The sequence below is a fragment of the Citrobacter sp. CK181 genome (assembly GCF_030333595.1).
GTDB lineage: Bacteria > Pseudomonadota > Gammaproteobacteria > Enterobacterales > Enterobacteriaceae > Citrobacter_B > Citrobacter_B koseri.
This window is the reverse complement of the sequence record NZ_JAOWFN010000011.1, coordinates 1-115,343: the sequence shown is the minus strand read 5'-3', so window position 1 is coordinate 115,343 and position 115,343 is coordinate 1. Positions and strand designations below refer to the sequence as shown.

At 52.6% G+C, this 115,343-nt stretch carries 97 protein-coding genes, 4 tRNA genes and 1 pseudogene (1 of these 102 running past the window's edge); 36 read left to right on the top strand and 66 right to left on the bottom strand.

Translation table 11 applies throughout. From position 1 onward, the window contains the following. The 3 genes from nuoB to lrhA form a co-directional block, all read right to left on the bottom strand. Positions 1-60, bottom strand: partial view of an NADH-quinone oxidoreductase subunit NuoB gene (gene nuoB / locus OGW17_RS04730; protein WP_012131491.1) — the 5' portion only. It extends 615 nt beyond the left edge of the window; only the first 60 of its 675 coding nucleotides appear in the window; it begins with the start codon at positions 58-60; its stop codon lies off the left edge, out of view. A 15-nt stretch (positions 61-75) separates the two neighbouring features. Beyond that, entirely contained in the window at positions 76-519 is a 444-nt protein-coding gene (gene nuoA, locus OGW17_RS04725) for an NADH-quinone oxidoreductase subunit NuoA (RefSeq protein ID WP_012131490.1), read from the bottom strand. A 628-nt stretch (positions 520-1,147) separates the two neighbouring features. Next, positions 1,148-2,086, bottom strand: coding sequence for a transcriptional regulator LrhA (gene lrhA, locus OGW17_RS04720; RefSeq protein WP_012131489.1), 939 nt, complete (start codon positions 2,084-2,086; stop codon positions 1,148-1,150). Between the two features lie 935 nt (positions 2,087-3,021). Between lrhA and alaA the strand changes: the two genes are divergently transcribed. Both alaA and yfbR read left to right on the top strand, forming a co-directional pair. Continuing rightward, positions 3,022-4,239: an alanine transaminase AlaA gene (gene alaA, locus OGW17_RS04715; RefSeq protein WP_012131487.1), complete on the top strand. Its 1,218-nt coding sequence runs from the start codon at positions 3,022-3,024 to the stop codon at positions 4,237-4,239. Between the two features lie 104 nt (positions 4,240-4,343). Beyond that, positions 4,344-4,943: a 5'-deoxynucleotidase gene (gene yfbR / locus OGW17_RS04710; RefSeq protein ID WP_012131486.1), complete on the top strand. Its 600-nt coding sequence runs from the start codon at positions 4,344-4,346 to the stop codon at positions 4,941-4,943. A gap of 91 nt (positions 4,944-5,034) precedes the next feature. Here the strand turns inward: yfbR and OGW17_RS04705 are convergent, their stop codons facing one another. The 4 genes from OGW17_RS04705 to yfbV all read right to left on the bottom strand — a co-directional run bounded on the left by OGW17_RS04705 (position 5,035) and on the right by yfbV (position 8,648). Then, positions 5,035-6,867, bottom strand: a complete 1,833-nt coding sequence (locus OGW17_RS04705; RefSeq protein WP_012131485.1) for an SLC13 family permease — start codon at positions 6,865-6,867, stop codon at positions 5,035-5,037. 77 nt (positions 6,868-6,944) lie between these two features. Further along, the gene (locus tag OGW17_RS04700; RefSeq protein WP_012131484.1) at positions 6,945-7,622 is read right to left on the bottom strand and encodes a sugar phosphatase; all 678 of its coding nucleotides are present in this window, start codon (positions 7,620-7,622) and stop codon (positions 6,945-6,947) included. Further along, positions 7,615-8,109, bottom strand: a complete 495-nt coding sequence (locus OGW17_RS04695) for a YfbU family protein (protein ID WP_012131483.1) — start codon at positions 8,107-8,109, stop codon at positions 7,615-7,617. The genes OGW17_RS04700 and OGW17_RS04695 overlap by 8 nt, the downstream gene beginning before the upstream one ends. 83 nt (positions 8,110-8,192) lie before the next feature. Next, positions 8,193-8,648: a terminus macrodomain insulation protein YfbV gene (yfbV, locus tag OGW17_RS04690; protein WP_003028087.1), complete on the bottom strand. Its 456-nt coding sequence runs from the start codon at positions 8,646-8,648 to the stop codon at positions 8,193-8,195. Positions 8,649-8,986: 338 nt separating this feature from the next. On the opposite strand from yfbV, the gene ackA reads away from it, so the two are divergent. The 3 genes from ackA (at position 8,987) to yfcC (ending at position 14,153) form a co-directional block, all read left to right on the top strand. Continuing rightward, on the top strand, positions 8,987-10,189 hold the full coding sequence (gene ackA / locus OGW17_RS04685; RefSeq protein ID WP_012131481.1) for an acetate kinase: 1,203 nt from the start codon (positions 8,987-8,989) through the stop codon (positions 10,187-10,189). Between the two features lie 76 nt (positions 10,190-10,265). After that, a complete protein-coding gene (gene pta / locus OGW17_RS04680; protein WP_071260224.1) occupies positions 10,266-12,410 on the top strand; it encodes a phosphate acetyltransferase in 2,145 nt (714 codons plus the stop codon). A 216-nt stretch (positions 12,411-12,626) separates the two neighbouring features. After that, positions 12,627-14,153: a putative basic amino acid antiporter YfcC gene (gene yfcC / locus OGW17_RS04675; protein ID WP_071260222.1), complete on the top strand. Its 1,527-nt coding sequence runs from the start codon at positions 12,627-12,629 to the stop codon at positions 14,151-14,153. Between the two features lie 104 nt (positions 14,154-14,257). Here yfcC and OGW17_RS04670 read toward each other — a convergent pair whose 3' ends face one another. The 5 genes from OGW17_RS04670 to OGW17_RS04650 all read right to left on the bottom strand — a co-directional run bounded on the left by OGW17_RS04670 (position 14,258) and on the right by OGW17_RS04650 (position 18,243). After that, entirely contained in the window at positions 14,258-15,211 is a 954-nt protein-coding gene (locus OGW17_RS04670; RefSeq protein ID WP_071260219.1) for a transketolase family protein, read from the bottom strand. Next, positions 15,204-16,034 carry a transketolase gene (locus OGW17_RS04665; RefSeq protein WP_049008599.1) on the bottom strand — a complete coding sequence of 277 codons (831 nt, stop codon included), beginning with the start codon at positions 16,032-16,034 and terminating at the stop codon, positions 15,204-15,206. Before OGW17_RS04665 ends, OGW17_RS04670 begins: the two co-directional genes overlap by 8 nt. After that, positions 16,031-17,422, bottom strand: a complete 1,392-nt coding sequence (locus tag OGW17_RS04660; RefSeq protein ID WP_071260216.1) for a PTS ascorbate transporter subunit IIC — start codon at positions 17,420-17,422, stop codon at positions 16,031-16,033. Before OGW17_RS04660 ends, OGW17_RS04665 begins: the two co-directional genes overlap by 4 nt. A 22-nt stretch (positions 17,423-17,444) precedes the next feature. Continuing rightward, complete coding sequence (locus OGW17_RS04655; RefSeq protein ID WP_024130155.1) at positions 17,445-17,717, bottom strand: PTS sugar transporter subunit IIB; 273 nt, start codon at positions 17,715-17,717, stop codon at positions 17,445-17,447. Positions 17,718-17,799: 82 nt separating this feature from the next. After that, positions 17,800-18,243 carry a PTS sugar transporter subunit IIA gene (locus OGW17_RS04650; protein ID WP_024130154.1) on the bottom strand — a complete coding sequence of 148 codons (444 nt, stop codon included), beginning with the start codon at positions 18,241-18,243 and terminating at the stop codon, positions 17,800-17,802. A 250-nt stretch (positions 18,244-18,493) separates the two neighbouring features. On the opposite strand from OGW17_RS04650, the gene OGW17_RS04645 reads away from it, so the two are divergent. Then, a complete protein-coding gene (locus OGW17_RS04645; protein WP_012131471.1) occupies positions 18,494-19,513 on the top strand; it encodes a LacI family DNA-binding transcriptional regulator in 1,020 nt (339 codons plus the stop codon). 5 nt (positions 19,514-19,518) lie between these two features. Here OGW17_RS04645 and yfcD read toward each other — a convergent pair whose 3' ends face one another. Genes yfcD through yfcF form a run of 3 tightly spaced genes read right to left on the bottom strand, consistent with a single transcriptional unit; the run spans position 19,519 to position 21,389 of the window. After that, on the bottom strand, positions 19,519-20,082 hold the full coding sequence (gene yfcD / locus OGW17_RS04640) for an NUDIX hydrolase YfcD (protein WP_071260214.1): 564 nt from the start codon (positions 20,080-20,082) through the stop codon (positions 19,519-19,521). Between the two features lie 55 nt (positions 20,083-20,137). Then, positions 20,138-20,689: a phosphodiesterase gene (gene yfcE, locus OGW17_RS04635; RefSeq protein WP_047462326.1), complete on the bottom strand. Its 552-nt coding sequence runs from the start codon at positions 20,687-20,689 to the stop codon at positions 20,138-20,140. A gap of 55 nt (positions 20,690-20,744) precedes the next feature. Then, positions 20,745-21,389, bottom strand: coding sequence for a glutathione transferase (yfcF, locus tag OGW17_RS04630; RefSeq protein ID WP_024130152.1), 645 nt, complete (start codon positions 21,387-21,389; stop codon positions 20,745-20,747). Positions 21,390-21,585: 196 nt separating this feature from the next. Here yfcF and folX point away from each other — a divergent pair, with 196 nt between their 5' ends. The 3 genes from folX to OGW17_RS04615 all read left to right on the top strand — a co-directional run bounded on the left by folX (position 21,586) and on the right by OGW17_RS04615 (position 23,444). Next, on the top strand, positions 21,586-21,948 hold the full coding sequence (gene folX, locus OGW17_RS04625; protein ID WP_012131467.1) for a dihydroneopterin triphosphate 2'-epimerase: 363 nt from the start codon (positions 21,586-21,588) through the stop codon (positions 21,946-21,948). Between the two features lie 19 nt (positions 21,949-21,967). Continuing rightward, complete coding sequence (locus OGW17_RS04620) at positions 21,968-22,861, top strand: TIGR01777 family oxidoreductase (protein ID WP_012131466.1); 894 nt, start codon at positions 21,968-21,970, stop codon at positions 22,859-22,861. A 70-nt stretch (positions 22,862-22,931) separates the two neighbouring features. Then, positions 22,932-23,444, top strand: coding sequence for a GNAT family N-acetyltransferase (locus OGW17_RS04615; RefSeq protein WP_071260300.1), 513 nt, complete (start codon positions 22,932-22,934; stop codon positions 23,442-23,444). Positions 23,445-23,541: 97 nt separating this feature from the next. Here the strand turns inward: OGW17_RS04615 and hisP are convergent, their stop codons facing one another. The 15 genes and pseudogenes from hisP to pdxB form a co-directional block, all read right to left on the bottom strand. After that, positions 23,542-24,315 carry a histidine ABC transporter ATP-binding protein HisP gene (gene hisP / locus OGW17_RS04610; RefSeq protein WP_049008687.1) on the bottom strand — a complete coding sequence of 258 codons (774 nt, stop codon included), beginning with the start codon at positions 24,313-24,315 and terminating at the stop codon, positions 23,542-23,544. 7 nt (positions 24,316-24,322) lie between these two features. Then, complete coding sequence (gene hisM / locus OGW17_RS04605) at positions 24,323-25,039, bottom strand: histidine ABC transporter permease HisM (RefSeq protein ID WP_012131463.1); 717 nt, start codon at positions 25,037-25,039, stop codon at positions 24,323-24,325. Beyond that, a complete protein-coding gene (locus OGW17_RS04600) occupies positions 25,036-25,722 on the bottom strand; it encodes a histidine ABC transporter permease HisQ (RefSeq protein WP_012131462.1) in 687 nt (228 codons plus the stop codon). The genes hisM and OGW17_RS04600 overlap by 4 nt, the downstream gene beginning before the upstream one ends. A 185-nt stretch (positions 25,723-25,907) precedes the next feature. Continuing rightward, positions 25,908-26,690, bottom strand: coding sequence for a histidine ABC transporter substrate-binding protein HisJ (hisJ, locus tag OGW17_RS04595; protein ID WP_012131461.1), 783 nt, complete (start codon positions 26,688-26,690; stop codon positions 25,908-25,910). Between the two features lie 247 nt (positions 26,691-26,937). Beyond that, positions 26,938-27,720 carry a lysine/arginine/ornithine ABC transporter substrate-binding protein ArgT gene (argT, locus tag OGW17_RS04590; RefSeq protein ID WP_012131460.1) on the bottom strand — a complete coding sequence of 261 codons (783 nt, stop codon included), beginning with the start codon at positions 27,718-27,720 and terminating at the stop codon, positions 26,938-26,940. 288 nt (positions 27,721-28,008) lie between these two features. Further along, a pseudogene (locus tag OGW17_RS04585) lies at positions 28,009-28,584 on the bottom strand (UbiX family flavin prenyltransferase); the annotation flags it as partial. A 91-nt stretch (positions 28,585-28,675) separates the two neighbouring features. Continuing rightward, positions 28,676-30,193 (bottom strand): amidophosphoribosyltransferase, encoded by a 1,518-nt coding sequence (gene purF / locus OGW17_RS04580; RefSeq protein WP_012131457.1) that lies wholly within the window; start codon positions 30,191-30,193, stop codon positions 28,676-28,678. A gap of 35 nt (positions 30,194-30,228) precedes the next feature. After that, positions 30,229-30,717, bottom strand: a complete 489-nt coding sequence (gene cvpA / locus OGW17_RS04575) for a colicin V production protein (protein WP_012131456.1) — start codon at positions 30,715-30,717, stop codon at positions 30,229-30,231. A gap of 314 nt (positions 30,718-31,031) precedes the next feature. Next, positions 31,032-31,715 (bottom strand): cell division protein DedD, encoded by a 684-nt coding sequence (gene dedD, locus OGW17_RS04570; RefSeq protein ID WP_071260212.1) that lies wholly within the window; start codon positions 31,713-31,715, stop codon positions 31,032-31,034. Next, complete coding sequence (gene folC / locus OGW17_RS04565) at positions 31,705-32,973, bottom strand: bifunctional tetrahydrofolate synthase/dihydrofolate synthase (RefSeq protein ID WP_071260210.1); 1,269 nt, start codon at positions 32,971-32,973, stop codon at positions 31,705-31,707. The genes dedD and folC overlap by 11 nt, the downstream gene beginning before the upstream one ends. Before the next feature lie 69 nt (positions 32,974-33,042). Continuing rightward, positions 33,043-33,957, bottom strand: coding sequence for an acetyl-CoA carboxylase, carboxyltransferase subunit beta (gene accD / locus OGW17_RS04560; protein WP_012131453.1), 915 nt, complete (start codon positions 33,955-33,957; stop codon positions 33,043-33,045). A 152-nt stretch (positions 33,958-34,109) separates the two neighbouring features. After that, the gene (locus tag OGW17_RS04555; RefSeq protein WP_012131452.1) at positions 34,110-34,769 is read right to left on the bottom strand and encodes a DedA family protein; all 660 of its coding nucleotides are present in this window, start codon (positions 34,767-34,769) and stop codon (positions 34,110-34,112) included. A 23-nt stretch (positions 34,770-34,792) separates the two neighbouring features. After that, the gene (gene truA, locus OGW17_RS04550) at positions 34,793-35,605 is read right to left on the bottom strand and encodes a tRNA pseudouridine(38-40) synthase TruA (RefSeq protein ID WP_012131451.1); all 813 of its coding nucleotides are present in this window, start codon (positions 35,603-35,605) and stop codon (positions 34,793-34,795) included. Next, a complete protein-coding gene (locus OGW17_RS04545; RefSeq protein WP_012131450.1) occupies positions 35,605-36,618 on the bottom strand; it encodes an aspartate-semialdehyde dehydrogenase in 1,014 nt (337 codons plus the stop codon). Before OGW17_RS04545 ends, truA begins: the two co-directional genes overlap by 1 nt. Before the next feature lie 61 nt (positions 36,619-36,679). After that, positions 36,680-37,816, bottom strand: a complete 1,137-nt coding sequence (gene pdxB, locus OGW17_RS04540) for a 4-phosphoerythronate dehydrogenase PdxB (protein ID WP_012131449.1) — start codon at positions 37,814-37,816, stop codon at positions 36,680-36,682. Between the two features lie 102 nt (positions 37,817-37,918). On the opposite strand from pdxB, the gene flk reads away from it, so the two are divergent. Further along, positions 37,919-38,920, top strand: coding sequence for a flagella biosynthesis regulator Flk (flk, locus tag OGW17_RS04535; RefSeq protein ID WP_071260297.1), 1,002 nt, complete (start codon positions 37,919-37,921; stop codon positions 38,918-38,920). Here the strand turns inward: flk and OGW17_RS04530 are convergent. Beyond that, complete coding sequence (locus OGW17_RS04530; RefSeq protein WP_071260208.1) at positions 38,917-40,095, bottom strand: MFS transporter; 1,179 nt, start codon at positions 40,093-40,095, stop codon at positions 38,917-38,919. The two genes, flk and OGW17_RS04530, sit on opposite strands and share 4 nt — an antisense overlap. A 241-nt stretch (positions 40,096-40,336) precedes the next feature. On the opposite strand from OGW17_RS04530, the gene OGW17_RS04525 reads away from it, so the two are divergent. Then, positions 40,337-40,861: a YqhG/Tai3 family protein gene (locus OGW17_RS04525; protein WP_071260206.1), complete on the top strand. Its 525-nt coding sequence runs from the start codon at positions 40,337-40,339 to the stop codon at positions 40,859-40,861. A gap of 110 nt (positions 40,862-40,971) precedes the next feature. On the opposite strand, the gene fabB is transcribed toward OGW17_RS04525, so the two are convergent. Further along, positions 40,972-42,192, bottom strand: coding sequence for a beta-ketoacyl-ACP synthase I (fabB, locus tag OGW17_RS04520; RefSeq protein ID WP_047462293.1), 1,221 nt, complete (start codon positions 42,190-42,192; stop codon positions 40,972-40,974). 158 nt (positions 42,193-42,350) lie between these two features. On the opposite strand from fabB, the gene mnmC reads away from it, so the two are divergent. Further along, positions 42,351-44,351 (top strand): bifunctional tRNA (5-methylaminomethyl-2-thiouridine)(34)-methyltransferase MnmC2/FAD-dependent 5-carboxymethylaminomethyl-2-thiouridine(34) oxidoreductase MnmC1, encoded by a 2,001-nt coding sequence (gene mnmC, locus OGW17_RS04515; protein WP_071260204.1) that lies wholly within the window; start codon positions 42,351-42,353, stop codon positions 44,349-44,351. Between the two features lie 68 nt (positions 44,352-44,419). On the opposite strand, the gene OGW17_RS04510 is transcribed toward mnmC, so the two are convergent. The 6 genes from OGW17_RS04510 to prmB are packed head-to-tail and all read right to left on the bottom strand — an operon-like array spanning position 44,420 to position 48,972. Then, the gene (locus OGW17_RS04510; protein WP_071260202.1) at positions 44,420-44,698 is read right to left on the bottom strand and encodes a YfcL family protein; all 279 of its coding nucleotides are present in this window, start codon (positions 44,696-44,698) and stop codon (positions 44,420-44,422) included. A 32-nt stretch (positions 44,699-44,730) separates the two neighbouring features. After that, positions 44,731-45,279, bottom strand: coding sequence for an elongation factor P hydroxylase (locus OGW17_RS04505; protein ID WP_012131442.1), 549 nt, complete (start codon positions 45,277-45,279; stop codon positions 44,731-44,733). Further along, positions 45,279-46,088 (bottom strand): sulfite exporter TauE/SafE family protein, encoded by an 810-nt coding sequence (locus tag OGW17_RS04500; RefSeq protein ID WP_012131441.1) that lies wholly within the window; start codon positions 46,086-46,088, stop codon positions 45,279-45,281. The genes OGW17_RS04505 and OGW17_RS04500 overlap by 1 nt, the downstream gene beginning before the upstream one ends. After that, positions 46,088-46,912 (bottom strand): penicillin-insensitive murein endopeptidase, encoded by an 825-nt coding sequence (gene mepA / locus OGW17_RS04495; RefSeq protein ID WP_012131440.1) that lies wholly within the window; start codon positions 46,910-46,912, stop codon positions 46,088-46,090. The genes OGW17_RS04500 and mepA overlap by 1 nt, the downstream gene beginning before the upstream one ends. Before the next feature lie 3 nt (positions 46,913-46,915). Then, positions 46,916-48,001: a chorismate synthase gene (gene aroC, locus OGW17_RS04490; protein WP_012131439.1), complete on the bottom strand. Its 1,086-nt coding sequence runs from the start codon at positions 47,999-48,001 to the stop codon at positions 46,916-46,918. Between the two features lie 38 nt (positions 48,002-48,039). Next, on the bottom strand, positions 48,040-48,972 hold the full coding sequence (gene prmB, locus OGW17_RS04485; RefSeq protein WP_012131438.1) for a 50S ribosomal protein L3 N(5)-glutamine methyltransferase: 933 nt from the start codon (positions 48,970-48,972) through the stop codon (positions 48,040-48,042). Between the two features lie 165 nt (positions 48,973-49,137). On the opposite strand from prmB, the gene smrB reads away from it, so the two are divergent. Continuing rightward, on the top strand, positions 49,138-49,689 hold the full coding sequence (gene smrB / locus OGW17_RS04480; RefSeq protein WP_012131437.1) for an endonuclease SmrB: 552 nt from the start codon (positions 49,138-49,140) through the stop codon (positions 49,687-49,689). Positions 49,690-49,807: 118 nt separating this feature from the next. On the opposite strand, the gene sixA is transcribed toward smrB, so the two are convergent. From sixA to OGW17_RS04460, 4 genes are all read right to left on the bottom strand, one after another. Beyond that, positions 49,808-50,293, bottom strand: a complete 486-nt coding sequence (sixA, locus tag OGW17_RS04475) for a phosphohistidine phosphatase SixA (RefSeq protein WP_047462281.1) — start codon at positions 50,291-50,293, stop codon at positions 49,808-49,810. Positions 50,294-50,499: 206 nt separating this feature from the next. Beyond that, positions 50,500-52,647: a fatty acid oxidation complex subunit alpha FadJ gene (gene fadJ / locus OGW17_RS04470; RefSeq protein ID WP_071260199.1), complete on the bottom strand. Its 2,148-nt coding sequence runs from the start codon at positions 52,645-52,647 to the stop codon at positions 50,500-50,502. Then, entirely contained in the window at positions 52,647-53,957 is a 1,311-nt protein-coding gene (fadI, locus tag OGW17_RS04465; protein ID WP_012131431.1) for an acetyl-CoA C-acyltransferase FadI, read from the bottom strand. Before fadI ends, fadJ begins: the two co-directional genes overlap by 1 nt. 177 nt (positions 53,958-54,134) lie before the next feature. Then, positions 54,135-54,419 (bottom strand): YfcZ/YiiS family protein, encoded by a 285-nt coding sequence (locus OGW17_RS04460; protein WP_024130148.1) that lies wholly within the window; start codon positions 54,417-54,419, stop codon positions 54,135-54,137. 371 nt (positions 54,420-54,790) lie between these two features. On the opposite strand from OGW17_RS04460, the gene fadL reads away from it, so the two are divergent. Next, positions 54,791-56,140: a long-chain fatty acid transporter FadL gene (gene fadL / locus OGW17_RS04455; protein ID WP_024130146.1), complete on the top strand. Its 1,350-nt coding sequence runs from the start codon at positions 54,791-54,793 to the stop codon at positions 56,138-56,140. 62 nt (positions 56,141-56,202) lie between these two features. Here the strand turns inward: fadL and mlaA are convergent, their stop codons facing one another. After that, on the bottom strand, positions 56,203-56,958 hold the full coding sequence (gene mlaA / locus OGW17_RS04450) for a phospholipid-binding lipoprotein MlaA (RefSeq protein ID WP_024130145.1): 756 nt from the start codon (positions 56,956-56,958) through the stop codon (positions 56,203-56,205). A 288-nt stretch (positions 56,959-57,246) separates the two neighbouring features. Here mlaA and OGW17_RS04445 point away from each other — a divergent pair, with 288 nt between their 5' ends. After that, the gene (locus tag OGW17_RS04445) at positions 57,247-58,179 is read left to right on the top strand and encodes a formate/nitrite transporter family protein (protein WP_012131426.1); all 933 of its coding nucleotides are present in this window, start codon (positions 57,247-57,249) and stop codon (positions 58,177-58,179) included. 75 nt (positions 58,180-58,254) lie between these two features. Further along, positions 58,255-58,329 (top strand) — tRNA-Arg (locus OGW17_RS04440). A gap of 172 nt (positions 58,330-58,501) precedes the next feature. Here OGW17_RS04440 and OGW17_RS04435 read toward each other — a convergent pair. Further along, entirely contained in the window at positions 58,502-60,106 is a 1,605-nt protein-coding gene (locus OGW17_RS04435) for an MFS transporter (protein WP_071260197.1), read from the bottom strand. 627 nt (positions 60,107-60,733) lie between these two features. Between OGW17_RS04435 and OGW17_RS04430 the strand changes: the two genes are divergently transcribed. Continuing rightward, on the top strand, positions 60,734-62,158 hold the full coding sequence (locus tag OGW17_RS04430; RefSeq protein WP_197982152.1) for a glucose/sorbosone family PQQ-dependent dehydrogenase: 1,425 nt from the start codon (positions 60,734-60,736) through the stop codon (positions 62,156-62,158). Between the two features lie 42 nt (positions 62,159-62,200). Here OGW17_RS04430 and OGW17_RS04425 read toward each other — a convergent pair whose 3' ends face one another. From OGW17_RS04425 to gap, 3 genes are all read right to left on the bottom strand, one after another. After that, complete coding sequence (locus OGW17_RS04425) at positions 62,201-63,763, bottom strand: sensor domain-containing diguanylate cyclase (RefSeq protein WP_049011460.1); 1,563 nt, start codon at positions 63,761-63,763, stop codon at positions 62,201-62,203. Further along, positions 63,760-66,303 carry an oxygen-sensing cyclic-di-GMP phosphodiesterase DosP gene (dosP, locus tag OGW17_RS04420; RefSeq protein ID WP_071260193.1) on the bottom strand — a complete coding sequence of 848 codons (2,544 nt, stop codon included), beginning with the start codon at positions 66,301-66,303 and terminating at the stop codon, positions 63,760-63,762. The genes OGW17_RS04425 and dosP overlap by 4 nt, the downstream gene beginning before the upstream one ends. A 384-nt stretch (positions 66,304-66,687) precedes the next feature. Then, positions 66,688-67,689: a type I glyceraldehyde-3-phosphate dehydrogenase gene (gap, locus tag OGW17_RS04415; RefSeq protein WP_012131419.1), complete on the bottom strand. Its 1,002-nt coding sequence runs from the start codon at positions 67,687-67,689 to the stop codon at positions 66,688-66,690. 182 nt (positions 67,690-67,871) lie between these two features. On the opposite strand from gap, the gene OGW17_RS04410 reads away from it, so the two are divergent. Beyond that, positions 67,872-68,213, top strand: a complete 342-nt coding sequence (locus OGW17_RS04410) for a helix-turn-helix transcriptional regulator (RefSeq protein ID WP_071818848.1) — start codon at positions 67,872-67,874, stop codon at positions 68,211-68,213. Between the two features lie 211 nt (positions 68,214-68,424). Here OGW17_RS04410 and OGW17_RS04405 read toward each other — a convergent pair whose 3' ends face one another. Then, positions 68,425-69,327: a LysR family transcriptional regulator gene (locus OGW17_RS04405; protein ID WP_047462258.1), complete on the bottom strand. Its 903-nt coding sequence runs from the start codon at positions 69,325-69,327 to the stop codon at positions 68,425-68,427. Between the two features lie 525 nt (positions 69,328-69,852). Here OGW17_RS04405 and OGW17_RS04400 point away from each other — a divergent pair. The 4 genes from OGW17_RS04400 to OGW17_RS04385 all read left to right on the top strand — a co-directional run bounded on the left by OGW17_RS04400 (position 69,853) and on the right by OGW17_RS04385 (position 73,218). Then, on the top strand, positions 69,853-70,533 hold the full coding sequence (locus OGW17_RS04400) for a hydrolase (RefSeq protein ID WP_012131416.1): 681 nt from the start codon (positions 69,853-69,855) through the stop codon (positions 70,531-70,533). A 65-nt stretch (positions 70,534-70,598) separates the two neighbouring features. Continuing rightward, a complete protein-coding gene (locus tag OGW17_RS04395) occupies positions 70,599-70,877 on the top strand; it encodes a XapX domain-containing protein (protein ID WP_012131415.1) in 279 nt (92 codons plus the stop codon). Continuing rightward, positions 70,874-72,769 (top strand): amidohydrolase, encoded by a 1,896-nt coding sequence (locus tag OGW17_RS04390; RefSeq protein ID WP_071260188.1) that lies wholly within the window; start codon positions 70,874-70,876, stop codon positions 72,767-72,769. Before OGW17_RS04395 ends, OGW17_RS04390 begins: the two co-directional genes overlap by 4 nt. 14 nt (positions 72,770-72,783) lie before the next feature. Then, positions 72,784-73,218 carry a DoxX family protein gene (locus OGW17_RS04385; RefSeq protein ID WP_049008221.1) on the top strand — a complete coding sequence of 145 codons (435 nt, stop codon included), beginning with the start codon at positions 72,784-72,786 and terminating at the stop codon, positions 73,216-73,218. A gap of 190 nt (positions 73,219-73,408) precedes the next feature. Here OGW17_RS04385 and OGW17_RS04380 read toward each other — a convergent pair whose 3' ends face one another. The 3 genes from OGW17_RS04380 to OGW17_RS04370 form a co-directional block, all read right to left on the bottom strand. After that, complete coding sequence (locus OGW17_RS04380) at positions 73,409-74,920, bottom strand: EAL domain-containing protein (protein ID WP_081353232.1); 1,512 nt, start codon at positions 74,918-74,920, stop codon at positions 73,409-73,411. 62 nt (positions 74,921-74,982) lie between these two features. After that, on the bottom strand, positions 74,983-75,564 hold the full coding sequence (locus OGW17_RS04375; RefSeq protein ID WP_047462248.1) for a LuxR C-terminal-related transcriptional regulator: 582 nt from the start codon (positions 75,562-75,564) through the stop codon (positions 74,983-74,985). Between the two features lie 97 nt (positions 75,565-75,661). Further along, positions 75,662-82,621, bottom strand: a complete 6,960-nt coding sequence (locus OGW17_RS04370; protein ID WP_114647240.1) for an autotransporter outer membrane beta-barrel domain-containing protein — start codon at positions 82,619-82,621, stop codon at positions 75,662-75,664. Positions 82,622-83,539: 918 nt separating this feature from the next. Between OGW17_RS04370 and lpxP the strand changes: the two genes are divergently transcribed. Together lpxP and ypdK are read left to right on the top strand one after the other, a co-directional pair. Continuing rightward, positions 83,540-84,460, top strand: a complete 921-nt coding sequence (gene lpxP / locus OGW17_RS04365) for a kdo(2)-lipid IV(A) palmitoleoyltransferase (protein ID WP_049008213.1) — start codon at positions 83,540-83,542, stop codon at positions 84,458-84,460. A 378-nt stretch (positions 84,461-84,838) separates the two neighbouring features. Then, positions 84,839-84,910, top strand: a complete 72-nt coding sequence (gene ypdK / locus OGW17_RS04360) for a membrane protein YpdK (protein ID WP_010723117.1) — start codon at positions 84,839-84,841, stop codon at positions 84,908-84,910. Positions 84,911-84,961: 51 nt separating this feature from the next. On the opposite strand, the gene alaC is transcribed toward ypdK, so the two are convergent. Then, positions 84,962-86,200, bottom strand: a complete 1,239-nt coding sequence (alaC, locus tag OGW17_RS04355; protein WP_012131405.1) for an alanine transaminase — start codon at positions 86,198-86,200, stop codon at positions 84,962-84,964. A 389-nt stretch (positions 86,201-86,589) separates the two neighbouring features. On the opposite strand from alaC, the gene ypdA reads away from it, so the two are divergent. The 3 genes from ypdA to OGW17_RS04340 are packed head-to-tail and all read left to right on the top strand — an operon-like array spanning position 86,590 to position 89,908. Next, complete coding sequence (gene ypdA / locus OGW17_RS04350; RefSeq protein ID WP_096753865.1) at positions 86,590-88,287, top strand: two-component system sensor histidine kinase YpdA; 1,698 nt, start codon at positions 86,590-86,592, stop codon at positions 88,285-88,287. A gap of 14 nt (positions 88,288-88,301) precedes the next feature. Beyond that, a complete protein-coding gene (gene ypdB / locus OGW17_RS04345) occupies positions 88,302-89,036 on the top strand; it encodes a two-component system response regulator YpdB (protein ID WP_012131403.1) in 735 nt (244 codons plus the stop codon). 14 nt (positions 89,037-89,050) lie between these two features. Further along, a complete protein-coding gene (locus tag OGW17_RS04340; RefSeq protein ID WP_012131402.1) occupies positions 89,051-89,908 on the top strand; it encodes an AraC family transcriptional regulator in 858 nt (285 codons plus the stop codon). A gap of 220 nt (positions 89,909-90,128) precedes the next feature. Here OGW17_RS04340 and ptsP read toward each other — a convergent pair whose 3' ends face one another. From ptsP to glk, 6 genes are all read right to left on the bottom strand, one after another. Further along, a complete protein-coding gene (ptsP, locus tag OGW17_RS04335; protein ID WP_071260180.1) occupies positions 90,129-92,624 on the bottom strand; it encodes a phosphoenolpyruvate--protein phosphotransferase in 2,496 nt (831 codons plus the stop codon). Positions 92,625-92,650: 26 nt separating this feature from the next. After that, a complete protein-coding gene (ypdE, locus tag OGW17_RS04330; protein WP_071260178.1) occupies positions 92,651-93,688 on the bottom strand; it encodes an aminopeptidase in 1,038 nt (345 codons plus the stop codon). Then, positions 93,688-94,773, bottom strand: a complete 1,086-nt coding sequence (gene ypdF / locus OGW17_RS04325) for an aminopeptidase (RefSeq protein ID WP_071260175.1) — start codon at positions 94,771-94,773, stop codon at positions 93,688-93,690. The genes ypdE and ypdF overlap by 1 nt, the downstream gene beginning before the upstream one ends. A gap of 16 nt (positions 94,774-94,789) precedes the next feature. Next, entirely contained in the window at positions 94,790-96,037 is a 1,248-nt protein-coding gene (locus OGW17_RS04320) for a PTS fructose transporter subunit IIC (RefSeq protein WP_047462213.1), read from the bottom strand. A gap of 20 nt (positions 96,038-96,057) precedes the next feature. Then, positions 96,058-96,384, bottom strand: a complete 327-nt coding sequence (locus OGW17_RS04315; protein WP_047462211.1) for a PTS fructose transporter subunit IIB — start codon at positions 96,382-96,384, stop codon at positions 96,058-96,060. A gap of 241 nt (positions 96,385-96,625) precedes the next feature. Beyond that, a complete protein-coding gene (glk, locus tag OGW17_RS04310) occupies positions 96,626-97,591 on the bottom strand; it encodes a glucokinase (RefSeq protein WP_049011635.1) in 966 nt (321 codons plus the stop codon). Positions 97,592-97,795: 204 nt separating this feature from the next. Here glk and OGW17_RS04305 point away from each other — a divergent pair, with 204 nt between their 5' ends. Then, on the top strand, positions 97,796-99,031 hold the full coding sequence (locus OGW17_RS04305) for an ion channel protein (protein WP_071260172.1): 1,236 nt from the start codon (positions 97,796-97,798) through the stop codon (positions 99,029-99,031). A 13-nt stretch (positions 99,032-99,044) separates the two neighbouring features. On the opposite strand, the gene OGW17_RS04300 is transcribed toward OGW17_RS04305, so the two are convergent. Continuing rightward, positions 99,045-100,700, bottom strand: a complete 1,656-nt coding sequence (locus OGW17_RS04300) for an alpha-keto acid decarboxylase family protein (protein ID WP_071260169.1) — start codon at positions 100,698-100,700, stop codon at positions 99,045-99,047. A gap of 182 nt (positions 100,701-100,882) precedes the next feature. Between OGW17_RS04300 and mgrA the strand changes: the two genes are divergently transcribed. From mgrA to OGW17_RS04280, 4 genes are all read left to right on the top strand, one after another. Further along, complete coding sequence (mgrA, locus tag OGW17_RS04295) at positions 100,883-101,881, top strand: L-glyceraldehyde 3-phosphate reductase (protein WP_071260166.1); 999 nt, start codon at positions 100,883-100,885, stop codon at positions 101,879-101,881. A 124-nt stretch (positions 101,882-102,005) separates the two neighbouring features. Then, entirely contained in the window at positions 102,006-102,326 is a 321-nt protein-coding gene (gene ypeC, locus OGW17_RS04290; RefSeq protein WP_024130138.1) for a DUF2502 domain-containing protein YpeC, read from the top strand. 142 nt (positions 102,327-102,468) lie between these two features. Beyond that, positions 102,469-104,028, top strand: a complete 1,560-nt coding sequence (locus OGW17_RS04285; RefSeq protein ID WP_071260164.1) for a PTS transporter subunit EIIC — start codon at positions 102,469-102,471, stop codon at positions 104,026-104,028. Positions 104,029-104,044: 16 nt separating this feature from the next. Further along, positions 104,045-105,397 carry a class-II fumarase/aspartase family protein gene (locus OGW17_RS04280; protein ID WP_071260161.1) on the top strand — a complete coding sequence of 451 codons (1,353 nt, stop codon included), beginning with the start codon at positions 104,045-104,047 and terminating at the stop codon, positions 105,395-105,397. Between the two features lie 57 nt (positions 105,398-105,454). Here OGW17_RS04280 and OGW17_RS04275 read toward each other — a convergent pair whose 3' ends face one another. From OGW17_RS04275 to OGW17_RS21630, 3 genes are all read right to left on the bottom strand, one after another. Then, complete coding sequence (locus tag OGW17_RS04275) at positions 105,455-107,002, bottom strand: BglG family transcription antiterminator (protein ID WP_071260158.1); 1,548 nt, start codon at positions 107,000-107,002, stop codon at positions 105,455-105,457. An 87-nt stretch (positions 107,003-107,089) separates the two neighbouring features. Then, complete coding sequence (locus tag OGW17_RS04270) at positions 107,090-108,328, bottom strand: Nramp family divalent metal transporter (RefSeq protein WP_071260155.1); 1,239 nt, start codon at positions 108,326-108,328, stop codon at positions 107,090-107,092. Then, on the bottom strand, positions 108,309-108,398 hold the full coding sequence (locus tag OGW17_RS21630) for a hypothetical protein (RefSeq protein ID WP_418222348.1): 90 nt from the start codon (positions 108,396-108,398) through the stop codon (positions 108,309-108,311). The genes OGW17_RS04270 and OGW17_RS21630 overlap by 20 nt, the downstream gene beginning before the upstream one ends. A gap of 275 nt (positions 108,399-108,673) precedes the next feature. Here OGW17_RS21630 and nupC point away from each other — a divergent pair, with 275 nt between their 5' ends. Continuing rightward, positions 108,674-109,861, top strand: coding sequence for a nucleoside permease NupC (nupC, locus tag OGW17_RS04265; RefSeq protein ID WP_012131386.1), 1,188 nt, complete (start codon positions 108,674-108,676; stop codon positions 109,859-109,861). Positions 109,862-109,941: 80 nt separating this feature from the next. On the opposite strand, the gene OGW17_RS04260 is transcribed toward nupC, so the two are convergent. The 3 genes from OGW17_RS04260 to OGW17_RS04250 all read right to left on the bottom strand — a co-directional run bounded on the left by OGW17_RS04260 (position 109,942) and on the right by OGW17_RS04250 (position 112,541). Next, entirely contained in the window at positions 109,942-112,140 is a 2,199-nt protein-coding gene (locus tag OGW17_RS04260; RefSeq protein WP_071260152.1) for a bifunctional diguanylate cyclase/phosphodiesterase, read from the bottom strand. A 210-nt stretch (positions 112,141-112,350) separates the two neighbouring features. Then, positions 112,351-112,426: transfer RNA gene (locus OGW17_RS04255), tRNA-Ala, on the bottom strand. Positions 112,427-112,465: 39 nt separating this feature from the next. After that, positions 112,466-112,541, bottom strand: a tRNA-Ala gene (locus tag OGW17_RS04250). Between the two features lie 221 nt (positions 112,542-112,762). On the opposite strand from OGW17_RS04250, the gene OGW17_RS04245 reads away from it, so the two are divergent. Further along, positions 112,763-113,125: a YfeC-like transcriptional regulator gene (locus OGW17_RS04245; RefSeq protein ID WP_012131384.1), complete on the top strand. Its 363-nt coding sequence runs from the start codon at positions 112,763-112,765 to the stop codon at positions 113,123-113,125. A gap of 1 nt (position 113,126) precedes the next feature. After that, positions 113,127-113,516, top strand: a complete 390-nt coding sequence (locus OGW17_RS04240; RefSeq protein ID WP_012131383.1) for a MerR family transcriptional regulator — start codon at positions 113,127-113,129, stop codon at positions 113,514-113,516. Positions 113,517-113,592: 76 nt separating this feature from the next. Here the strand turns inward: OGW17_RS04240 and gltX are convergent, their stop codons facing one another. Next, positions 113,593-115,008 (bottom strand): glutamate--tRNA ligase, encoded by a 1,416-nt coding sequence (gltX, locus tag OGW17_RS04235; RefSeq protein WP_071260149.1) that lies wholly within the window; start codon positions 115,006-115,008, stop codon positions 113,593-113,595. A 259-nt stretch (positions 115,009-115,267) separates the two neighbouring features. Here gltX and OGW17_RS04230 point away from each other — a divergent pair. Further along, positions 115,268-115,343, top strand: a tRNA-Val gene (locus OGW17_RS04230).

Genomic DNA, 115,343 nt, shown 5'->3' with positions numbered 1-115,343 from the left:
TTGCAGGGGGTAACGGTCATTCTCACCGTTGGGATCTATGCGGGTGAGCGTATAATCCATCTTAATGCCTCGCGGTTAGCGTTGACGATTAGCGATACTGTTCGTTTCCGGGTTCATACGCTCGCGGCGTGAACGCGCGGGCGTCCAGTCCAGCGCGCCAATACGCACCAGATAAACCAGACCAGCCAGTAACACAAAAATAAAAATTGCAGCTTCCACAAAGCCTACCCAACCGCTTTCACGGATAGAGGTCGACCATGCGAACAGATACAGCGCTTCAACGTCGAAGATAACGAAGAACATGGCTACCAGGTAAAACTTGGCAGACAGGCGTAAGCGGGCGGAGCCGACCGAGTCGATACCTGATTCAAACGGGGTGTTTTTCGACCTCGCGCGTGCGCGACCGCCTAAAAACCAACCGCCGACGAGCATCAGGCAGCACAGGCCAATGGCAATAATAAGAAAGATAGCGAATGCCCAGTGATGAGCGATGATTTCAGTGGATGTTGACATACTCATTGCTTACTCATCAAAAGTAGCGCCAAATTCTCTGCTCTTTTCGGCAGATGAACGCCACATCGATTCATGGGGAGGAATAAAAAAAACCTTACAATCACTGTAGAAAATGATTAAACAGCTAATTGATGTGGTTTTTTACTCCTTTCTATAACCTTTTGTCAACTTTAACAAAAGTTCCCTCACATTAATTTACATCGACACAACACCATTAACATTTAATGCCATTTTGACTGATTTCGATCGCATCACCAGCCCGAATTTAATGTTGTTGAATCGTGTCCGTTGTGAAGTAAATGAGATAATACACTCCTATTTTGACAGGATTTTACGCAGATGCCTCCCCCTAAATGGGAGTATTTTCTTGATCTGTGACACGCTTTTGTTAATCCGCCATAAAAAACAGCAACAATTTCTCTAGTTTTTTAACATGGAAACAAAACCAGACCGTCAGTGCCTATTTTTCATCCAAATTAACAGGTTAATGACTACTTACTGATTTTTTAGGCTTTTTCCCGCATTTACGTCCGAAACGCCGGTAAATTGTATAAAAAAAGAACCGCTGGATGTTTTTTCAGCATCAGCGGCCCTTTTTTACACTTACATTTTATAACGTTTTTTTTGTGACTGGCTACTCAAAGTCACCTTCAACCATCAGCGAATCGTCTCCTCCTTCGGGAGTAAACTGACTGTATTGCCAGGGGTTTTGGTAACTGTCCATCGCCTGATAGATAACCTGCGCCAGTTCGTTCTGGCCTGATGGATCGCGACACAGTAAGTATTCCGTATCTGGCAACGGCGGTAATCCATCCGCAGCGCCGAGCACGCGTAAATCCGGGCTCATCATCTCGACCGGTCGCGCGGTGATCCCCAGTCCGGCTTTTACGGCCGCACGTACCGCCGCTAACGTTGAGGCCACATAGGCAAGGCGCCAGGGAATATTCGCCGCATTCAACGTCGCTAATACGATATCGCGGAACGGGCTGGGATCGTCTAACAACACCAGCGGGATCGGTTCTCCCTTCTGTAGCACATATTCCGCCGCGCAGTACCAGTGTGTCGGCGATGTGCGCAGGTTCAGGAACTCGAAAGATCCCGGACGGTGCGTAGTGACAATCAAATCCACTTCCTGCGATTTCAGCATATCCACCATAAAGGCGTTACGTTTCACCCTCACATCCAGAGCAAGCTTCGGGTAAACCGAACTGATCCGATTGAGCAGGAAAGGCAATATCGTATCGGCGGATTCATCAGAAGCGCCAATTGTTAATACGCCCTGAAGATTGCTAAACATCAATGATGAGCACGCCTCATCATTAAAGCGCAGGATTTTTCTGGCGTAACCCAGAAGCTGAATACCGTGTTCAGTCAACAGCTTGTTACGACCATGACGGGCGAACAACTCCTTGCCCACAAGCTGCTCAAGACGCTGCATTTGCTGGCTCACCGCAGACTGAGTACGACACACCGCCGCCGCCGCAGCGGCGAACGTGTTCAGATCGGCAACAGCAACAAACGTTCTCAGCAGATCGAGGTCGAGGTTAATTATCGGACGATTTGCATTTATCATAATTTTTCACTTACTGGCGGGTCATACCATGCTGACCTGGTTAATGCTGTGTGTTCATAAACAAACAATTCCATTTGTAATGTGCTTCCCTCGCCGTTTCACTTGCGTAACCAAGTGAAAGTAAAAATGTATTTGGTGCTGCTAACAACCTCTTCTCCTTTCTTTTCGAATAATCCCAGAGGTCATTACCAGGGATATATCGAGGAGAAGACGCATACCTTTTTAGGTAACAACGGAATTCTGCTAAGGATAAACGTGTAATTTTGTAAATGTAAAAGAAGTTAACGGACATTTACCGACACAAAAAAAGCCTACTGAGCAACAAGTTAGTTATAGATGCTCGTCATAAAAATTAGCAGACAACGCAGACTGCGCACCATTTCCTGGGGCTTATCTTAACCCAAAACCACTATATTTATAAGCCTTAATACGAATAATCTGAAGCGTGATTATGTTATCTTAACTAAGAAAATTATGTATTATTAATCTCACCAGCAGGTGCTTTTTAAATATTAAATAATAATTAATTAAGATCGCCACTACTCATTAATTCTACTTAACAATAGATTTACACCCTAACGTTTACAGATCATGGCGATAACAGTAGTTTCGTAAAAGCATTCAGTATTTTCCTGATAATTGAGTTATGCTGACGCCGCTAACACTTTCCTCCCTGAGTTTAGACTATTTTTTAACAAAACATACAACCACACAAAAGCCCGATACTAAAAACAAAAAACCAATAAAATAAATAAAAGCAGTAATAAAAACTGCAAGAATGGCATTAAAGCAGGACTTAACAGCACAATCCCACACTAAGCCTGAGCAAAATCTTCTACTGCTGACCCTTCAAAACTCACCGCTGTGGGAGTACATTGTTCCGTGCTGACTTCCACGGCAGGGAGTGGCGATAACAGCTAAAAAGGTCAAGATTCATGTCCCCCATTGAAAAATCCAGCAAACTAGAAAATGTCTGTTATGACATCCGCGGCCCTGTTCTGAAAGAAGCGAAACGCCTGGAAGAAGAAGGCAATAAAGTTCTGAAACTGAACATCGGCAACCCCGCCCCTTTTGGGTTTGAAGCGCCTGATGAGATCCTGGTCGATGTCATCCGCAATTTACCAACGGCGCAGGGGTATTGCGATTCAAAGGGTCTGTATTCCGCACGCAAAGCGATCATGCAGCATTACCAGGCGCGCGGCATGCGCGACGTCACCGTAGAAGATATCTATATTGGTAACGGCGTATCCGAATTGATCGTGCAGGCAATGCAGGCGTTGCTGAACAGCGGGGACGAAATGCTGGTTCCCGCGCCGGATTACCCGCTGTGGACAGCGGCAGTCTCGCTCTCCAGCGGCAAAGCGGTACACTATCTTTGCGATGAATCTTCTGACTGGTTCCCGGATCTCGACGACATCCGCGCCAAAATCACGCCGCGTACCCGTGGCATTGTGATAATCAACCCGAATAACCCAACCGGCGCGGTTTACTCCAAAGAGTTGCTGATGGAGATCGTTGAGATTGCCCGTCAACATAATCTGATCATTTTCGCCGATGAGATTTACGACAAGATCCTCTACGACGACGCTGAGCATCATTCTATCGCCGCGCTGGCGCCGGATCTGCTGACCATTACGTTCAACGGGCTGTCCAAAACCTATCGCGTCGCCGGATTCCGCCAGGGCTGGATGGTGCTGAATGGGCCGAAAAAACACGCCAAAGGCTACATTGAAGGGCTGGAGATGCTGGCGTCAATGCGTCTGTGCGCCAACGTTCCGGCGCAGCACGCGATCCAGACGGCGCTGGGCGGCTACCAGAGTATTAGCGAATTCATCATGCCGGGCGGGCGTTTGTATGAACAACGTAACCGCGCGTGGGAGCTGATTAACGATATTCCGGGCGTTTCCTGCGTGAAACCGCGCGGCGCATTGTATATGTTCCCGAAAATAGATGCGAAACGCTTTAACATCCACGATGACCAGAAGATGGTGCTCGACTTCCTGTTGCAGGAAAAAGTGCTGCTGGTGCAGGGAACCGCGTTCAACTGGCCCTGGCCGGATCACTTCCGCATTGTAACGCTGCCTCGTATTGACGACATTGAAATGTCGCTGAGTAAATTCGGGCGCTTCCTGTCAGGGTATCATCAGCTGTAACCGTAAACTGGCCGTCGGATGCAACGTGAGAAAGACGAGTATTTGCATCCGATGGCCTTCTCTGCGCACAATGACCCTCAGGTTGTCATCATGAAAAGGTCACTATGAAGCAGAGCCATTTTTTTGCCCACCTCTCCCGCCTGAAACTGATTAACCGCTGGCCATTGATGCGCAACGTGCGCACCGAAAACGTCTCCGAACACAGTTTGCAGGTGGCGATGGTCGCCCACGCGCTTGCCGCTATCAAAAATCGCAAATTCGGCGGCCAGGTCAATGCCGAACGTATTGCGCTACTGGCGATGTACCACGATGCCTCTGAAGTGTTGACCGGCGATCTCCCGACTCCGGTGAAATACTTCAATTCGCAAATCGCGCAGGAATACAAAGCGATTGAGAAAATTGCCCAACAAAAACTGGTGGATATGGTTCCTGACGAACTGCGCGATATTTTTGCACCGCTGATCGACGAACATGCTTACAGCGAAGAAGAGAAATCGGTTGTGAAGCAAGCCGACGCGCTTTGCGCCTATCTGAAGTGTCTGGAAGAGTTATCAGCGGGCAATAATGAATTCCTGCTGGCAAAAACGCGACTGGAAAAAACCCTGGCGTCGCGCCGCAGCGAAGAGATGGACTATTTTATGGCGGTGTTTGTGCCCAGTTTTCACCTCTCGCTGGATGAAATCAGTCAGGATTCGCCGCTATAAATCGTTTTGCCGGATGGCGACGTAAACGTCTTATCCGGCCTACTGCTACATTTGTAGGCCGGATAAGCGAATAGCGCCATCCGGCAAAAAATCAAAACGGAAACAGCACCGGGATCATCACCACGCATACCGCCATAACGATTATCGTAAACGGCACCCCGATCTTAACAAAGTCGCTAAAACTGTAGTTCCCCGGCCCCAGAACCAGCGTGTTTACCGGCGAGGAGACCGGCGTCATGAACGCCGCCGACGCCGCCATTGCCACCACCATCGCGAAAGGATACGGTGACACCCCCATCGACTTCGCTGCCGCAAGGGCTATCGGCGCCATCAGCACGGCGGTCGCGGTATTGGAAATAAACAGCCCGATGGTGGCGCACAGCACAAACAGACATGCCAGCATCATATAAGGGCCATAGCCGCCGCCGACATCCATCAATCCTTTAACGACCAGATCAACGCCGCCGGTCTTTTGCAACGCCAGCGCAAAAGGCATCATCCCGACAATCAGGATAATGCTCGGCCAGTGAATCGCTTTGTAGGAGCTTTCTGCATCAATACAGCGGAATTTCCCCATCAGCAGGCAAGCAATGATTGCTGCGATCGGGTTAGGGATCTCATCGGTCAACATCAGCGCAACCATCAGCACCAGACAGAAGATCGCATGCGGCGCCTGGCTGTGCGCCGGGGAGGCATCGCTCACTTCCACAGGCATATTCAGCACCACGAAGTCACGGCCCTGCTTCGCCAGTTGACCAATCAGCTTCCAGTTTCCCACCACCAGAATAATGTCGCCCATTAACAGCGCTTCATCAGCAAGCGACCCTTCGATTGCCACGCCGTCACGCTTCAGACCGACGACATTCAGGCCATAGCGCGTACGAAAACCGATCTCGCGCACCGATTTGCCAATCAGTTCCGATTCGGGAATCAGGGAGATTTCCGCCATCCCCACGTCCAGCGCCTGATCGGAAAAATACTCGCCGCGTAAAACCATCGGCTCCAGCAGTTGCTCGCTGCAAAATTCCCGGAGATCCACCTCTGCGGCAGACATATCGATCAGTAACACATCGCGGGCGCGAAATTCCGACACCCCATTGACGTTAACAATAACGCGCCGAAAGCGCCGCCAGCGTTCAACGCCGATAACGTTCGCGCCATAGCGTTCACGCAGCTTGAGGTCATCCAGACGCTGGCCGACCATCGGCGAACCTGGACGAATGGCAAGCCGACGAGCGCGACCGGTCAGACGGTACTCTTTGATTAAATCGCGAAAGGCGCGACGCTTCCAGCCATCACGCTGCTGCGACGCATCATCCCCTTTCAACATAAAGCGCATCACCAGCATGTAGATAATGCCGAGGAACAGCACCACCAGCCCAATCGGCGTGACGCTAAAGAAGCTAAAACCGTGCAGCCCTTCGCGCAGCAGTTCACTGTTCACCACCAGGTTGGGCGGCGTCGCCACCAGCGTCATCATGCCGCTGATAAGACCGGCAAAACTGAGCGGCATCATCAGGCGTGAAGGCGAGGTCTGCATACGCATAGAAACGCTTAACACCACCGGGATGAAAATCGCGACCACGCCGGTTGAACTCATAAACGCGCCAAGCCCGGCGACGGTGATCATCAACAACACCAGCATTTTGACTTCGCTGCTACCGGCCATTTTCACCAGCCAGGCGCCCATGACCGTCGCGACGCCGGTACGCACCAGACCGTCGCCGATAATGAACAAGGCGGCAATCAGAACAACGTTAGGATCGCTGAAGCCGGAAAAGGCCTCTGAGATGCTCAATGTTCCACTCAGAACAAAGGCGACAATGACCAGCAAAGCAATCGCGTCCATGCGCACTTTGCCCGTCGCAAACAAGATAACGGCAATCGCCAGTAAGGAGAGAACCCATATCAATTCACCGTTCACAACATATCCTTGTTAAATGAGAGGGATGGACTGATTCTGCCATAAAAAAGCCCCAACAATGCGGGGCTAAATCATGTTCAGGTATTTCTAAGAACGACCACGTTTCCGTTGGGCTGTTTGGTCACGGAAATGTGCTCAAGGCTGCTCAGGGCAAAATCGACGTCCGCAATGCGGGGCGTGTCCTCAGGCGCATTGACCGCAATGACATGACACCCGGCGGCCAGCCCGGAGAGAATCCCGGCAGGCGCGTCTTCCACCACCGCGCATTCCTGCGGCGAGAGGCCGAGCAGTTGGGCGCCCAGCAGATAGGCATCCGGTTCCGGTTTGCCGCGCTTCACGCGCTCAGCGGTAACAAACACCTCTGGCGCAGGAAGGCCGGCAGCCTGATGGCGCGCCCGCGCAACCGGCATCGAGCCTGAAGTAACGATAGCCCAGGGGATACCGGCTTTATTGAGATGGTTCAGCAATTCGACCGCGCCCGGCAACGCCACAATCCCTGCCGTATCCGTCGCTTCTATCTGTTCCAGACGGGTAAACTCTGCGGCGATCTCCTCTTCCGGCTTTCCCGCCATGAAGTGTCGCAGAGAAGTAATAGCCTGCTTGCCATGAATAAAGCTCAGCACTTCATCATGCGTGAGGCCAAAACGATCGGCCCAGTTGCACCATGTCCGCTCTACAACGGGTAAGGAGTCAACCAACGTTCCATCCAGATCAAACAGAAAGCCTTTGCACTGCACGCTCACCCCCTCAGGCATTGATAATCTGATTAATTTCGTTCGAGCTCAGGTGATACTGGCGCGGGCAGGAGTGCCAGACATTCAGCATACGCTGGTATTTTTCCCACATCGGCGTCTGGGCATTAAAGCCATGCGTACCGGCATCAAAGTGGGTATAGCGCCCTTCCACGTTCACCATAAAGCGAACGTAGCCCAGATAACGCGCTTCGGTTGCGGCATCAAACCCGAGGAACGTCACACGACGCTCGTCAATGGTTTGCGCGTCTTTCAGGTTAGTCCAGGACACATGTAAGGCGTGATACATCTCCATGATATCGATAATCGTGCGGCAGGTTTCTTCCTTCAGTTCGCCAAACTCACGATCCAGCTCACGCATCTGCAAGCCGTAGCCGCGTTCAATGATCGTTTGCAGACGGCGATAACGCTCGGCGTTGGTCGGGTCGAGCATGGTCATCATTTTGTACTGGTTAGACAAAATCAGACGTTGAGCGTTGGTCATTTCCATTTTGGGACTCCTGTATCACTCTACTGCGGTCAAAAAAAGAAGGCATTGGTATGCCTTCTTTTATATGCGTAATCAGGGGTCAATTACAAATCATCAAGGAAAGTTTTATCCAGTTGTTTGAAGGCGCGCTTAAGCGTGTCAGCTAATGCCTGGTAATCCGGCTTGCCTTCTACTGGCGACAACGCCTGCCCGGCTTCCTGCAATTTTCCCCGAACCTCATAGAACCAGTTCAGGATGGAAGGCGGGAGTGGCGTAACGGAGCGTTTTCCCAGCCACCACATGCCTTGCATCGGTAAACTGAGCGCAAACAGGGCTGTGGCAACCGCCGGGCCTAACTGACCGCCCAGCGCGATTTGCCAGCACAGCGTAAACACCGCGATCGGCGGCATAAAGCGAATGGCGTAACGCGTCATACGAATCACGCGGTTCTCAACAAAGACCGGCGCAAGGCGCTTTTCCATCGGCCACGTCTTTGCGTAGTGCTGCCCCCGGCGAAACAAACTAAAAAAATTCACGGAGCGATTATCCGGTGTCGACATGGCTTTACCTCAACTTCACATATAAAAATTCAAAAATTTGTGCAAAACAACAACTGCAAGGGACATCGTTCAAAACATTTTGTCATTGATACCCACTATCAGGTATCCTGTGTCGGCCTCTAAGGCCAGTAGTCCAAAATCATTGAGTCGTCAAATTTACATATAGTATGCCATTGGCTGAAAAATACGCAAAATGGCATAGACTCAAAGGTATTTCTTCCATCATGCCGAAAAAGATTATTGCGCATGATGTTAATCATAAACGTCAGCGTCATCATGCGTTACGCTCTATGGCTCACTGACGTTTTTTTAGCCACGTATCATAAATAGGTACTTCCATGTCGAGTAAGTTAGTACTGGTTCTGAACTGCGGTAGCTCCTCACTGAAATTTGCAATCATCGATGCAGCGAACGGTGAAGAATACCTTTCTGGTTTAGCCGAATGTTTCCATCTTCCTGAAGCACGTATCAAATGGAAAATGGACGGCAATAAACAAGAAGCGGCTTTAGGTGCAGGCGCCGCTCACAGTGAAGCGCTGAACTTTATTGTTAATACTATTCTGGCACAAAAACCAGAACTGTCTGCGCAGTTGACCGCAATTGGTCACCGTATCGTACACGGCGGCGAGAAGTATACCAGCTCCGTGGTCATTGATGACTCCGTTATCCAGGGCATCAAAGACGCTGCGCCGTTCGCTCCGCTGCACAACCCGGCTCACCTGATCGGGATTACTGAAGCGCTGAAATCCTTCCCGGAACTGAAAGAAAAGAACGTTGCAGTGTTCGACACCGCGTTCCATCAGACTATGCCGGAAGAGTCTTACCTGTATGCCCTGCCGTACAGCCTGTACAAAGAACACGGCGTACGTCGTTACGGTTTCCACGGCACCAGCCACTACTATGTGACTCAGGAAGCCGCAAAAATGCTGAACAAGCCGGTTGAAGAACTGAACATCATCACCTGCCATCTGGGCAACGGTGGTTCCGTTTCTGCAATCCGCAACGGCCAGTGCGTTGACACCTCTATGGGTCTGACCCCGCTGGAAGGTCTGGTGATGGGCACCCGTACCGGTGACATCGACCCGGCAATCATCTTCTTCCTGCATGACAACCTGGGCATGAACATCGATCAGATCAACAAAATGCTGACCAAAGAATCAGGTCTGTTGGGTCTGACCGAAGTCACCAGCGACTGCCGTTATGTTGAAGACAACTACACCGCTAAAGAAGATGCAAAACGTGCGATGGACGTATACTGCCACCGTCTGGCGAAATACATCGGCTCTTACACCGCGCTGATGGAAGGTCGTCTGGACGCAGTGGTCTTCACTGGCGGTATCGGTGAAAACGCGGCGATGGTGCGTGAGCTGTCTCTGGGCAAACTGGGCGTGCTGGGCTTTGAAGTCGATCACGAACGTAACCTGGCTGCCCGTTTCGGCAAATCTGGTTTCATCAACAAAGAAGGTACCCGTCCTGCGGTGGTTATCCCAACCAACGAAGAACTGGTTATCGCGCAAGACGCGAGCCGTCTGACTGCCTGATTTTACACCGCCAGCCTAGCTGGCGGTGCTGTTTTGTAACCCGCCTGAAACCGGCGGTAACGAAAGAGGATAAACCGTGTCCCGTATTATTATGCTGATCCCTACCGGAACCAGCGTCGGCCTGACCAGCGTCAGCCTTGGCGTCATCCGTGCTATGGAACGCAAAGGCGTTCGTCTGAGCGTCTTTAAGCCAATCGCCCAACCGCGCGCGGGTGGCAATGCGCCAGACCAGACTACCGCTATCGTTCGTGCAAACTCGTCTGTTCCGGCGGCTGAACCGCTGAAGATGAGCCACGTTGAATCTCTGCTGTCCAGCAATCAGAAAGATGTGCTGATGGAAGAGATCATCGCGAACTATCACGCGAACACCAAAGATGCGGAAGTGGTGCTGGTTGAAGGCCTGGTTCCGACGCGTAAACACCAGTTCGCTCAGTCTCTGAACTACGAAATCGCGAAAACGCTGAATGCGGAAATCGTCTTCGTGATGTCTCAGGGCACCGACACCCCGGAACAGCTGAATGAGCGTATCGAACTGACTCGCAGCAGCTTCGGCGGCGCGAAAAACACCAACATCACCGGCGTTATTGTTAACAAACTGAACGCACCGGTTGATGAGCAGGGCCGTACCCGCCCGGATCTGTCTGAGATTTTCGACGACTCTTCCAAAGCGAAAGTGGTGAAAGTCGATCCGGCTAAACTCCAGGAATCCAGCCCGCTGCCGGTTCTGGGCGCGGTGCCGTGGAGCTTCGATCTGATTGCAACCCGTGCAATCGACATGGCGCGTCACCTGAACGCTACCGTTGTGAACGAAGGTGATATCAACACCCGTCGCGTGAAGTCTGTCACGTTCTGCGCGCGCAGCATTCCGCACATGCTGGAGCACTTCCGTGCGGGTTCTCTGCTGGTGACTTCTGCTGACCGTCCTGACGTACTGGTTGCGGCTTGCCTGGCGGCAATGAACGGCGTGGAAATCGGCGCTCTGCTGCTGACCGGCGGCTACGAAATGGACGCGCGCATCTCTAAACTGTGCGAACGTGCTTTCGCAACCGGCCTGCCGGTATTCATGGTGAATACCAACACCTGGCAGACCTCTCTGAGCCTACAGAGCTTCAACCTGGAAGTTCCGGTTGATGACCATGAGCGTATCGAAAAAGTTCAGGAATACGTTGCTAACTACATCAACGCTGACTGGATTGAATCCCTGACCGCGACCTCTGAGCGCAGCCGTCGTCTGTCTCCGCCTGCATTCCGCTACCAGCTGACCGAGCTGGCGCGTAAAGCCGGTAAACGCGTCGTTCTGCCGGAAGGCGACGAACCGCGTACCGTTAAAGCGGCAGCCATCTGTGCTGAACGTGGCATCGCGACTTGCGTCCTGCTGGGTAACCCGGAAGAGATCACCCGCGTTGCCGCCTCTCAGGGCGTAGAACTGGGCGCAGGCATTGAAATCGTCGACCCGGAAGTGGTTCGCGAAAGCTATGTCGCTCGTCTGGTTGAGCTGCGTAAGAGCAAAGGCATGACCGAAACCGTCGCCCGCGAGCAGCTGGAAGACAACGTGGTTCTCGGTACGCTGATGCTGGAACAGGATGAAGTTGACGGTCTGGTTTCCGGTGCGGTTCACACCACGGCAAACACCATTCGTCCGCCGCTACAGCTGATCAAAACAGCACCAGGCAGCTCTCTGGTCTCTTCCGTGTTCTTCATGCTGCTGCCGGAACAGGTTTACGTTTACGGCGACTGTGCGATCAACCCGGACCCGACGGCAGAACAGCTGGCTGAAATCGCCATCCAGTCTGCGGAGTCCGCAATTGCCTTCGGCATCGAACCGCGCGTTGCGATGCTCTCCTACTCCACCGGCACCTCTGGCGCAGGCAGCGACGTAGAGAAAGTGCGTGAAGCGACCCGTCTGGCGCAGGAAAAACGTCCTGACCTGATGATCGACGGCCCGCTGCAATACGACGCCGCAGTCATGGCTGATGTTGCGAAATCCAAAGCGCCGAACTCTCCGGTTGCAGGTCGCGCGACCGTGTTCATCTTCCCGGATCTGAACACCGGTAACACCACCTACAAAGCGGTACAGCGTTCTGCCGACCTGATCTCCATCGGGCCGATGCTACAGGGTATGCGCAAGCCGGTGAACGACCTGTCCCGTGGCGCGCTGGTAGATGATATCGTCTACACCATCGCCCTGACCGCGATTCAGTCTTCACAGCAACAGCAGTAATCTGCTTTGTGTGCCGGATAGCGACGCTAAGGCGTCCTTATCCGGCCAGCACTTCATATCTAAGGTCTGGAAATAGCGATTATTTCCAGATTTTTTATGCCCGCCGAACCGGCATGAACGAAATCCGATTTTCCCGCTTAGCTGCGCTGTATCAATGAATAACTATTCCTCTGTTCGCATAATTATCTCTTTGCCTTGCAACAGGGATAGTGTGTTATGTCCGCAGTAACAGAATCGCAATCGCGGCCTGCCAAAAAATGGGCGATGCCCGATACGCTGGTGATTATTTTTTTCGTCGCCATTCTGACCAGTCTTGCCACCTGGGTTGTTCCCGTCGGAATGTTCGACAGCCAGGAGGTGCAGTATCAGGTTGACGGGCAGACGAAAACCCGCAAAGTGGTCGATCCCCACTCTTTTCGTATTCTCACCAACGAAGCCGGTGAAGCGCAGTATCACCGCGTCCAGCTCTTTACAACCGGCGATGAAAGACCCGGCTTAATGAATTTCCCGTTCGAAGGATTAACCTCCGGTTCTAAATTCGGCACGGCTGTCGGCATCATCATGTTTATGCTGGTGATCGGCGGCGCGTTCGGCATCGTCATGCGTACAGGCACCATTGATAACGGTATTCTGGCGCTGATACGCCATACGCGCGGCAATGAGGTGTTGTTTATCCCGGTGCTGTTCATCCTCTTCTCACTGGGCGGCGCGGTTTTTGGCATGGGGGAAGAGGCCGTCGCCTTTGCGATTATTATCGCGCCGCTGATGGTACGCCTGGGCTATGACAGCATTACCACCGTACTGGTCACCTATATCGCCACCCAGATTGGTTTTGCCAGTTCATGGATGAACCCGTTTTGCGTCGTGGTCGCGCAGGGGATTGCGGGCATACCGGTCCTTTCCGGCTCTGGCTTGCGCATTGTTGTGTGGTTCGTTTCCACGCTGATTGGTCTTCTTTTTACCCTGACCTATGCCGCGCGGGTGAAAAAGAACCCCCATCTGTCGCGCGTCCATGAATCCGATCGCTATTTTCGTGAGAAGCAGGACGAAATCGCCCAACGTCCTTTCACCGCTGGCGACTGGCTGGTGCTGATTGTGCTGACCGGAGTGATGATTTGGGTTATCTGGGGAGTGATTGTTCACGCGTGGTTTATTCCTGAGATTGCTAGCCAGTTCTTCACGATGGGCGTGGTCATCGGTATCATTGGAGTTATTTTCCGCCTCAACGGTATGACGGTGAACATCATGGCCTCCTCGTTCACCGAAGGCGCCAGAATGATGATTGCCCCGGCCCTGCTGGTCGGCTTCGCCAAAGGTATTTTATTGCTCGTGGGCAACGGCGAGGCGGGCGACGCCAGCGTGTTAAATACCCTGTTGAACAGTATTGCTCACGCCATTAGCGGTCTGAACAACGCTGTCGCCGCATGGTTTATGCTGCTGTTTCAGGCCGTATTCAATTTCTTTGTCACCTCCGGTTCCGGTCAGGCGGCGTTAACGATGCCGCTTCTGGCTCCGTTAGGCGATCTGGTAGGCGTAAACCGTCAGGTTACGGTACTGGCCTTCCAGTTTGGCGATGGCTTCAGTCACATCATCTATCCAACGTCCGCATCGTTAATGGCGACATTAGGCGTGTGCCGGGTCGATTTTCGCAACTGGCTGAAGGTTGGCGCGACGCTGCTGGGGTTGCTGTTTATCATGTCCAGCGTGGTGGTTATCGGCGCGCAGTTGATGGGATACCATTGATCAAAAATGCCGGATGGCGACGCTGGCGCGTCTTATCCGGCCTACGAGTCAGGTTATTGTAGGCCGGATAAGCGGTAGCGCCATCCGGCAACAATACATCGTTATTACAGCAGCGTTTTCGCCGCTTCCACAATGGCCTCTGCGGTCAAACCATACTCCTTCTGCAAGAAATCCTGCGTCCCGACCTGACCATAACGCTCTTTAACGCCAACGCGGCACATGGGCACCGGGCACGTTTCAACCAGCACTTCAGCCACGGCCGACCCAAGTCCATTATGAATGCTGTGGTTTTCACAGGTGACGATTCGCCCGGTTTTCTCCGCGTAATTTTTCACCAGCATGCGGTCGATGGGCTTGAGGGTAAACATATCGATAACCGCCGCGTTCACGCCATCCTGCTCCAGCTGGCGCGCCGCCTCCAGCGCCTCGGCAACCATAATGCCGTTGGCAATTAGCGTGATATCACTGCCTTCACGCAGAACATTCCCTTTACCGATGGTGAACGTCGATCCCGGCGCATAAATGCTCGGGGCCTGTTTGCGGATGGTTCGAACCCAGTAAAAACCCTCAAGATCGATAAGCTGGCGCAAAATATCCTTAAACATGACGGCATCGGTCACTTCCAGCACGACCGAGTGCGCCAGCCCGCGCACAATACCCATATCTTCAAAAGACATATGGGTGCCGCCGTTATGGCAGGCAGTCACGCCGGCATCCGACGCGATCACCTTGACGTTGTTGCGCTGGTAATCGAGCGACATAAACAGCTGATCAAAACAGCGACGGCTGGCAAAGGCGGTGAAGGTATGGACAAACGGTTTGCGTCCGGTGAGCGATAGCCCTGCCGCAGTGCCGATCACATTGGCTTCCATAATGCCGCAGTTGATCACATGCTGAGGATAATCCCTCGCAACGCCGTCCATCGCCATAGAACTCATGAGATCCGCTTCAAGTGCGATAATCTGGCTTCCGGCCTCTATCTGCTCCGCCACAAATCCGGCGTACACTTTACGCATTTCCATGCTCTCTTTTTGTCCCGCGGGTGCAACCTTAATCATGCGCGGCCTCCAGTTGGCGAATCGTCTCGTTAAGCGCCTTTTTCATCTCATCGGTCAGACGCAGGTGGTGGGAGTTGCTTAATTGCTCCAGGTAGGGCACGCCCTGTCCTTTAATACTGTCGAGGATCACCACGCGCGGACGGGCATCCGCCGCCGGAACCGGCTGAACGACCTCCAGCAGCCGGGCAATGTCATCGCCTTTCACGGTGACAACATCAAAACCGAAAGCGCGGAATTTCCCTTCCAGATCGAACGGGCAAATAATCTCATCCAGTTCGCCGTCCAGTTGCTGCTTGTTCCAGTCGATAAACACCGTCAGGTTGTTCAGCCGATGATGGGCGATAAACTGAAACGCTTCCCAGCACTGCCCTTCATTCAGTTCGCCGTCGCCGACGATACAAAATACCCGATTCGGGCGCCCGGCAAGTTTGTGCGACAGCGCCATCCCCCCGGCAATCGAGATCCCCTGCCCCAGTGAACCGGTCGTCGCATCCACGCCGCGCGTTTTTAACCTGTCTGGATGGCTCGGCAGACGGGTGCCGTTCTGGTTAAGCGTGTTCAGTTCTTCTGTCGGAAAGTAGCCTTTAATCGCCAGCGTGCTGTAGAGCGCCGGGCCAGCATGACCTTTAGACAGCACAAAGTAATCGCGCTCCGGCCAGTCGGGGTCGGCCGGGTCAATCTTCATCACCGCGCCGTACAGCACCGCCAGCGTCTCCACTACCGACATGCTGCCACCGTAGTGGCCAAAGCCAAGCTGCGTCAATGATTTAAGAGTGGCAACGCGAATATCGCGCGCCAGTTGAGTAACTTCATTCACATTCATAATTTGGCTCCGGTATTCTCCTGCGTGTTACCCCCCGCAGATTTGTTTTTCGCAAACACGTTGTACGCCACCAGCAGCACGAACAACGCCACAACAAGCCCTGTGATGGCAAGCGGCGACAGGTAGCGCGCCAGATTGCCCAGCACAATTCCCACTGCGCCGAAATCAGCGTCTGAGAAGGTCGTATTCGCAAAGCCGATCGCCCCCAGCACGGGCAGCAGCAGAACGGGCAGGAAAGTAATCAACAGACCGTTGGCAAATGCGCCGATCATCGCGCCGCGACGCCCGCCAGTGGCATTACCAAATACGCCAGCCGTCGCACCGGTAAAGAAGTGCGGCACCACGCCCGGCAGGATCAGCACCAGCTTCATCTGTCCGAGCAGGAACAGACCGATCAGGCCGCCGAGGAAGCTAAACAGGAAGCCAATCAGCACCGCGTTAGGCGCATACGGATAGACGACCGGGCAGTCCAGCGCCGGGCGGGCGTTCGGCACCAGTTTTTCTGAGAATCCGGTAAAGGCCGGTACGATTTCCGCCAGAATCAGACGTACGCCCTGTAGGATGATGAACACGCCCGCCGCAAAGGTGATCGCCATAATGATGGCGTAGACCAGGTAGTTCTGACCGCCGCTGAAGGTGCTCTCGACATATTCACGCCCCGCGCTCACCGCCATGATCAGATAGATAATCATCATGGTCAGAGAGATAGAGATCGAACTGTCGCGCAGGAAGCTTAAGTTTTTAGGCAGGTTCATCTCTTCGGTAGAGCGGGAACCTTTACCGCAAAGGCTGCCGATCCAGCCGGACAGCACATAACCCAGCGTGCCGAAGTGACCAAACGCGATATCATCAGTGCCGGTGATACGCTTCATATAGCGCTGCGCCAGCGCCGGGAAAAAGGCCATCACCAGCCCCAGAATCAGCGATCCGGTAAAGACGAGACCAACGCCGTCAAAACCGGCAACCGTCAGGATTACGCCGATCATACAGGCCATATAAAACGTATGGTGTCCTGTCAGAAAGATGTATTTCAGGCGGGTAAAACGGGCGACCACAATATTCGCCACCATGCCAAAGGCCATGATCAGCGCCGTAGACGCCCCGTATTTTTCCAGCGCAATGGAAACAATCGCTTCGTTATTTGGAATAATCCCCTGGATATTAAACGCATGTTCAAACATTCCGCCGAGTGGATTTAAAGACCCGACCAGTACCGTTGCGCCGCCGCCCAGTACAATAAAACCTAAAATAGTTTTAATCGTGCCTTTCACCACGTCGGAAAACGCTTTTTTCTGCGCGACAAGGCCAATTAAGGCAATTAACCCCACCAGCACCGAGGGCACTTTTAAGATATCAACAACAAAATTCAGCGTTTCAAGGATAAACATATCCGCCTCGCTTGCAATAAGGTTATTGTTTGGCGAACCAGGCGCGCAGCTGCGCTTCAAGTTCATTAATATCGATAATGTTATTAATCACCACCAGCTGGCTTTCCGGCACGCTGGCGCTGGCGGCAATATCTTTCGCCATGACAAACAGATCCGCAGCGCCAGGCGTCGCCGAGGAGAGGTCGGAATGCTCAACATCGGCATCAATTTCAAGCTTCCTGAGCACTTTTTTAATATTCATTTCGACCATAAAACTACTGCCCAGGCCAGAACCGCAAATAGCCATAATTTTCATTATCATCACCTTCTTTTAAGTAGAGTACGCCCGCATCACGCAGGCGCGTAATGTGTCAGGTAATTCGGAATGCGTAATTAAATTAGAAACGTGCGATTATTGTTTTTATTTCCTCCAACGACTTCGCCTGATGTAATTTATCCATATCGTCATCGCTGGAAAATAACTCTGCCAGCGCCGAAATCATTTCAATATGGCTGTGTTTGTCGGGTGCCGCGAGCATCACGATGATATCCACCGGATCGAACTCGCCCGCCCCAAATGAGACACCCTGCTCCAGCTTTAACAACGACAAGCCTAATCCCTTTGCTCCCTCTTCCGGTCGCGCATGCGGCATCGCCAGACCCGGCGCCAGAACGTAATACGCGCCCAGCTTATGATGCTGCTCAACAATCGCCGTCACATATTCAGGTGTGATAACGCCAGCATCCAGCAGCGGTCTGGCACATATTTCCAGCGCCTGCGGCCAGTTTTCCACCCTCGCCTGCCGCATGATGGTTGCATCAGTTAGCCAGTGATTGAGCACATATCCTCCTCGCGTGATTGCCAGATATGAGCAAACTTTATTCAAGCGCTGAAACCTTATCTGTGATCATATTCACAAAGATAGCGCTATCAAAAGTTATCAGTCAGATATGTGATAGCGCTATCAAAATACAATCAACGCGTGAAATCACAGCCTTAAACCGGATTTAAGGCGTATACTGCTATTCCCGTGAAGCGATGAATGACAATAAAAAAACATCTCAATACGTTGTAATTGCGCAGGAATCTGTATGTCTATAACTCGAAAACGGCGTAGTACTGGTAAGGTGACCATCGCCGATGTTGCTCAGCTTGCCGGTGTCGGCACCATGACCGTGTCCCGTGCGTTACGCACGCCTGAGCAAGTTTCCGATAAACTCCGGGAAAAAATCGAAGCCGCAGTGAATGAACTCGGTTACATGCCTAATCTTGCCGCAAGCGCGCTGGCTTCCGCCTCGTCACGGACCATCGCGATGGTCGTCCCGAACCTCACGGAAGCCGGTTGTTCAGAAATGTTTGCCGGACTTCAGCAAGTTTTACAGCCTGCGGGATACCAGATTATGCTGGCGGAGTCCCTTCACCATCTCGAACAGGAAGAGAAACTGCTGGAGACGCTGCTGGCCTCCAACATTGCCGCCGCCATTTTACTCAGCGTCGAGCACAGCGACACGGTGCGTCACTGGTTAAAAAACGCGTCGATTCCGGTGATGGAAATTGGCGCCATTCGTACCGATCCGATTGATATGAATATCGGTATTGATAACGTCGCGGCAATGTACGAACTGACCGAAATGCTCATTCAGCGCGGTTATCAGAATATTGGCCTGCTTTGCGCCAATCAGGAGCAGTGGATCTTTCAACAGCATTTGCAGGGCTGGTACAAGGCGATGTTGCGCCACCATATGTCGCCCAATCGCGTGATTAACGCCGCCCTGCCGCCAAACTTTTCCACCGGCGCCTCGCAGCTTCCCGAATTTATTCTGGCGTGGCCCGAGCTGGACGCGCTGGTGTGCGTATCCGATGAGCTGGCTTGCGGTGCGTTATATGAGTGTCAGCGCAGACGGATCAAAGTCCCTGACGATCTGGCGGTGGTAGGATTCGGCGACAGCGATGTGAGCCGGGTTTGTCAGCCGCCGTTAACGACAATGGCCGTACCGCATCGTAAGATAGGCCTTGAAGCCGGACGCGCGCTGCTGGAACGTCTGAAGGATGGCAACTGGAGCGATCGGAAACAGATCGCCTCCAGTTTATGCCTGCGGGATAGCTGTTAGAGACCTTATTCCGTCTCTTCTTGCTTCTCTTGCTTCTCTTGCTTTGCCGATTCATTGTTGGCATTGCGGGTCATCCACAACGCCAGCGCTTTCAATGAGTCCGGGGTGAACTCATCACAACGCGCCGTAATTTCTTCCGGCGTCAGCCAGCAGACTTCGCTGATCTCTTCTTCCTGAAGCGCGAATGGCCCATGAGAAACGCAGCTAAATAATCCGCCCCAGACACGGCAATTATCATCTTCAAAATAGAACTGACCGTGCTCAGCAAACGGCACGCCTGCGATACCCAGTTCTTCTTCCGCTTCACGTCGTGCAGACTCCAGCAGTTGCTCATCGGCCTGCACCACCCCACCTGCGGTGGCATCTAACATGCCGGGCAAAAAGTCTTTTGTCTCAGTACGGCGTTGAACCAGAATTTTGCCCATACCATCATGCACGACGATATACGTTGCACGATGACGTAAGCGCTGCGCTCGCATTTGCTCCCGGCTGGATTGCGCAATGACTTCGTTCTCTTCATTCACAATATCCACCCATTCAGTACTTGCCAAACGACGCTGTTCCACCATCAGGAAACCTTCTTTTTCTGGCGCTCTTACGGCGCATTTACAATTGTGGGGTAAATTACGGATTAATCGCGACCTGCGCAATGATACTTTGATCATTGAGTGCGATTACGCTCAAAACATTATCATCCAGAATGCCGTAGCTTGCTGCAAACCCACCTTTCGGGATGCTGACTGAGCCTGGATTAAAGTGATACAGCTCGCCGCGTTTTTCAGCGACCGGCAGATGAGTATGCCCATAAGCAAGAACGTCGCCCGCATTTAACGCGGGTACATTATCCGCCCCGAACAGGTGTCCGTGGGTCAGGAAGATGCGCCGGTTTTCCAGCAGCACTTGCTGCCACGGCGCGGTTATCGGGAAATGGAGCAGCATCTGATCCACTTCGCTGTCACAGTTTCCCCGTACCGCAATAATACGCGCCGCCTGCTCGTTCAGGCGTTCTGCCACCTGCGCCGGTGCGTAGCCTTCCGGCAGCGCGTTACGCGGCCCGTGATAAAGCACATCACCCAGTATCACCAGCCATTGCGCGCCACTTTGCGCAAACCGTTCAAGTACGCGCTCTGTCGCAGGTAACGAACCATGAATGTCCGATGCAAACATCAGTTTCATCACTCACTCCTCGTCATAAAAAACCGCTCTATGATACTGGATTATACGCGGATTATCAGCCTGAACGCTTTGCGGAAAGCGCAATAAAACGTTGAACGGAGGCGCGCTGCCACTGGAATGCTGCATATTCCGCCAGTGCCTCAGGAATCTCGTCGCCGTTCAGTACGAGGCGGTTAAGCATGAGCGCCAAATCGGTATCCGCAATACACCATTCGCCAAATAAATTCGGCTTACCGTGAGCGAGCAAACCACTGGCCGTCGCCACCAGTTTTGCCGCGCTCTCTTTCCCCGCTTCGCTTAACGGGCCTTTCCTGGCCGCCGCAAAGACCACATCCGTCGAGCGTTCCTCGCGAATGGGCATTAAATCACTGCGTAACCACGCCTGAATCTGGCGCGCGCGGGCGCGTTTTTGCAGATCGTGCGGGTAGATGCGCTCCCACTGCGGCGGCGCAAAGCGATCTTCCAGATACTCGGTAATCGCCGACGACTCGCTAAGCTCGAAGCCATCGATTTCCAGCACCGGGACGCGGCGCGTTAACGCGTAGCCCTGCCATGAGGGCTGCAAATGCTCGCCGCTGCTCAGGTCAACGGTTTTGAGGGTAAAAGGCAGTCCTTTCTCCTGCAAGGCAACATAAACGGATAAGACGTAAGGAGAGAAAAAGTTAGCGTCTGACCAAAGCGTAATCTCGGGTTTGCTCATAATGTCCTCTTCGTTCTTTGGGCTTTCTCTCAAAATATAGAGTCTTTCGCATACTGTCACCTGATGAAAACTCATACTGAGCCCGGCAACAGAACGCGCAAGACTGCGGCCTTAGCAGAAGCCTGAGAGTCAGAGCGAATAACGCGGTCGGGTTCTCGTGTATCATGCAAAGGTTCAACCATGGAGGACGCCTGCAATGTCACAACCTGACGCTATTATTCGTATAAAAAACCTTCGTCTGCGCACGTTTATCGGTATCAAAGAGGAAGAGATCCTCAACCGCCAGGATATCGTTATTAACGTTGCCATTCACTATCCGGCGGAAAAAGCCCGCGTAAGCGAGGACATCAACGACGCGCTGAATTACCGCACCATCACAAAAAACATTATTCAGCATGTGGAGAGCAACCGATTCTCGCTGTTAGAAAAATTAACTCAGGATGTGCTCGACATCGCACGCGAACATCACTGGGTCACTTATGCTGAAGTAGAGATCGACAAACTTCATGCGCTGCGTTATGCCGATTCCGTCTCCATGACGCTCAGCTGGCGACGTTAAGCGCTATCCGGGAGGAAACATGCAGATTCTGATTACCGGCGGTACTGGCCTGATAGGACGTCACCTGATTCCCCGTCTGCTGGCGCTGGGGCATCAGGTGACGGTCGTCACACGGAGTCCCGATAAGGCGCGTCAGCTTCTCGACTCCCGGGTTGCGCTGTGGAAAGGGCTGGAGGACAGGCAGAACCTCAACGACATAGACGCCGTGGTCAACCTTGCTGGCGAGCCTATCGCCGACAAACGCTGGACTGCGCAGCAAAAAGAGCGTTTGTGTCAAAGCCGCTGGTCCATCACGCAAAAGCTGGCGGATTTGATCAACGCCAGCGAGACGCCCCCGGCCGCGTTAATTTCCGGGTCTGCCGCAGGCTATTACGGCGATCTGGGCGAAGTTGTCGTAACGGAAGAAGAGCCGCCGCATAACGAATTTACCCATAAGTTATGCGCGCGTTGGGAGCAGATTGCCTGTAGCGCGCAAAGTGATAAAACGCGCGTTTGTCTGCTACGCACCGGCGTCGTCCTGGCGCCGGAAGGCGGCATTCTGGCCAAAATGATCCCGCCGTTTCGCCTGGGGCTGGGAGGGCCAATTGGCAATGGGCGTCAGTATCTGGCCTGGATCCATATCGATGATATGGTAAACGGTATTCTCTGGCTGCTGGATAACGACCTGCGCGGCCCGTTCAATATGGTTTCGCCTTATCCGGTTCGTAATGAACAGTTCGCCCATGCGCTGGGTCATGCGCTGAACCGCCCCGCAATCCTGCGCGTTCCCGCGACCGTCATCCGCCTGTTAATGGGGGAATCATCGGTACTGGTGCTGGGCGGACAGCGCGCATTGCCAAAAAGACTGGAGGCGGCGGGGTTTTCATTTCGCTGGTACGATTTAGAAGAAGCGCTGGCCGATGTGATCCGTTAAACCATTCACCTGGTCACTGTAGCCATTCCAGTGGTAAGGTAGTATGCCTGACTTCTGGAATGGCGATTTTATGGCGATAATAACCACCTCCCGATTGACCCTCTCCCTTTTTCAACCTACTGACTGGTCCTTTTTTCTCGCACTGCGTGAAAACCCTGAAATCATGCGTTATATGGCTGATATCACGCCGGAAAAAGATACTCGCCTGCTGTTCGCCCGTCGCCTCGTCTCAAAGCATACCTTCGTCATCCGCCTGCATAACAGCGATAAGCCTTTGGGCGACATTGGCTTACAAATTAGCCACCATTATCCGCAGGAAGCCGATATCGGCTATACGGTGCTCCCGGAAGCGCAAGGGAGAGGGATCGCCACAGAAGCCTTATATGCCGTCTGCGATTACGCCTTTACGCATACCAGCGTGAAAGCGATAAACGCCTATGCGCTGGCAGAGAATCACGCGTCTGTGCGCGTGCTGGAAAAGCGTGGTTTTACGCGGACTCAGGTGCTGGAAAACGCCTATGAGGTGAACGGCATCCGGTATGACGAATGGGTATACCGTCTGGAAAGCGAAATGGGGCGATAATCGCCGGATGGCGGCGATGCCTTATCCGGCCTACGTGTCGGCCCGGTAAGCACAGCGCCACCGGGCAAAATTGTTTCTCTGAGCGACGGATAAACCGCTACTTCAGCGAACCTTTCAGGAACTGTTGCAAACGCGGGCTTTGCGGGTTGCCGAATACCTGCTCTGGATCGCCTTCTTCTTCGATTTTCCCCTGATGCAGGAAAATCACATGGGTGGAAACATGGCGGGCAAACCCCATTTCATGCGTCACCACCACCATCGTTTTCCCCTCTTCCGCTAACTGCTGCATGATACGCAAGACTTCGCCTACCAGTTCGGGGTCAAGCGCCGATGTCGGCTCATCAAACAGCAGCACCTCAGGTTCCATCGCCAACGCGCGGGCAATTGAGACGCGCTGCTGCTGACCACCGGAGAGGTGTACCGGGTATTTTCCCTGCGCACGTTCATCAATACCGACTTTCGCCAGGTATTTCACCGCACGCTCGCGCGCTTCATGTTTGCTTAATCCCAGCACCTGAATCGGCGCTTCCATAACGTTCTCCAGCACCGTCATGTGGCTCCAGAGATTGAAGTGCTGAAATACCATCGTCAGGCGCGTACGCAGCAGCCGCAGTTGGTTTTTATCGGCGACCTTGAGCTGGCCGTCTTTATCACGCACCAGGGAAATATTCTGGCCGCTCACCACAATCGACCCTTCGCTCGGTTTTTCGAGGAAGTTAATACAGCGCAGAAAGGTACTCTTACCGGAGCCAGACGATCCGATAATACTGATCACATCTCCGGCGTTAGCCTGTAGCGATACCCCTTTCAGCACCTCATGTTCGCCGTAGCGCTTGTGCAAATCGATAACGTTTAATTTATTCTCAGACATCGTATTCTCAGTGCGTTGAAGAAGGTTTCACGTGCTGGAGCCAGCGCTTTTCCGCTTTACGGAACAGGCTAATCAGGACATACGAAATAATCAAATACAGCACAGCGGCAATGCCGAATGCGGTAAACGGTTGATAGGTTGCCGAGTTAATATCACGGGCGATTTTCAGCAAATCCGGCACCGTCGCGGTAAACGCCAGCGCGGTTGAGTGCAGCATCAGGATCACTTCGTTACTGTATGCTGGCAGCGCGATACGCAGCGCGGAAGGTAAAATAATACAGCGATACATTTTGAACGATGAGAAGCCATACGCCCGCGCCGCTTCAATTTCCCCGTGCGGTACTGAACGGATGGCGCCAGCGAAAATCTCCGTGGTATAGGCGCAGGTATTCAGCGTCAACGCCAGAACGGTACAGTTAAGACCGCTACGGAAAAACGCGTTGAGGAGATCGGTTCCTTTCACGATCTCCAGCGTGTACATCCCGGAATAGAACACCAGCAGTTGCACATACAGCGGCGTACCGCGAAAAACATAGGTAAACAACCAGATGGGGAACTGGATAAATTTGTTGCTGGAAACGCGGCCAATCGCCAAAAACAGCGCCAGAATGCCGCCCATCACTACCGAGGAGATCAGCAACCACAGCGTAATGGCCACGCCGGTAAAGCGATAGCCATCGCTCCAGAGCAGGGATTTCCAGTACTCCTGAATAATCTCGATCACAGGTCAGCCCTCTTCACACCCACGGAGTAGCGGCGCTCGAGGAACAGCAGCACACCATTGGAAACCGTTGTAAATACCAGATAAATCAGCCCGCACACTACGGCGAAATAGAATGGCTCCCAGGTACTCTTGCCGGCCAGCTGCGTGGCTTTGACCACATCTTCCAGCCCGAGCAGCGAAACCAGCGCCGTCGCTTTGAGGATAACCTGCCAGTTATTACCAATCCCCGGTAAGGCGTAGCGCATCATCGCCGGGAACATAATCCGCCGGAATATTTGCGAACCGGTGAAACCGAATGCCGTCGCCGCTTCAATATGCCCTTTTGGCACCGCCATAAACGCGCCACGGAAGGTTTCCGTAAAGTACGCGCCATAGATAAAGCCCAGGGTGATAATACCGGCGACCATCGGATCAATATCAATCTGCCCTATTCCCATCGCGTCGGTCACCGCATTGAGCGCGATTTGCAACCCGTAGAAAATCAGCAGCATTAAAACCAGATCCGGCACCCCGCGAATCAGGGTGGTATAGCCTTCGAAAATAAGTCCCGTCACCCGGTTTTGCGAAAGTTTCGCGCCCGCGCCGACAAGACCGATCAGCACGGCCAGCACAACTGAGCTGAGGGCCAGCTCAAGCGTGACAAGCGCGCCCTGAAAAATAACACCTGAAAACCCGTACAACATGCTGCCTGTCCTGTCGTGTGTGGTGAGTAAGACGCCTCTTTTGATCTCAGTCGAACCGTTAAATGCCGGATGGCGGCTTTGCCTTATCCGACCTACAAAATCTCTGTAGGCCTGATAAGCGCAGCGCCATCAGGCATAAAATCAGCGCGTCAAAAATCTGCGGGCGTTATCTGCACCAGCGGCGATTAACCGCCGTAAACATCAAAATCAAAGTACTTTTTCGCCAGCTTCTCGTAAGTACCATCAGCACGCATTTCCGCAAATGCTTTGTTCAGGGCTTCGCGCAGTTCGTTATCCTCTTTGCGCAGCCCCATACCCGTACCCACACCGAACAGTTTCTCGTCTTTCACCGACGGGCCGCCGAATTTGTAATCTTTGCCTACAGGCTGCTTCAGGAAGCCTTCGCTGGCTGCGACTTCATCCTGGAAAGCGGCATCGATACGCCCTGCCGTCAGGTCGGAATAGATATTGTCCTGACCCTGGTAAGAGACGATTTCAATGCCTTTCGGCGCCCAGTGCTCATTACCAAACGTTTCCTGCGTGGTGCCCTGCAATACGCCAACACGCTTGCCTTTCAGGGACTCAACGGTCGGCTGAATATCAGAATCTTTAGCGACGACCAGGCGAGAGTCTGCTGCATAGAATTTGTCGGTAAACGCGATTTCCTGCTGACGCTTTTCGGTGATGGAAAGCGAGGACATGATGGCATCGATTTTCTTCGCTTTTAACGACGGGATCAGCGCATCCAGCGGGTTTTCCACGAAGGTACATTGTGTATTAATGCGTTTGCACAGCTCTTTGGCCAGATCGATATCAAAACCGACCAATTCACCCTGTGCATTTTTCGATTCAAAAGGGGCATAAGTCGGATCGGTACCGATACGAACTTTTTGCGGAATGGCTGCAAATGCTGCGGTAGCACTGGAGAAAGCCAGGACCAGAGAAAGAGACAACACCAGTTTTTTCATAACTATCCTCAACAGACTGTCTTTTATAGGGGATCTTTACAGGACCAGGTGCAGTTATCGTGCCATTAATCGGGCCGACAAGGCAAAGCATTCTACCCTGTCAGCCGGTTTATTTTGCATGAAAAGCGCTTAAGTATGCATTCATGCTCATTTTGACAGCGACAAACGCACCATGATGGTGCAAATCTCTCATCACGCACCGTGATGGTTAACCAAAACGGTGCGCAACACTCCCCGCAGCAACCGGTCAGTCGCCGTAGACGTTAAAGTCAAAGTACTTTTTCGCCATCTTGTCGTAGGTGCCGTCAGCACGCAGATCGCTCAGCGCTTTATCAAACGCCGCTTTCAGCTCGGTATCGTCTTTACGCAAGCCAACCCCGGTGCCGTCGCCAAAGTACTTTTTATCTTTCACGGAAGGACCGGCAAACGCATAGTCCTTGCCCGCAGGCTGTTTGAGGAACCCTTCGCTGGCCGCAACTTCATCCTGCAATGCAGCATCAAGACGGCCCGCCGTCAGGTCGGAATAGATGAGATCCTGGTTCGCGTAGGCCACAACATCCACGCCTTTGCTGCGCCAGTTATCATTCGCATAGGCTTCCTGAGTGGAGCCTTGCAGTACGCCAACGTGCTTGCCCTTCAGCGAGTCAATCGTCGGCTGGACAGATGAGCCTTTCGCGGCAATCAGGCGCGAGTCGGCGGCATACAGTTTGTCGGAGAAGGCAATCTCCTGCTGGCGTTTCTCGGTAATGGAGAGCGATGAAATGATGGCATCGATTTTCTTCGCTTTCAGGGAAGGAATCAGCGCATCAAAATCGCTACCGACCCAGGTGCATTTGATCTGCATACGCTTGCACATCTCATTGCCCAGATCGATATCAAAACCGACAAAATCCCCTTTGGCATCTTTCGATGAGAAAGGCGCATATGTCGCGTCTGTACCAATACGAACCGTCTGCGGTAGCGCTGCGTAGCTGGCCGCCGTTGCGGAAAGTCCTACCAGCAAAGACAAAGCGAGAACTGTCTTCTTCATACATAACCCTCAAGTGGCGTAATTTTATTATGTTTTGCATTGTGTTGTGTGTTTGCAGACTTTTTCATGCAGGTCTTATGCCATTTTCACGTCGGCGTCCCTATTTGACGTTAAATATGTTAATAAAACGTTGCAATATTGTCCTGATGTTGAAGATAGCAGGTATGACGGTTGAACCGCAGCGTTTCGGTCGCTTTTAGCGAATTAAATGTTGAGGATATGATCGCGGTTACAAAATTGCCCTGAAACAGGGCAATTTGTGCAAAAACGCACTGTGAACGGGCAGCGTTATGCGCCCTGCCAACGGGTGAAAAGATCGTGCGGCAACGTGATATCAAACTGATCCAGAACACGATTAACCGTCTGATTAATCACATCATCCAGCGTTTGCGGGCAATGATAAAACGCGGGAACCGGTGGCATAATAACGGCGCCAATTTCAGCCGCCTGAGTCATGAGGCGCAGGTGTCCTAAATGCAGCGGCGTTTCCCGCACGCACAACACCAGCGGGCGGCGCTCTTTCAGGACAACATCCGCCGCACGGGTGAGAAGTCCGTCAGTATAGCTGTGTACAATACCGGAGAGCGTTTTGATCGAGCACGGTAAAATCACCATCCCCGCCGTCTGAAAGGAGCCAGAAGAGATACTGGCGGCAATATCGCGCGCATCATGGGTGACATCGGCCAGAGCCTGCACCTCCCGCAAGGAAAATTCGGTTTCCAGCGCAAGCGTCTGACGCGCTGCCGGACTCATCACCAGGTGGGTCTCCACATCCGCCACGTCACGCAGAACCTGCAACAAGCGCACGCCATAAATCGCGCCGCTGGCGCCGCTAATCCCTACAATGAGTCGTTTCATGATTTTTGCCCTTTCTTGCGTCTGGGCTGACTTTGCAGGATTTTACGGGACGTTGCAAGCAAGGGCGCGGATTGCGCGCCCTTGCCGGGAGGAGAGATTAACCTTCGTTATGCATTTCCAGGTTTTCCACTTCGTTCTGACGCTGCATCGCTTTGACGTCATCATTACGCAGGGAATCCAGATAGTCGAGATACTGCTGGTCAACGTCTTTCGTGACATACACGCCGTTAAAGACCGAACATTCAAACTGCTGAATATCCGGGTTCTCAGCGCGAACAGCTTCAATCAGATCGTCCAGATCCTGGAAGATAAGCCCATCAGCGCCGATGATCTGGCGAATTTCATCCACTTCACGACCGTGAGCAATCAGCTCATTTGCCGTTGGCATATCGATACCGTAAACGTTCGGGAAGCGAATTTCCGGTGCCGCAGAAGCCAGATAGACCTTCTTCGCGCCGGCTTCACGGGCCATCTCAATAATCTGTTCAGAGGTGGTGCCGCGCACGATGGAGTCATCCACCAGCAGGACGTTCTTATCGCGGAATTCAGCGCGGTTGGCGTTCAGCTTGCGACGCACGGACTTACGGCGCAACTGCTGGCCCGGCATGATAAACGTCCGGCCAACGTAGCGGTTTTTCACAAAGCCCTGGCGGTACGGTTTACCCAGAATGCGGGCGATTTCCAGCGCGATATCGCAGGAGGTTTCTGGAATCGGGATCACCACGTCGATATCCAGATCTTCCCATTCACGGGCAATTTTTTCGCCCAGCTTCGTCCCCATATTCACGCGGGCGCTGTAGACGGAAATTTTGTCGATGAACGAGTCCGGACGCGCAAAGTAGACGTATTCGAACAGGCACGGATTGCTGACCGGGTTATCCGCGCACTGGCGGGTAAACAACTGGCCTTTTTCGGTGATGTACACCGCTTCGCCCGGCGCCACATCGCGCAGGAATTCGAAGCCCAGCGTATCAAGCGCCACGCTTTCGGACGCAACCATATATTCAGTGCGGCCATCGCCAATGTCGCGCTTGCCCAGCACCAGCGGGCGGATGCCGTTCGGATCGCGGAAAGCCACCATACCGTGCCCGATAATCATCGCCACGCAGGCATACGCGCCGCGAATCTGCCGATTGGTCGCGGCAATGGCGGCAAAGATGTTATCGGCTTCCAGCGGGTAATGACGGAAGTTATCCAGCTCGCTGGCAAAAATATTGAGCAGGATTTCAGAATCTGACGTGGTGTTGATGTGACGACGTTTTTCTTCAAACAGCTTTTTACGCAGCTCATGCGCGTTGGTCAGGTTGCCGTTATGAGCAAGCGTGATGCCATACGGCGAGTTGACGTAAAAAGGTTGAGCTTCGGAAGCGCTGGAGCTGCCAGCCGTTGGGTAACGCACATGCCCGATGCCCATATTGCCCTGCATACGCTGCATATGGCGAGCTTCAAAAACATCGCTCACCAGCCCGTTTGCCTTACGCAAGCGGAAGCAGTTGTTGGCATCAATGGTGATGATGCCAGCGGCATCCTGACCACGATGCTGGAGCACCGTTAACGCGTCATAAATCGACTGGTTTACCGGCATAACACCGGCGATACCGACAATACCGCACATACGTCTTTTCCTCGTTAAGCCACATCTCAGAACCGTTACGTTCTGGGCAAGAAACTTGACGAGCTTTGCAGATAGTCAAAGAACCATCTGATGATGAAACTGAACTGCGGGATAAGCTGCGACTTGCTCCAGTCTTCGCTTTTCGACAGGCCGGTAAACGTATCGAGAAAGAACAGAATGGCGGCGACGATTAACGCTCCTCGCAGCGCGCCAAAACAGATCCCCAACACCCTGTCAGTACCCGACAGGCCGGTTTTCTCCACCAGCTGACCTATCACAAAGTTCACGATAGCGCCGACGATAAGCGTCGCGATAAACAGTATCGCGATAGCAATCCCATTTCGAACCAGTTCGTCTTCAAAGCCCGTAAACCAGACAGACAGGTAAGTGTAGTAATGGCTGGCGACAAAGAAAGCACAACCCCATGTCACCAACGATAACGCTTCACGAACAAAGCCACGGATCAGGCTAACCAGACAGGAAAAACCAATCACCGCGATAATGGCGTAATCAATCCAGACCATATGTGTCCCACGATTTTACGCCCTGTCGTCCTGTTCGGGGCGCATTCTAACAGAAAAAGAAAACGTTTGCGTAGGGATTTCCTTCCCGTGCGTAAATAAAAATGGCGCTGAAAAAACATTCAACGCCATCAAACTTTTTGCCTCTTCGGGCATTGCCGGATGGCGGTGCAAGCACCTTATCCGGCCTACAAAACAGTACACCGTAGGCCTGGCTGAACTCCGCGCGGATGGCGGGCAAGCACCTTATCCGGCCTGGAAAACAGTACATCGTAGGCCTGATAAGACGCGCAGCGTCGCCATCAGGCAGCGGTGGCTTAGTTCGGGCTGTAACCCATCACCACACCACTCAAACCGGAGATCTGCTGTAACTCGCCAAGAGAATTTTTCAGCTTGTCTCTTGAGGCGTCAGGCCCGACGAGGATACGGGTTATTTTACCCTGTACCGGCGTTGACGGAGAAGTATATACCCGGAAGCCCGCGCCACGAAGTTTACCCACTATCTCATTGACCTTATCGGCATTTTTCAACGCCCCCAACTGCACAACGTACGCTTTACCCGTTGGCGCGGGTTTTTCTTCAGCAGCAGGTTTCGGCTCAGGCGCCGGTGTCGGCGTTGCCGCTACCGGTTGCTGCGGCTTCGGCTGTGGCTTCGGTTTTTCAACCGGTTTCGGCTTCGGCGACTCAACAGGTGCGGGGACAGGATCGAAACTGGCGTTGTTTTCCGCAGCAAAACGGGAAGGATCCAGAGACGGCGCTGCCGCATCTCCGGCACGCACCTCCTCAGCAGCACCTTCAGGCGGCTGGGTCGGCAACGCCTGTGTTGCGGCTGGCATCATATCAGGCTCATCGCGATCGCCAGGCTTTGGCACCAGCGGGATCGCCGCAAACTCATCCTGATAGTGTTTTTTCTGCCCGTCGAGCAGCCCGGGAAGCACAATCACCCCGAGAGCGACCAGCACGATTGTGCCAACTAAACGATTCTGAAACTTACTCGCCACCGCTTCTCCCCGCGTCCATCACTTCCATGACATGTGCAACCGTGTGAAATGATCCACACACCAGCACGGTATCTTTTGATTTCGCCTCTGCCAGCGCTGCATGCCACGCCAGCGCGACACTGTCATAGACAGTGCCTTTGCCCAGATGTTCCAGCAATTGCTCCGCCGTCGCGCCGCGCGGCCCTTCCAGCGGCGCGCAATACCAGTCGTCGACCACGCTTTTCAGCCAGGCTAACGTCCCTGCGATATCTTTATCATGTAGCATACCGATAACGGCAAGTATACGCCCGTTTTTCGGCAACATTTTCAGGCGTTCTGTCAGATATTCCGCAGCATGGGGATTATGTGCGACATCCAGAATCACCCGTGGCGATTCGCTCACTATCTGGAAACGACCGGGCAAAATCGCCCGGGCAATGCCGTCACGAATCGCCTGCTCGCTGATGTTCAGCCCGCTGGCGCGCAGTGCCGCCAGCGCGGTGGCGGCGTTAGGCTGAGGCACCTGCGGCAGCGGAAGATTCGCCAGCGTACCTTCGCCGTCCGTAAACGACCAGCCGTCGCCCGTCACATCATAATGCCAGTCCACGCCGCGACGCTGTAACTGCGCCCCGGTTTCCTGCGCCACATCGGCGATGGTATACGGCATTTCCGGTTCGCCGACGATAGCCGGTTTTTCCGCCCGGAAGATCCCCGCCTTCTCACGCCCGATACTTTCGCGGTCCGGCCCCAGCCAGTCGGTATGATCCAACGCAATGCTGGTCACTACCGCAACATCCGCATCAACAATATTGGTCGCGTCCAGACGTCCGCCCAGCCCGACTTCCAGAATCACCACGTCAAGCTGAGCCTGCTTAAACAGCCACAGCGCCGACAGCGTGCCGTATTCAAAGTAGGTCAGAGAAATGTCTTCGCGCGCGGCCTCAATCTCGGCGAACGAGGCGGTATGAGCAGACTCCGGCAACTCGTTCCCCTGCACGCGAACGCGTTCGGTATAGCGCACCAGATGCGGAGAACTGTAGACGCCCACTTTATAGCCCGCCGCCGTCAGCACAGACTCCAGCGTACGGCAGGTCGTTCCTTTACCGTTAGTACCCGCCACCGTAAAGACAAACGGCGCGGGTTTCAGCACGCCCAGACGCGCCGCAACCCGGCTTACGCGTTCCAGGCCCAAATCGATAGTTTTACTGTGCAGGTTTTCCAGATAAGAAAGCCACGCTGCCAGGGGCGACGCGGCTTGGGGAATGCGTTTATTGTCCATGATGCCTGTAAATTTATTACGTTGAGAAAAGCAAAAGGGCAGAGCCAGTGGCCCTACCCTTATCAGCTATCAGGCCTCGGGTTCCTGATCGGGTACCGGCGGCACCACCTCGCCTTCGCGCGGCGCATCCGGGTTCGGCGCCGGAAGATTCATCAGCTTCGCCAGAACGCTTGCCAGTTTCAGGCGCATTTCCGGGCGGCGGACGATCATATCGATAGCGCCTTTTTCAATCAGAAACTCACTGCGCTGGAATCCCGGCGGCAGTTTCTCACGTACGGTTTGTTCAATAACACGCGGGCCCGCAAAACCGATTAACGCTTTCGGTTCTGCAATGTTGAGATCGCCGAGCATCGCAAAACTTGCGGAAACGCCGCCCATTGTCGGATCGGTCAACACGGAGATATACGGCAGACCACGCTCCTGCATTTTCGCCAGCGCAGCGGAGGTTTTCGCCATCTGCATCAGCGACATCAGCGCTTCCTGCATACGCGCGCCGCCGGAAGCGGAGAAGCAGATCAGCGGGCAGTTATCTTCCAGCGCCTGCTCAACGGCACGGACAAAACGCGCGCCGACCACAGACCCCATAGAACCGCCCATAAAGGAGAACTCAAACGCCGCCGCGACAATCGGCATATCGTGGAGCGTACCTTTCATCACCACCAGCGCGTCTTTCTCGCCGGTTTCCTTCTGCGCGGAAGCCAGACGATCTTTATACTTCTTGGAGTCGCGGAACTTCAGTACATCTTTCGGCTCAAGTTCGCTGCCCAGTTCCACAAGGCTTCCTTCATCTAACAGGCTATGCAGGCGATTGCGCGCCGACATGCGCATATGATGGTCACACTTCGGACAGACCTCAAGATTACGTTCCAGCTCAGCACGGTATAAAACCTGACCGCAGCTATCACACTTGGTCCACACCCCTTCAGGAATGCTTGCCTTGCGGGTGGGAGTAATGTTGCTTTTAATTCGTTCAATCCAGCTCATTAGTGACCTTTCTGCCTGAACCTTAGTCGTCAGCTTTGTTATCAGGAGCGCATAATGCCATTTTTGCCCCCAACAGACTATGAATGTTGCACATTAAAACATAACAGCCCGAAACTTTGGATAAAAAAGTGGTCGAACCGCTGAGTTACTTTCTATTTTGCGGCACGCGACGCAGCGCGCTTATGGCGAATGATTTCAACCACGCCTGGCAATATCGACACCACAATAATCCCTACGATCAGTAACTTAAGGTTATCCTGAATCATAGGAATCGTACCGAAGAAATACCCCGCATATGTGAAGAGCAGTACCCATAAAAGCGCGCCAATGACGTTATACGCGGCAAAATGGCGATAAGACATATGTCCCATACCCGCAACAAACGGCGCAAAGGTTCTGACAATCGGGACAAAACGGGCCAGAATAATGGTTTTCCCGCCATGCTTTTCATAAAACTGGTGCGTCTTATCAAGGTAACTGCGACGGAAAATTTTTGAATTCGGGTTACTGAATAACCGTTCGCCAAACAATCTGCCGATCGTGTAGTTCACCGCGTCGCCGACAATCGCGGCGATCAGCATTAACATCACCATAATATGTACGTTGAGATCGTTGGTTTCCAGCGACGCCAACGCCCCCGCCACAAACAGCAACGAATCCCCCGGCAGAAACGGCGTCACCACCAGTCCGGTTTCACAAAACAGGATCAGGAACAGAATGGCATATACCCAGACGCCGTATTCCGCGACCAGCTCCGCCAGGTGCACGTCAATGTGCAGGATAAAATCAATCAGAAAATAAATCAGGTCCATATTGATGCCTTATACGACTCAAATTAGTCCGCCAGAAACAGCGGGCCCAGTGGCGTTTTGGGAAGGTCAAACCGTTCCGGGTAATCAACCGCAACCAGATACAACCCTTCCGCTTTCGCCGTTGCTGCTGAAAGCCGCCTGTCCTTCGCCGCCAGCAACTCTGCTATCCAGCTCTCCGGCTGGTTGTGGGCGCCTACTTCCATCAGGCTACCGACAATATTCCTGACCATATGATGTACAAAGGCATTGGCTTTGATATCGACCACCACATACGCACCGTGACGCGTCACGTTAATGTGCATCACGTTTCGCCACGGCGTACGCGACTGGCACTGTACCGCGCGAAACGAGGTAAAATCATTTTCACCAATCAGACACTGCGCCGCCCGGTGCATACGTTCCGCGTCCAGCGGCTCATAAAAGTGCGTAACCCCATGACCTAAAATCGCCGGGCGCAACCGATGATTGTAGATGATGTAGCGATAACGGCGAGCCGTTGCGCTAAACCGGGCGTGAAAATCCTCAGGTACAGCTTTAACCCAACGAACCGCGATGTCACCAGGTAAATTCGCATTTACACCCAGCGTCCATGCCGCGTCTTTACGCAACGCGGTGGTTTCAAAATGCACCACCTGCCCCGTTCCGTGTACGCCAGCGTCTGTCCGCCCGGCGCAAAACACGTTAACAGGTTCGTTGGCAACCTGAGAAAGCGCTTTTTCCAGCTTTTCCTGAACGCTACGCACTTCGTTCTGGCGTTGCCAGCCATAATATTTGCTGCCGTCGTACTCAATGCCCAGCGCAATTTTATAAACTGGCGGTTGTTCCACTGCTGACATCAGTACAGGTACTCCTGTACCAGTTTTTCCGCGGTTTTGACCGCCATCAGCGCGCCGCCAAAGCGAACGTTATCGGCCACCGACCAGAACTGAACCTGCTCCGGCATGCCATAGTCGTTACGCACACAGCCGACAGAAAGCTGCGGATTGCCTGACGCATCGCCCACCTGAGTCGGGAAGTCAGTCTCTTCAGACAGCACAATATCTTCGCCGCGAGAAAAGGCATCGCGCGCCTCTTCCGCCGCCAGCGGGCGCAGCGCTTCAAAACTGACCATTTGCGCATGGCCATAAAATACCGGCGACTGAATGCAACTGGCGGAAATCATCAGCCCGTCGTCCTGCAAAATCTTACGCACTTCGTCAACGATACGGCGCTCTTCGCGCACGCTGCCTTCACTGTCCGGCAGGAGCGGCAGCATGTTAAACGCCAGTTGGCGACCAAAGAAATCATCTTCGTCGATAGGGATACCGTTGAGCAGTTTCGCGCTCTGACCGGCCAGCGCATCCACCGCTTTTTTCCCGTGCGCCGAAGCGGAAAGCAGGCTGGTGACGCTAATGCGCGACAGACCGCCTTCATCAATCAACGGCTTCAGCGAGGCCAGCAACTGGCTGGTCAGGCTGTTGGCTACGGCGATCACATTGCGGTTGCGGTAATCGGCCAGCACAGACGGGTTCACTTCCGGCACCACTAATGGCACATCCGGTTCCAGGGCAAACAGGCCGCTGCTGTCGATCACCAGACAGCCCGCATTGGTGGCTTCCTCAACCCATGCGGCAGAGGCTTCAGCGCCAGCGACAAAAAACGCCAGTTGCGCCTGCGTCCAGTCAAAATCAGCAACATCCTGCACAATGACCGACTTGCCGCTATAGCGCAGATGTTCGCCCGCACTTTCATTACGCGCCAGCGCATAAATCTCACCGACCGGGAACTGACGTTCAGCCAGCGTTTCGAGCAGGGCTTCGCCTACGGCGCCTGTTGCGCCCAGGATGGCAATGTTCCAGCCTTCAGACATGGTGGTTTACTCCAGAAATAGCAAAGCTCCCCGCGCTATGCAGGGAGCGACAAAAAGAATGTTAATGGGCCGGATGATGAACGGCGTTGAAACCGAGCTTATGCAGCAGCGTGGCGGCACTGGCATCGTCGCACATCACGTACAAGGAAGACCATTCACGGCGCTCAAGGTAATTCTTACGCAGCTTATCAAACTCGCCCGGAATTCCGGCGACTTTACGCAGTGGCGCATCATCGCGGCGCACATCATACACCAAATGCGCCAGCCTTTTCAGCGTCGGCTGATCCAGCGGGCCATGCAGCGTAATACGCCCAAACTCCGGCGCGGGTAGCAGCGTATCCAGCGCCACTTTTTGCGCCCGTCCGATAAACGTACTATAGGCTTCAAAGACCTGCGTGGTGCCGCGCGCCTTTCCTTCCAGGGTATAACCGGCAATGTGCGATGTGCCGATATCAATTTTTTCCAGCAGCGCCACGTTGAGATCGGGCTCCCCTTCCCAGACATCAAGCACCACGCTCAGCGACTGCCCGGCATTCAGGCGCGCCAGCAGCGCGGTGTTATCCACCACCGGGCCGCGACAGGCGTTAATCAGAATCGTCCCCGGCTTCAGTCGCCCGATCAGCGCCTCATCCGCCAGGTGCAGCGTCTTGTAAGGCCCCTCTTTATACAACGGCGTGTGGAACGTCAGAATATCCGCTTCCTGGACCAGCTCATCCAGCGAGCGGAAATCACCTTCATCGCCCCGGTCCGCACGCGGCGGATCGCACAGCAAAGTGCGAATGCCCAACGCTTCCAGCCTCGCCTGCAAGCGAGCGCCAACATTACCTACGCCGACAATCCCCACGGTACGGTCGCTTAAAGCAAAGCCGTCACGCTCCGCCAGCATCAGTAAAGCGGAAAAGACATATTCAACAACAGCGATGGCATTGCAGCCAGGCGCCGCTGAAAACCCCACGCCAGCCTGCTTAAGCCATGCCTCATCCACATGATCGGTCCCGGCGGTTGCGGTACCGACAAATTTGATGGATTTCCCCCCAAGCAGCGCTTCATTCACTTTGGTGACTGAACGCACCATTAACGCATCCGCATCATCAAGTTCTGCAACGGGAATGGGGCGACCGGGAACCGCTTTGACCTCGCCCAGACGGCTAAATAATTCGCGGGCATAAGGCATATTTTCATCAACGAGGATTTTCACGTCTGCGTACCTGTTTGAGAACGAGAGTTAACCGGGCAAGTGTGCCATAATCTGGCCGCCAGGCATACTTTGCTAAGATTTATGGTTTAAGGATAAGTGATGATGCAACCCATTTCCGGTACTCCCGCACGCCCTCCCGGTGAAGGTCAGACTGCGCCTTCCGTTGCCGGAGAACAGCCGCTATCCACCCAGCAGCGCACGGTGCTGGAACGCCTGATTACGCGTCTGATTTCGCTGACGCAACAGCAAAGTGCGGAAGTCTGGGCCGGAATGAAACACGATCTGGGCGTAAAAAGCGACACGCCGTTACTGTCGCGTCACTTCCCCGCCGCAGAACAAAATCTCACGCAACGCCTGAGCGTCGCTCAGCAGAACCACGCGAATCGTCAGGTGCTCTCGCAGTTGACGGAATTATTGAGCCAGGGGAACAACCGTCAGGCCGTCAGCGATTTTATTCGCCAACAGTACGGTCAGACGGCGCTCAGCCAGTTAACGCCCGAGCAGTTAAAGAATGTGCTGACGCTACTGCAACAGGGGCAACTTTCCATTCCTCAGCCTCAACAACGTCCGCCAACCGACAGACCGTTATTGCCTGCCGAGCATAATACGCTCAACCAACTGGTGACGAAGCTGGCCGCCGCGACGGGCGAATCGGGCAAACTTATCTGGCAGTCCATGCTGGAACTTTCCGGTGTGAAAAGCGGCGAGCTGATCCCTGCAAAACAGTTCACGCACCTGGTCACCTGGCTGCAAGCGCGCCAGACCCTCAGCAACCAGAGCGCGCCTACCCTACAGACGCTACAGGCGGCGCTAAAACTGCCGCTGGAGCCGAATGAATTCACGGCGTTAAGAGATTACGCCCAGCAGACATATCAGGCGTTGCCGCATACAATTCTGACAACCGCTCAGGTTCAGGATCTGCTGAACCAGGTCTTTCTACGCCGCGTTGCGCGCGAAAGAGAGTTAACCGAGCCGCATCACATTCAGCCGATATTCAGCCCGTTCGCCCCGATGATTGAAACCATCAAATCCGTAACGGCGCGACCGGGGCTGATCTTTATCGCACTGGCGGTTGCCTTCATTCTGTTCTGGCTGGTGTCTTAACCCCGGCGAAACGACAGCAGCGTCACCACAATCCCCACGACGGCAGAAATCGCCCCGGCGAGGAATACGGAAGAGTAGCCGCATGAGGTGGCTAACAGCCCGGCCAGCGGGCCGGTAATGCCGTAGGAGATGTCCTGAAACGCGGCATAGCCGCCAAGTGCCGTACCGCGTACCTGAGAAGGTACGCGCTTCACCACTTCAACGCCCAGCGCCGGGAAGATGAGCGAGCACCCAGCCCCGGTTAACGCCGCACCCAATAGCGCAATCCAGGTCACTGGTGCCAGCCAAAGCAGCACCAGCCCTGCCGTTTCGACCAACAGGGACGCAACCGCCACCTTCACACCGCCAAAGCGATCCGGCATCCAGCCAAACAACACGCGCATCAGCACGAAAGCGCCGCCAAACGCGGTCAACGTAAAACCGGCCATCGCCCAGCCTTTACTGGCGAAATAGAGTGAAATGAAGGTGCCGATAACGGCGAAGCCAACCCCCTGTAGCGCCAGCCCCAGGCCCGGCTTCCAGATGAGGCCGACGACGCTCCACAGCGACGGACGTTCGCCCGCGTGCGCAGGTACTTTACGCACGGTGCCATTAAATGCCCAGGCCAGCAGCGGCAGCGCCATTGTTGTTCCTGCCAGCGCCGCAAAACCGTAATGGCTGTGAATCAGTAAACCAAGCGGCGCACCGGCAGCCAGCGCGCCGTAAATCGCCATGCCGTTCCACGACATCACTTTACCGGAGCGCGAAGGCCCTACCAGCCCCATCCCCCAGGTCAGAGTTCCGGTCAGTAGCTGGCTTTCGCCAAAACCCAGGATCAGTCGCCCGACGATCAGCAACGCGAATTTTACAGGTACAGAAACAGGTAACAACGCCGCCAACAGCCACGCGCCCCCCGCCAGCGCGCAGGCCAACATCCCCTGTAGCGCGGAACGTTTAGCACCATATTGATCGGCCAGTCGCCCGGCGTAACCACGGGTCAATACCGTTGCAAGGAATTGAATGCCCACCGCGATGCCGACCATCGTGTTGCCATAGCCCAGCTCATGATGAACAAAAAGAGGGATTACAGGTAACGGTAAACCGACCGTCATATAGGTCAGAAAAACCGCAAAAGCGATACGAAAAAGCGAAAAATTCGCAGAAGGTGTTTTTTCTTTTTGGGATACAGCTGTCATGCGTTACTCCAGAATGCAGAGTAAGGCGAGGAAATGCCACGCCCCCTCCACCTGACCATCAGGATTAAGGTGCGTTGGATAACGTTAAACGCTTACGCATTATCATGGGGATAATGTTGAGCGTGAAGTCTGCCTGTGGGAGACCGGGCTTGTCAACTTAGAAATCACAGCATTATTTGTCATTTCTGTCGAATTGAACACGGTTAAAACATACTGTCATTTTCTTTCAGGGAAAAAAGTAATGAAAGCGTTTCCTCTTATTACGCTTATCCTGTTGCTTTGCGGCTGCGCCACACCTCATCGCGATAGTACGCAGGATATTAACCAATTCTATCTCTCATGGATGAAAACATTCACAGAGGATCAGGATACCCCTCATGATAAGTCGGCATTAATGCAACGCTATGTCGCGAAAGAACTTATCAATCGCCTGACGCTAATTGATAACCTTTATGAGCAGGAAATCGTGGCGTCAGACTACTTTATGTACGTGCAGGACTACGCGCCGGAATGGATCGCTAAATTCCACGCAGGAACAGCCAGTGCTTTTTTGGGAGGTGAAAAAGTGGATGTATGGCTTGGCGATTCCGATACCCGCCTTATCCATTTAATGGTGTACACTCGCCGGGAAAATGGTCAATGGAAAATTTATCGGGTACGCGATCTTACCCACCAGTTTGAACACCCGATCTACGATGCAGGCGCTATTGCCCGCGCCAGGGCGTGGTCGGCAAAAATCGCGCAGGAATACGAAAACAAGCAATAAAAAGGGAGCCATTATCGGCTCCCCTGTAGGCCTGATAAGCGAAGCGCCATCAGGCAAACGTTGATGTCGGATAGCGGCGTAAACGCCTTATCCGCCCAACGTCTTCAGATTTACGCTTTCAGCTTACGCATAACCAGCGTCGCGTTGGTGCCGCCAAAGCCGAAGCTGTTGGACATAACGGTCGTCAGCTCGCGATCGGTGGCTTCGGTTACGATGTTCAAACCTGCCGCTTGCTCGTCCATCTCTTCAATGTTGATGCTCGGCGCGATAAAGCCGTGTTCCAGCATCAGCAGCGAATAGATAGCTTCCTGCACGCCAGCCGCACCCAGAGAGTGACCGGTCATCGCTTTGGTCGCGGAGATAGCCGGGCTCTTATCGCCAAAGACTTCACGAATTGCGCCCAGCTCTTTCACGTCGCCTACCGGCGTAGACGTACCGTGGGAGTTCAGGTAGTCAATCGGAGTGTCAACGCCGTGCATCGCCATCTGCATGCAGCGCACTGCGCCTTCGCCTGACGGTGCAACCATGTCAGCGCCATCGGACGTTGCGCCATAACCGACGATTTCTGCATAGATGTGCGCGCCGCGCGCCAGAGCGTGTTCCAGTTCTTCAACCACAACCATACCGCCGCCGCCCGCGATAACGAAACCATCACGGTTCGCATCATAGGTACGGGAAGCTTTAGACGGATCGTCGTTGTATTTGGTGGACAGAGCACCCATCGCGTCGAATTCACACGCCATTTCCCAGCACAGCTCTTCACCGCCGCCGGCAAAGACGATGTCCTGTTTGCCCAGTTGAATCTGTTCAACCGCGTTGCCGATGCAGTGTGCAGAGGTCGCGCAAGCAGAGCTGATGGAGTAGTTCACGCCGTGGATTTTAAACGGCGTAGCGAGGCAGGCAGAAACGCCGGAGGCCATCGCTTTGGTCACTACATACGGGCCAACGGCTTTCAGACCACGCGGGCTACGCATGGCATCTGCGCCAAAGACCTGGAATTTCGGGGAGCCGCCGCCGGAACCTGCAATCAGGCCAACGCGCGGGTTATTCTGGTAAGTTTCTACAGAGAGACCCGCATCAGCAATCGCCTGCTCCATAGAAAGGTAAGCATAGATGGATGCGTCGCTCATAAAGCGCACTACTTTGCGGTCAATGAGGCCAGTGGTATCCAGTTTGACGTTACCCCAAACATGGCTACGCATGCCGGAGTCCTTCAGCTCCTGAGAGAAAGTGATCCCTGAACGTCCTTCACGCAGAGATGCCAGGACTTCCTGCTGGTTATTACCGATGCTGGAAACGATGCCCAGGCCAGTAATCACTGCACGTTTCATTCAATACCTCTGTAAGTCGCACTATTTTAAGATTCGACTCGCACAATAGCGTACACTTGTACGCCGAACAAGTCCGATCAGCCAATTAATATGGAAATTTGCGCCTCCGGGCGCACATCGCTAAGATCGTGACACTGCCTGTCAGACGAGTAACTTACGTGAAACAATACGCTATACAACCTGCCAACCTTGAATTCAACGCTGAGGGTACACCTGTTTCCCGAGATTTCGATGACGTCTACTTTTCCAATGATAATGGGCTGGAAGAGACGCGTTATGTTTTTCTCGGCGGCAATCAGCTTGAGGAGCGTTTTCCGCTACACCCTCGCCCATTATTCGTGGTGGCGGAGAGCGGTTTCGGCACTGGCCTTAACTTCCTGACGCTCTGGCAGGCGTTCTCGCAGTTTCGCGACGCTCACCCTGAGGCTACGCTACAAAGATTACATTTTATCAGTTTTGAAAAATTTCCCCTGACGCAGGCCGACCTCGCGTTAGCCCATCAACACTGGTCAGAGCTTGCTCCCTGGGCACAGCAGCTACACGCGCAGTGGCCGCTGCCGCTGGCCGGGTGCCATCGTCTGATTCTTGATGACGGTCGTGTGACGCTGGATCTCTGGTTCGGCGATATTAATGAGCTGACGGGGAAACTGGATGAATCCCTGAACCAGAAAGTGGACGCCTGGTTTCTGGATGGTTTTGCCCCCGCGAAAAACCCTGACATGTGGACGCAGAATCTGTTTTCCACCATGGCGCGACTGGCTCGCCCCGGCGGAACGCTGGCGACGTTTACCTCTGCGGGATTCGTGCGCCGGGGGTTGCAGGAGGCAGGGTTCACGATGCAAAAACGCAAAGGTTTTGGCCGCAAGCGTGAAATGCTTTGCGGCGTCATGGCACACGCGCTGACGTCCCCCTCCCCGACGCCGTGGTTCACCCGCAGCGGCAGCGCCAAACGAGACGTCGCAATCATCGGCGGTGGCATCGCCAGCGCGCTGCTGTCGCTGGCGCTTCTGCGCCGCGGCTGGCAGGTAACGCTCTATTGTTCAGATGAGCAGCCCGCGCAAGGCGCATCCGGCAATCGCCAGGGGGCGCTTTATCCCCTGCTCAGCAAACACGATGCGGCGATTAACCTCTTTTTCCCGAGCGCGTTTACGTTCGCGCGGCGTCTGTATGACGCGCTGCCGGTGACTTTCGACCATGACTGGTGCGGCGTCACGCAACTGGGCTGGGACGAAAAGAGCCAGCACAAAATCGATCAGATGCTGTCGCTGGCGTTGCCCGATGCGCTCGCAGTGGCTGTAGATCCAGACCAGGCGCAGCAGGAAACAGGCGTGGCGACACACTGTCGCGGAATAACGTATCCGGCTGGCGGCTGGCTGTGCCCAGCACAGTTAACCGCTGCGCTGCTGGCGCTAGCGGCCACACAAGGGCTGCGGAGGCATTACACACACACGCTCACCGCCCTTTCGCGCCAGGCCACAGGCTGGCAGTTGCAATTTGCAGAGGGTAAGGCAGTTGAACATGAGGTGGTCGTGCTGGCAAACGGGCATCAGATTAACCACGTTGACCAGACGCTTCCGTTACCGGTCTATTCGGTGGCTGGTCAGGTGAGCCATATCCCGACGACGCCAGCGCTTTCCGCATTACGCCAGGTGCTGTGCTACGACGGATACCTCACGCCGCAAAACCCTGCCACTCATCAGCACTGCATTGGCGCCAGTTACCATCGCGGCAGTGAGGAAACTGCCTATCGTGAAGACGATCAGCAGCAGAATCGCCAGCGCTTGATCGACTGCTTCCCGGATGCCGCATGGGCAAAAGAGGTTGATGTCAGCGAAAAAGCGGCGCGCTGTGGCGTACGCTGCGCCACGCGCGATCATCTGCCGATGGTCGGAAATGTGCCGGACTATGATGCAACGCTCGCACAATACGCCGCCCTTGCCAGACAGAAAGACGCCGCCGAACGCGCGCCGGTTTATCCTGATTTGTTTATGCTGGGAGCGCTCGGATCGCGCGGGTTGTGTTCAGCCCCGCTCTGCGCGGAAATTCTCGCGGCGCAAATGAGCGAAGAGCCCATTCCGATGGATGCTGACACGCTGGCGGCGTTAAACCCGAATCGCCTGTGGGTACGGAAGTTATTGAAGGGAAAAGCGGTGAAATAAGTCCATCCGTTGGATGAACGTTAACGCCACCCGGCAAGGTGAAAATGCCGGATGGCGACGCATCCGGCCTACGCGTCAATGGCCTTCTGGAACAGGTTATCCCACATCTCTTTCACTAACGCCTGGTCACGCGGCGACAACTCGCCTGCGCCAATCGCTTTTTCCAGGCTGCTGGTGACGTTGGCATACACCGCTTCTGCGGAATGGTCATCACCGCCTTCCAGTTCTGCAACTGCTAACGTCAGGTGGCCACGCAGATATCCGCTGGCAAACAGCTCGTCATCGCTTGCGTGCTCTACCATATCGTCGATTAATGCCAGAATGCGTGATTCAAACTCCGCGATCATCTTCTTTCCTCATTGTAAACGTGGCGTCGGCCTCAGTTGAGCGCTTCCGGCCACGGGAACTGTTCCGCCGTAATGTCAGGCGTGTGATAATAATTCTGTAACGCTTTAATAAACCGGGCCGGGCGTTCAGGAATGCCTTTTTCCAGGTACTCCATCACCTGAGCATGAACACGGCGCTGAAATACCACGCGATCCGGTTCGAAGTCCCCTTCCAGATTGTCGCAACTGACGTTAAACGGATAACCCGCCGCCACGCAAAACAACCAGTCAAAGGCCTGCGGTTTCACTTCCACGTCTTCAAACTGGCTTTGGGTTTGCGCATCACGCCCATCCGGGCAATACCAGTAACCAAAATCCACCAGCTCGCGACGCGCCTTTCCGGCAATACACCAGTGCGAAATCTCATGCAGCGCGCTGGCGTAAAAGCCGTGCGCAAAAACAATCCGGTGGTACGGCACGTCCGCATCAGCAGGAAGATAGACTGGTTCGTCATCGCCTTTAATCAGACGGGTATTAAAATCGTCGGCAAAGCAGCCGTTAAAAATATCAATTAGCTGTTGGTAATGATGCGTACTGTTCATTAGTTCATCCCCAGCAAGTGGAGAATCTCCTGTCCGTGGTTATCATAAAGTAGTTTGGCGCTCATCACCGCAGAGACGATGACAATCATCGGGCGAATGAGCTTCTGTCCTTTGCTTAACACCAGTCGCGAGCCCATACGAGCGCCCAGAAACTGGCCAATCAGCATCACGAAACCTGTCGCCCAAATGACTTTACCGCCAATGGCAAACAGCAACAGGCCGCCAATATTCGAGGTGGCATTCAACACTTTGGCATGGGCGGTGGATTTCGCCAGGTTGTACCCGCACAGCGTCACAAACGCCAGCGCGTAAAACGATCCGGCAGCCGGGCCGAAGAAGCCATCGTAGAATCCGACACAGCCCCCGGCGACAAGCGCGAAAGGCAGGCCATAAAGCCGACGCTGACGATCCTCTTCGCCGAGTTTCGGCATCAACAAGAAGTAAAGGCCAATACAAATAACCAGCACCGGTAAAATCTGCCGCAAAATGCTCGCCTGGACATATTGCACCAGTAACGCGCCGCTCATTGAGCCAATGAACGTCATCAGAATATTGAGTTTCTGATCGGCAAGATTAACCACTTTGCGACGAATGAAATAGATTGACGCGGAGAGGGAGCCGCCGCAGGCCTGCAATTTATTGGTCGCCAGCGCCTGTGCTGGCGACATGCCTGCCGCCATTAATGCAGGGATCGTTAATAAGCCGCCTCCCCCCGCCAGCGAATCAATAAATCCAGCCAGCATTGCCACGAAAAAAAGAACAATCAATAACAGCGGGGACACCATAAACAGATTTAAAAAATTGTCCATTAGAGTACATGCTCATCCAGTAGCGCCTGGCAGGAAGGCGGCAACGGTGGCGGTGTCTTCTTCTCAGGCTTTGTTGTTCCAGGTTCAGGAGGTTCAAACCAACTTTGTAGTTCTGCGCCGCATCCATCGCCAGGCGGAGGCAAAGGCTGATCTTCGCACTCCAGGCTGTCGGCAGGGCAACGTAATCGTACATGCATATGCGCACGATGCTGGAACCAGGGTCGCACTTTACGCAACCAGTCACGATCGGTTCCGGCATCCAGGCATAGCTGCTGTTTAATGGCAGGATTAACAAAAATACGCGTGACGTCGTTATCTTCCGCCGCCAGTTTGATCAGGCTGGAAATTTCCGGCTTCCACAGCGAAGGCACCACATGTTTTCCGTCGCGGGAGACCAGGTCAATTGCCTGAGGTCGCAGTAGCTGCGCCTGCGTCCAGCGTGTTTTCGGCAGTTGCAGAAAAATATCAACATCGAGCCCGGTCTGGTGGCTGGCATGTCCGCCGTTGAACCGCCCGCCCGCAGGCATCCCCATATCGCCGATCAACACCGTTCCAAACCCAAGGTTGCTGACCTGAGTGCTCAGTCGTTGAATAAACATCACGAGATCGGGATGACCAAAATAGCGGCGCTGATCGGTACGCATCACCTGATAGTGTTCGGACTGCACGGGAAGCGTGTCTGCCCCAACAATGCAGCCATTCGAAAAGCCGCCGATGGATTGCGCACTTCCGGGAACAGGATGCGTAATTTTCTGCCAGGGCGTCGCCGCCAGGCTGGCGCTGCTGACCAGAAGAGCCAGCAACGCGAGTGCCGTTTTTTTCATTGATTACCAGCGTGGAATATCAGTCTTTACATCCGCATTTTGCGCGCGCTGGCGCAGAAGGTGATCCATCAGCACGATCGCCAGCATGGCCTCAGCGATCGGCACGGCGCGGATCCCAACGCACGGATCGTGACGCCCTTTGGTGATCATCTCGACTTCTTCACCAAAGCGGTTAATCGTACGTCCCGGCACCGTAATACTGGAAGTGGGTTTCAGCGCCATATGTGCAACAATTTGTTGCCCGCTGCTGATACCGCCGAGAATACCGCCCGCATGGTTGCTCAGGAAGCCCTCTTTGGTAATTTCATCGCGATTCTGGCTGCCTCGCAACGCGACCACATCAAACCCATCGCCAATCTCCACGCCTTTTACCGCGTTGATGCTCATCAGCGCATGAGCGATGTCCGCATCCAGACGGTCAAAGACCGGTTCGCCAAGCCCTGCCGGAACGCCGTTTGCCACGACGGTCACTTTTGCCCCAATCGAATCGCCCTCTTTCTTCAGGGCGCGCATCAGTTCATCCAGCGCGTCGATTTTATCTGGATCAGGACAGAAAAACGGGTTTTGTTCAACCTGCTGCCAGTCTTTGATTTCAAGCGGAATATCGCCCATCTGGGTCAGACACCCCTGAATGACGATGCCGTGTTTCTCCGCCAGATATTTTTTAGCAATCGCGCCAGCCGCGACGCGCATCGCCGTTTCACGGGCGGAAGAACGACCACCGCCACGGTAATCGCGCAGACCGTATTTCTGCTCGTAGGTATAGTCGGCATGGCCCGGGCGGAAAACGTCCTTAATGGCGCTGTAATCCTGTGAACGCTGATCGGTATTTTCAATCAACAGGCCAATGCTGGTGCCCGTCGTCACGCCTTCAAAGACGCCGGAGAGAATTTTCACCTGGTCCGGTTCACGACGCTGGGTCGTGTAACGCGAGGTTCCCGGACGGCGTCTGTCGAGATCGTGTTGCAGGTCGGCTTCCGTTAGCGGAATGCCCGGCGGAACGCCATCAACGATACAACCGAGCGCCAGCCCGTGTGATTCACCAAAAGTCGTTACGCGAAAGAGTTGTCCAAGTGTATTTCCTGCCATCACGGCTCCGTTATCGTTGTTGTGTTGTTGACCGTTGATTAATCTTTATAGATGCTGAAATGCTCGCGAGCCGCAATGAGCTGCGCTTTCGTCAGCATAAAGACGCCGTCGCCGCCGTTATCGAACTCCAGCCAGGTAAACGGTACATCGGGATATTGTTCTATCAGATGTACCATGCTGTTTCCGACTTCACAAATCAGAATACCGTCATCGGACAAGTAGTCCGGCGCGTTGCCCAGAATACGGCGGGTCAGTTTTAAACCGTCAGTGCCGGACGCCAGGCCCAGTTCAGGTTCATGACGATATTCATTCGGCAGATCGGACATATCTTCCGCATCAACGTACGGCGGGTTCGTCACAATCAGGTCATACTGCACTTTCGGCAGATCGCGGAACAGATCGGAGCGAATCGGCGTGACATGGTTGAGCAGACCGTGCTCTTCAATGTTGTGTTCGGTTACGGCTAACGCGTCGCTGGAGATATCAACGGCATCCACTTCCGCCTCCGGGAAAGCATAAGCACAGGCGATAGCGATACATCCGCTGCCGGTACACATATCCAGAATGTGGTGCGGCTGCTCGCTGATAAGCCCCGCGAAGCGGTTGTTGATCAGCTCGCCAATCGGCGAACGTGGCACTAATACGCGTTCATCAACATAGAATTCATGGCCGCAGAACCAGGCTTTATTGGTCAGGTAGGCCACAGGAATACGCTCGTTGACACGACGAATGACCCGTTCAACAATGCGGTGACGTTCGCTGGACGTCAGGCGCGCGGTGCGCATGTCTTCTGGAATATCCAGCGGCAGATAAAGTGACGGCAGTACCAGCTGTACGGCCTCATCCCACGGGTTGTCCGTGCCGTGACCATACCAGATATTCGCCGCGCTAAACCGGCTTACCGCCCAGCGCAACATGTCCTGAATGGTATGCAGCTCACTCACTGCTTCATCGACGAAAATTTTATCCACGTATTCCTCCAGGGCATGCTCGCATTAAATTCGGCGGCTAGTTTGCCACGAAGACGGCGATAAATCAGCACTCACGCGGCGCCAGAGCGTGAAAATTGCGTTTTGGCTGAACGAATGTCCCCTGAGTCGGGTAAACTAACGCAAAATAAAAGATGAGACGTTCGAATGAAAAAGAAAACATCGCTCAGCGAGGAGGACCAGGCGTTGTTCCGGCAGTTAATGACCGGCACCCGCCAGATTAAGCAGGACACCATTGTCCACCGACCGCAACGTAAAAAAATCACAGAAGTCCCGGTCAAGCGTCTGATACAGGAGCAGGCTGATGCCAGCCACTATTTCTCCGATGAATTTCAACCGTTATTGAATACGGACGGCCCGGTGAAATATGTACGTGCCGACGTCAGCCATTTCGAGCTGAAGAAAATGCGTCGGGGCGACTATTCGCCGGAATTGTTCCTGGATTTGCACGGTCTGACGCAACAGCAAGCCAAGCAAGAGCTGGGGGCGCTGATTGCCGCCTGTCGCCGCGAGCATGTCTTTTGCGCCTGTGTGATGCACGGCCACGGAAAGCATATTCTTAAGCAACAAACGCCGTTATGGCTGGCGCAACATCCGCACGTTATGGCCTTCCATCAGGCGCCAAAAGAGTACGGCGGGGACGCTGCGCTATTGGTATTGATTGAAGTAGAAGAGTGGTTGCCGCCGGAGCTTCCCTGACAATGCCGATTGCCGGATGGCGGCGCAAGCGCCTTATCCGGCCTACGGGATCAGTGCAGGCTGTAGGCCTGATAAGCGAAGCGCCATCAGGCACAGTATCCAACCGACGATAATAACGTTAAATCGCTTTTGCCATTTTCAGATTACACGGGCTCATCTGCCAGTTGAAAATCCCTTTGCCGCTTTCATCAAGCGTTACGCTGGCAATCGCAGATGTGGTGAACATTGGCGGCGTCTCGCCAGGACAGAGTTCAGACACCAGATATCCCACCAAAGGCAGGTGAGAGATCACTAACACCGATGCGACGCCTTCATTCGCCAGCGTCTGCAACCAGGCGCTGACCATACCGACATCGCCGCAAGGAGTAAGCTCCGGCAAAACGTCCACATTGCCAGGCAGGTTCATACACTCCCCTACCACATCCAACGTTTGTTCGGCTCGTAGAAACGGGCTCACCAGAACACGTTCGATATCCACTTTTTGACCTTTCAGCCAGTTCGCCATAAGGCGGGATTCGTCACAACCACACGAGGTTAAGGGACGAACCGAATCACTGGCGGCATCGAGGGCCGCGTCGCCGTGACGCATGATAAAAACTTGCATATTGCACCGCTTTTGTTAACCAGAATCACCCACATTCTTAGCAAAAACCCTGACGGGTATGATAAAAATGCGGTGGCCGGCATTGTGCCTTATCCATTCACCGAATGAAACGCTGTTTTTTACCTCAATGGCGTAAGTATAGTCAATCTTTGTTTACAAATTGACCACCACACAGTCATTCGGTGCGGTCTCGTCCTGATATGACCTTATTCCTTCAGGTCTGTTTCCCCACTGTTCCAGAAACGTTCACCGCGTTCAGCCATCCGCAATAAGCGCTCGCACGGGGTAAACCGGTCGCCATACTGCGTAGCCAGTCGTTGCAGAACCGCAACCACTTCACCCGCGCCGAGAGTGTCCATATAACGGAACGGGCCGCCAAGAAACGGCGGAAAACCAATACCAAATACCGCGCCGATGTCGCCATCACGCGCGCTGCGGATCACCTTCTCATCAAAGCAGCGCGCCGCTTCATTGAGCATTAACATCACGCACCGCTCAGCCATTTGCTGCGCAGAAAGTCGGCTCTGCCCTTGCGTACCAATAAGCCTATAAATTGCAGGGTCGACCTGTTTTTTGCTTTTACGCCCTTTCACGCCATAAAGATAGAAACCGCGACCATTTTTTCTGCCTTTGCGATCGTCATTCAAAATTGAGGCAACAACGTTTGCAGGCGCGCTAAAACGTTCGCCGTAAGCGGCTTCCAGTACAGGTATAATTTTAGTGCCTGTATCGATGCCAACCTCATCCAAAAGTTGGATTGGCCCGACCGGAAAACCAAACTTGACCAGCGCGGCGTCGATCGCTTCAACGCGTTCGCCTTCGGTCAGCAACCGTATTGCTTCGTTGATATACGGGGCAAGAATACGATTAACGTAGAACCCGGCTTTATCGCTGACCACAATCGGCGTTTTGCCCTGTTTTTTCGCCAACTTAACGGTCGTGGCGATCGTCTGCGCGGAGGTTGTCGCATGAGGAATGACCTCCACCAACGGCATTTTTTCTACCGGGCTAAAGAAGTGCAAACCAATCACCTGCTCAGGCCTGGCCGCGTTAGCCGCGATGTCGCCGATGGGTAAAGATGAGGTGTTGGAGGCAAAAATGGTGTGAGGAGCGCAGTTTTGCTCGACTTCCGCCACCATCTGCTGTTTTAACGCCAGATCTTCAAACACCGCTTCAATAACCAGATCCCGATGCGAGAAGCCGCGGTAATCCGTTGAGCCGGAGATTAGCGCCAGCTGTTTGTCGCGTTCGCCCGCTTTGATATGACGGCGGCGAACTTTGGTTTCAAGCTGATCCCAGCTGTACTTCAGCGCGTGGTTGATGCCTTTGGCATTAATATCTTTGATGCGAACCGGCAAGCCGCCTTTACAGGCCGTCACGTAAGCAATACCGCCGCCCATCAGACCTCCGCCCAGCACACCTACGCTGGCTAACGGGCCAGGCTGCGCGTCGCTCCCCGGATCTTTTTTCACTTCGGTGCTGGCAAAAAAGATATTCCGCAACGCCTGCGACTGCGGCGTCATCACCAGTTCGCCAAACGCCCGCGCTTCCGCGTCGTATCCGCTACTGCTTCCCTGCGCCAGCCCGGTTTCAATCACCTCAAGGATTCGCTCTGTCGCCGGGTAATTACCCTGCGTTTTCTGCCCGGTTTTTTTACTGACCATGCGAAACAGCAGCGTGCGCCCAAGCGGCCCGGCCAGAATACGTTCACGCACCGGCAAATTCCGCTGAGCGGAACGCCCTTTAATCGCCAGTTCCACGGCGGCCTCAAGCAAAATGGCGTGCGGCACGACTTCATCCACCAGACCAACCCTGAGCGCTTGTTTTGGCCGTAATTGCTTACCGGTGAGGATCATGTCCAGCGCCGTACTCACCCCAACCAGGCGCGGTAATCGCTGCGTACCGCCAGACCCTGGCAGCAGCCCCAGTTGCACTTCCGGCAGGCCCAGCACGGTTTTCGCATCATCAGTACAAATGCGCCGATGGCAAGCCAGCGCCATCTCTAACCCGCCGCCAAGACACGCGCCGTGAATGGCGGCGACAACCGGAACAGACAACGCCTGAATTTCAGCCATTATCTGCTGGCCCTGACGCGCCAGCGTTTCAGCTTCCTGCGCGCTTTTGCAGTTGCCGATCATGTTGATATCCGCCCCCGCGATAAAGTTATCCGGCTTCGCAGAAATAAAAACCACACCGCGCAGCACCTTGTTTTCCCGAATCTGTTTCAGGATGGCGCGAACCTGCGTCGCGAACTCCGCCTTCAGGGTATTCATTTTCTCACCGGGGACATCAATAGAGACGACCGCGACGTTATCCAGACGCACGTTAAGCGTGAAAGCCGATGTCATGTCCATTATTCCGCCTCCAGAACCATTGCCGCCCCTAAACCCCCCGCAGCACACGCGGTCACCAGGCCAAAACCGCCTCCCCGACGGCGTAGCTCATGCAGGGTTTGCGTGATCATCCGCGCCCCCGTTGCGGCAAACGGATGTCCATAGGCAATCGACCCGCCGAGGACGTTAAACTTACTGTCATCCACTTCTCCGGTCGCATGCGCCCTGCCCAGCACGTCGCGGGCAAAACGCTCACTGCCAAGCAGTTGAATGTTAGCCAGCGTCTGAGCGGCAAAGGCTTCATGCATATCAATTAACGAGAGATCGGCCAGCGTTAATCCGGCCCGCTCCAGCGCCAGCGGCGTCGACCAGGCCGGGCCCAGCAGCATGTCCTGCCAGACGTCAATTGCGGTAAACGCATAGCTACGCAGATAGCCCAACGGCGCCAGGCCAAGTTCTTTAGCGCGAGACTCCGTCATCAGGATGACGGCTGCCGCGCCATCCGTCAGCGGTGTACTGTTCGCCGCCGTGACCGTCCCGTGTTGTCGATCAAACGCGGGGCGCAGCTTCGCATAATCAGCCAGAGTAGAGTTGCCACGAATATTATTGTCTTCAGAGAAAGGCTCTTTATACGGCGGCGCATATGTCGTCATCACCTCATCCGCCAGTTTACCTTCGGCCCAGGCCTGCGCGGCTCGTTGATGGGAACGATGCGCCAGCGCATCCTGCTGCTCACGCGTAATGCCATAGGTTTTCGCCATTTGCTCGGCCGTATCGCCCATCCGCAGCCCGGTGGAATATTCAGCGACCGCGGGCGGAACAGGCATCAGGTCTCGCAGACGCAGGCGGGAAAAGAGTTTGAGTTTTTGCCCGGTCGTGCGGGCTTTATTGACGTCCACCAGTATACGCGCCAGCTTTTTGCTGACGCCAATGGGTAACACGGAAGAGGAGTCCGCGCCGCCAGCAATCCCCGCGCGAATCGTCCCTGCCATCAGGCTTTCCGCAACATTCGCTACCGCCTGAAAACTGGTTGCGCACGCCCGGCTTACGCTGTAGGCATCGGTGTGAACATTCATCCCCGTACCCAGCACAATTTCCCGGGCGATGTTGGGAGCTTCAGGCATTTGCACCACCTGGCCAAAAACCAGTTGCTCAATAACCTCGGCAGGTATTTCACTGCGCGCCAGCAATTCCCCAACCACCATTTTTCCCAGCTCAACAGCAGGAATGCCATGAAAAGCGGTGGCCTGACGAGCAAACGGCGTACGTAATCCGCTTACAATGGCGATACGATCGCCCTGGCGGGTAACCAGTGGTAAAGCCTGACTCATAACATTCCCCTGTAAAAAAATAAAATAAGTGGTCTGACCTGATCACAGTCTTAACCAATTTTTTACATTTCGCCAAGCGGAGACGCCAGAAAGTGAGAGCTAAGACACAGAGGATAGTAACAGAGGGTTACGAAAATGCCCCTGCCAGAATTTGACAGGGGCATTCAAAGAAGGGGATTAACGCAGACCCAGCTGGAAGATCAGCGTTTCAGCTTCGCAGGCGAAGACAAAGTCGATGTCCAGACGCACGCCTTCAGCTTCTTCGGTAAAGGTGGATGTAATCTGGCAAGGTTCAGACTCCACGCCACGCGCTTTTTCTGTCAGAGCCGCCAGCGTCTCTTCGGCCTGCGCGCGGTTTTCAAACACACGGCTGTAAGACGCGGTGCAATCGGAGTTGTCCATAATGGTGCCAACATCCATACAGCAGCAAACCGGGGTTTCATCAGCACTGCATTTACTCATTGTAGATTTCCTCTGTATTTGCACTCAAGGTGCCAGATAAATATTGAGGATATTTTACGCTCGTGGAAAAAGGCTCTCCAGTCGTTAATGACGCAAAATGGGATAAGTGACCGAAATCACACTTAAAAATGATCTAAAACAAAAATCGCCCAATCGAGTGAGTGCGCCAGGCCTCAAATTTGCCAGCTGGATCGCGTTTCTACGATCACAATTGAAAAATATTATAAACATACTTGCAACATTCCAGCTGGTCAGACCTATACTCACGCCACTGGTCTGATTTCTCTGTCGTACCTCAGACCCTACACTTCGCGCTCCTGTTACGGCATGTAACATAGTTTGTATAAAAATAAATCGATGAGGTTATGGTCATGAGCCAGAAAACCCTGTTTACAAAGTCTGCTCTCGCAGTCGCAGTGGCAATCGTCTCCACACAGGCCTGGTCTGCAGGCTTTCAGTTAAACGAATTTTCTTCCTCTGGCCTTGGCCGGGCTTATTCGGGTGAAGGCGCTATCGCAGATGATGCCGGTAACGTTAGCCGCAACCCGGCGTTAATTATGATGTTCGATCGCCCCACCTTCTCTGCGGGTGCGGTGTATATCGATCCAGATGTCAATGTGACCGGCCGCTCTAACTTAACCGGGCAAAATGCCAACGCGAATAATATTGCGCCAACAGCGTGGGTTCCTAACCTGCACTTCGTTGCGCCGATCAACGATCAGTTCGGTTGGGGGGCGTCCATTACCTCCAACTACGGCCTCGCCACCGAATTCAATAAAGATTATTCAGCCGGTATCTATGGCGGTAAAACAGACCTGCAAACGGTGAACCTGAACCTCAGCGGCGCCTATCGCCTGAATAATAGCTGGAGCTTCGGGGTTGGTTTTGATGCGGTTTACGCGAAAGCTAAAATTGAGCGCTATGCGGGTTCCCTCGGTCCGGTGCTTTCACAACAGCTGGTTGGACAAGGCGTCCCCTCTCAGTGGACGGATGGCATTAACTCCCCTGACTCCCAGATCGCCCACCTGAAGGGTGATGAGTGGGGATTCGGCTGGAACGCAGGCATCCTGTATGAACTCGACAAGGATAACCGTTGGGGTCTGACCTACCGCTCTGAAGTGAAAATCGACTTCGAAGGCGATTACAAAAGCTCCATTAACCCAAATCTGAACAATATTTTCGCCAGCATGGGGCTTTCAAGCCTGCCATACGGCACTGGCGGCGCAACACAGAATGGTTCCTTAACCCTGAACCTGCCTGAAATGTGGGAAATCTCCGGTTATAACCGCGTCGCGCCGCAATGGGCTATCCACTATAGCCTGACTTATACCAGCTGGAGCCAGTTCCAGGAGTTAAAAGCCAAAGGCGACGACGGCCAGACGCTCTTCTATAAAGATGAAAGCTTTAAGGATGCGTACCGTATCGCGTTGGGTACGACCTACTACTACGATAAGAACTGGACTTTCCGTACCGGTATCGCGTATGACGATAGCCCGGTTCCGGCAAACAAACGTTCCATTTCTATTCCCGATCAGGACCGTCTGTGGCTGAGCGCGGGTGCAACTTACGCCTTCAATGAAGATGCTTCTATTGACGTTGGCGCATCCTATATGCACGGTCAGAACGTGAAATTCACCGAAGGGGAAGGCCCGGCAGCTTACTCCTTCAAGTCTGACGGTAAAGCCTGGCTGTTCGGTACGAACTTTAACTACGCGTTCTGATTTTCATCAGACGTAAAAAAAGGTGAGTCTTTTGACTCACCTTTTTTATTGGCCTCGTGTGGTTATTCAGAATCAATCTCTTTAAGATCGTCCTGAATCGCCTGGGCATTCGGGTTTTCCTGCGGTTTAAGCTTCCCGCCGTTAGCGATGAAGTCATGACGCTGGAAGTATGCTTCACGCACCAGAATATACGGGTCGGAAGACTGACGCAGCAGACCATCGGAATCCAGCAGTTGCGCGCGGGTTTCAATTCCTTCAATGGTCCATTTACCGATCGACATCGGCCAGGTGAGCCAGGAGAGAACCGGATAAAGGGTATCGGCCATATCACCGCCATCTTCACGCAGCGTGAAGCTGCCATAGAACGGAAGTTGCACGTAGGGGCCATACCCCACGCCGTAATGGCCTAACGTACTGCCGAAACGGTGCGGTTCAACACGCTGTAGTTTTGGATTCGCCATCCCCGCAACATCAATAAAGCCCCCCATCCCCAAAATACTATTCAGGAAGAAGCGGGTGAAGTGCACCATGCCCTGATAGGGATCGCCCTGCAGGAAATAGTTCACCATAATCGCAGGCTCTTCGAGGTTGCTGGTAAAATTACTCAAACCATTTCTGGCAGGCTGCGGAACATAATCACGCCAGGCGACAGCGACCGGTCGAACGACATACGGGTCCAACACGTTAAAGTTGAAGTTGTACATAGTGCGGTTAAATCCTTCGAGCGGATCTGAACGCCCCTGCTGTTCTGTACCGGAGCTTGCACATCCCACCAGCAGTGTGCTCCCCAGCGCAAGCGCCGACAGGCGAAGCTTCATAAATGTCTCCCTGTTGATTATGGCTATCGCTGATTGCCATCCATGACGGAACGAGACCGTATCCGCCTGTTTAGGTGTGAGCGATTGTAACAGCACGTCAAATGATGTCTATATACTGATTCTTGTTGATTTGATCATAGCCTGTAACTCTGGCTCATGGCGGGTTTCATTCTAACCGGGCGGGTAAAAACGCGCGTCGCCTTTTTTGCGATTTCAGAGTTTGCCCTGCCTTCAGTCGGATAAAAGCCACTACGCTTTAGACAAATGTGTTCATCACGAGGTCTCACAATGGATAAATTCAGCGAAGAGAAAATTGATCAACACAGTGACGAACTCGAAGTCGAAAGCGAAGAAAAACAACGCGGGAAAAAGATAGAGGTCGACGAGGATCGCCTCCCCTCACGCGCGATGGCGATTCACGAACATATCCGCCAGGACGGCGAAAAAGAGCTGGAGCGTGACGCTATGGCGCTGCTGTGGTCAGCCATTGCCGCAGGGCTCTCAATGGGCGCCTCGCTACTGGCGAAAGGTATTTTTCACGTACAGCTGGACGGCGTCCCCGGCAGTTTTTTACTTGAGAATCTGGGTTATACCTTTGGTTTTATCATCGTCATCATGGCGCGCCAGCAGTTGTTTACTGAAAATACCGTCACCGCCGTTCTGCCGGTGATGCAAAACCCGACGATGGGCAACGCGGGTCTGCTGATGCGGCTCTGGAGCGTGGTGTTACTGGGCAACGTAGTCGGTACTGGCATCGCCGCATGGGCTTTTGAATATATGCCTATATTTGACGAAGAAACGCGTGATGCGTTTGTCAAAATCGGCATGGATGTGATGAAAAACAGCCCTGGCGAGATGTTTGCCAATGCCATTATTTCCGGCTGGATCATTGCCACAATGGTATGGATGTTTCCTGCTGCCGGCGCCGCAAAAATCGTGGTGATCATTCTGATGACCTGGCTTATCGCCCTCGCTGACACGACTCATATCGTCGTGGGTTCGGTTGAAATCCTCTATCTGGTGTTTAACGGCACGCTGCACTGGAGCGACTTTTTCTGGCCCTTTGCTTTGCCCACGCTGGCGGGGAATATCTGCGGCGGTACATTCATCTTCGCGCTTATGAGCCATGCGCAGATCCGTAATGATATGAGCGCCAGACGCAAAGAAGAGGCCAGGCTGCGTGCCGGAAAGAAAGCAGAAAAGCAGAAAAAACAGTCCTGAATGGCGACAGTTTGAGCAGTCAGGCGGCGATATACTTACTGTGCAGGGTAAAAAACGCTATACTCGTGCCGCCTCGTCTCCTTAGTTAAATGGATATAACGAGCCCCTCCTAAGGGCTAGTTGCAGGTTCGATTCCTGCAGGGGACACCATACATATCTCTCCTGACATCTGCCGGGTTCAGTAAAACCACCACAATCAGCCATCGTCTTGTGATTTTGCATTTCTACATTGCCACGCGGCAGACAGGATGATGCGTGATTCAGTCCTGCCGCCCCACAACGTTCTATTATTCACCAGACGGTATAAGCTGAACGCTTATTTTTATTCCTCTTGTATGACAAAGGATTCCGCTACACTCGCAGAAAAATAGTGTGTTGCTTTTTTATTCAGAATGACGTCATCCAGCTGCTGCTGTATTTGTCTGTCATCGACAGTCGCTCTGTCGTGCTGACGCAGATGTTCAGCCAATGACGACACCATGAATGTTTCAATAAATTCATTGGATTTCTCAGGAACCACAAACAGTCCCCAGGCGTAACCGCCATCCCTTAACCGGATATTTTTTAACTTTTTCATCAAACTGATAAATTGGCCATTCTTTTCAGCATCGACATGATAATAAACAGACACCAGCATCGGGCCGGTATGGCCGGTAATATCATTAAGACCGTCCTCAGCAAGGCTAAAGTGGTCTGAATGCTGCAAGTTAATATTGTCATGGTCAATTTTTACCTTTAATACGCATAACCAGACAACGACAATACCGATTGCGGCAGAAAGTAATGCTGTGGTTACTGACGTATGCGAGGCAATTTGTCCCCAGACCAGAGAACCGAATGCCATTGACCCGGAAAATACGGTCAGATACAAGGCCAGCCCTCTTGCGCGAACCCAGTCCGGGAGCGCTGTCTGGGCTGATATCATGAGCGTTGACAAGGTAATAATCCAGCTAAAACCAGCCACAATACTGGCGAAAATGGCGGCATATTGGGATGCTGCTCCGGCGAATATCAGTAATACGGCAGCAGTACCGAATGTTCCTGAAGTAATAAGAGCGCCGGCACTGAGTCGCTTACGCAGCGCGGGCAAACTGAATGCTCCACAGACAGCGCCGATCCCGATACTGGTTGTTAACACGCCATATAATGTTGCATCTCCCTGAAGTGAGAGTCTCACCACCAACGGGAGCATTGCCCAATACGCGCTGGCAAAAACAAAGAAGCTGGCAGCCTTTATTATTGTTCTCATTAATTCCGGGCTGTAACGGGCATAACGCAAACCTGAAACCATTGCGGCAACAACAGATTCAGCCGGAAGACTCCCGTTCGTTTTTTCTTCTCCTTTCCACCACCATACCGCAGCAATAATCGCAATAAAACTCAACGCATTCAGAAGAAAAGGAAGATAAAGACCGACCTGTGAAATCAAAATACCGGCCAGCGCGGGCCCGATCGCCCGGCTGATGTTAATCCCCATACTGTTTAACGCAATCCCGGATTTTAATTCATGAGGTTCAACAATAGCAGGTACAATGGCCTGCCATGCCGGGCCTAAAAACGCGGCGCCGGACCCGAGAATAAACGTGATGAATAATAACCATCCGATACTGACAACATTAAAATAGACGATAATTGCGAGCAGAGATGCGGCACACAGCATAATAATATTAACAAGAATAAGTAACTTTCTCTTGTCGAAAATATCCGCAATGGCCCCCGCCGGTAACGCCAGCAAGAATACGGGCAGCGTGGTCATTGCCTGAATAGCGGCAATCATGACAGGGTCCGGGCTTAAATTGGTCATCAACCAACCGGCGCCAACATCATTCATCCAGGTCCCGATATTAGAAAAGAGTGTGGCTATCCATAACATGAAAAAAACACGGTTACGTAAAGGTGACCATGCTGATGAATGTTGTTCTGCCATATAAATATGCCCTCCAGCTTAAGATGACCGGTAATCATTTACTTGTCACAGGTATCAACGATATCGTAATCAAAATGCAAAACAGGAAAAGAAGATTTATGGGGAATATTTAGATACAGTCCCTTATCTCATGACATTACCTTTTATAAAAATAAATAACAAGAATTAAAATCCGCGTTCAGACAATACCATCCCCGGTAGAAATGTGCCTGATAATCCTTAAATAAAGTGTCATCACTGAAAAATAGAGACTATTCATGGACATCACTCTCATTATAGAACACAACCACATAATCCCGTGGGTGAAAATCAACATTAACAACACATGTCGGACAGTGAATTTCAAAAAATGAGACAATAAATTCATATCGCGATATTGTGAGAAGCCAACAAATGAACCTCTAACAACTGCCAGAGAAAACATTCAGTACAAACAACACGTTAAACAACACTCCAATGCCGACACACCCAAACTGACTTATTCCACCTTATCGCAACAGATTCATTTTTAATAAATTATCGGCTTCTGGCGCAACTTGACAAATTACCTCTCAAGGACAATAGTTGTTACATCTTCGAAAATTTCGACATCCATCGAAACTATTTATCATATACAGGAACGCAATGATGAATAATAAAATAAAGCGCATCAGTCAGGCTGTTACGTTAGCCCTTGCCATATCTGGCGTTAGTTATGCCGCAACCTCATCACAGGCCGCAAATTCAAAACAAACCGAGATACAAGCCTCAGAACCTTTTTCCGCGCATGTCCTCATTAGCGGGCTTGATGCCCCGTGGGATATGGTGTGGGGGCCGGATGATTATTTATGGGTAACCGAACGTAAAGCCGCTTCTATCGATCGTATCAACCCGAAAACCGGTGAGAAAAAAGTCGCCATTACGCTGAGCGGGGTTCATACCGGGCCGCAGCATGAAGGCGTTCTGGGCCTGGCGTTGTCACCGAACTTCATGAAACCGGGTGGCGATAATTATGTTTATACGGCCTATACCTATATGAACGGCGACAAGGAACACGCCAAAATCGTTCGCCTGGAATATGACGAAAAAACCCAGAAGCTGGGTAATGAAAAAGAGATCCTGGCTGGATTCCCGGCAGGCAATGACCATAACGGTGGACGCCTGCGCTTTGGCCCGGACGGGAAGTTGTATTATACCATCGGTGAACAAGGGCATAACCAGGGCGCGAATTTCTGTAAACCTATCGAAGCTCAGCGTATTCCCACTGAGGATGAACTGAAGAATAAAGACTATGCCGCCTATGCCGGTAAAGTGCTGCGTCTGAATACCGATGGCTCTATTCCAGATGATAACCCCGTTATTAAAGGGATCAAAAGCCACCTGTTTACTTACGGACACCGTAACCCTCAGGGACTGGTATTTATTGGCGATACCCTTTACGCATCCGAACAAGGGCCATCCTCCGATGATGAGCTGAATATCCTCGAACCCGGCGGCAACTATGGCTGGCCACACGTTGCCGGTTTCCAGGACGATCAGGCTTACGTTTATGCCAACTACTCTGAAGCGGCGAATTGCCCGTCTCTGACCTGGGACCCTAACCATATTCCGGCAGGCGTTCCTGTCCAGAAAGAAACAGAGTGGAAAGCCGCAGATTTTAAAGCGCCGATTAAAACGTTCTTTACGGTCAAAGAAGGCTTTACCTATAACGACGCCAGCTGCGGCCCGGATTCTTCATATATCTGCTGGCCGACAATTGCGCCATCCAGCGTGGCATACTACCCGGAAAACGGCGTAATTAAAGGCTGGCGAAACTCGGTGATTATCAGCTCCATGAAAAATGGCGCGCTGTACCGTGTTCTGCTGAATGCCGATAAGAAAGATGTCCAGGGTGACGTCGCGAAATATTTCCACACGGCAAACCGTTACCGCATGGTGCTGGTCAGCCCGGACACCCGTAAAATCTACGTGGCGACGGATAACTTTGGTAATGTGATGGATGAATCCAACCATCCAACGCATAATCTGAGTAACCCGGGTTCTATTATCGTCTTTGAATACACGGGCAAATAATTCAATAACAGGCGAATACGAATAAGGTATTCGCCTGCTTTTTTATCCTGCGACCACCTGGTTTCTGCCCGCCTGTTTCGCCTGGTACATCAATTCATCAGCCCGTTTCAGCGCCTGAGAGACAGAGTCAACGCCCGACGGCCACACCGTCACGCCAAGAGAAATGGTGATATGCCCTACCGTCTCTATCTTTGCGGCGGCGACCTCTTTTCTCAGCCGCTCCGCAATATCCGCCGCAGCCTCTACCGACGTCTCCGGGAAAAACATCATAAACTCCTCTCCTCCCATACGGCAGGCAGTATCATTTTTACGACAGCTTCGCTTCAGCAGCTGCGCCAGCGCTTTTAACGTAACATCGCCAATGTCATGACCAAACGTGTCGTTGACGGCTTTGAAGCGATCGATATCCAGAGAAATCACCGCAAACTGCCGCTGCTGATGTTCGTATTCAGCCAGCAGTTTCTCTGCCGCCCGTCGGTTGACCAGGCCGGTAAGCGGGTCAGTGCTGGCCTGATCGTTCAGCCATTTCATTTTCTCCCGGATTAATTCCATTCCCTGAAGCAACGCGCGCCTGAGTCGGGAGGCTTCGATATACCATGATCGAACGTTTCGTACTTTTTCTGCGGACTCATCGCTGTCCATCGAAATGGCGTGATCCGCCAGTTGACGCAATGGTCTGACGATTTCATTCCCCAGCCACCAGAGAATAAACAACCCCACAATACCCAGCGGTACAACGCCGCGTATCATTTGCCACATGAGCCCATCAAGCGCAGTAAGGGTTTTATCTTTTGGTTTTTGCGCCACAACGCCCCAGCCCGAGGTATTTATACTGGCATACCCCGCCAGCATTTCCACGCCACGGGAGTTCGTCACCTCCATCGCGCCGCTCAGCCCTTGCTCCACGGCTTTCACTGCGGCATTGCCTTCCTCTTTTTCCCCTCTGCGGGCCGGATCGGGGTGATATAAGAGCTGGTCATTTTTATCAACGACATAAATATAGCTGTCATCATTGCGGAAATGATTAGAAATGAGCGCAGAAAGAACGTTGCTTCTTTGCAGATAAATCGCGCCGCCAATAAAACCGAGGTATTTCCCCTGCGCATTCCTGACGGGATGTGAAATATACACCACCAGATTACCGGACAGAGAATTGTAGGCGCTGCTGACCGTCGGCTGCATTTCTTTGAGAGCCTCGACGCCGCCTGGCGTGGTCAGCATTTTCCCCTTCAGGTTCAGGGATTCAGGCAGCACGCCAATAATTTTGCCTTTTTCATCCACCAGCGTAACGGAATCAAAACCAAAATCTCGCCGCTGCATCCTCATCATTTCTCCAGCGATGATGCTCTCATCATCGAAATGCTGACCGATGACGCTCGCACTGTATTCCAGACGCTCCATGAAAACCGCCAGATACAAATCAATAGTGGAAGCAATCCTCTCCGCATATGCCTGGTTTTCACTGAGTTCATTCTCAATGAGTACCTGCTTCTGGACACGCCAGGCTGAATAGAAACTATTGAAAAGAGTAAGGAGGGTCATCAGAAACGCAAAAGCAATAATAAGCAGACGCAAATTCAGCATCTGTAACAGTTTTTTCTTCATGATTGTGCATCCTGCAAGGGTGAACGGTAAGCCTCTAGCCATACCGGTAACGTATTCGCCGACAATGGTCGGGAAAAAAGAAATCCCTGAAGTACGGAACAGCCCATTTTTCTCAGTTGCTGATGCTGATGGGTATTTTCCACACCTTCCGCCACAACCGTCAGGTCGAGGTTATGCCCAATACTGACAACCGCTTCGACCAGCGCATTGACGCGACGATCGCGGGCGAACCGGTCAATGAAGCTTTTATCAATTTTGACCTCCGTCACCGGCAGATACGCCAGGCTGGCCAGACTGGAAAAGCCGGTGCCGAAATCATCCATTGAGACCCCCGCGCCCATCGCACGAATCTCCCTGACCCGCGCAAGCATCTCGTCCGTCAGTTCCATCATGGCGCTTTCCGTAATTTCAATGGTCAGGATATTGCCGGGCAGCTGATATTCATTCAGCAGGTCGGCGATATAACGGGGTAAATCAGGCTTACGGAAGTTATGAGCAGACAGGTTTACAGATACCGCCGACACATTCGTGCCCTTTTTCCGCCATTCAAAAAGCTGTCGGCAAACTTCACGCAGCGCCCAAAGGCCGATATGCTCTATCTCTCCCGTCTCTTCAGCCAGAGGAATAAACGTCCCTGGAGAGATGTCGCCGGCGTGCGGATCGTGCCATCGGGTCAGCGCTTCAAAACCGTATACCTGCCCGTCCGCAGCCCTGATCTGAGGCTGATATTCCAGCCGCAAATGCCCCTCCGTAATCGCATTTCGCAGCGCCATGCCCAGTTTCAGACGTTGCATGACGGCCTGATTCAGTTCCGGGTTAAAAAACTGATAGCTTCCACCGCTTTCACGTACCCGCTCCATCGCGCTCTCGGCGTGGGCCAGCAGCGTTTCCCTGTCGCCGCCAATGGAATGGCTGATCCCAATACAGGCTTTAAGCTCGAAGGTCTGCCCGGCGGCGCTCATTTCAGCGCCAACGATATGCTGCATAAGCTCAGCCAGGTGTGAGGCCTCATCAACACGACAGGCGCTCGCCACCACGACAAACTGCGCGCCACCCACCCGGCTGATAAAGTGATGCGGCCCGAACCGTTCCTGCAAGCGGTTAGCCAGCGTGATAATCACCTGGTCGCCAGCGGAATACCCCAGTGACTCATTCACCTTACGAAAGCGGTTAATATCGAGGAAAAACACGGCGAGTTCAGGTTCGTTACCCGACAGCAGTTTATCCAGATGGTGATAGAGATACTGACGATTGGGCAGCCCCGTAAGGGCATCGAACCGAACCAGCCGGTCGATTTGCTGGCGACCTTCCTCCCGCTCAATCGCCAGAGCGCAAAGATGAACGCTGGCATCGGCAATGCGAACCAGAAACGTATCCGGCTCATTCTGTGTCCTGAAATAAAAAGCAAACGTCCCTGCCACGGAACCATCTCGACGTTTTACAGGGTATGTCCAGCATGCCCGAAAACCATGAGGCAACATCTGATGTTTATAGGGAGCCCATAGAGGATCGGTGCTGATATCCTGGACCATGACGGGCTCGCCACGCGCAGCACAAGTACCGCAGCTTGCCACGCCTTCACCGACGGCCACGCCATCCCAGTATTCACCATATTCTTTTGGAAAACCGGGAGCTGCCCACGGGCGCATCCGGTTATCGACGATCCGGCATACCGAGACCAGTACGCCTGGCGCAATATTTCCAATTCGCTGGCAGATGTAATCACCCGTTTCCTGGAAAGTCATCCGGCTGGTCAGCGCGGCCAGTACATCCCGTTCCAGATTACGAATATTACGTTCTTCCGTAATATCAACGAAGGTTACGACAAGGTTACGGGTCTGGCGGTGGTCACGCTCATTGAGGACAGGGTTTACCGAAACCCGGCTCCAGACTTCCCTGCCGTTTCTGGTCGCGGTGAGGAGTTCTTCCTGAAACCAGCGACTTCCCCGCAGATGTTCTTCCACACGCTTTAGCGCGTCATCGCTGTTTCCTGAAGACAGCAGGAAATCAGGGAATACCTGGTTCATGGCTTCATCTGCGCCATATCCAAACATGCTGGTGAACGCACGGTTGGTCTGGACAATACGACGTTGTTCATCCAGAACAACCACGGCTCTGTCCGTATTATTGACGGCAAGCAACAACAGACGGTTTTGCTCGCGCCTGGCCACCTCTTTGCTGACGTCTCTGGCGGCGGCCATGTAGTGGATGCGGCCATCCACGTCTATTTTGGAGAGCGAAAAGCTGGTCCAGACCTGCGTGCCGTCTTTTCGTTCCAGTTGAAGTTCACGATTCATCCCGACAACCCGGGAATTTCCCCCGTCGCGGTGATGGTGGACATAATCCCCATGAACATGCTTCAGAGGCCCGGGAATTAATATATTCATATCCCGGCCAAGCACTTCATCCCTGGAATAGCCCCACAATTTCTCTGCGGCTTCGTTAAAGAACAGAACCCGGTTACGCTCGTCGACGAGGACAACCGCCATGAACGTCTGCTCAAGAGCAGGAAACAGAATATTGTCAGCCGCAGCTTTCATTTTCAGATAACTCCTCAACAGATAATGCCTGACTGACGGAAAGTCGCATTATCCTGAACAATTGTCCCTGCAAACCACAGCCTCAGGCAGGCCGATACATAGTGATGACGTCACCTGCCGCGTTTCGCTATTCAAACCCTGTAGGAAAAGTCTACTGAAGCAAACGGATTACTTCCACTCAGCGGTATAAAATATGTCACGCTTATCATGCCTGCTATTCCTTTTCTGTCCGGTTCCTTTTCTTACGCAGTACGAAGCCATGTTTGCCGTTTTCATTACCTGAACGACAGCGCACATCAACAATAAAAACCTGACATAACCTAAATTTATATCACCATTTAAAAACCCCCGCATTTTTGTGCAGGGGTTTCTTTTCAACAAAAATCAGAGGGAAATATACTTCTTCAATACTCTGACCAACTGGGTCACAAACCCGTATTCATTATCATACCAGGCGACCGTCTTGACCAGTTGCACGCCATCAAATTCGGTCACTTCCGTTTGGGTCGCATCAAAAACGGAACCAAAATGGATGCCAATAATATCAGACGATACAATTGGCTCATCCGTATAGCCAAATGACTCATTATCAACTGTTGCATTTCTCAGCGCGTTATTGACCTCTTCAACGGTGACGGTCTTATTCAGGACGGTCACTAACTCCGTCACTGAACCCGTTTTTACCGGAATGCGTTGGGCATGGCCTTTCAGTTTCCCGTTAAGTTCAGGAATAACAAGACCAATCGCTTTGGCCGCCCCTGTCGTATGCGGGATAATATTTTCCGCCGCAGCACGAGAAGCCCTGAAGTCTTTACCTCGGGGACCATCCACCAGAGCCTGGGTGCCGGTATAAGCATGTACCGTCGTCATCGTGCCGACGTTAATACCAAAGGCGTCATTCAGGGCTTTTGCCACCGGCGCCAGACAGTTTGTCGTACAGGACGCAACGGAAATAATGTTATCAGCAGAAGTGAGCGTTTCATCATTCACATGATAAACGATGGTCTTCATATCGCCTGCAGGCGCGGAGATAAGCACTTTTTTCGCTCCGGCTTCAATATGGGCATTCGCTTTTTCTGCTGAAGTATAAAAACCGGTACATTCCACAACAACATCAATACCCAGGCTACCCCAGGGGATATCACCCGCATTTTTCTCAGCAAATACTTTGATGACTTTACCATTGACGATAATTGAACCGTCAGCATGGGAAACCGTGCCGTTAAAGGGACCATAGTTTGAATCATATTTCAGCAAATAAGCCAAAACATCCGGCGAGGTGAGATCGTTTATAGCGACAATTTCCACATTCAGTTCAGTTTCCAGAATCCGGCGTAATACCAGTCTACCGATACGACCGAAACCATTGATGCCAATTCTTTTCATATTCAATCCTCAAAATAAAAGCGCTCATAAGACACTACCAACATACACAACAAGGTTGCCGATGCTGCATAATTTTATTGCTGGTTATCATCAAAAAAACTGCATAATAAAGTTCGATATAAGCATTATGATTATGATACGTTGATACATAATCAATAACCGAAAATGGCAGATGTATTATCATGTACAAAAGTGTGCTCGACGTTCTACTTGAATGGCTCCACAACAATACAGACAAACCATTACGAATTACTGACATAGCCGCGAGATCAGGATATTCTCCCTGGCACCTCCAGAGAATATTCAAATCACATACCGGCGTAACCCTTGGTCAGTATGTGACAGAGTTAAAATTAAATAAGGCTTTTGAACTTTTATCGACAACCAGGACACCGATAATGGATGTGTCCTTTATCGTAGGTTTTTCCAGTCAGCAAGCCTTTTCAAGACGATTCCATCAATACTTTGGGAAAACGCCAGGACAAGTCAGACGCGATATGACAGAAAAAAGAGAACGCGTTTAATTTCAACCGAACATCAGGCAAGCATAATTTTAAAGAGCAACGAACATCTTATCCCTTCTGGAATACCAGGGATTACATCACTTTGATGATCATATGATAGTTATCAGCGTCGGCTTGATACGGCCATTTTATGTCACTGCCTGAGCCCATCAATACTCAAATAACATATTCACTATCCTGATTTAGTTGACAACATCAGCCCCTACATCACTCATGCTTTTTTAATCGGGTCGACGATGCCGGCAATTCTTTCGGCCAGAAATGGCAATAAGATCCGGGTCACTGCGCTGCGCTGGCGATGTTTTGGATACAGCGCGCTGATCGTCAGCGGAGGCGGCGAGTAATCAGACAATATCTGCACTAAAGCGCCTTGTTGCAGCGAGTCTTCAACGATAAAAAGCGGCAAAAGCGCAATACCGGCCCCCGCTTCTGCGGCCTCGCGGATCACGTCCCCGTTATTACTGCTCAGATTGCCTCTGACGGCATACGTATTCGGTGAATTTTCCTCCGTCAATTTCCAGCCGAATTGCCCCTCCCGACCATACAAAAGGCAGCTATGCTGCGCCAGTTCAGAAGGCGCCAGAGGCGTACCGTGCAAACGGAGATAATCCGGGCTGGCGCAAATCACCATCGGTAATTTACCCAGACAGCGAGCAATTAAGGTAGAGTCCATCAGGTTCCCGATGCGCAAAACCATATCGTAGCCTTCGCCCACCACATCAACATATCTGTCATTCATATCAATATGAACGGTAAGTTCTGGATGCGCCGCCTGAAATTCAACAATCAGGGGGGCAAGTCGCCTGATGCCGTATGTCATCGGCAGGCTAATCCTGAATGACCCGGCCAGTTTTTGCTGCCGGGCGGAGATAACCTGCTCGGCTTCATGAACCTCTTCCAGAATGCGCCGGGCATGATGAAAAAAAGCCTGGCCGGTATCCGTAACGGACAACTTTCGGGTATTTCGCACCAGTAATCGGGCTGAAACTTTTTTCTCCAGCGCGGCCATTCTTCTGCTGACAAATTGTTTGGATAGACTCAGGTGTTCGGCTGCTGCTGTAAAACTTCCCATATTTACGATGGTTACAAAAATTCGAATATCTTCTAAATGCATTACTGTCACCAGATACGGGACGTATGATTGTCCTGTTATGAATACAGTCCCTATAATAGTTTACCGGTGGTGAAATCGTAAACCCCATGAGTCATGACAAGGAACAATATTTAATAAATAATAAGTTTCCAAAAGTTTTCTTAAACATGTTGTATAAAATTCTTAAACAAGACATGAGAAAAATATGATTGTCACATTTTAAAAGACAGTGAGTAATGTTTTTGAACATTGATGTTAGCCATAAAACTTCTAAACTGAGTCTGTCATCACATTCTGACCGACAGATCAAAATGATGGTAAAGATATTCCCCTGTCATTAATCAGATGACGGATGGATAACAAATAAAAAGGAAGAGTACGCGGATAAGGAACGAACATTGCTGACAGCACGTATACCGTAACATGAAATAAGTGCAACGGGAAAATGTTGAACGTCAGGAAGGAATAACACGGCATTATTCTCTTCGGGAATGCGCATTTCTAATCATGTTGTGCTTACACTATATTAGTTCAGGAGAAAGTGATATGTCTCATTACCTTGATGTCCTCACCCCGCAGAACAGTCAACTGATTTTTATCGACCAGCAACCCCAGATGGCCTTCGGGGTACAATCTATTGACCGTCAGGTACTGAAAAACAACGTTGTTGGCCTGGCCAAAGCGGCAAAACTGTTTAATATCCCCACCACCATCACGACCGTAGAAACCGAAAGTTTTTCCGGTAACACCTATCCCGAACTCCTGGCCGTTTTCCCGGAAAACAACATCCTGGAACGTACTTCAATGAACTCATGGGACGATCAGAACGTGCGTGATGCGCTGGCGGCGAATGGTCGTAAGAAAGTGATTGTTTCCGGTCTGTGGACGGAAGTCTGTAACACCACGTTTGCCCTGTGTGCAGTCAAAGACGCGGATTATCAAATCTATATGGTGGTTGATGCTTCCGGCGGCACCTCCGTTGATGCACACAAATACGCTATCGATCGTATGGTTCAGGCAGGCATCGTGCCGGTAACCTGGCAGCAGGTCATTCTTGAGTGGCAGCGCGACTGGGCCCGTAAAGAGACCTACAACGGCATTATGGATATCGTGCGTGAACACTCCGGCGCCTACGGCATGGGCGTCGATTATGCCTATACTATGGTTCATAAAGCGCCTGAGCGCGTACAACACGGCGAACGTATCGGCCCAAACCCGGCTAAATAACACCTCCAACTGATTTACGGCAGGCGTAATGCAACACGCATTGCGCCTGTCCTGATGAGGTCCGCATGAAAATGTATATCCTTTCTCTGGGTGCCGGACTTCTTGTCGGCATTATTTACAGTTTGCTGAATGTCCGCTCCCCCGCCCCACCGCTGATAGCCCTCCTTGGCTTGCTGGGAATGCTGGTCGGCGAACAAGTTATTCCGGTAGGCAAACAACTTCTGTCCGGCACAGCCTTTTCTTCGGCCTGTACCAAAACGCATGCCATCAGCCATATCTTCGGGCAGCTCCCCGGCCGCCAGGCAGCTGAAGACAGTCATTCCTCAGAGGAGAAACGCTCATGACACAACATGTTGTCGCAGACGTTATTCTGCATCATGGTCTGTTTACCACTCTCGATAAAAGCAACCCAACCGCCAGCGCCGTCGCAGTCAAAGACGGGAAGTTTCTCGCGGTTGGCGGCGACGCTGAAATTATGGCCTTCGCGGGTCCGGCAACCAAAGTCGTCGACCTGAAAGGCAAACGGGTATTACCCGGGCTGATTGATAACCATACGCACGTAGTACGCGGCGGGCTTAATTACAATATGGAGCTTCGCTGGGATGGCGTACGTTCGCTGGCTGACGCGATGGATATGTTGCGTCGGCAGGTAGCCATCACCCCGGCACCGCAGTGGGTTCGCGTGGTTGGCGGTTTTACTGAACATCAGTTTGTGGAAAAGCGTCTGCCAACTATCGAAGAGATCAACGCCATTGCGCCGGACACCCCGGTGTTTCTGCTGCATCTCTATGACCGCGCGCTCCTGAACGCCGCGGCTTTGCGTGCCGTCGGGTATACAAAAGAGACGCCGGAACCCCCCGGAGGCGAGATAACCCGCGATGCGAAAGGCAATCCTACCGGATTATTACTGGCACGCCCCAACGCAGGCATCCTTTATGCCACGCTGGCCAAAGGCCCCAAACTGCCGTTTGACTACCAGGTTAACTCCACCCGCCATTTCATGCGTGAGCTGAATCGTCTGGGCGTAACCGGTGTCATCGACGCCGGTGGCGGATTCCAGAATTACCCCGATGACTACGCCGTTATTCAGAAACTTGCAGATGAAAATCTGATGACCGTGCGCCTGGCCTATAACCTCTTCACGCAGAAACCCCAGGAAGAGAAAGAGGATTTCCTCAACTGGACCCGCTCCGTCACCTACAAACAGGGTAACGACTACTTCCGCCATAACGGCGCCGGTGAAATGCTAGTATTTTCAGCGGCGGATTTCGAAGACTTCCGCCAGCCGCGACCGGATATGCCGCCGGAAATGGAAGGCGAGCTGGAAGAAGTTGTTCGCATTCTGGCGGAAAACCGCTGGCCCTGGCGTCTGCATGCCACCTATGACGAGACCATTTCTCGCGCCCTCGATGTTTTTGAGAAGGTCAATCAGGATATCCCGCTTGAAGGGATTAACTGGTTCTTCGACCACGCCGAAACAATTTCTGAGCGTTCAATCGATCGTATCGCGGCGTTAGGCGGCGGTATTGCGGTTCAGCACCGTATGGCATATCAGGGTGAATATTTCGTTGAGCGTTACGGTGCCGGCGCTGCGGAAGCCACGCCGCCCATTGCCCGTATGCTGGAAAAAGGGGTGAAAGTATCCGCCGGTACGGATGCCACCCGCGTAGCATCCTATAACCCGTGGGTTTCTCTCGCCTGGATGATCACCGGGAAAACCGTGGGAGGCATGCAGCTTTATCCGCGTCGTAACTGCCTGGATCGGGAAACAGCGCTCCGAATGTGGACGGAGAACGTCACCTGGTTCTCCAATGAAGAAGGTAAAAAAGGCCGTATTCAGGCCGGTCAGTTCGCTGACCTCATTGTGCCGGACAAAGACTTTTTTGCCTGCGCCGAGGATGAGATCTCCTTCCTGTCTTCAGAATTAACGATGGTGGGCGGAAAAATCGTCTGGGGGGCGGGGTCTTTCGAATCCCTGGATGACAATCCTGTCCCACCCGCGATGCCGGACTGGTCGCCGACGCGCACCTTCAAAGGCTACGCCGCATGGGGAGAGCCAGAAGGCGCGGGGAAAAACTCGCTTGCCGTACGACAAATGGCGATGGCCTCCTGCGGTTGCTCTCACGGCTGCGGCCTGCACGGGCACGATCATGCTGGCGCATGGACATCCAGCCTGCCGGTATCGGATCTGAAAGGGTTCTTTGGCGCGCTTGGCTGCTCCTGCTGGGCTGTCTGACCGTGGAACCTGACATGACATTTTCACAACGTCTGACGCATGCCGTTCGCCCCCTTATCGGGGCGGCGGTATGCCGTTGGCTGGCTTATCTCGGGCTATGCGCGGCCTACTTGCAGGGCGGGATCAATAAGCTGCTGGATTTTCAGGGCGCTATCGGCGAGATGAACCATTTCGGCCTGTCTCCTGCGCCGTTGTTTGCCGCGCTGGTTATTGCGCTGGAACTGGGCGCGTCAATCATGATCCTGACGGGTTGCCTGCGCTGGCTTGCTTCGCTGGCACTGGCGGGGTTCACCCTTGTCGCGACGTTCCTGGCGCTGCGCTTTTGGGAACTTCCGGCAGGCATGGAGAGATTCAGCACCGCCAACGCATTTTTTGAGCATCTGGGTCTTGTTGGCGGCTTTCTGCTCGTGGCCTGGCTGGACGTGCAGAAAAAGACGGCTGACGAATAAAAAAACATTCAGCAATGGCGGTAATCCGTGGTGGATCATTCGTGACAGTCGTGAACTGGATATCGCCCGCCACCAGGGTAAATATGTGGTTGAGATCGCGCTACAACTTAAGTCCTGATATATACATGCGCATATTACTCCGGGTAATATGCGCATGATATATCGATAAATTTCGCATTATTATCAGAAATTAACACAGTAATACTTTATCGCTCTGAATAATATACTGCATTAAATGAAAACTGGACAATGGCATTGACCAGTAATTCCCCTGTTGTAAAACAACACCGCGCAGTGATAAATAGTGGTACTGCTGATCATTTTCAATACCATCCGCGATAATCGTATAGTTTTTATTTACTGCCGAACGAATAATATCATCAACACTCGCGACAGGTTCTTTGGAGTCCGAAATTAATCTGGTAACTGACTTTTCAATTCTGACAGCATCAACCGGAAGATATAAATTACGGTCAGCATTTAAACGTTCTAAAAATAAGGAGCTCATTTTAATTTTAATGCCTTCGACACGTAACCTCCTGAGAACTGAATCAAACTCAAGCGTTGTATCACGATAAACAACCTCAGGAAATTCCAGCGTCAGTTTTACATCGCTGGGCAAACGTTTTTGAAACTCAACAAACGAATCAATAAGTTCTGGCATAGCGATCATCGATTCACTAAGTCGGAAATTAATGTAGAATGTTCTCGGCAGTCTGAGGCGTAAAGAGAGTATATCTTTTTCCACCTGTCGTAAAATGAAGTTAACTAATGGAGATATCATCCCGGTTTTATTTGCCAGAGCGATAATCTCTTCATTAATAACGGATGTATCGTTCCCCTTCTTCCATCGCATGACCACTTCTGCGCCATATAACGCCCCGGAAGCACAATTCATGACGGGTTCGTAATAAGGAACGAACTGCTGTTTGCGCAGCCCCCGGCGAAGTTGTATATACCGGGACATCGCGATTCGTTGTAGCGTATAGTTAAACAGAAAAGCGGCAGGAACGGCAATCGCTGCGGATAAAAAGAGAATAAAAATAAAGTTAAGAACAGAAGCAATGCCCGTATGTTCCGGGTATTCCATTACCTGATAATCAAACATATTAGATTGTTGCCAGGCGGAGTTTTGAAAATCAATACTATTTGTACTGATTAACTTATCATCGGAGAGAATATTTCCATTCACGTTAACAAGTAAACGACTGTCTGCAAGCAGCGACTTAAACCAGTAGGTACTGATCGTCACCACTATTGCGTTATTTCCTCTCACAGTAACGTAGGCTAATACAGGCTCCCCGCGAAATGCCGGCGTTTCATCAACTAAAAATAGCCGATTACCGTTCTCCCCTGCGGTTAAATTGCTGAGTTCAGGTTTCGCCATCCCGGATGAGCAATATACCTGCGAATCCTGCAACAGGAAAATGCCCCCAATATGCGGATAACGGTGTATCTGTTTCGTCAGCATACGCACCGTTTCATCTGAGCAGCGTTCTGTTAAATGGGCGGTCAACGAATCTGATATCTGTTTCGCTTCAAACAGTAGCGAATCTACGCGCTGGATTAATGCTCTTTTGTCATTATCTACCCGGCTGGACGCACCCAGCCAAAAAGTCACCATGCCGGTTATAGTGATGGTTAAGAATACGATCACAAAAACTAGCTTGTTTCCCACCAATCCCCCAGCATGTTGTTTCATTGAGTTCTGTAAAAGTCCTTTTAAATATAAGCAAGACTCATTGTCATCCTGGCTTACGTAGATTAAACCTCTATTAAAACCTCACTCCGCCTTTTTGTAAAGGTTTCAGGCGTGATGACAGAGAGTTTAACCGGTTTTCGCATTTGATTGTTTTTATACTCAACATACTCATGCCACAATCTCAGCCAGGCCAGATACTCAACGAAAAACTTTGTTGTTTTATTGATGCTCAGCTTTCGCAAGGCGTTCATTTTTTGATTACTGATCGTCTTTTCGCTGACCTTGAACTGTTCTGCAATTCGTCGTTGACTGATCCCCTGACAAACTTTTTTTATGACGCGTAACTCACTTACGGTTAATACTTCTCGCTTCCGTCTGACAGCGGGATGAGATTTCGTTTTTGATAGCAGCGTTTCGATTTTGAATTTTCTGTTTTTCTCGGTGAGATAAATACGCCGACAATGTGAAAAAATCAAAATCGGTTCATGGAAAAAAGGCATCTTTGCCTCTTCAGTATCAAGCATATAGAGACAATCGCGCCCCGTATCAAACACAATCAAATTACGGGTGGTATTCAATGCCATTCTTTCTACTAATGCGCTAACCCCAAGATGGAAAAAACTATTTTCTGAGATTACAATCATTCATCCCTCACTCTATTCTTCCTGAAGAAAATTGTTTTTTAATGTTATAAAGATGAGAACTCACGACAGAAAAAGGGGGCACGACGCCCCCTTTCTGCTATTTAAAGTTATATTTAATCCCTATCATTGCTGAGGTGTCATTGTATCCTTTATCGCCCAGCTGGACGCCGACATTCCCCCAGACATTGAGTTGTGGATTAATTTGCCCCTCAACGCCCGTTTTTATTTCACCCAGATTACGCGCGCCTTCCTGCCGGATGCTGACACCATCCATTTTTGTGCCGAAATCGCGCGTATTGTGGAGCCAGTTCACTTCCACGAACGGCTGGAACTCGCGCGCTTTGCCTTCATCAATCGCGCTGTGGCCTTTCAGGAAAGTACGGACGCCCAGTCGGGTCTGAACGTTGCCGTCCCCTTCACCGCTGATACGTGTGCCATTCGATTCACGATGATCGTCAGCTTCGACGCCCATCCAAATGGCCTGCGCCTGCGGCTGGATAAACCATTCATTTTTAGAGCCCTTACTTCCTGCAAATTCACCCAGCTTGTGGGTGTACCCCAGCTCCAGCGACCCGGTGATCCCTTTGGATTTGTACGATTCGCTCTGAATATCCTGGCCTTTGACGCTGTTATTAAACCAGCTGTACTGTGCCCATGAATCCAGATAAGCGCCCTGATGCGTTTCATCATTGGCATACCACGTTGCATACACCCCGGCGCTGTAGCCGTTCACGGAACCGTCAGAGCGATACCCTGTCGATGAGGAGCGCGTGTTGCTGCTGTTGTGTCCATATCCGGCCATGACGCCAAGGTGCCAGCGATCCAGTCCGTCGCCGCTCCAGCGGGCAACATCACCCCCTACCTGCATCACATAGCGGTTACTCTGAGTTTTAAGCTGACCGGAGCTGTCCCGCCAGGCATTATGCCCGCCCGCCTGACGCATCCACATGCTGGTGACTTTCTTCTCGCCCGTCAGCGCGTCAATGTACTGCGTTTCGCCAAGACGATCGTGAAGCCGCGTAACAAACAGCGTATTGGCTGCCGCCAGGTTAGCTGTCCAGGAGCCCGGTTCAGGACGGATATCGGGTTCAGGTTTCGGGCCCGGCCCCGGATTTGGATCTGTCTTATGGCTGGTTAAATACCAGTTACCGTTGTTGTCGCCCTGACCACGGGCCAGTGAATAATCATACGCCCCGGCCACAATCCTGCCGTCCTGCGTAAACTCACCGTCGGACTGACCATCAACATGAATCACTTCAATGCCATTGATCGTCTGCGCGCCAGAACCGCCAGCATTCGTCACGCTGACGCCGGTTGTGCCAGAGGTGTTTCCTTTAACAATCAGTTTATCCGTGACGGAATTATCATCATTCAACGCGGTATTCAGATGAAGATGACCGCCATCTCCCTGATAGTTCCCGTTTACCACAAGCTGATTACCGGCATCTTTACCTTTGCTTCCGGTCCAGATATCGCCGCTGTTCGTCAGATTGCCGCCTACGGTAAAGCTGACAGGTGAAGAAACCGCTCTGCGAGCCGCGCTGACGTCATCGCCAATCAATAGCGTGCCCTGGTTAGCCATATTTCCGGCTACGCCGCCAAACCCGGATAAGCGCCCGTCTTTCCCGATATTGACCTGATGACTGGCCAGCGTGAACGCGTTATCCGCGCTGCCCAGAGTCAGACCACCGGCATTGATATCCGTCGCGCCGGTCCACTGGGCGCTGTCGCTAAGCGTGACGTTGCCACTGCCATTCTTCACCACGCTCCCGCTACCTGTAACACCGTTCTCCAGCGACCAGTTTTCGTGAGTGTTCAGCACAAACTTACCGGCATTCTGAATCGCGGAGGTGCCTAACTGCTGCGCGGAAGAGGCCGTCAGCGTGGAGTCGTTGTCGATGTCGAAGGTCCCGGCAAAATGGCTATTGTTGCCAGCAAGCACCACATCACTGGCATCCAGTGCGACTTTCCCGGCATCGCTGATGCTGTTGTACAGCACGCCCGTGGCGTTGCTCAGATTAAGCAGCCCGGCGGCAACAATATCTCCGGTTCCCAGCCCCAGCGTATTATCCAGCACCGCCGTCGCGCCCTGAGCAATCGTGGTCGTCGCCTTCAGCCCCGTATTCGCCCCGGAGACATTCAGGGTTCCGCCTGCAACGGTGAGCTCCCCGTCGCCCGTCAGTACGCCAGACGCTTCACCACCGTTTGTCAACGTCAGATGACCGCCGTTCAAATCGGTCAGAGAGCCGCTTTCAGCCGTGAGCTTGCCGATGGTTTGTGAATGACCGCGCATATCAAACCCGGTATCGCCAGCCAGTTTCAGCTCGCGGGTATTTCCCAGCACGTTATCGTTCAGCATCGCCAGATTACCGCTGCGCACATCGGTGACGCCGCTGTAATCATTGTCCATATTCGACAGCGTCACCGTCTGGCCTTTCTGGCTGTCAAACGCCAGATCGCCGCTACCGGTCACTCTGGCGCTCAGGTCAGCCGCGTTGCCACTTTTCCCGTTCGCATCAAGGATAAGCGCATCGGCGTCTTTACCCAGCAAATCGACCTGGGTCAGGCCATAGCTGACATAAAGTCCGTCATCGCTGTCACCGCCGGTCAGACGATAGTCATACGTTCCTTTCGCCACCACCACGCCATTCTGGGCGATATCGGCAGTGATGCTATCGCTGATCACATTACCGTCTTTATCTTTCAGCACCAGGTTACCGGCGCCCCCCTGAACGGCGGTGTCAGAGGTCGCCAGTTTAATCAATGCCTGCGCGTCATCCTGTTCCAGTATTGGACGATGCGTATCAGCCTGAGGACGATCGTTACTGACCGTTCCGCTGTCAACCTGAACCGTACCGCGACCAGAGAGATCCATCGCGCCAGCGTGAATCGTTCCTAAAGCCGTTGGGTTACCCGGCGTTACGCCGTCAAACTGTACGGTCCCCCCTTTGAAATCCAGACCGCCGATATTCTGCTCGCCGCTGCCGACATGGGTAATGCTGCCATTTCCAGCTTGCAGCGTAGCGTTGCTAAGCGCCTGAGTATTCAGACCGTCAAGTTCAAAACGGCTGTTAGTAAGCGCCAGCGTACCGGCAAAACCATCTGCGGCATTATTAGCATCAAAGTTGAAGTGGTTATTCGCCGTATCAACGGCAACAACTCCCGTCCCGGCAAGATGGCTTTTAAAAGTCACATCCGCCGTATTCTTAATACTAAGCTGGCTGGAACCGTCAATGGTGTATCCGGTTCCCGCGCCATCAAGTTCGTCGTCACCCAGCCCCAGTGCAACGTTGTCGAGGGTAAAAACAGAATTATTCGCCAGCGCAATATGCTCCATGCCGTTAATGGCATCAGCACGGGTTAAAGTGTATGACGAATTCTCAAGCTGTAATGTGTCGTCGCCGCTGCCGCCATTTAATGATGTGAACAATGAACCGCTTTCATTCTCGCTGATATTCTTCAGAATGAAGTTATCTTTGCCGCTGCCACTGGTAATGTCAGTCGCAGTGCTTCCTGATTCAAGGATCACCGTATTGTCGCCATTAAGCAGATTCACCTGACCGACAATATTTGCCCCACTGGCATTGGTGAAGGTAATCCCGTTACCACTGTTCATTTCCAGCGCAGTGTGGCTGGCATCCAGCGCCAGGATATCGCCTTTATTGATAAAGCTCTCAAGTACGCCGTTATTCAAATCGACCACCGCCGCCTTGTCAGACACCGAGGTCAGTTTGCCGGATTGCTCTACATTCTTCGTCGTCCCCTGGACAACCAGCGCTGATTTCCCGTCACTGTCCAAGACGTTAACGCTGGCGCCGGTTTTCAGGTCGGTGGATGCTCGGGTAATAATCCCGTTCCCCTGGGCACCGTTCACATTGATCACCAGATCTCTGGAGTCAGACATATCCAGCGTCTGATCGGTGTCAGAGCCATCAGCCACGTTCTCAAACAGTATCCCTGTACCGCTGCCATTAATATTGATCGTGCCGGAGTTGGTTTGCGCCATCGATGCGCCGGTGTGAACACCCACGCCATTACCGACATTAATCGTGGTATTTTTCAACTGAATACCGCTAATCGCGGCTTTGTTTTCAATTGCGTTGCCGCTACCAGCGCTATCCATTGTGATAGTCGCACCATCAACCGTCAGGCCTTTCGCGCCAGTATCCAGTAAGATCCCGTGAGCGGTGCCCGCCGCCCGGGTTTCACCGTTACCATTCAGCGCCAGCGTGGCGTTGTTCCCAACCAGATAGGCAGCCTGGCCATCCGTTGCGGTCACCACGCCACTGTTGGTCACCTCTGAGTTAGCGCCCTGAATATTAACCGCCACGCCATTCACAGTGACATCAGAATGGTTTTCCAGGATCCCGCCATCCACCAGTATCCCGGTACTGTTGTCAGCCGTGAAATCAATCGAGCCTTCATGGATCAGACGGCCGCCATTTCTGGCGATGTAGCCAAATGCGCCGTCTGCCGTGTTTGCTGTCTCCAGCACCGCATAACTGGTTAATACGGAGTCACCTTTTTGCGCATCATTAACGGAGCCATCAAGGTTGTAATAGTTACCATCAACAATGCCGGCAGTGGTATCTTTCCCGGCCACCCTGACAATAACCGCATCCGAGGTAATTTCGCCCGTCGCGCCTCCTTCAATTCGGATGCCCGTCGCTCCTGTCCCCGTGACGCTAAGAGCAAGTTTACCGGAATCAAAATGGCTACCAGCACCGGTTGTCCGAATAATCGTTGCGCCATCACCAGAAGCGTTTAGCTGCGCTGAGCTATCGGCAGAACCATAGAAGCTGGCGCCTCCGTCAACGCGGTACAGCGTGGCATTCTGGGTTGACGCGTCCTGAACGCTGGAGGCCGCGTTTTTGATAGTGGAACCCGCGCCAAAAATATAATAGCCCGTCTGATTAACGCCATCTTTGAAATTGACAGTACCATTCTCGGTAACATCAATTTCACCTTTATCACGCGCATGAACCCCAATAGCGCCATCACCACTTAAATTTACGGTGCCAGACAATATTGCCAGCGCCTTTTCACCCTGGACGTAAATACCATAGTTGGCATAGTGGGTTACTGGGTCCAGTCCACCATTAATATTAATCGTGCCCGAACTGGTTATCTGACCATTTTCCAGCACCTGTATCCCGGTACTGTTCAGGCCGTTCAGATTAATGATGCCATCATGAACGACTTTAGCGGCCTGGGTTCCTGCGCGTGCAATAATACCAATATTCGAAGAAACGGACTCCCCGGTTACAGCACCATTGATATTAATGCTCCCTTTTTGATCGAGAGTTGCATTCCCGCCAACATCAATCGCTGTCGCATTCTGGACTTTACTGCCAATAATAATCTGTGAAGTATCGGAACCGTTATAAGTACCATTACCGTACAGATGAACCCCAATTGACTGCTGCTTGATCGCGATATCCGTGTTTGCATCATCAGGTGCACGCTGCGCCAGGCGACCAATATACAATGTGCCCCGGTTATTAAAGGTGGTGTTTTGTTGGGTAACGACGCCGATATTGGCACCATTACCTAATATACTGTTCGCCTCATTACTCGCTGCAATATTAATAGCACCATCATTATTAAGCGTGGCATTACCGCTCATCAACACGCCGGTATTACCATAATAGTTACCTCTGGCCGCAACATTTATCACGCCGCTGCTGTTGTTATTAATTACAGAGGAACCATTAGCCAGAATGGCAGTATGCGCACCTTGCGCTACGCCCGCCGCCCCACTTGAGAAAAAATCCGCCATTTCGGGATTCGTGCCCGCATCAATAACGCCGTTGTTATCAACAAAAGACGTATTTCTCGCAGCAATGATATAAGCGCCGCGATAAGTATTACCTGCGGTACCAAGGGTGCCGTTGTTTGTCAGTCTGGCGCCATTTTCCAGGTTAACAACCGTGGCATCCGATCCCACTAATTGAATGTTGGCATCCTTATCGATAACCACATTGGTGCCGCTGCCCACGCCATGAATATAGGATACCGCATCCCTGTTAACAAAGGCTCTGATGGCATCATCAGCCGCAATACTCCCCGTATCAGCGAAGATCCCGTGCAGTGAGGTATCCCTGGCTTTATTCAGTTCATCAGCATATTGCGCCTCCGTTAGCTGAATTTGCCCATCCTGGAGCGCCTGAATCAACGCATCGTTATACGCCTTGAACTCATCAATGTTGGTAATATTCTGCTTACCAATAACGCTGTCAAACTCACCAACAAAATCAGCCGCCGTCATCCATGCCAGTGCATTGCTGGCGTCTTTTATATTGTTATCACTATTCCCCAGTTGAACGACTGTTTTAGACTGGTAGTTAAGGCTGCCGCCATTAGTGACATGATAAGCAGACGATAAGTTTTGCGTATTTACCGAACTTTTCATGATAACGTTGAACTGGTTATCCGCAGCACCGACCCAATTCCCCGTTTTCTGACCGACATCGACATCAAGAGAAGCGCCCGCCCCAACCTGATACAAATTACGATCGACATACTGACCATCTTTTCCGACGGGTTGAGAAACGACAACCCGGAAATCTTTGGCCGCTTCGGTCTGCATATCATTGTTATCATAAACTTTCATCGTTACCGTGCTACCGGTAACGGGATCGGTGTAATTTATAGATTTGGTCTGCGAGCCCATACGGAAGATATCTTTATCCACCCATTGCCCGGAATCGCCGGTAATTAACCCATCCTCTCTGGCCTGACCAAGCGTTGTCCAGGTATATCCTGTTTCTCCTCGCTGTATTCCAGAAAAACCGCCTGTCAAATGCGTGGAACCAGAAATAATCTCTTCAAACGGATCCTGAGGAGAGAAATCATAAACCTGTAAATCGGCGGCGAATGTGCCAGTCGTTAAAATACACGAAATCGAAACAGCCAGCGCACTCATTAATGGGTATTTTAAAAGACTGCCAAAACTGGTGTTCCCGGCCGTGCTTTTACAATAACCACGCGCTAATTCAGATGCCACGACAAATATATTCAGCCTGGAGTTCCAGATGACTTTAAACACTTTATTCATAATTTTACCATTATTCAAAACGCCGCATTGATACGTGGCAAAACATTAAAAAGACACCATTCGCCCCAACGCATCGACTAGCAAATATCGATTTCTTGCCAGACAAGAAATCCAAATCGTTAAACAACCAATACTTCTCAGAACGTGGCGAGTTTATCACAAGCAACAAACATTGATCGATTACAACGATCGTATAGTTAATTTTGATAGGTGTTAACTATTAAAATTCAAATGATGATCGTTCATAGCGATCAATGCAGGAAAATAAAAATCATAGAAAAAACCGATATTTCCTTTTTAACCACATGATTTATATAGGTATAATTAATTACCTGACTTATATTTTTTATGTTTATTATTGTTTTTTTAAGGTGGAAAAGATTTATTTGATGGGGTAATCTGAACATCGATTATTTAATGTCTTAATTTGTTATCTAATTGATATAAAACATGTTTTTATTTAGTTAAGATTATTCTTAAAATCGCTGTTTTTTGATTTAAAATATCCTTTGTTAACTCATTTAATTAAATGCTTCCATCAATGAGAATATTTAAAGCAATTGTTATCACATTCAGAAGCGTCAGACTCTGACAGGCTTACCGGCCAGAAGCGGCTTTTCAGGGAAAACGAACATGTGCACACACATAGAAAACCATTTAAAAACAATAAATTAACAACAAAACCACCCCCATCAAAAAATATTTACGCATCTTAATTAATAATTTCTGGCTGATATTAATCCCCCGGTGGTACATTAGTTGTCCAAGCATTCATGCCCCTCGTGGTTTTGTCCTGACTAAGCTTTACACTCTTTACAGGAACCATTGTCGTACATGATGGCCTAACTATCGTGAGTGTACCGCTGCGGACAATGAATCTTCTGCGATACATATTGTTCGTATCAACAGAGGGTATTTATGTTCCCACAATGCAAATTTTCTCGTGCGTTACTGCACCCGCGCTACTGGCTTACCTGGTTTGGTCTTACTGTACTCTGGTTACTGGTGCTGCTTCCCTACCCCGTTTTACGCTTCCTGGGTACGCGAACCGGCAGACTTGCCCGTCCCTTTCTGAAACGTCGCGAATCCATCGCCCGTAAGAATCTTGAGCTTTGCTTCCCCAATCTGATGCCGGAAGAAAGGGAAAAGATGATAGTGGAGAACTTCCACTCCCTCGGTATGGCACTTATTGAAACGGGTATGGCGTGGTTCTGGCCTGATAAGCGGGTACGTAAATGGTTTGATGTGGACGGTCTGGATAACCTCACACAGGCGCAAGCGCAAAAACGCGGTGTGATGGTCGTAGGCGTCCACTTTATGTCGCTGGAATTAGGCGGTCGGGTCATGGGGCTGTGCCAGCCGATGATGGCGACATACCGCCCGCACAATAACTCGCTGATGGAGTGGGTTCAGACGCGGGGTCGCATGCGTTCAAATAAAGCGATGATTGGGCGCAACAATCTACGCGGTATCGTCGGCGCGCTGAAAAAAGGTGAAGCCGTATGGTTCGCCCCGGATCAGGATTACGGCCGTAAAGGCAGTTCATTTGCTCCCTTCTTCGCGGTCAAAGACGTCGCAACGACTAACGGCACCTATGTGTTATCCCGCCTTTCCGGCGCAGCGATGCTGACCGTCACCATGATCAGAAAAGGTGATAACTCAGGTTATCGTCTGTACATCACGCCAGAAATGGAAGGCTACCCGGAAGAAGAGAACCAGGCGGCAGCCTATATGAACAAGATTATTGAGAAAGAGATTATGCGCGCACCTGAGCAATATCTCTGGATCCATCGTCGTTTCAAAACGCGCCCTTTAGGGGAAGCATCGTTGTATGTTTAAAAAAGGCCGCAAGGCCTTTTTTATTGCCCGGCGCTATCTTTCCTTCCAATATCCCTGTTAACCATCTGGTTTTTATGTGACTTTTTCTGAACAGCAATAGCGTCGCTGAATAGCAATTTATTACCGTCAGAAATTAAACTGTCGCCGAATCACGACAGTTGTAAGTTACTAAAAGTAAATAAAAAAATGCCTCTTGTCTCGCCTCATTTTTAGGCGTACATTAGCGCCGTCTGGAGCAATAACGCACAGAATTCTGAGGTGATGCCACAAGAAAGACGGAGAACATTCTCAATCTCATTCTGGCGGGCACCAGCTCTCTATACACAGGTAAATTTAAGTTCATTTAGGCGTGCTTAAAGCGACGCGGAGAGATGAAACGTGAAATATTTCTTTATGGGCATTTCATTTATGGTCATCGTTTGGGCCGGTACTTTTGCCCTGATGATCTAAATTGAAAAGATGCAGCAAAAAACAGGAGCCAGATGGCTCCTGTTTGCTTTTCTACTCGGTACCTTCTGTTACCGATTTCGCCCCCGCAGGCAGCAGGCCGTCTGCGCGGAACATGGTCTTAATACCTCTGATCGCCTGACGTATACGATCCCGGTTTTCTATCAGCGCGAAACGCACATGGGTGTCGCCGTAGTCGCCGAAACCGATCCCCGGCGACACGCACACTTTGGCGTCGTTGAGCAGCTTTTTCGCAAATTCCAGCGACCCCATTGCCGCGTACTGCTCCGGTATTTTTGCCCAGACATACATCGAGGCTTTTGGCATTTCGACCATCCATCCGGCTTCATGCAAGCCTTTCACCAGTACGTCGCGGCGACGTTTATACTGCTCAGCGATATCACGCACGCACTGTTGATCGCCTTCCAGCGCGGCAATCGCCGCCACCTGTAACGGCGTGAAGGTTCCGTAATCGTGGTAGCTCTTAATCCGCGACAGCGCACTGACTAACGTCTGGTTGCCCACCATAAAGCCAATGCGCCAGCCCGCCATGTTGTAACTTTTCGACAGGGTGAAAAACTCCACCGCCACGTCGCGCGCACCCGGCACCTGCATAATTGACGGCGCTTTCCAGCCGTCATATACGATATCGGCATAGGCCAGATCGTGGACCACCAGCACGTCGTAGCGTTTGGCCAGCGCAACCACTTTTTCGAAGAATTCTAACTCAACGCACTGTGCCGTCGGGTTGGAGGGGAAACCAAGAATCATCATCTTCGGTTTCGGGTAGCTTTCACGGATCGCACGTTCCAGCTCGTTGAAGAAATCCACGCCTTCCACCAGCGGAACCGAACGTACCTGCGCGCCAGCGATGACGGCGCCATAAATATGGATGGGATAACTGGGGTTCGGCACCAGCACGGTATCGCCATGATCAAGGGTTGCCAGCATCAGGTGCGCTAACCCTTCTTTCGAACCAATAGTGACGATCGCTTCCGTTTCTGGATCGATATCCACATCGTAACGTTCCTGATACCAGCGGGAGATCGCCCGGCGTAAACGCGGGATCCCGCGTGAGGTCGAGTAACCATGCGTATCCGGGCGTTGAGCCACCGTACAGAGTTTCTCGACGATATGAGGAGGCGTTGCCCCATCCGGGTTCCCCATGCTGAAGTCAATAATATCTTCGCCGCGCCGACGCGCAGCCATCTTCAGCTCAGCGGTAATGTTAAAAACGTAGGGAGGGAGACGATCAATACGCGTAAAGCGACGTTCAGGGCGGGTATCAGCCATAGTATCCTCAGATTCACGTTAGCGCCCGGACCGTCCGAGCGACGCTGCCACGACCGTGGCATGCTTAGAAAATAGCCTGAAAAAAATCCTCCTGTCGAGAGGCAAACGAAAATATTTTTCATCGGCTTAAAAGGGGAATACTAAAAAGAAAACGGGAATACTCAGCAAAATACCGCCCATAACAACCATCAATTAATTAACATTTTGATATCAATAAAATTACCTTAAGGCGTTCCTCATCCTGGTGAGGTCTTGTCATTTCTCTAACAAAAGATCAATCCCCTTTTAATATTATGGTTTTTCCTCATTAACAGCGCCGCATCAGCGGGCTGGTCATATGGGTGCGGGTTACCTATCATAGTGGTTTAACCCAGTCACAAGAGTCACCCGTGCACGAAATATTCAACATGCTGCTGGCGGTATTTGACCGGGCAGCGCTAATGCTGTTCTGTCTGTTTTTCCTCATCCGTATCCGCCTGTTTCGCGAACTGTTGCATAAGTCAGCGCACTCCCCGAAAGAGCTGCTCGCCGTTACCGCGATTTTCTCGATGTTCGCCCTGTTCAGCACCTGGTCCGGCGTACCGGTCGAAGGCTCGCTGGTGAATGTTCGCATCATCGCCGTGATGTCCGGGGGCATTTTGTTTGGCCCGTGGGTCGGGATCATTACGGGTGTGATCGCCGGTATTCACCGCTACCTTATCGATATTGGCGGGGTCACTGCCGTACCGTGTTTTATCACCAGTATTCTGGCGGGATGTATCGCGGGCTGGATAAACCGGAAAATCCCAAAAGCACAGCACTGGCGCGTGGGTATTTTGGGCGGGATGCTTTGTGAAACCTTGACCATGATTCTGGTCATTGTCTGGGCGCCGACCATCGCGCTGGGCGTAGATATCGTGTCCAAAATCGGTATCCCGATGATCCTCGGCAGCGTATGTATCGGTTTTATCGTGCTGCTGGTTCAAAGCGTGGAGGGCGAGAAAGAGGCCAGCGCCGCGCGGCAGGCCAAGCTGGCGCTGGATATCGCCAACAAAACGTTGCCGCTCTTTCGCCAGGTCAACAGCGAATCACTCCGCCAGGTGTGCGAAATCATCCGTCATGATATCCATGCCGACGCGGTAGCAATCACTAATACCGAACACGTTCTGGCCTATGTCGGCGTGGGGGAAACCAACTACCGCAATAACGATGATTTTGTCAGCCCGACCACGCAACAGGCCATCAATTACGGGAAAATCATCATTAAAAACAATGATGAAGCGCACCGCACGCCGGAAATACACTCAATGCTGGTCATCCCATTATGGGAAAAGGGCGTAGTGACCGGGACGCTAAAAATCTACTACTGCCACGCGCATCAGATCACCTCTTCCCTGCAAGAGATGGCGATCGGCCTGTCGCAGATTATCTCCACCCAACTGGAAGTGTCCCGCGCGGAGCAACTGCGGGAAATGGCAAATAAGGCAGAGCTGCGAGCGCTGCAAAGTAAAATTAATCCCCATTTCCTGTTTAATGCGCTGAACGCCATTTCGTCATCCATTCGGCTCAACCCGGACACCGCACGCCAGCTCATTTTTAATCTGTCACGCTATCTTCGCTATAACATTGAATTAAAAGATGATGAGCAAATTGATATCAAAAAGGAGCTGTATCAAATCAAGGACTACATCGCCATTGAGCAGGCTCGTTTTGGCGACAAGCTGACCGTCATTTATGATATTGATGAAGAGGTGAACTGCTACATTCCCAGCCTGCTTATTCAGCCGCTGGTAGAGAATGCAATCGTCCACGGCATTCAGCCCTGTAAAGGAAAAGGCGTAGTGACCATCAGCGTCGCCGAATGCGGCAATCGTGTGCGAATCACCGTCAGGGATACCGGCCACGGTATTGATCCTAAAGTAATTGAGCGGGTGGAGGCGAATGAAATGCCGGGAAATAAAATCGGCCTGCTGAATGTCCATCATCGCGTTAAGCTGTTATACGGTGAAGGGCTGCACATCCGCCGTCTGGAGCCGGGCACCGAAATCGCCTTTTATGTACCCAATCAGCGCTCCCCTGCCGCCGCACCGGCAACGTTATTGCTTTAACCCGGAGATGAGTAGTGAAAGTCATCATCGTTGAAGATGAATTCCTGGCCCAGCAAGAATTAAGCTGGCTGATAAAAGAGCATAGCCAGATGGAGATTGTCGGTACGTTTGACGACGGTCTGGACGTGCTCAAATTTCTACAGCATAACCGCGTTGACGCCATTTTTCTGGACATCAATATTCCCTCGCTGGATGGCGTACTGCTGGCGCAAAACATCAGCCAGTTTGCCCATAAGCCGTTTATTGTGTTTATTACCGCATGGAAAGAGCACGCGGTAGAGGCGTTTGAACTGGAAGCATTTGACTACATTCTGAAGCCGTACCAGGAATCACGCATCGTGGGGATGCTGCAAAAACTGGAGGCAGCCTGGCAACAGCAGCAGGTCGTCGCCGTTCCCGGCAGCCCTGTCGCCCGTGAAAACGACACCATCAATCTGATCAAAGACGAACGCATTATCGTCACGCCGATCAACGATATCTATTACGCGGAAGCGCATGAAAAGATGACGTTTGTCTACACGCGGCGGGAATCGTATGTCATGCCGATGAATATCACCGAGTTTTGCAGCAAACTGCCAGCGTCGCATTTCTTTCGCTGCCACCGCTCGTTTTGTGTGAATTTGAACAAGATCCGCGAAATCGAACCCTGGTTTAACAACACGTACATCCTGCGGCTCAAAGATCTGGAATTTGAAATCCCGGTCAGTCGGAGTAAAGTGAAAGAGTTCAGGCAGTTAATGCATTTATGACGCAGGATTAGGTGATGAAAGAACCAGGCTTGCCCGCAGACCAACAGTTTTTTGCCGATCTGTTCAGCGGCCTGGTGTTAAACCCGCAGCGACTGGGACGCGTCTGGTTTGCCACGCAACATACCGCTCTCCCCACAGGCAGCCTGTGTATTGATTTACCGCGTCTCGACATCGTATTGCGCGGAGAATACGGCAACCTGCTCGAAAAAAAACAGCACGCCCTGACGGAGGGGGAGATGCTGTTCATCCCCGCCAGGGCGGCAAACCTGCCCGGTAGCGATAAACCGGTGATGCTGTTAAGTCTGGTGTTTGCCCCGGCCTGGTTAGGATTATCGTTTTACGATAACCGTACCGCTTCCCTGTTACGCCCGGTGCGACGCATTGAGTTAGCGCACCAGCAGCGCGGCGAAGGGGAAGCCATGCTCACGGCTCTGACCCACCTGAGCCGCTCGCCTCAGGCGCAGGATATTATTCAGCCTCTGGTTCTCAGCCTGCTGCATCTGTGCCGTAGCGTGGTCAATACTCGCCCGGACTCACGCCGCCCGCGCTCGGAATTTCTCTATCACAGTATGTGCAACTGGGTGCAGGACAACTACGCCCGGCCGCTGACGCGGGAAAGCGTGGCGCAGTTTTTCAATATCACGCCGAATCACTTATCAAAACTGTTCACCCAGCACGGCACCATGAGTTTTGTCGAGTATGTTCGCTGGGTGCGAATGGCGAAGGCGCGCATCATTTTGCAGAAGTACCATCTGTCGATTAGCGAGGTGGCGGAACGTTGCGGATATCACGACAGCGACTATTTTTGCCGCCTGTTTCGTCGGCAGTTTGGCCTGACGCCGGGAGAGTACAGCGCGCGTTTTCAGGGGTAACCGCCGGATGGCGGCGTAAACGCCTTATCCGGCCTACATGTAAAACGAATAACCGGGCGTAACCATCGGATAGCGGCGTAAATGCCTTATCCGGCCTACATGTAAAACGGATAACCGGACATAACCGCCGGATGACGGCGTACACGTAAAACGAATAATTGGGCGTACACGTAGGCCCGGTAAGCGAAGCGCCACCGGGCATTCACTCAGACACACAGACTCAAAACGTCAGTTCCGCCTCCAGCAGCGCCAGAAGACTTTCGGCATCCTGAGCGGCGAACAGCGACTGACGGAAGTTTTTATTCACCAGCTTACGCGCCAGCTGCGAAAAGACTTTCACATGGTTAATCCCTTCATCAGCGCCCAGCGTCAACATAATCACCAGCTCAACCTCGCCCATCTCCGACTGCCAGTCAACAGGGCGCGCCAGCCGCGCAATGCTGATGCTGGAATGGCGTATCCACTGTGATTTGGTATGCGGGATCGCCACGCCAAAACCAACGGCAGTCGTGACAATCTCCTCGCGTTGCCAGACATCCTCTTCCAGCTCAAACGGATGCTCAGTACGCCCGTTTACGCCGAGATTGCCGCAAAGAAACTGGATCACCTGCTCTTTGTTGCTCAATGATTCGCCCACAAAGATATTTTCCAGCGCCAGCAGCGGACGCACGTCTTTTTGCGGCGCAAACTGATTCAACAGCGTTTCAATCTCCTCTGCGCTACGACACTCACAGGCCTGCGCCGCAAGCGCCCGGCACGCCTGGCTGTCCATCTGTCGCAGCTGGCTTTTCACGCCAGGGATTCGCGGGCTGCTCATGCTTAATTCATCCAGTTCCAACCCCAGCAGCAGCGGTAAATACCGGCTTTCACCGCCCAGTTCGCCGCAAATCCCCACCCATTTTCCGTGCTGATGCGCCGTGCGGACGATCTGCTGCAACATGCGCAGGAATGACGGCGTAATCGGGTTATACAGCGGCGAGACGCGCGGATTATTACGATCGACGGCATACAGATACTGGGTCATATCGTTCGAGCCGATGCTAAAGAAATCCACCTCATCGCAGAAGTGATCGATGATGTAACAGACCGACGGAACTTCCACCATAATCCCCAGCGGGATCGTTGCAGCATGGCGCAGCCCGTCTCTTTTGAGTTCCACGATCGCTTTTTGCAGCTCGCTTGTAACCCACAGGATCTGATCGAGACTGTGCACCATCGGGATCATCAGTTGCGCCTGACCAAAGGTTGCCGCACGCAAAATAGCGCGAAGCTGCGTGCGAAACAGCCCGGCAAACTCAGGATAAATACGCACGGCGCGATAGCCGAGGAAAGGATTCTCTTCCTGCGGGATATTGAGATAGCGAATATTTTTATCGCCGCCAATGTCCATCGTGCGAAAAATAACCGGCTTCTCTCCCGCCGCAAGCAGTACCTGCTGGTAGGCCTCAAACTGTTCCTGTTCGTCAGGGGCGCTGTCGCGATCCATGAACAACATTTCGGTGCGGAACAGACCGATGCCTTCCGCGCCATTGGCAAACGCGCCCGGCGCTTCCAGCGCCGTACCAATATTGGCGGCGATATCAAGACGCTGATTATCCCGGGAAAAAGCAGGCAAAGACGCTTCTCTCGCCTGTTGCTGTTGACGCTTATCCGCCAGTTGCTGCGCAATGGCGTAATAGCCGCAGACGGCGGCGTTCGGGTTAATCGCCAGCACGCCGCACTGGGCATCCAGCACCGCAGGTTGCCCGGCGTAGCGACTGAGCGCGTCCAGGGGCAGCCCGCTGAGCACCGGAATCGCGGATGCGCGCGCCAGAATCAGCGTGTGCGACGTTCTGCCGGTTTTCTCCAGAATCATGCCGGACAGGTGCTGCAAATCGAGGCTCAGGAACTGGCTTGGCGTCAGATCTTCCGCCACCAGAATGGTCGGCTGTTCAAGAATCAACGTATTACGCGGGCGTCGTTCCGGCCAGGTGATATGCAGCAACTGTTCGCTAATATCACGAATATCGCTTACCCGCTCGCGTAAGTAGTCGCTTGCGGAGGACGACAGCTTGTCGCACACCTGCTCCATATTGGCGATAATCGCCGCGCCCAGCCCCTTGTGCTGCTCGTCCATCAGGCGACGAATGTTTCCCGCAAACTCGTCATCCTGGATCAGCGACAGATGGGCGCTAAGGATCGTTTTACTTTCACCGTCACGTTCGCGAAGCTGTTGATTAAGCTGCTCCGCCAGCGTCGCCAGGCTATGTTCAAGCCGGGTGCTGTCTTCCGCGCTGGCCGGAATTGCGCGATACGCCTCCAGATTATCGTTTTGCCACAACGTGAGCGCGCCAGCGCCGACGCCGTTAGCCAATACCGCGCCATACAGTAAATCGGGATTCAGTCGAACCAGCGAGCGCGGCAGCGGATGCGCCGCCAGTTCCGCAGAGGTCGGCTGAACGCTGTCACTGTCGATAAACCGGTGCTGGAGATAGGTCTCCAGAGAACGCCTGGCCTGCTCTTCATCACTGCCGTTAATGTTCAGACTGCAACTGTCGTTAAACAGCGTTCCGGTGCCGATCAGCGCCAGCGAGCTTTTCGCGTCCGCGCGCGCATTCTGGCGATGGTTAATAAACGTCACCTCGCTTTGCCACTGGCTACACTGCTCTTTCAGTTCCCACGCCGGACGCGCATGCAGGCCATTTGGCAACGGGCAAAGAAATTGAATCGTTAACATAACAACTCCTGATTAACGCAAGACGCTCATCTGAAATCCGTAAGATGAACGACGGTCTCACGCGTAAGACGGGTAATAAGTGCCGATAAAAGTTGCTGCGTGTGGATAATGTCGCGGCAATCCGCAATGGACGCGGCGCAATGCCCGTGACGCGTGGCGGGCCCAATAACCACCGTCGGGGTTCCCGTCCCGGTCAAATGCACCGCTCCGCCATCCGTCCCTCCATTACTGAACATATCCAGTTGCAGCGGCAGACCGGAGTCGCTGGCGACGCTTTCAACCCAGGCGGTCAGTTTGGGCAGCGCGATAAGCGACTTATCGGCAAGCACCAGCATCGGCCCTTTACCGATCTGCCGATGATTCGCCGCGCCATAATCAAAGTTTTTCGCCCAGCAGGCGGTGTCCAGCACGATAGCGATATCGGGAGCAACCGCGCGAGCGGCCGTTTGCCCGCCGCGTAACCCGACCTCTTCGCTGGAGCTGGCTACCAGCCAGACCTCGGCGGGCAGCGCTGCGTCATGCCATTCACGCAGCAGCATGATCAACAAGTAGCACCCCAGTCGGTCATCAAACGCTTTCCCCATTACCCGCTGGTGTGGCAGCACCTGAAACACAGAATCAAAAGTGACGCGATCGCCTGGTCGAACGCCCGCCTGGATCACCTCATCATATGAGCGTGCGCCAATATCGACCCGCAAGGCGCCAACCTCATTTCCATTACGCTCGCCATCCAGCAAACCGGGAATTTTACTGTCTTCCCGCGTGGTAATACGCACGGGCTGGAGCTGACGAGCCGCCATACGCACGTTGCCGACCGGCAACACATCGATCGCCCCTTCCGACGAGATACTGCGCACAATAAACCCCACCTCATCCATGTGCGCGCAGATCATCACTTTCGGCCCATCGGACTCATTAAGACGGATCAGCACCGATCCCAGCCCGTCAAAGCGCACCTCTTTGTGCAGACGATCCGCTTCCTCCAGTAAGATCTGGCGCACTTCCTGCTCTGAGGAGGCAATGGCATCCGCCTCGCTCAGGGCTTTTAACAGCGATAAATCCATTATGCTTCTCCCGTGAGCAATACTGTTTTCGGCATCGTGTAGAGCACTTCCGCGCCGTCTTCCGTGACCAGTACGACATCTTCAATACGCACGCCGCCCTGCCCCGGCAGATAAATGCCCGGCTCTACGGTCAGCAACATACCTGCGGCAAGTCGGGTGGTATCCGTGGGTGAAAAGCGCGGCGCTTCATGCACCTCAATGCCGATAGCGTGCCCGGTGTTGTGGCCAAAATAATCGCCATAGCCAGCCGCCCCAATCACCCGACGAGCCGCAGCATCCACCGCCTGGCAGCACACGCCCGGACGAATGGCGGCAATCGCCGCCTGCTGCGCCTCAAGAACCGTCTGGTAAACGGCGAACAGCGGATGAGATGCGACGGGCGCATCCTGCCCGCTCACGAGGAATGTTCGCGTCATATCCGAACAATACCCCTGATATTGCGCCCCAAAATCCAGGGTAATAAATTCACCCGCCGCGACGATTTTTTCGCTGGCTTTACCGTGGGGTAACGCCCCACGCCAGCCGCTGGCGACGATGGTGTCAAAAGAGGCTTTTTCCGCCCCCTGCTGGCGCATAAACCACTCCAGCTCCGCGGCAATTTCTCGTTCGCGAAGGCCGGGGCGAATAAAACGGCGGATATGCTCCGCGCTGCAATCGGCAATCCGGCAGGCCTCGCGTATCAACGCTATTTCCTGTGCCGTTTTGATCTGTCGCAGCGCGTCCGGCGACGCGCTCACCAGCTTCGCCCGCAGCCTTTCCTGCCAGCGTTGCGCGCAATCCCAACTCACCTGCGCGCCTTCAAAACCAATGACCTGCAATTGCTCGTCGTCGATTATCTGGTTCACAATGGAAGTCAGCGTCTGCGACCCGGCCAACAGATGCAGTTGATCGCCATGCGCACGCGCTTCAACGTCAGCGTAATAGCGGCCATCCACCAGCAGATGCGCGCTTTTATGCGTGATAAAAACAAACCCGGCGCTGCTGGAAATCCCCAAATGCGGTTGCTTGTTCTGCCGGGATGAAATCAATACCGCATCCAGGCGTTGTTCCACCAGCCACTGGCGAAGCGATGAACGTAACGTCATGATGTCATTCCTTTTTTCAGAGGCTTTCAATCAGCAGTTTGCCTCTGCGATACATCATGTGACGCAGGAAAACGACCATCAGCGCCGTGATCACCGCCCCTAACACGATCCCCGCCATATAGACGCCAAGATTGCTCACCAGCGGCCATGCCCAAATCGCAGACTCAGGGAACCACTGCACGGCGCCCAGCCAGACGGCGGTTGTCGAGCCGACAATCGCGCCCACCATATACGAAGGGATTGCCGTGATCGGGCTTTCCAGCGCGAAAGGAATCGCCCCCTCGCTGATCCCCATAAACGCCAGGAACATCGCGGTTTTGCCTTGCGGATACAGTTGCGCGTTAAACAGGCGTTTACCGGTTAAACGACGATCGAGAATCGTTGCCAGCCCCAGACCAATCGGCGGGATCACAATCGCGATAGAACGCGCGGTGACGGGTAAAACGTGATCGGTAGTGAAACTAAAAGCGACAAATCCTGCGGCCTTGTTAATCGGGCCGCCGAGGTCGATTGCCGTTGCCGCCGAGATCCCCATCGCATACATCAGCGTTCCTTTTTCACCCGCCGCCGTCAGTAGCGTGCGGATACCGCCGTTGATCCATCCGCCAAACGGCGTGATCACGTAGTACATCGCCAGCATCACAAAAATGGCGGACAAAATGGGCAGCAAAAAGGTGGTTTTGAAGGCCAGTAAGAAATCAGGCAACTGGATTTTTTGATTCATCCACTTCACCAGATAGCCCGCGACAATCGAGATAATCAGCGCCCCGATGAACGTTGACGGTACGGGCGCGGTCGTTACCCATTGCAGGCTGGCCGGGTCAAAATTCAGTATCTGGGTTGGCTGGGTGGACATTAAGCCGCCGATGAATCCTGCGGGAAAGGCCAGCTTACCGCCGATAGAGTTAGCGACAAACGCCGCGAACATTGGAATCGCAAAGCCAAACAACACGCCGCCAAAGGATTGCGATAGCCAGGCGAATTTCAGTAATGAGAGGTTAAAACCGTCGAATTTTCCGCTATTCAGCGCATCCATAATGCCGGTATCTGCGGGAATTTTCAGCCAGCTATAGGCAATCAGCTGGCTGAAAGCGAGAATCACCCCACCCATGATTAACGTGGGCACCATGCGCGAAATACCCGACATGACGTGCTGCGGAAGTTCGCCCCAGAAGCTGTTACGGGAGGCCGGAGGGGTTTTTATTGCCGCTGCCGCACCGGATGCGCCAGGCACAACGGTTGCACTGCGTTTTTTAATGGCCATATGTGTATCCCTGTCGAAAATTATTGTTGCTCTGCCGCAATCATCTCTTCGATTTCTTTAATGATACCGGCGGCGTTTTTTATCGCGTCCTGGAGCGTAATTTCATACACATCGCGCGACTCAAACCGTTCATTGTCTTCGGGGGTAACGGCAACGGAATGGATGATTAGCGTCGCCTCAGCGATATCCTGCGCCGTCAGGCGATTCTGGATGCCATCCGCCCCCTGGGTTTCAATTTTCACCTCGTATCCCGCTTCAACCGCCGCCTCTTCCAGCGCCTGAGCCGCCATAAATGTGTGGGCCAGCCCCATCGGGCATGCGCAAACAGCAATGAGTTTTTTCGCCATAACAGACTCCTCCAGATAGTTAACGAGGGAAATTATGGCGGTGAGAGCCTGTGCATTGTTATCAGACAAACAATGCTTTTACTGGACAAATAATCCCGTTAAACAGAAATGTGACGGGCGTCGGAAAGGTCGGCGACGGGCACAAAAAAACCGCGTCAATGACGCGGTTTAAGGCCGGATAATGCAGGCATGACAGTCTTGCCTGATGGCGCTAACGCATATCAGGCCTGCCGATCTTCAATTACAGAATTTGCCCTAACGTCTGGCGCAGATGCGCGCCGGAGCCGAGCAGACCGGGATTATCATGCACAATCAGGTAAACCGGAATATCCTGAACGTAGGCTTTGAAACGGCCTTTGTCTTCAAACCCGCCACGAAAGCCAGAGGCTTTAAAGAACTCCAGGAAGCGCGGCACGATGCCGCCCGCAATGTAGACGCCGCCAAACGTGCCCAGCGTCAACGCCAGATTACCGCCAAAACGGCCCATAATGACGCAAAACAGCGACAGCGCACGACGAGAGTCAATGCAGGTATCCGCCAGCGCGCGTTCGGTAATATCTTTCGGTTGCAGATTTTCCGGCAGACGGCCATCAGATTTGACGATAGCGCGATACAGATTCACCAGCCCTGGCCCCGACAACACGCGCTCGGCGGAGACGTGACCAATTTCCGCACGCAGTTCTTCGAGAATAATGCCTTCCTCTTCGCTGTTCGGCGCGAAGTCAACGTGACCGCCCTCGCCCGGCAGGCTGATCCAGCGTTTATCGACATGAACCAGGTGCGCCACCCCTAATCCGGTTCCGGCGCCGTAAACGGCAATCGGTTTGCCGGCAACCGGTTCCGCGCCGCCGAACTGGATCAGATGCTCTTTGCGCAGCATCGGGATCGCCATCGACACGGCGGTAAAATCGTTGATGATTTCCAGATGGCTAAAGCCAAGATTCTTTTTCATCTCCGCAATAGAAAATGCCCAGGTGTGGTTGGTCATCGCCACCCAGTCACCGGTGATCGGGCAGGCGATAGCGATACAGCCGTCTTCCACCCTGGCGCTATGCTCGTCCAGATACACGCGCACCACGGCTTCGAGGCTCGGATAGTCCAGCCCGGAATAGGTTTTCGCCTGCGAAATCTCCCCGCTGGTCATATCGCACAGAGCAAGACGCGCGTTGGTGCCGCCTACATCACCTACTAAAGCATATTTTGTCATTCTTCTACTGCTCCGCTAAAGTCAGAATAAATCTTTGCCACACTGTAAATTCATGGGGGCATAACAACAACGGTCGAAAGGCGAGCTCCCCAAAAATATCGATCTGCATCACATAATTACTTTATCGTTTCAGCACCATTTGCAGCGATGCCGTCGGGCAGGCTGTGCAAACTAAGCATATGACTCAGTATTAAGGAATAGATCATGCTCCATCCGCGAGCCAGAACGATGCTGTTATTATCGCTTCCCGCACTCATTATTGGCATTGCCTCCAGTCTGGTATTGATCGCCGTGATGAAAGTCGCCTCCGTTTTACAGCGCCTGCTGTGGGAGCAAATCCCCATCGGCTTAGGCATTGCCCATAATTCCCCCGTCTGGATTATCGGCATGCTCACGTTTACCGGGATCATGGTCGGGCTTGTCATCCGCTACAGCCCTGGGCATGCAGGCCCGGACCCGGCGACCGAACCGCTGATCGGCGCGCCGATGAGCCCTGTCGCGCTTCCGGGCCTGCTGATCGCGCTTATTCTCGGCCTGGCTGGCGGAGTAAGCCTGGGGCCGGAGCATCCCATTATGGCGGTGAATATCGCGCTGGCCGTCGCTATCGGTGCGCGCCTTTTCCCACGCATAGGGGCGCTGGACTGGACGATCCTGGCTTCCGCAGGCACTATCGGCGCGCTGTTCGGCACCCCTGTCGCCGCCGCGCTGATTTTCTCGCAAACCCTGAACAGCTCTGACGATACGCCCTTGTGGGATCGTCTGTTCGCTCCGCTGATGGCGGCAGCCGCGGGATCGTTAACCACCAGCCTGTTCTTCCATCCGCACTTCTCCTTGCCGATTGCGCACTACACGCAAATGCGGCTGAGCGATATTTTCAGCGGCGCGGTGGTGGCAGCCATTGCGATTGCGGCGGGTATGGTGGCGGTATGGTGTTTACCACGTCTGCATACGTTGGTGCATCGTCTGAAAAATCCGGTACTTATCCTCGGTATCGGCGGTTTTATGCTGGGGATTCTGGGCGTATTGGGCGGGCCGCTGACCCTCTTTAAAGGGCTGGACGAGATGCAGCAGCTGGCGTTCAGCCAGACGCTGGGCGCCACGGACTACTTTATGCTGGCGATCGTTAAGCTGGGCGCGCTGGTTATCGCCGCCGCCTGCGGTTTCCGGGGCGGGCGTATCTTCCCGGCGGTCTTTGTCGGCGTGGCGCTGGGTCTGATGCTGCACGCGCATGTTGAAGCGGTTCCGGCGGCAATTACCGTCTCATGCGCGATTCTGGGGCTGATGCTGGTCGTAACCCGTGACGGCTGGCTGAGTCTGTTTATGGCCGCAGTCGTCGTACCGGACACCACCCTGCTTCCGCTGTTGTGCATCGTTATGCTTCCCGCCTGGCTCCTGCTGGCAGGCAAGCCAATGATGGCCGTCAACCGCCACGACAGATAACCGGCCATCGCGTTTACTCCCCGTTGCGCGATTCCAGCGCGCGGGTGACGGTACGCAGCAATTCCGGCAAATCGGCTTTCGGCAGCACGACCTCAATCAGCGAAAGCCGCTGCGGGGATTTCAGGCGCGCCAGCACTTCCTCCAGCTGGATAGCCTGCGTTACCCGCCAGCACTCCGCCTGACAGTTCGCACTGAGCGCCTGCGGAACCTGCGTCCAGTTCCATCCGGCAATGTCGTTATAACGCTGGTTCGCCCCATGAATGGCGCGCTCCACAGTATAGCCATCGTTATTGAGCAGCAGAATGACCGGCGACTGTCCATCCCGCATCATCGACCCCAGTTCCTGAATCGTCAGCTGCGCCGCGCCGTCTCCGGTAATCAGAATCACTCGCCGTTCCGGGCAGGCGGTTTGCGCGCCAAAGGCGGCGGGCAAAGCATAGCCGATTGATCCCCAAAGCGGTTGCACCAGCACATCCGCGCCAGCAGGCAGTGAAAGATCCGCCGCGCCAAACGCGGCGGTTCCCTGATCGGCAAGGATAATATCGTCCGGCAGCAGGTACGCCTGTACCGTATGCCAGAAGTTTTCTTGCGTCAGCGCCCCCTTCTCAATATGGCCGCCGGGCGCATGCGCCGGGGTCGGAGGAGGCGAAAATGAAAGTTCCAGACATAACTCGCGCAACGTAGTGACCGCCTGCTCCATCGACAGACCGCTGAACCAGCTATTCCCGACGCGCGAAGCATGCGGCTGGATTTCAATCGTGCGTTCCTGCGGCAGTTTCTGTGTGAAGCCCGCCGTCAGCGTATCGACAAACCGGGTGCCAACGCAGATAACGGTATCCGCCTCTTCAATCGCCTGACGCACCGATTCACTGCTGGCTCCGGCGCTGTATGTACCGACAAAATTCGGGTGCTGCTCATCAAACAGCCCTTTGCCCATGAGCAGCGTCGCGTGCGCTATTGGCGTTTCCGCCATCCAGCGTTGTAAAACTGGCTGCAAGCCGAAACGCAGGGCGAGAAAGTCTGCCAGCAGCGCCACGCGCGGGCTGTTCATCAGCCGCTGGCGCGCGCGATAGCGAAACGCCGCCACCGTGTCATTTTCCCCTTCGGCACGGTCAGGTGTGAGAACGTTTACAGGAGGGACAGCAGATCGTTTTGCCACATCCGCCGGTAACATCAGATAGCCGGGTCTGCGCATCGTCAGCATTTCGCGTAATACGCGGTCGATTTCATAACAGGCGTTCTGTTCATTCAACACGGCGCTGGCGGCCGTTACAGCCTGGCTTATACGGTAAAAATGCTGAAAGTCGCCATCGCCGAGGGTGTGATGCATCAGTTCGCCCCGCCGCTGTGCGCCGCTGCATGGCGCGCCGACAATATGCAGCACGGGAACGTACTCTGCGTAGCTTCCCGCCAGGCCATTAAGCGCGCTTAACTCCCCTACGCCGAAAGTGGTCAACAACGCCCCTGCCCCGGCTAATCGGGCGTAGCCATCAGCCGCATAGGCGGCATTCAGCTCATTCGCGCACCCTACCCAGCATACGTCACGATGCGCAATCACATGGTCAAGAAACTGCAAATTATAATCGCCCGGCACACCAAAAAGATGCCCGATACCGCAGCCTGCCAGTCTGTCCAGCAGGTAATCCGCAACGGAGTATGGGGTTTGCATGACAGCTATCCTTCTGACGGTAACCTCATGTTGAGTATTAAAGAACTGTGATAGCTGTCCAGAAAAGCCGCTGCAAAAGGGGTGGAAAGCAGGATTTACAGTTTTTCACGGTGTAATCTCATTGAATAACAATCCGTGTAAACGTATACACTGAAAACTCACGTCATTCAGAGGGCAACAACATGGTTTATCGGGCCGATGAAAATCGCTACCAGACAATGGAGTATCGCCGCTGCGGTCAGAGCGGTTTAAAGCTCCCCGCCATTTCACTTGGGCTATGGCACAATTTCGGTGATACCACTCAGGTAGAGAACAGCCGGGCGCTGCTACAGCGTGCTTTTGATCTGGGAATTACCCATTTTGATCTCGCGAATAATTACGGCCCGCCGCCAGGCTCAGCAGAGCGCCATTTTGGCCGTATCCTACAGGAAGATTTTTTACCGTGGCGCGATGAACTGATCATTTCCACTAAAGCAGGTTATACCATGTGGGATGGCCCTTACGGTGACTGGGGTTCGCGCAAGTATTTGATAGCCAGCCTCGATCAAAGCCTGAAACGTCTGGGGCAGGAATATGTCGATATCTTCTATCACCACCGCCCTGACCCGGAAACGCCGCTCAAAGAGACGATGAAAGCGCTGGATCATATTGTTCGTCAGGGAAAAGCGCTGTACGTCGGGATTTCCAACTATCCGGCGGATCTGGCCAGACAGGCCATTGAGATCCTGGACGACCTGGGCACGCCGTGCCTGATTCACCAGCCCAAATACTCGATGTTCGAGCGCTGGGTCGAAGACGGCTTGCTGGCATTATTGCAGGAGAAAGGCGTTGGCAGTATCGCCTTTTCACCGCTGGCGGGCGGGCAATTAACCGATCGTTATCTCAACGGCATTCCGGCTGATTCCCGGGCCGCCAGCGGAAGCCGCTTCCTTAACCCGGATCAGATTACCCCGGAGAAACTGGAAAAAGTGCGCCAGTTAAATGTGCTGGCCGGACGTCGGGGGCAAAAACTGTCCCAGATGGCGCTGGCCTGGGTGCTGCGCGACGACAAAGTGACGTCAGTGCTGATTGGCGCCAGCAAGACCGCGCAAATTGAAGATGCCGTGGGGATGCTGGCGAATCGTCATTTTTCTCCCGCCGAATGCGCAGAAATCAACGCAATCCTGAACGGCAGCCAATAATCACTTTTTAGCAAAAAGTGCTCTCACTCATGATTTAAGAGTTAAGGCGATGAAACGGGGCTTTACCGCCCCGTAATATTGCGTTAACAGGCCGATTACGGCTCGATCGTGAAGGAGAAAAAGAATGTTCAGGTCACTGATTCTGGCGGCAGCCTTATTGGCTTTTACACCGCTTGCCGCGAACGCTGGCGAAATCACCCTGTTGCCATCGATAAAATTACAAATTGGCGATCGCGATAATTACGGTAACTACTGGGACGGCAGATACTGGCGCGACCGGGATTACTGGCACCACCATTATGAATGGCGTAAAAATCGCTGGTGGCGACACGATAATGGCTATCATCGCGGCTGGGATAAGCGCAAAGCCTATGAACGCGGCTACCGCGAAGGCTGGCGCGATCGCGACCACCACCCTGGCCGGGGTCACGGACACCGTCATTAAAAAAAGGAGCCTGCGGGCTCCTTTTTTTATGCTTACATCTTTATGGTCAAATCCTGCGCTTTTTATTCTCCACCATTTGCCCTTGAGCAAAAATCTTCTGACCGTATCTTATCCTCAAGAGAATTCACGTCAGGATTAACTTATGAATGCTAATTTTAAGAATGAAATTCAGACATTCGGCCGATCGTTATTATTGCCGATTGCCGTGCTGGCGCCTGTTGGGATGGTCATGGGAATTAGCTCTGCGTTAGGCCAGAGCTATATGATTGATAAACTTCCCTTTCTGGGTAATGAAATTTTTAAAGCTGTATTATCTTCTCTCGGATTAATCAGTAGCGTCGTATTTAATAATATTCCTCTGTTGTTTGCGATGGGCGTGGCTTACGGCATGTCCAAAAAAGAAAAAGGAATTGCGGTATTTGCTTCCGTCGTCGCCTATTTAACGCTGCTTATCGCTATGCATGTGCATCTACAATTAGCCGGGACGCTAGCCAAAGAAAACCTGGCGCTTGTGGGACAGGGAATGGTATTAGGCATTCAGACCCTGAAAATCGAAGCGCTTGGCGGTATTATCGCCGGGTTGTTGGCAGCTAAAACTACCGACCGGTTCTACCGGTTACAACTACCGTTAGCCTTCGCCTTTTTTAGCGGTAAAAAATCCGTCGCGATTTTAGCTATCGCATTTTCTATTCCCGTTGGGCTGATCATTCCTTTTATCTGGGATCTTTTTACCGCAGGCATGCGCGCCATCTCAACAATTATGATGGCCCCCAACATTGGCGCCGGGATTTATATGACGCTCAACCGCCTGCTCATCCCATTCGGTCTGCACCATGTGCTCAGTTCCACTGTGCGATTCACCGCAGCGGGCGGCACGTACCTCATTGACGGTCAAACCTACGTCGGTATTTTACCGGCCATCAATAAAATCCTTTTTGAGCTTGGCCCGTCCCACCCGGCGTGGAAAGAGTATATGCCGACGCTCACCAGCTATCTTGCCTCATCCCAAATGCTGACGACGCTGTTCCGCGTCCCGGCAATTGGCCTGGCGATGTATCACATGGCTTATTTCAAGAACAAGAAATTCGCTAAAGGGATGATTCTGACTGTCGTATTAACCGCCATGCTGGGAAATATTACCGAGCCGCTGGAGTTTTCATTCCTGTTTATCGCACCGAAGCTATTTATTATCTATGCGGTACTTTGCGGATTGCTGACTATTCCGCTGCAAATACTGGAAGTATCCATCGGCTACATTCGCGGCACGATCTTCGATTTCGGTATTTTTGGCCTGATGTATGAACATACCCACTGGGTCAATCTGATTCTTCTTGGGGCCATTAACTTTGTCGTCTTCTATTTTGTCTTCCGCTTCGCTATAGGAAAATTTGATATTAAAACGCCAGGACGCGAGAGCGAAATTGCAGACAGCACCTTATTAAACAATAAAGAGTACGACAAAGTCGCCGAACTGGTTATCCAGGGACTGGGCGGGACAGAGAATATTAAGCGCGTCGAGAACTGCGTGTCGCGTCTGCGCATCGATTTAAAAGATCAGAAAAAGGTGGATATGGCCGTACTGAAAGAATCCGGCTCGCTGGGAACGTTTATTCCCTCCAGCAATCATGTCCATGTCGTGTTTGGCCCGCATGTAGAATTTGTCCGCAACGCGGTAGACGACCGCCTTGTCGGTACGAAATAAGATCAAGGAGACAGTAATGCGCGCACTGTATGATTCAAAAAGCAAAACGATCGACGATCGTGGTATGAAAGCCCTGCTTAGCCAGCAGGCGCGAGTCCAGTCATGGCTGGATGTGGAAGCTGCTCTGGCGCAAGCGCAAGCCGAGCACGGGATAATCCCCGCCAGCGCCGCGACCAATATCGCCGCCAGTTGCCATATCGACAAAATCGATCTGGCGGAAATGGAGCGTCTGCTGCGCGAAATCGGCCACGGTTTTGTCCCGGTGATCAAAGTGCTGGTCAAAGCCTGCGACAGCGAAAGCGGGAAATATGTTCACTACGGCGTAACCACCCAAAATATCCAACAAACCGCCCAGCTATATCTGGCAAAGCAATTTGACGCGCTGATGCAAGGATTCGTAAGCGATATTTTACGCAATCTGGCGAGGATGGCGTCTGACCACCAGTCCACGATTATGGCCGGACGTACCCACGGGAAACATGCGTTGCCGATCACCTGGGGCTACAAAGCCGCCGTGTGGATTGATGAGTTATTAAGCGCTCAGCAGCGAATGCAGGAAGCAGAAAAGCGTGTCTTTACCGTGATGATGGGCGGCGCGGTGGGCGCATTTCACGCCACCGGCGAAACGGGGCGACTGGTGCAGGCAAGCGTAGCGCAAAAACTGGGGATGCACTCAATGCCCATTCCCTCCCGCCACTCCCGCGTCTATCGTACGGAATACATCAGCAACCTGTGCCTGCTTGCCACAACGCTGCATAAAATTGCAGAAGAGGTGTATCAGACTTCAGGCGAAGAGTTTGCCGAGGTTTCCGAAGCGTTCACGAAAGGAACCGTTGGTAGCAGTACGATGCCGCAAAAGGTCAATCCTAAACTGGCGAAGGGGATTATCGCCAACGCGCAGAAATTGTATTCCGTTATGACGTCCTGCCTGTACGTCAGCCCTCGTCCTTTCGAGGCTGACAGCTCGGCCTATTTTATCTTCGATGCCAACATTCAGGAGAGCATGGAGTTAATGGCGGAAATTGTGATGCGCGCGGAAGAGTTGACCCGCACGCTGGTTATCAACACTGACCGTATGCGACAGAACGTCCAGTTAACTCATGGCCTCATTAACAGTGAAAAAATCATGATGCAACTGGTGGAAAGGCTGGGCAAAGATGCCGCTCATGAGCGTGTGTACCATCTTGCAATGCGCAGCACCCACGAGGGGATTCCTTATGCCAATGTTCTGCGTGAAGATCCGCTCATTCGCCAGCATTTTAGCGATGCGGAAATTGATTCGCTACTTGACCCTGCTCACTATATCGGCCTGTGCGCGAAAATCGCCCAGGAAACGGCTGTACGCGTATGGGAGAAAAATAACCGCTGACGCCCTGTTCTTTCAGGCAAGCGGCGCATCATCACGCCGGACGGGGCAAGGCGCCAGCTAGATAAAAACATCGCCATAATGCGCGTTGAGGAACGCTTTTAATGCCTCCGGGCTCAACCCCTGTACCTGCTGAACAAAAGTATCAGCAGGTATTTTTTTGCGCGTAGAGGCCAGTCCGTGTTCGCGTAACAGTCGGAAGTCCTCTTGCGTCAGCCAGAAATTCACTTTGACATAGTTCAGCCCGGCATACCTGAGGTGACTTGATATTTTATTGGTAAAGGTGATCAGCAAATCGAAATCCAGATGCTGTAGCTGAGCGATCTCATTGATATTGATGCATGCCGGAATATCAATATGAAAGCGGGAGAAAAGCACCTCTTTAAAATACCCTACCTTACTTTCCGATGAGTTAGTCACAATGATGACCCGCTTTTTCGGATCGCTCACCACCCGGTTTTTGAGTTCGTATTTTTTGATGATCAGCACCAGCGTCGCCAGGTGAATGGCTGAAAAAGACGTTTGCCAGTTATCTTCGATCTCTTTCACTGCGTGCTGAACATACGCCCACCATTCCGGGTAACGCCGCCGGACATCATGCAGTTTTTTATCATCAAACCAGAGATGGAATTTATTCTGGATGATAGCCGCGTAAATGAAGTTATAAATCTCCGTGAACCAGGCGTCTTTATTGTGGATAGTGATGCCAGGATACCCTTCTAAATCGCAGCAGGTACGTTTGACGTATAAGACAAGCCGGGCGTCGTATAACGTGAAAGGACGATGGGTAAACGTCAGCGAGGCAATCAACAGATTCAGGCATGCATTTTCATGCGCATCGGGTAACACATCATACGAAAACGTCGTCAAAAATTGAGCTGCGGTACTCTCTTTGATCCAATGCCCTCGCCTGATACGGTGTAATGCGAGGCTCAGATACACTAATAAGTATTTTCTGCCGTTATATCCCAGGGTAATCACGGGGCTGATGACGTTCTCATAATATGCTGCCGCCTGTTTAATCTCCGGGGAACACTCGCGGAGAAATTGTTCAGCGATGGAGCGGTTGATCGGTTCATTAGCCTGATGAGCAATCAACAGGTGATCTGCCCCGATCTCAACGGTTTTCAGAATGGACATACACACCGCGACCCGCAGTTGAAATTCATCACCTGTAAGCCGGGAGCCTTTACGTGGAATACTCTGTAATACCAGATCGTGGCCCTGTATCAACTGCATCATCACAGGGTTATCATTTTTTACCGTGCCCGCGCTGACATAGAATTTTTTGTAGTACTCATTTTTATTCACGACATCATGCAGACAGAGCGCCACGAAGAGATCTTTCACTCGCTCCTCCGCCGTAGTGATATAGCGGTTAAACTGCACGCGCTGCAAAAATTGCCGGTATTCGCTGTAGCCAATTCGGATGGTAATAAATTGATTGTCCTGGTAGAGATGCACGTTTTCCGGCAAGAGTTCATTCAACTCTTTCATTGTTCGTTTTAGCGTTGAGAGCGTTTTGCCAAAGCGACGAACCGCCTCCTCGACAGGGAGCGAATTGTTATCCTGCAAATATTTTAAGAAAGAGAGATCAAAATAATTCATGAACGCTTGCCTGTTAATCATGCAAGATTCAGGATAGCGGAAAACATGAGATAAAACCGTGACCTGCTACGAGTCACGGTCTTCAAATCACAACCCCAGCGCGGTTCCTACCAGCAACCAGATATTCAGCGCCACCACCAGCACCACAATCATCCAGCCGATGTACTTGACCCATTGGGTATTCACCAGATCGCCCATCAATGTGCGATCGCTGGTAAAAATCAATAACGGCACCAGCGCCAGCGCAATGCCGAAACTCAGCAGGACCTGGCTCATCACCAGGATTCGGGTTGGATCGAGCCCCATAAGAATAACGATAAACGACGGCATCATCGTGACGGTGCGGCGTACCCACAGCGGAATATGAAAGCGAACAAATCCCTGCATCACAACCTGCCCCGCCAGCGTACCGACCACGGTGGAAGAGAGCCCCGCCGCAACCAGGCTCAGGCCGAACACCGTCGCCGCAGCATGGCTAAGCAGCGGTTCCAGCGTCAGATACGCCTGATCAAGATCGGCAATACCGGTATGCCCGCTAAAATGGAACGCGGCGGCAGCGGTCGCCATCATCGCCAGGTTCACGAACCCTGCAATCGTCATCGCTATCGCCACATCCCATTTGGTGGCGGCATAGCGCTGCTGCCGGGAGCCGCCGTGCAGATGCTGCGTTAAAGAAGAGTGCAGATAGATAACGTGGGGCATGATGGTCGCGCCCAGCACCCCGGCAGCCAGAAATACCGCCTCAGAGTTCGGCAGGCTGGGGATGATCATCCCTTTGCTCAGCTGCGCCAGGCTTGGCTGCGAAAAAATCAGTTCCACAATATAGGCTGCGGCCACAAACAGCAGTAATCCGCCAATCACTTTTTCCAGCGGTTTTTGCCCACGACGCTGCAACATCAGAATCAGGAATGTGGCGATACCTGTCAGCACCGCCCCCTGCAACAGGGAGATGCCGAGAATGAGTTTAAAGCCGATCGCCGCCCCGATAAATTCCGCTAAGTCGGTGGCCATCGCGATGATTTCCGCCTGAACCCAATAGAACCAGACGACAGGGCGCGGGTAATGATCGCGAATTTGCTCCGCCAGGTTTTTGCTTGTCGCAATCCCCAGTTTGGCCGACAGAACCTGGATGAGCATCGCCATCAGGTTCGCCCAGACAACCACCCACAGCAATTTATAGCCAAAGCTGGCCCCGGCCTGGATATTGGTCGCAAAGTTACCGGGATCGATGTATCCGATCGCGGCGATGAACGCCGGGCCCATCAATGCGAGCCTTAACTTGCGCGCCGCTCGTCCACTACTGCTTTCAACGCGATCGTTTGTCATCTTTTGCCTCAGAAACATAGCCTTTGCTATGTTTTATGCTATGTTTATTGAGAATGATTATCAAGTGCATTTTAATGGGTAACGTTGATATCTCTGATAGCGCCAGGCTATGGGCCAGCAAGGGAGGGTCGAAAAACAAAACCAGGTTGTTTGTTAATTGTATGAGATTAGCACAATGACATAACTTTTCACTTCCATACTAAACATAACAGAAACGTATTCCAGATCACTAATTTTGAATCTCATCACAGCTCCTTATTATAGTGTGTGTTTGATCTCGTTTTCTTTATTGTTGTTGCATAGAATGTGCACGGAAATTAAACCTGCCTCATATTTGGAGCAAATATGGACCGCGTCCTTCATTTTGTCCTGGCCCTCGCTGTTGTTGCGGTACTCGCACTGCTGGTAAGCCATGACCGTAAAAAAATTCGCATTCGTTACGTCATTCAGCTGCTTGTTATCGAAGTTTTACTGGCCTGGTTCTTCCTGAACTCAAACGTTGGCCTGGGCTTCGTGAAAGGTTTCTCCGAGATGTTTGAAAAACTGCTCGGTTTTGCCAACGAAGGGACCAACTTCGTTTTCGGCAGCATGAACGATCAGGGCCTGGCCTTCTTCTTCCTGAAAGTCCTTTGCCCCATCGTCTTTATTTCCGCGCTGATCGGTATTCTTCAGCACATCCGCGTTCTGCCGGTTGTGATTCGCGCGATTGGTTTCCTCTTATCCAAAGTCAACGGGATGGGTAAACTGGAATCATTTAACGCCGTCAGCTCCCTGATTCTGGGCCAGTCTGAGAACTTTATCGCGTATAAAGATATCCTCGGCAAAATGTCCCGCAATCGTATGTACACGATGGCGGCAACGGCAATGTCTACCGTATCCATGTCTATCGTGGGCGCGTACATGACCATGCTGGAGCCGAAATATGTCGTTGCGGCGCTGGTTCTGAACATGTTCAGCACCTTTATCGTTCTGTCAGTGATCAACCCGTATCGCGTCGAAGCCAGCGAAGAAAATATTCAGATGTCTAACCTGCACGAAGGTCAGAGCTTCTTCGAAATGCTGGGCGAATACATTCTGGCGGGCTTTAAGGTCGCGATTATCGTTGCGGCGATGCTGATTGGCTTTATCGCCCTGATCGCGGCGCTGAACGCCCTGTTCGCGGCCGTTCTGGGCATCTCCTTCCAGGGCATTCTGGGTTACATCTTCTACCCGGTGGCCTGGGTCATGGGGGTTCCGGCGAATGAAGCGCTTCAGGTAGGCAGTATCATGGCGACCAAACTGGTATCTAACGAATTCGTCGCCATGATGGATCTACAGAAAATCGCCTCTACGCTCTCTCCGCGCGCGGAAGGCATCATCTCTGTATTCCTGGTCTCCTTCGCTAACTTCTCTTCCATCGGGATTATCGCCGGCGCGATTAAAGGTCTGAACGAAGAGCAAGGCAACGTGGTTTCACGTTTTGGTCTGAAACTGGTGTACGGCTCAACGCTGGTGAGCGTACTGTCTGCGTCTATCGCAGCGCTGGTTCTGTAATTACGGTATCGCCAGGCGGCGGCGCAAACGCCTTCATCTGGCCTTACGACGCGCAACCGGGGACATGTTCCCCGGTTTTTTTATAGCTGTGGCGCTTCCAGCGGGCGCGGTCGCCCAATCAGATAACCTTGCAGATAGTTCACGCCCAGGCTTAAGAGTAATTCCCGCTGCTCCGGCGTCTCGACAAATTCGGCAACCACGCATAAGGATTTCGCTTTCGCGAGATCGGTAATTGATTTCACGATCATCGCATCCAGAGAGTCCGTCATAATATCTTTTATGAAGCAACCATCAATCTTGATGATGTCTGCCCGCAGGCGTTTAAGACGTTCATAGTTCGCGTATCCCGTACCAAAATCATCAATGGCTATCCTGAAACCGAAATTCCGCAGTTGCGCAATATTCTGCGTGCTGATTTCAGAATTGGAAAACGCCTGCTCTTCGGTGATTTCGATGATCACGCTTTCTGGCGTAATACCATAACGCCTGAACAGGCCGATAATGCGTGATGCGCTCTCTTTATTCAGTAACGTCAACGGCATTAAATTGACCGAGAAACGGGCGCCCGGCGCTGTCGTCGGGTGGGTAGCTATCCATCGCAGCAGGGCCTCCACAACCTGTAAATCAAAGCGGGCGCTGAGGTTAAATTGGGCAATCAGTGGAATAAACTGATCCGGCGTCATGATGCCGTCATCACTTTTCAGTCGCGCCAGAACCTCCGCATACCCCTTCCCCTGCGCGTTGAGAATCGGTTGCGCGTACAAAACCAGATCGCCGTTCTCCAGCGCTTTGCGAACCTTTTGCAGCAGTAATACCCGTTCCGTCGTCTGATCGGAGACCACCTCAAGACTTTGGGTCAGCGCCATAACCCGGTGGTTCGCGCAGGATTGCTCCGACAGCCAGCTAAGTTGCCCCAGCAGGGGTTGTAGCGTCTCCTGTCTGCCGTCGTAAGCGCCCCACGCGGCGCCGTATTCCATGTCCAGCCCGGTATTGTTCCAGTAAATTTTGCGGCTATTGAGGAGATTAACCATATGTTGCAGGCGGGCTTCCGTCTCAGGGCCGCGAAGCACTAACAACAATTCGCTGCCTGGCACCTGAAATGCGCTCTCGTTTTCTTGCAGGAACGGTTGCAGCATTCGACACACCGAGCGTTTGCAATGAACGCGCATCAGCATGCCGTAATGTCGACTCAAAAATTCCAGGTTTTCCATCCGCAGGCAGCAAACCGTTTGTCCTGTTCCCTGCAACAAAAATTGCTCCAGCGCGCGAATGTTAGGAAGACGCGTCAACGGGTCGGTTAATGCCTGATCATGCCACTGTCGGTTCAACCATTCGCTGCGTTGATAAATACACACCATATACAGCAAACAAATGCTAAAGGAGATGAGAACAGAGAGGATAAAGGCCAGTGAATATTCGGAGCCGACGCCCTGCAAGAAATTCCGGTTATACACCAGCAGGCACAGCGCAGAGATGGCCCAGCTGAGGTTCAGCAGCGGATAACTCAGCTTGCCCACGCCGAGCGTAAAAACAATAAAAAAGACGGGCACCAGATAACCGGCAATATAGTCGGCATCAAAAGGCGCGCACATCAGAACGATCAGCGCCACAACGACGGAGATCCAGGTCAGGGTAAACAGACGCTTCTCTTTGACCAGATACGGCGCAATGTCCCTGCGCCAGAAAATGCGGCAATAGCGCGGGTTGATTATCATCCGCAGAGGATAATAAAAGAGCATCGTGAAAATCAGGACCGCTGAAATCAGGCTCAGAATATCCACGATAGTATAAATAATGGTTGCCGTACCAAAGAATGTTGATATCGCAACAGGGTAGTCCAGACAATGCCCCGCGAGATACATGCTGGCTTTGATGCCCGCCGGCGCGACAAACCCGAGCCAGAAGATACGCAACCAGATATTCCTGTCAGGCAATCCATGACGCCAGCGCGCCCCCACTTGCCAGCGGACAATCCCGCAAATGCCCAATACGGAAAAGGTCTGACAAAATAACAGCACCGCTGCCTGCATTAACGGGAGATGAAGGTTCCAGTGATTGGTCGCCATCATCGCTAAAATGATAGGGACAATACCGCGTCGGCCAAATAAGAACAGCACGGAAAACATGACGCATAGCGGCAGCCAGGCCAGGAAAATAGAGCTGTCATCGACAACGGCGAGCGGAGAAATAGAGCGGGAGAACTGTATACCGACAATGGATAGCGTCAAAGAAAAGATAAATATTCTTATATTTTTTAGTAAGTTATGCTTATCCTGCATAGATTCCCTGTTCTCATCAGTCACGCTATAAGGCACACAAATAATAAGTTTATTCGTGACGCGAAGCAAACCTGCACAGGCCTGATATCAGGCGCTCTTACACGTTCTTTCATTTGATACAAAGGTATTGACGCTTACTGAAACTGTATTACAAAAATGGCGGGAACGCAGATACAAAAAACCCCCGCTTTTCAGCGAGGGTTCAAATTTTGGTGGAGCTAAGCGGGATCGAACCGCTGACCTCTTGCATGCCATGCAAGCGCTCTCCCAGCTGAGCTATAGCCCCACGATGCTTTTACGTACCAGATTTGTTGGGATTCAAATTTGGTGGAGCTAAGCGGGATCGAACCGCTGACCTCTTGCATGCCATGCAAGCGCTCTCCCAGCTGAGCTATAGCCCCGTCACGTAAAGCTTGTCGAGTTGACGGGCGGCATCATATGAATTCCCTTCGCATGTGTCAACGGCAAAATGCCACCGGCAAATTCAATCGCTGAAAAAGCAGGCAAATGAAGAACATTGCGTAACAACTCGCATTTAGTAGTTAAACGCGTCACGGTTTCAACTAAAATGATGCTATAAAGTGAACCGCTAATTAACCATACGACTATTCAGGGAATCGTTATGTTCAAGGAACGGATGACGCCAGAAGAACTCGCTAATCTGACCGGTTACAGCCGACAAACCATCAATAAATGGGTACGCAAGGAAGGCTGGACGACGTCGCCCAAACCAGGCGTACAGGGAGGAAAAGCCCGGCTGGTACACGTTAATGAGCAGGTTCGCGAATATATCCGCAGCGCCGAGCGTTCTGCGGAGGGAGCATCGGAATCCTTTTCGTTAACCAGCGATACCTCTCTTGAATCGCTGCTGGTCACGCTGGCCAAAGAGATGACGCCATCTGAACAGAAACACTTTACGTCTTTGCTTTTGCGTGAAGGGATTACCGGTTTGTTACAACGCTTAGGGATTCGCGATAGCAAATAATATGAAAAAATTACGCAGCAAAATGACGACCGAAGAGCTGGCGGAGTGCCTTGGCGTCGCCAGACAAACCGTTAATCGGTGGATCAGAGAACAAGGATGGGAAACTGAAAAGTTTCCGGGCGTAAAAGGCGGTCGGGCAAGGCTCATTCACATTGATGCTCGCGTACAGGAATTTATTCTTAACATCCCTGCCTTCCGCAACCATTCTGCGTTTTATCAGGCGGAGGAGCCGCTTGCCGAATACAGCCACGTTGTGCGCAGCCACGCCTATCGCCAGATTATTGATGCCGTGGAAAACATGTCGTCCAAAGAGCAGGAAAAGCTGGCGCAGTTTCTGTCGCGAGAAGGCATACGCGGTTTTCTCGCCCGTTTGGGCCTTGATGAATCGTAGACCCAATAAGCGCAGCGCCATCGGGCAACAGGCCGGATGGCGGCGCAACCCCCATCCGGCCTACGGTTAATACACCTTACTGCTGATTTTCACGTTCCGCGATAAAAGCCAGCGCTTTATTGATGCGCTCAATGCTGCGGGATTTACCAATCGCATGCACCGTGACGTCCAGCGCCGGAGACTGGCCTGCGCCAGTGACGGCAACGCGCAGCGGCATACCGACTTTCCCCATCCCCACTTCCAGCTCATCGGCTGTCGCCTGAATTGCATGGTGTACGTTTTCTGCGCTCCACTCTGTGATGGCCGCCAGCTTATCACGCACCACTTCCATCGGCTGACGCGCGACCGGGCGCAGGTGTTTTTTCGCCGCATCCGCGTCGAACTCAGCAAAGTCCTCATAGAAATAGCGGCAGCTTTGCGCCATCTCTTTCAGTGTTTTGCAGCGTTCGCCCAGCAGTTTCACCAGTTCAGCCAGTTGCGGGCCGTTACGGGTATCGATATTCTCCTGCTCAATGTGCCATTGCAGGTGCGTTGCCACATATTCCGGCGCCAGAGAATTGATGTAGTGATGGTTCAGCCACAGCAGTTTGTCAGTGTTGAACGCACTGGCGGATTTGCTCACGGCATTCAACGAGAACAGCTTGATCATCTCTTCACGGGTGAAGATCTCCTGATCGCCGCTGGACCAGCCCAGACGCACCAGGTAGTTCAGCAGCGCTTCCGGCAGGTAGCCGTCGTCACGATACTGCATCACGCTGACCGCGCCATGACGCTTGGACAGTTTTTTTCCGTCGTCGCCGTTGATCATGGAAACGTGTGCGTACACCGGAACCGGCGCGTTCAGCGCTTTCAGGATGTTAATCTGGCGCGGCGTGTTGTTGATATGGTCTTCGCCACGAATCACATGGGTGATTTCCATATCCCAGTCATCCACAACCACGCAGAAGTTATAGGTCGGGGAACCGTCGGTACGACGAATGATCAGATCGTCCAGCTCCTGGTTGCTGAATTCGATCGGCCCACGGATCTGGTCGTCAAAAATAACGGAGCCGTCCTGCGGGTTGGCAAAACGCACAACGCAAGGCTCATCGTCAGAATGATGTTCGTGACCATGACGGCAGCGGCCGTCGTAACGCGGCTTCTCGCCTTTCGCCATTTGTTCTTCGCGCAGCGCTTCCAGACGCTCTTTGGAGCAGTAGCATTTATATGCCGTACCCGCTTCCAGCATCTCATCAATCACCGCGTTGTAACGATCAAAACGTTTGGTCTGGAAATACGGGCCTTCATCCCATTCCAGGCTCAGCCAGTTCATACCATCCATAATGGCTTCAATAGCTTCCGGCGTGGAGCGTTCGAGATCGGTGTCTTCAATACGCAGCACAAACTCACCGCCGTGGTTACGTGCAAAAAGCCAGGAGTAAAGAGCAGTACGCGCGCCGCCGACGTGCAGATAGCCTGTCGGGCTTGGCGCGAAGCGAGTTTTGATTTTCATGAAATGGCCTTACGTTTATTAAAGATGCCGACAACCGGCAAATCCGGGAAAGATTATCAGGCTGGTATTCTATCACCGTGGTCTGATTCCTCAATGTTGTTCGGGTTGGAACATCACGCTTTGCGATTTTCGTATACAAATCATGCTGAACGGAGTAATTCGCGATCGTTTTGTTTAAATTTACGACGAACGGACAATTTCTTTAGAAAATGCGTTGACTCATTTTCAACTCTCCCTATAATGCGACTCCACACAGCGGGGGTGATTAGCTCAGCTGGGAGAGCACCTCCCTTACAAGGAGGGGGTCGGCGGTTCGATCCCGTCATCACCCACCA

Excerpts from the sequence above, each read along its gene's own strand:
- OGW17_RS04260 (WP_071260152.1), bottom strand. The coding sequence starts at position 112,140 with ATGCAGGATAAGCATAACTTACTAAAAAATATAAGAATATTTATCTTT.
- OGW17_RS04505 (WP_012131442.1), bottom strand. The coding sequence starts at position 45,279 with ATGAACAGTACGCATCATTACCAACAGCTAATTGATATTTTTAACGGC.
- yfbV (WP_003028087.1), bottom strand. The coding sequence starts at position 8,648 with ATGTCGACACCGGATAATCGCTCCGTGAATTTTTTTAGTTTGTTTCGC.
- OGW17_RS04375 (WP_047462248.1), bottom strand. The coding sequence starts at position 75,564 with ATGATTGTAATCTCAGAAAATAGTTTTTTCCATCTTGGGGTTAGCGCA.
- folX (WP_012131467.1), top strand. The coding sequence starts at position 21,586 with ATGTCACAACCTGACGCTATTATTCGTATAAAAAACCTTCGTCTGCGC.
- OGW17_RS04620 (WP_012131466.1), top strand. The coding sequence starts at position 21,968 with ATGCAGATTCTGATTACCGGCGGTACTGGCCTGATAGGACGTCACCTG.
- OGW17_RS04430 (WP_197982152.1), top strand. The coding sequence starts at position 60,734 with ATGAATAATAAAATAAAGCGCATCAGTCAGGCTGTTACGTTAGCCCTT.
- OGW17_RS04460 (WP_024130148.1), bottom strand. The coding sequence starts at position 54,419 with ATGAGTAAATGCAGTGCTGATGAAACCCCGGTTTGCTGCTGTATGGAT.
- hisJ (WP_012131461.1), bottom strand. The coding sequence starts at position 26,690 with ATGAAAAAACTGGTGTTGTCTCTTTCTCTGGTCCTGGCTTTCTCCAGT.
- ptsP (WP_071260180.1), bottom strand. The coding sequence starts at position 92,624 with ATGTTAACGATTCAATTTCTTTGCCCGTTGCCAAATGGCCTGCATGCG.
- ypeC (WP_024130138.1), top strand. The coding sequence starts at position 102,006 with ATGTTCAGGTCACTGATTCTGGCGGCAGCCTTATTGGCTTTTACACCG.
- OGW17_RS04445 (WP_012131426.1), top strand. The coding sequence starts at position 57,247 with ATGGATAAATTCAGCGAAGAGAAAATTGATCAACACAGTGACGAACTC.
- OGW17_RS04425 (WP_049011460.1), bottom strand. The coding sequence starts at position 63,763 with ATGAAGAAAAAACTGTTACAGATGCTGAATTTGCGTCTGCTTATTATT.
- OGW17_RS04285 (WP_071260164.1), top strand. The coding sequence starts at position 102,469 with ATGAATGCTAATTTTAAGAATGAAATTCAGACATTCGGCCGATCGTTA.
- argT (WP_012131460.1), bottom strand. The coding sequence starts at position 27,720 with ATGAAGAAGACAGTTCTCGCTTTGTCTTTGCTGGTAGGACTTTCCGCA.
- yfcF (WP_024130152.1), bottom strand. The coding sequence starts at position 21,389 with ATGAGCAAACCCGAGATTACGCTTTGGTCAGACGCTAACTTTTTCTCT.
- OGW17_RS04695 (WP_012131483.1), bottom strand. The coding sequence starts at position 8,109 with ATGGAAATGACCAACGCTCAACGTCTGATTTTGTCTAACCAGTACAAA.
- OGW17_RS21630 (WP_418222348.1), bottom strand. The coding sequence starts at position 108,398 with ATGCACTTGATAATCATTCTCAATAAACATAGCATAAAACATAGCAAA.
- OGW17_RS04405 (WP_047462258.1), bottom strand. The coding sequence starts at position 69,327 with ATGCATTTAGAAGATATTCGAATTTTTGTAACCATCGTAAATATGGGA.
- OGW17_RS04655 (WP_024130155.1), bottom strand. The coding sequence starts at position 17,717 with ATGAAAATTATGGCTATTTGCGGTTCTGGCCTGGGCAGTAGTTTTATG.
- nuoA (WP_012131490.1), bottom strand. The coding sequence starts at position 519 with ATGAGTATGTCAACATCCACTGAAATCATCGCTCATCACTGGGCATTC.
- purF (WP_012131457.1), bottom strand. The coding sequence starts at position 30,193 with ATGTGCGGTATTGTCGGTATCGCCGGTGTTATGCCGGTAAACCAGTCG.
- yfcC (WP_071260222.1), top strand. The coding sequence starts at position 12,627 with ATGTCCGCAGTAACAGAATCGCAATCGCGGCCTGCCAAAAAATGGGCG.
- cvpA (WP_012131456.1), bottom strand. The coding sequence starts at position 30,717 with ATGGTCTGGATTGATTACGCCATTATCGCGGTGATTGGTTTTTCCTGT.
- OGW17_RS04525 (WP_071260206.1), top strand. The coding sequence starts at position 40,337 with ATGAAAGCGTTTCCTCTTATTACGCTTATCCTGTTGCTTTGCGGCTGC.
- folC (WP_071260210.1), bottom strand. The coding sequence starts at position 32,973 with ATGGACAATAAACGCATTCCCCAAGCCGCGTCGCCCCTGGCAGCGTGG.
- OGW17_RS04300 (WP_071260169.1), bottom strand. The coding sequence starts at position 100,700 with ATGCAAACCCCATACTCCGTTGCGGATTACCTGCTGGACAGACTGGCA.
- gltX (WP_071260149.1), bottom strand. The coding sequence starts at position 115,008 with ATGAAAATCAAAACTCGCTTCGCGCCAAGCCCGACAGGCTATCTGCAC.
- OGW17_RS04555 (WP_012131452.1), bottom strand. The coding sequence starts at position 34,769 with ATGGACCTGATTTATTTTCTGATTGATTTTATCCTGCACATTGACGTG.
- hisP (WP_049008687.1), bottom strand. The coding sequence starts at position 24,315 with ATGTCTGAGAATAAATTAAACGTTATCGATTTGCACAAGCGCTACGGC.
- yfcE (WP_047462326.1), bottom strand. The coding sequence starts at position 20,689 with ATGAAACTGATGTTTGCATCGGACATTCATGGTTCGTTACCTGCGACA.
- OGW17_RS04340 (WP_012131402.1), top strand. The coding sequence starts at position 89,051 with ATGAAAGAACCAGGCTTGCCCGCAGACCAACAGTTTTTTGCCGATCTG.
- OGW17_RS04665 (WP_049008599.1), bottom strand. The coding sequence starts at position 16,034 with ATGAATGTGAATGAAGTTACTCAACTGGCGCGCGATATTCGCGTTGCC.
- OGW17_RS04700 (WP_012131484.1), bottom strand. The coding sequence starts at position 7,622 with ATGCCTGAGGGGGTGAGCGTGCAGTGCAAAGGCTTTCTGTTTGATCTG.
- ypdE (WP_071260178.1), bottom strand. The coding sequence starts at position 93,688 with ATGGATTTATCGCTGTTAAAAGCCCTGAGCGAGGCGGATGCCATTGCC.
- mgrA (WP_071260166.1), top strand. The coding sequence starts at position 100,883 with ATGGTTTATCGGGCCGATGAAAATCGCTACCAGACAATGGAGTATCGC.
- aroC (WP_012131439.1), bottom strand. The coding sequence starts at position 48,001 with ATGGCAGGAAATACACTTGGACAACTCTTTCGCGTAACGACTTTTGGT.
- smrB (WP_012131437.1), top strand. The coding sequence starts at position 49,138 with ATGAAAAAGAAAACATCGCTCAGCGAGGAGGACCAGGCGTTGTTCCGG.
- OGW17_RS04410 (WP_071818848.1), top strand. The coding sequence starts at position 67,872 with ATGTACAAAAGTGTGCTCGACGTTCTACTTGAATGGCTCCACAACAAT.
- accD (WP_012131453.1), bottom strand. The coding sequence starts at position 33,957 with ATGAGCTGGATTGAACGAATTAAAAGCAACATTACTCCCACCCGCAAG.
- ackA (WP_012131481.1), top strand. The coding sequence starts at position 8,987 with ATGTCGAGTAAGTTAGTACTGGTTCTGAACTGCGGTAGCTCCTCACTG.
- OGW17_RS04400 (WP_012131416.1), top strand. The coding sequence starts at position 69,853 with ATGTCTCATTACCTTGATGTCCTCACCCCGCAGAACAGTCAACTGATT.
- OGW17_RS04245 (WP_012131384.1), top strand. The coding sequence starts at position 112,763 with ATGTTCAAGGAACGGATGACGCCAGAAGAACTCGCTAATCTGACCGGT.
- OGW17_RS04380 (WP_081353232.1), bottom strand. The coding sequence starts at position 74,920 with ATGAAACAACATGCTGGGGGATTGGTGGGAAACAAGCTAGTTTTTGTG.
- OGW17_RS04305 (WP_071260172.1), top strand. The coding sequence starts at position 97,796 with ATGCTCCATCCGCGAGCCAGAACGATGCTGTTATTATCGCTTCCCGCA.
- OGW17_RS04390 (WP_071260188.1), top strand. The coding sequence starts at position 70,874 with ATGACACAACATGTTGTCGCAGACGTTATTCTGCATCATGGTCTGTTT.
- OGW17_RS04500 (WP_012131441.1), bottom strand. The coding sequence starts at position 46,088 with ATGGACAATTTTTTAAATCTGTTTATGGTGTCCCCGCTGTTATTGATT.
- lpxP (WP_049008213.1), top strand. The coding sequence starts at position 83,540 with ATGTTCCCACAATGCAAATTTTCTCGTGCGTTACTGCACCCGCGCTAC.
- gap (WP_012131419.1), bottom strand. The coding sequence starts at position 67,689 with ATGAAAAGAATTGGCATCAATGGTTTCGGTCGTATCGGTAGACTGGTA.
- OGW17_RS04395 (WP_012131415.1), top strand. The coding sequence starts at position 70,599 with ATGAAAATGTATATCCTTTCTCTGGGTGCCGGACTTCTTGTCGGCATT.
- mepA (WP_012131440.1), bottom strand. The coding sequence starts at position 46,912 with ATGAAAAAAACGGCACTCGCGTTGCTGGCTCTTCTGGTCAGCAGCGCC.
- OGW17_RS04670 (WP_071260219.1), bottom strand. The coding sequence starts at position 15,211 with ATGATTAAGGTTGCACCCGCGGGACAAAAAGAGAGCATGGAAATGCGT.
- OGW17_RS04435 (WP_071260197.1), bottom strand. The coding sequence starts at position 60,106 with ATGGCAGAACAACATTCATCAGCATGGTCACCTTTACGTAACCGTGTT.
- nupC (WP_012131386.1), top strand. The coding sequence starts at position 108,674 with ATGGACCGCGTCCTTCATTTTGTCCTGGCCCTCGCTGTTGTTGCGGTA.
- OGW17_RS04240 (WP_012131383.1), top strand. The coding sequence starts at position 113,127 with ATGAAAAAATTACGCAGCAAAATGACGACCGAAGAGCTGGCGGAGTGC.
- OGW17_RS04530 (WP_071260208.1), bottom strand. The coding sequence starts at position 40,095 with ATGACAGCTGTATCCCAAAAAGAAAAAACACCTTCTGCGAATTTTTCG.
- OGW17_RS04510 (WP_071260202.1), bottom strand. The coding sequence starts at position 44,698 with ATGATCGCGGAGTTTGAATCACGCATTCTGGCATTAATCGACGATATG.
- OGW17_RS04280 (WP_071260161.1), top strand. The coding sequence starts at position 104,045 with ATGCGCGCACTGTATGATTCAAAAAGCAAAACGATCGACGATCGTGGT.
- fadL (WP_024130146.1), top strand. The coding sequence starts at position 54,791 with ATGAGCCAGAAAACCCTGTTTACAAAGTCTGCTCTCGCAGTCGCAGTG.
- OGW17_RS04545 (WP_012131450.1), bottom strand. The coding sequence starts at position 36,618 with ATGTCTGAAGGCTGGAACATTGCCATCCTGGGCGCAACAGGCGCCGTA.
- alaA (WP_012131487.1), top strand. The coding sequence starts at position 3,022 with ATGTCCCCCATTGAAAAATCCAGCAAACTAGAAAATGTCTGTTATGAC.
- truA (WP_012131451.1), bottom strand. The coding sequence starts at position 35,605 with ATGTCAGCAGTGGAACAACCGCCAGTTTATAAAATTGCGCTGGGCATT.
- fadI (WP_012131431.1), bottom strand. The coding sequence starts at position 53,957 with ATGAGTCAGGCTTTACCACTGGTTACCCGCCAGGGCGATCGTATCGCC.
- OGW17_RS04320 (WP_047462213.1), bottom strand. The coding sequence starts at position 96,037 with ATGGCCATTAAAAAACGCAGTGCAACCGTTGTGCCTGGCGCATCCGGT.
- ypdF (WP_071260175.1), bottom strand. The coding sequence starts at position 94,773 with ATGACGTTACGTTCATCGCTTCGCCAGTGGCTGGTGGAACAACGCCTG.
- OGW17_RS04315 (WP_047462211.1), bottom strand. The coding sequence starts at position 96,384 with ATGGCGAAAAAACTCATTGCTGTTTGCGCATGCCCGATGGGGCTGGCC.
- OGW17_RS04270 (WP_071260155.1), bottom strand. The coding sequence starts at position 108,328 with ATGACAAACGATCGCGTTGAAAGCAGTAGTGGACGAGCGGCGCGCAAG.
- sixA (WP_047462281.1), bottom strand. The coding sequence starts at position 50,293 with ATGCAAGTTTTTATCATGCGTCACGGCGACGCGGCCCTCGATGCCGCC.
- OGW17_RS04645 (WP_012131471.1), top strand. The coding sequence starts at position 18,494 with ATGTCTATAACTCGAAAACGGCGTAGTACTGGTAAGGTGACCATCGCC.
- fadJ (WP_071260199.1), bottom strand. The coding sequence starts at position 52,647 with ATGGACATGACATCGGCTTTCACGCTTAACGTGCGTCTGGATAACGTC.
- alaC (WP_012131405.1), bottom strand. The coding sequence starts at position 86,200 with ATGGCTGATACCCGCCCTGAACGTCGCTTTACGCGTATTGATCGTCTC.
- glk (WP_049011635.1), bottom strand. The coding sequence starts at position 97,591 with ATGACAAAATATGCTTTAGTAGGTGATGTAGGCGGCACCAACGCGCGT.
- flk (WP_071260297.1), top strand. The coding sequence starts at position 37,919 with ATGCAACCCATTTCCGGTACTCCCGCACGCCCTCCCGGTGAAGGTCAG.
- yfbR (WP_012131486.1), top strand. The coding sequence starts at position 4,344 with ATGAAGCAGAGCCATTTTTTTGCCCACCTCTCCCGCCTGAAACTGATT.
- yfcD (WP_071260214.1), bottom strand. The coding sequence starts at position 20,082 with ATGGTGGAACAGCGTCGTTTGGCAAGTACTGAATGGGTGGATATTGTG.
- OGW17_RS04660 (WP_071260216.1), bottom strand. The coding sequence starts at position 17,422 with ATGTTTATCCTTGAAACGCTGAATTTTGTTGTTGATATCTTAAAAGTG.
- fabB (WP_047462293.1), bottom strand. The coding sequence starts at position 42,192 with ATGAAACGTGCAGTGATTACTGGCCTGGGCATCGTTTCCAGCATCGGT.
- OGW17_RS04370 (WP_114647240.1), bottom strand. The coding sequence starts at position 82,621 with ATGAATAAAGTGTTTAAAGTCATCTGGAACTCCAGGCTGAATATATTT.
- OGW17_RS04600 (WP_012131462.1), bottom strand. The coding sequence starts at position 25,722 with ATGTTGTACGGGTTTTCAGGTGTTATTTTTCAGGGCGCGCTTGTCACG.
- mlaA (WP_024130145.1), bottom strand. The coding sequence starts at position 56,958 with ATGAAGCTTCGCCTGTCGGCGCTTGCGCTGGGGAGCACACTGCTGGTG.
- OGW17_RS04615 (WP_071260300.1), top strand. The coding sequence starts at position 22,932 with ATGGCGATAATAACCACCTCCCGATTGACCCTCTCCCTTTTTCAACCT.
- OGW17_RS04275 (WP_071260158.1), bottom strand. The coding sequence starts at position 107,002 with ATGAATTATTTTGATCTCTCTTTCTTAAAATATTTGCAGGATAACAAT.
- lrhA (WP_012131489.1), bottom strand. The coding sequence starts at position 2,086 with ATGATAAATGCAAATCGTCCGATAATTAACCTCGACCTCGATCTGCTG.
- dosP (WP_071260193.1), bottom strand. The coding sequence starts at position 66,303 with ATGAAAGCTGCGGCTGACAATATTCTGTTTCCTGCTCTTGAGCAGACG.
- OGW17_RS04385 (WP_049008221.1), top strand. The coding sequence starts at position 72,784 with ATGACATTTTCACAACGTCTGACGCATGCCGTTCGCCCCCTTATCGGG.